This is a genomic window from Ideonella sp., assembly GCF_036277275.1.
Lineage (GTDB): Bacteria > Pseudomonadota > Gammaproteobacteria > Burkholderiales > Burkholderiaceae_C > Ideonella.
The window spans coordinates 55766-143936 of record NZ_DASUNH010000009.1 but is presented as its reverse complement, the minus strand read 5'-3'; the positions used below and the strand labels follow the sequence as shown (position 1 = coordinate 143936).

The 88171-nt window shown below is 67.9% G+C and carries 77 protein-coding genes (1 of these 77 only partly in view); 27 read left to right on the top strand and 50 right to left on the bottom strand.

Annotation, left to right across the window (positions count from 1 at the left end; genetic code table 11):
- The 3 genes from VFY73_RS02530 to def form a co-directional block, all read right to left on the bottom strand.
- The coding region (locus VFY73_RS02530; RefSeq protein ID WP_329716332.1) for a DUF5117 domain-containing protein at positions 1 to 1344 on the bottom strand (1344 nt) is incomplete at its 3' end.
- Between the two features lie 216 nt (positions 1345 to 1560).
- The gene (locus VFY73_RS02525) at positions 1561 to 3621 is read right to left on the bottom strand and encodes a DUF6600 domain-containing protein (RefSeq protein ID WP_329716331.1); all 2061 of its coding nucleotides are present in this window, start codon (positions 3619 to 3621) and stop codon (positions 1561 to 1563) included.
- A gap of 90 nt (positions 3622 to 3711) precedes the next feature.
- Positions 3712 to 4263 carry a peptide deformylase gene (gene def / locus VFY73_RS02520; protein WP_329716330.1) on the bottom strand — a complete coding sequence of 184 codons (552 nt, stop codon included), beginning with the start codon at positions 4261 to 4263 and terminating at the stop codon, positions 3712 to 3714.
- A gap of 114 nt (positions 4264 to 4377) precedes the next feature.
- On the opposite strand from def, the gene VFY73_RS02515 reads away from it, so the two are divergent.
- Positions 4378 to 4932: a DUF1697 domain-containing protein gene (locus tag VFY73_RS02515; protein ID WP_329716329.1), complete on the top strand. Its 555-nt coding sequence runs from the start codon at positions 4378 to 4380 to the stop codon at positions 4930 to 4932.
- A gap of 134 nt (positions 4933 to 5066) precedes the next feature.
- Here VFY73_RS02515 and VFY73_RS02510 read toward each other — a convergent pair whose 3' ends face one another.
- The 14 genes from VFY73_RS02510 to smc are packed head-to-tail and all read right to left on the bottom strand — an operon-like array spanning position 5067 to position 21702.
- The gene (locus tag VFY73_RS02510; protein WP_329716328.1) at positions 5067 to 5552 is read right to left on the bottom strand and encodes a hypothetical protein; all 486 of its coding nucleotides are present in this window, start codon (positions 5550 to 5552) and stop codon (positions 5067 to 5069) included.
- Complete coding sequence (locus tag VFY73_RS02505; protein ID WP_329716327.1) at positions 5549 to 6622, bottom strand: beta-ketoacyl synthase N-terminal-like domain-containing protein; 1074 nt, start codon at positions 6620 to 6622, stop codon at positions 5549 to 5551. Before VFY73_RS02505 ends, VFY73_RS02510 begins: the two co-directional genes overlap by 4 nt.
- Positions 6623 to 6628: 6 nt before the next feature.
- Positions 6629 to 6904: an acyl carrier protein gene (locus tag VFY73_RS02500; protein WP_329716326.1), complete on the bottom strand. Its 276-nt coding sequence runs from the start codon at positions 6902 to 6904 to the stop codon at positions 6629 to 6631.
- The gene (locus VFY73_RS02495; RefSeq protein ID WP_329716325.1) at positions 6901 to 8055 is read right to left on the bottom strand and encodes an ABC transporter permease; all 1155 of its coding nucleotides are present in this window, start codon (positions 8053 to 8055) and stop codon (positions 6901 to 6903) included. Before VFY73_RS02495 ends, VFY73_RS02500 begins: the two co-directional genes overlap by 4 nt.
- Entirely contained in the window at positions 8052 to 8978 is a 927-nt protein-coding gene (locus VFY73_RS02490; RefSeq protein ID WP_329716324.1) for an ABC transporter ATP-binding protein, read from the bottom strand. Before VFY73_RS02490 ends, VFY73_RS02495 begins: the two co-directional genes overlap by 4 nt.
- Complete coding sequence (locus tag VFY73_RS02485) at positions 8975 to 9955, bottom strand: BtrH N-terminal domain-containing protein (protein ID WP_329716323.1); 981 nt, start codon at positions 9953 to 9955, stop codon at positions 8975 to 8977. Before VFY73_RS02485 ends, VFY73_RS02490 begins: the two co-directional genes overlap by 4 nt.
- Positions 9952 to 10347 (bottom strand): hypothetical protein, encoded by a 396-nt coding sequence (locus VFY73_RS02480; protein WP_329716322.1) that lies wholly within the window; start codon positions 10345 to 10347, stop codon positions 9952 to 9954. The genes VFY73_RS02485 and VFY73_RS02480 overlap by 4 nt, the downstream gene beginning before the upstream one ends.
- Positions 10347 to 11486 carry a beta-ketoacyl-ACP synthase III gene (locus VFY73_RS02475; RefSeq protein WP_329716321.1) on the bottom strand — a complete coding sequence of 380 codons (1140 nt, stop codon included), beginning with the start codon at positions 11484 to 11486 and terminating at the stop codon, positions 10347 to 10349. Before VFY73_RS02475 ends, VFY73_RS02480 begins: the two co-directional genes overlap by 1 nt.
- On the bottom strand, positions 11476 to 12456 hold the full coding sequence (locus VFY73_RS02470) for a dialkylrecorsinol condensing enzyme (protein WP_329716320.1): 981 nt from the start codon (positions 12454 to 12456) through the stop codon (positions 11476 to 11478). The genes VFY73_RS02475 and VFY73_RS02470 overlap by 11 nt, the downstream gene beginning before the upstream one ends.
- 39 nt (positions 12457 to 12495) lie before the next feature.
- Positions 12496 to 14556, bottom strand: a complete 2061-nt coding sequence (ligA, locus tag VFY73_RS02465) for an NAD-dependent DNA ligase LigA (protein WP_329716319.1) — start codon at positions 14554 to 14556, stop codon at positions 12496 to 12498.
- Positions 14557 to 14591: 35 nt separating this feature from the next.
- A complete protein-coding gene (locus tag VFY73_RS02460) occupies positions 14592 to 15809 on the bottom strand; it encodes a GGDEF domain-containing protein (protein ID WP_329716318.1) in 1218 nt (405 codons plus the stop codon).
- Positions 15796 to 17121: a hemolysin family protein gene (locus tag VFY73_RS02455; protein ID WP_329716317.1), complete on the bottom strand. Its 1326-nt coding sequence runs from the start codon at positions 17119 to 17121 to the stop codon at positions 15796 to 15798. Before VFY73_RS02455 ends, VFY73_RS02460 begins: the two co-directional genes overlap by 14 nt.
- A 34-nt stretch (positions 17122 to 17155) precedes the next feature.
- Positions 17156 to 18190, bottom strand: coding sequence for a cell division protein ZipA C-terminal FtsZ-binding domain-containing protein (locus VFY73_RS02450; RefSeq protein ID WP_329716316.1), 1035 nt, complete (start codon positions 18188 to 18190; stop codon positions 17156 to 17158).
- The gene (gene smc, locus VFY73_RS02445) at positions 18187 to 21702 is read right to left on the bottom strand and encodes a chromosome segregation protein SMC (RefSeq protein WP_329716315.1); all 3516 of its coding nucleotides are present in this window, start codon (positions 21700 to 21702) and stop codon (positions 18187 to 18189) included. Before smc ends, VFY73_RS02450 begins: the two co-directional genes overlap by 4 nt.
- Positions 21703 to 21935: 233 nt before the next feature.
- Between smc and queF the strand changes: the two genes are divergently transcribed.
- Positions 21936 to 22367 (top strand): preQ(1) synthase, encoded by a 432-nt coding sequence (queF, locus tag VFY73_RS02440; RefSeq protein WP_329716314.1) that lies wholly within the window; start codon positions 21936 to 21938, stop codon positions 22365 to 22367.
- 15 nt (positions 22368 to 22382) lie between these two features.
- Positions 22383 to 22811, top strand: coding sequence for an SET domain-containing protein (locus VFY73_RS02435; protein WP_329716313.1), 429 nt, complete (start codon positions 22383 to 22385; stop codon positions 22809 to 22811).
- Here VFY73_RS02435 and VFY73_RS02430 read toward each other — a convergent pair.
- From VFY73_RS02430 to VFY73_RS02415, 4 genes are all read right to left on the bottom strand, one after another.
- A complete protein-coding gene (locus VFY73_RS02430) occupies positions 22739 to 25018 on the bottom strand; it encodes a hypothetical protein (protein ID WP_329716312.1) in 2280 nt (759 codons plus the stop codon). The genes VFY73_RS02435 and VFY73_RS02430 overlap by 73 nt on opposite strands.
- A gap of 140 nt (positions 25019 to 25158) precedes the next feature.
- Complete coding sequence (locus tag VFY73_RS02425; protein WP_329716311.1) at positions 25159 to 26115, bottom strand: hypothetical protein; 957 nt, start codon at positions 26113 to 26115, stop codon at positions 25159 to 25161.
- Positions 26116 to 26296: 181 nt separating this feature from the next.
- Positions 26297 to 28672 carry an ATP-binding protein gene (locus VFY73_RS02420; protein ID WP_329716310.1) on the bottom strand — a complete coding sequence of 792 codons (2376 nt, stop codon included), beginning with the start codon at positions 28670 to 28672 and terminating at the stop codon, positions 26297 to 26299.
- Positions 28669 to 29751: an ABC transporter substrate-binding protein gene (locus VFY73_RS02415; protein WP_329716309.1), complete on the bottom strand. Its 1083-nt coding sequence runs from the start codon at positions 29749 to 29751 to the stop codon at positions 28669 to 28671. The genes VFY73_RS02420 and VFY73_RS02415 overlap by 4 nt, the downstream gene beginning before the upstream one ends.
- Before the next feature lie 86 nt (positions 29752 to 29837).
- On the opposite strand from VFY73_RS02415, the gene dapC reads away from it, so the two are divergent.
- From dapC to prmB, 5 genes are all read left to right on the top strand, one after another.
- Positions 29838 to 31040, top strand: coding sequence for a succinyldiaminopimelate transaminase (gene dapC / locus VFY73_RS02410; RefSeq protein WP_329716308.1), 1203 nt, complete (start codon positions 29838 to 29840; stop codon positions 31038 to 31040).
- Positions 31041 to 31052: 12 nt separating this feature from the next.
- Positions 31053 to 31877 (top strand): 2,3,4,5-tetrahydropyridine-2,6-dicarboxylate N-succinyltransferase, encoded by an 825-nt coding sequence (gene dapD, locus VFY73_RS02405; protein WP_329716307.1) that lies wholly within the window; start codon positions 31053 to 31055, stop codon positions 31875 to 31877.
- 67 nt (positions 31878 to 31944) lie between these two features.
- Entirely contained in the window at positions 31945 to 33120 is a 1176-nt protein-coding gene (locus VFY73_RS02400; protein WP_329716338.1) for a PilT/PilU family type 4a pilus ATPase, read from the top strand.
- A 218-nt stretch (positions 33121 to 33338) separates the two neighbouring features.
- On the top strand, positions 33339 to 34484 hold the full coding sequence (gene dapE / locus VFY73_RS02395) for a succinyl-diaminopimelate desuccinylase (RefSeq protein ID WP_329716306.1): 1146 nt from the start codon (positions 33339 to 33341) through the stop codon (positions 34482 to 34484).
- 302 nt (positions 34485 to 34786) lie between these two features.
- The gene (gene prmB, locus VFY73_RS02390) at positions 34787 to 35659 is read left to right on the top strand and encodes a 50S ribosomal protein L3 N(5)-glutamine methyltransferase (RefSeq protein ID WP_329716305.1); all 873 of its coding nucleotides are present in this window, start codon (positions 34787 to 34789) and stop codon (positions 35657 to 35659) included.
- A gap of 4 nt (positions 35660 to 35663) precedes the next feature.
- On the opposite strand, the gene VFY73_RS02385 is transcribed toward prmB, so the two are convergent.
- The 4 genes from VFY73_RS02385 to VFY73_RS02370 form a co-directional block, all read right to left on the bottom strand.
- Positions 35664 to 37181: an AAA family ATPase gene (locus VFY73_RS02385; protein WP_329716304.1), complete on the bottom strand. Its 1518-nt coding sequence runs from the start codon at positions 37179 to 37181 to the stop codon at positions 35664 to 35666.
- A gap of 160 nt (positions 37182 to 37341) precedes the next feature.
- Complete coding sequence (locus tag VFY73_RS02380) at positions 37342 to 37749, bottom strand: TfoX/Sxy family protein (protein ID WP_329716303.1); 408 nt, start codon at positions 37747 to 37749, stop codon at positions 37342 to 37344.
- A complete protein-coding gene (locus VFY73_RS02375; RefSeq protein ID WP_329716302.1) occupies positions 37746 to 38105 on the bottom strand; it encodes a nuclear transport factor 2 family protein in 360 nt (119 codons plus the stop codon). Before VFY73_RS02375 ends, VFY73_RS02380 begins: the two co-directional genes overlap by 4 nt.
- On the bottom strand, positions 38102 to 38719 hold the full coding sequence (locus tag VFY73_RS02370) for a TetR/AcrR family transcriptional regulator (RefSeq protein WP_329716301.1): 618 nt from the start codon (positions 38717 to 38719) through the stop codon (positions 38102 to 38104). Before VFY73_RS02370 ends, VFY73_RS02375 begins: the two co-directional genes overlap by 4 nt.
- Before the next feature lie 179 nt (positions 38720 to 38898).
- Between VFY73_RS02370 and VFY73_RS02365 the strand changes: the two genes are divergently transcribed.
- The gene (locus VFY73_RS02365; RefSeq protein ID WP_329716300.1) at positions 38899 to 40884 is read left to right on the top strand and encodes an ABC-F family ATP-binding cassette domain-containing protein; all 1986 of its coding nucleotides are present in this window, start codon (positions 38899 to 38901) and stop codon (positions 40882 to 40884) included.
- A 114-nt stretch (positions 40885 to 40998) separates the two neighbouring features.
- On the opposite strand, the gene VFY73_RS02360 is transcribed toward VFY73_RS02365, so the two are convergent.
- The 4 genes from VFY73_RS02360 to VFY73_RS02345 all read right to left on the bottom strand — a co-directional run bounded on the left by VFY73_RS02360 (position 40999) and on the right by VFY73_RS02345 (position 44330).
- Positions 40999 to 41502 carry a DUF1579 domain-containing protein gene (locus VFY73_RS02360; protein ID WP_329716299.1) on the bottom strand — a complete coding sequence of 168 codons (504 nt, stop codon included), beginning with the start codon at positions 41500 to 41502 and terminating at the stop codon, positions 40999 to 41001.
- A gap of 47 nt (positions 41503 to 41549) precedes the next feature.
- Positions 41550 to 42218, bottom strand: a complete 669-nt coding sequence (locus tag VFY73_RS02355; RefSeq protein WP_329716298.1) for an NIPSNAP family protein — start codon at positions 42216 to 42218, stop codon at positions 41550 to 41552.
- A gap of 95 nt (positions 42219 to 42313) precedes the next feature.
- Positions 42314 to 43741, bottom strand: a complete 1428-nt coding sequence (locus VFY73_RS02350) for a dihydrolipoyl dehydrogenase (protein ID WP_329716297.1) — start codon at positions 43739 to 43741, stop codon at positions 42314 to 42316.
- Between the two features lie 103 nt (positions 43742 to 43844).
- A complete protein-coding gene (locus VFY73_RS02345; protein ID WP_329716296.1) occupies positions 43845 to 44330 on the bottom strand; it encodes a MarR family winged helix-turn-helix transcriptional regulator in 486 nt (161 codons plus the stop codon).
- A 190-nt stretch (positions 44331 to 44520) separates the two neighbouring features.
- On the opposite strand from VFY73_RS02345, the gene modA reads away from it, so the two are divergent.
- The 4 genes from modA to VFY73_RS02325 all read left to right on the top strand — a co-directional run bounded on the left by modA (position 44521) and on the right by VFY73_RS02325 (position 47613).
- Positions 44521 to 45285 (top strand): molybdate ABC transporter substrate-binding protein, encoded by a 765-nt coding sequence (modA, locus tag VFY73_RS02340; RefSeq protein ID WP_329716295.1) that lies wholly within the window; start codon positions 44521 to 44523, stop codon positions 45283 to 45285.
- A gap of 11 nt (positions 45286 to 45296) precedes the next feature.
- Positions 45297 to 45971, top strand: coding sequence for a molybdate ABC transporter permease subunit (gene modB, locus VFY73_RS02335; protein WP_329716294.1), 675 nt, complete (start codon positions 45297 to 45299; stop codon positions 45969 to 45971).
- 11 nt (positions 45972 to 45982) lie between these two features.
- Complete coding sequence (locus VFY73_RS02330) at positions 45983 to 46678, top strand: ATP-binding cassette domain-containing protein (RefSeq protein WP_414654376.1); 696 nt, start codon at positions 45983 to 45985, stop codon at positions 46676 to 46678.
- A 77-nt stretch (positions 46679 to 46755) separates the two neighbouring features.
- Positions 46756 to 47613 (top strand): TOBE domain-containing protein, encoded by an 858-nt coding sequence (locus VFY73_RS02325; RefSeq protein WP_329716292.1) that lies wholly within the window; start codon positions 46756 to 46758, stop codon positions 47611 to 47613.
- Between the two features lie 25 nt (positions 47614 to 47638).
- Here VFY73_RS02325 and VFY73_RS02320 read toward each other — a convergent pair whose 3' ends face one another.
- Positions 47639 to 47875 carry a SlyX family protein gene (locus tag VFY73_RS02320; protein ID WP_329716291.1) on the bottom strand — a complete coding sequence of 79 codons (237 nt, stop codon included), beginning with the start codon at positions 47873 to 47875 and terminating at the stop codon, positions 47639 to 47641.
- Between the two features lie 132 nt (positions 47876 to 48007).
- Here VFY73_RS02320 and VFY73_RS02315 point away from each other — a divergent pair, with 132 nt between their 5' ends.
- From VFY73_RS02315 to VFY73_RS02295, 5 genes are all read left to right on the top strand, one after another.
- Complete coding sequence (locus VFY73_RS02315) at positions 48008 to 48892, top strand: hypothetical protein (RefSeq protein ID WP_329716290.1); 885 nt, start codon at positions 48008 to 48010, stop codon at positions 48890 to 48892.
- Positions 48893 to 49017: 125 nt separating this feature from the next.
- Positions 49018 to 49377, top strand: a complete 360-nt coding sequence (locus tag VFY73_RS02310; protein WP_329716289.1) for a hypothetical protein — start codon at positions 49018 to 49020, stop codon at positions 49375 to 49377.
- Positions 49378 to 49777: 400 nt separating this feature from the next.
- On the top strand, positions 49778 to 50038 hold the full coding sequence (gene infA / locus VFY73_RS02305; protein ID WP_329716288.1) for a translation initiation factor IF-1: 261 nt from the start codon (positions 49778 to 49780) through the stop codon (positions 50036 to 50038).
- Positions 50039 to 50118: 80 nt separating this feature from the next.
- Positions 50119 to 50508, top strand: coding sequence for an RNA-binding protein (locus tag VFY73_RS02300; RefSeq protein WP_329716287.1), 390 nt, complete (start codon positions 50119 to 50121; stop codon positions 50506 to 50508).
- 229 nt (positions 50509 to 50737) lie between these two features.
- On the top strand, positions 50738 to 51700 hold the full coding sequence (locus tag VFY73_RS02295) for a HAMP domain-containing sensor histidine kinase (RefSeq protein WP_329716286.1): 963 nt from the start codon (positions 50738 to 50740) through the stop codon (positions 51698 to 51700).
- Between the two features lie 148 nt (positions 51701 to 51848).
- Here the strand turns inward: VFY73_RS02295 and VFY73_RS02290 are convergent, their stop codons facing one another.
- The 3 genes from VFY73_RS02290 to VFY73_RS02280 all read right to left on the bottom strand — a co-directional run bounded on the left by VFY73_RS02290 (position 51849) and on the right by VFY73_RS02280 (position 54566).
- Positions 51849 to 53036, bottom strand: a complete 1188-nt coding sequence (locus VFY73_RS02290; protein WP_329716285.1) for an acetyl-CoA C-acyltransferase family protein — start codon at positions 53034 to 53036, stop codon at positions 51849 to 51851.
- A gap of 112 nt (positions 53037 to 53148) precedes the next feature.
- Positions 53149 to 53658, bottom strand: coding sequence for a pilin (locus VFY73_RS02285; RefSeq protein WP_329716284.1), 510 nt, complete (start codon positions 53656 to 53658; stop codon positions 53149 to 53151).
- A gap of 71 nt (positions 53659 to 53729) precedes the next feature.
- A complete protein-coding gene (locus tag VFY73_RS02280) occupies positions 53730 to 54566 on the bottom strand; it encodes a hypothetical protein (RefSeq protein ID WP_329716283.1) in 837 nt (278 codons plus the stop codon).
- A 146-nt stretch (positions 54567 to 54712) separates the two neighbouring features.
- On the opposite strand from VFY73_RS02280, the gene VFY73_RS02275 reads away from it, so the two are divergent.
- Positions 54713 to 55186 (top strand): GFA family protein, encoded by a 474-nt coding sequence (locus VFY73_RS02275; protein ID WP_329716282.1) that lies wholly within the window; start codon positions 54713 to 54715, stop codon positions 55184 to 55186.
- Positions 55187 to 55196: 10 nt separating this feature from the next.
- Here VFY73_RS02275 and VFY73_RS02270 read toward each other — a convergent pair whose 3' ends face one another.
- The 3 genes from VFY73_RS02270 to VFY73_RS02260 form a co-directional block, all read right to left on the bottom strand.
- Positions 55197 to 56174: an NADPH:quinone reductase gene (locus tag VFY73_RS02270; protein WP_329716281.1), complete on the bottom strand. Its 978-nt coding sequence runs from the start codon at positions 56172 to 56174 to the stop codon at positions 55197 to 55199.
- Positions 56175 to 56251: 77 nt separating this feature from the next.
- Positions 56252 to 57928: an NAD(P)/FAD-dependent oxidoreductase gene (locus tag VFY73_RS02265; protein WP_329716280.1), complete on the bottom strand. Its 1677-nt coding sequence runs from the start codon at positions 57926 to 57928 to the stop codon at positions 56252 to 56254.
- A gap of 220 nt (positions 57929 to 58148) precedes the next feature.
- Positions 58149 to 58316 carry a hypothetical protein gene (locus tag VFY73_RS02260; RefSeq protein ID WP_329716279.1) on the bottom strand — a complete coding sequence of 56 codons (168 nt, stop codon included), beginning with the start codon at positions 58314 to 58316 and terminating at the stop codon, positions 58149 to 58151.
- Positions 58317 to 58425: 109 nt separating this feature from the next.
- Here VFY73_RS02260 and VFY73_RS02255 point away from each other — a divergent pair, with 109 nt between their 5' ends.
- Entirely contained in the window at positions 58426 to 58572 is a 147-nt protein-coding gene (locus VFY73_RS02255; protein ID WP_329716278.1) for a hypothetical protein, read from the top strand.
- Positions 58573 to 58591: 19 nt separating this feature from the next.
- Entirely contained in the window at positions 58592 to 59488 is an 897-nt protein-coding gene (locus tag VFY73_RS02250) for an ion transporter (protein ID WP_329716277.1), read from the top strand.
- 24 nt (positions 59489 to 59512) lie between these two features.
- Here VFY73_RS02250 and VFY73_RS02245 read toward each other — a convergent pair whose 3' ends face one another.
- From VFY73_RS02245 to VFY73_RS02230, 4 genes are all read right to left on the bottom strand, one after another.
- The gene (locus VFY73_RS02245; RefSeq protein ID WP_329716276.1) at positions 59513 to 60955 is read right to left on the bottom strand and encodes an NAD-dependent succinate-semialdehyde dehydrogenase; all 1443 of its coding nucleotides are present in this window, start codon (positions 60953 to 60955) and stop codon (positions 59513 to 59515) included.
- Positions 60956 to 61058: 103 nt separating this feature from the next.
- Positions 61059 to 61559, bottom strand: coding sequence for a hypothetical protein (locus tag VFY73_RS02240; RefSeq protein WP_329716275.1), 501 nt, complete (start codon positions 61557 to 61559; stop codon positions 61059 to 61061).
- A 146-nt stretch (positions 61560 to 61705) separates the two neighbouring features.
- Complete coding sequence (locus tag VFY73_RS02235; RefSeq protein WP_329716274.1) at positions 61706 to 62080, bottom strand: CHRD domain-containing protein; 375 nt, start codon at positions 62078 to 62080, stop codon at positions 61706 to 61708.
- A 399-nt stretch (positions 62081 to 62479) separates the two neighbouring features.
- Positions 62480 to 65170, bottom strand: coding sequence for a bifunctional diguanylate cyclase/phosphodiesterase (locus VFY73_RS02230; protein WP_329716337.1), 2691 nt, complete (start codon positions 65168 to 65170; stop codon positions 62480 to 62482).
- A gap of 214 nt (positions 65171 to 65384) precedes the next feature.
- On the opposite strand from VFY73_RS02230, the gene VFY73_RS02225 reads away from it, so the two are divergent.
- Positions 65385 to 65858: an Lrp/AsnC family transcriptional regulator gene (locus tag VFY73_RS02225; protein ID WP_329716273.1), complete on the top strand. Its 474-nt coding sequence runs from the start codon at positions 65385 to 65387 to the stop codon at positions 65856 to 65858.
- Here VFY73_RS02225 and VFY73_RS02220 read toward each other — a convergent pair.
- From VFY73_RS02220 to VFY73_RS02205, 4 genes are all read right to left on the bottom strand, one after another.
- Complete coding sequence (locus VFY73_RS02220; protein ID WP_329716272.1) at positions 65815 to 67239, bottom strand: ABC transporter substrate-binding protein; 1425 nt, start codon at positions 67237 to 67239, stop codon at positions 65815 to 65817. The genes VFY73_RS02225 and VFY73_RS02220 overlap by 44 nt on opposite strands.
- Before the next feature lie 168 nt (positions 67240 to 67407).
- Entirely contained in the window at positions 67408 to 68154 is a 747-nt protein-coding gene (locus VFY73_RS02215) for a LytTR family DNA-binding domain-containing protein (RefSeq protein ID WP_329716271.1), read from the bottom strand.
- Positions 68147 to 69184 carry a sensor histidine kinase gene (locus VFY73_RS02210; protein ID WP_329716270.1) on the bottom strand — a complete coding sequence of 346 codons (1038 nt, stop codon included), beginning with the start codon at positions 69182 to 69184 and terminating at the stop codon, positions 68147 to 68149. Before VFY73_RS02210 ends, VFY73_RS02215 begins: the two co-directional genes overlap by 8 nt.
- A 155-nt stretch (positions 69185 to 69339) precedes the next feature.
- Positions 69340 to 69924, bottom strand: coding sequence for a hypothetical protein (locus VFY73_RS02205; RefSeq protein WP_329716269.1), 585 nt, complete (start codon positions 69922 to 69924; stop codon positions 69340 to 69342).
- Between the two features lie 160 nt (positions 69925 to 70084).
- Here VFY73_RS02205 and VFY73_RS02200 point away from each other — a divergent pair, with 160 nt between their 5' ends.
- The 3 genes from VFY73_RS02200 (at position 70085) to VFY73_RS02190 (ending at position 73860) form a co-directional block, all read left to right on the top strand.
- Positions 70085 to 70813: an ABC transporter ATP-binding protein gene (locus VFY73_RS02200; protein ID WP_329716268.1), complete on the top strand. Its 729-nt coding sequence runs from the start codon at positions 70085 to 70087 to the stop codon at positions 70811 to 70813.
- On the top strand, positions 70806 to 73172 hold the full coding sequence (locus tag VFY73_RS02195) for an ABC transporter permease (protein ID WP_329716267.1): 2367 nt from the start codon (positions 70806 to 70808) through the stop codon (positions 73170 to 73172). The genes VFY73_RS02200 and VFY73_RS02195 overlap by 8 nt, the downstream gene beginning before the upstream one ends.
- A 73-nt stretch (positions 73173 to 73245) precedes the next feature.
- Positions 73246 to 73860: a GNAT family N-acetyltransferase gene (locus VFY73_RS02190; RefSeq protein WP_329716266.1), complete on the top strand. Its 615-nt coding sequence runs from the start codon at positions 73246 to 73248 to the stop codon at positions 73858 to 73860.
- On the opposite strand, the gene VFY73_RS02185 is transcribed toward VFY73_RS02190, so the two are convergent.
- Positions 73857 to 74360: a hypothetical protein gene (locus tag VFY73_RS02185; RefSeq protein WP_329716336.1), complete on the bottom strand. Its 504-nt coding sequence runs from the start codon at positions 74358 to 74360 to the stop codon at positions 73857 to 73859. The genes VFY73_RS02190 and VFY73_RS02185 overlap by 4 nt on opposite strands.
- A 70-nt stretch (positions 74361 to 74430) precedes the next feature.
- On the opposite strand from VFY73_RS02185, the gene VFY73_RS02180 reads away from it, so the two are divergent.
- Entirely contained in the window at positions 74431 to 74781 is a 351-nt protein-coding gene (locus VFY73_RS02180) for a hypothetical protein (RefSeq protein WP_329716265.1), read from the top strand.
- Positions 74782 to 74865: 84 nt separating this feature from the next.
- Here VFY73_RS02180 and VFY73_RS02175 read toward each other — a convergent pair whose 3' ends face one another.
- Both VFY73_RS02175 and VFY73_RS02170 read right to left on the bottom strand, forming a co-directional pair.
- Positions 74866 to 76089 carry an RICIN domain-containing protein gene (locus tag VFY73_RS02175; protein ID WP_329716264.1) on the bottom strand — a complete coding sequence of 408 codons (1224 nt, stop codon included), beginning with the start codon at positions 76087 to 76089 and terminating at the stop codon, positions 74866 to 74868.
- A gap of 225 nt (positions 76090 to 76314) precedes the next feature.
- Positions 76315 to 77544: a GH12 family glycosyl hydrolase domain-containing protein gene (locus tag VFY73_RS02170; protein WP_329716263.1), complete on the bottom strand. Its 1230-nt coding sequence runs from the start codon at positions 77542 to 77544 to the stop codon at positions 76315 to 76317.
- Between the two features lie 420 nt (positions 77545 to 77964).
- On the opposite strand from VFY73_RS02170, the gene VFY73_RS02165 reads away from it, so the two are divergent.
- The gene (locus VFY73_RS02165) at positions 77965 to 78864 is read left to right on the top strand and encodes an AraC family transcriptional regulator (protein ID WP_329716262.1); all 900 of its coding nucleotides are present in this window, start codon (positions 77965 to 77967) and stop codon (positions 78862 to 78864) included.
- Between the two features lie 39 nt (positions 78865 to 78903).
- Here the strand turns inward: VFY73_RS02165 and VFY73_RS02160 are convergent, their stop codons facing one another.
- The 3 genes in view from VFY73_RS02160 to VFY73_RS02150 are tightly spaced (at most 34 nt apart) and all read right to left on the bottom strand, a layout consistent with a single transcriptional unit that may run on beyond the window.
- Entirely contained in the window at positions 78904 to 79152 is a 249-nt protein-coding gene (locus tag VFY73_RS02160; protein ID WP_329716261.1) for a hypothetical protein, read from the bottom strand.
- A complete protein-coding gene (locus VFY73_RS02155) occupies positions 79152 to 84911 on the bottom strand; it encodes an RHS repeat-associated core domain-containing protein (protein WP_329716260.1) in 5760 nt (1919 codons plus the stop codon). Before VFY73_RS02155 ends, VFY73_RS02160 begins: the two co-directional genes overlap by 1 nt.
- A gap of 34 nt (positions 84912 to 84945) precedes the next feature.
- On the bottom strand, positions 84946 to 88171 hold the 3' portion of the coding sequence (locus VFY73_RS02150) for an IPT/TIG domain-containing protein (RefSeq protein WP_329716259.1). It continues 2438 nt past the right edge of the window; only the last 3226 of its 5664 coding nucleotides appear in the window; the start codon falls outside the window, past its right edge — the gene reads right to left on this strand; it ends in the stop codon at positions 84946 to 84948.

Here is an 88171-nt window from a genome sequence, read left to right as displayed (position 1 = left end):
GTCGGCGTCCAGGATCTCCCCGGTGCGGGGGTCGACGTGGCTGGGCCCGATCGCTCCGAAGGCCGGGTCGGCATTGGTCATCCATCGAATCGACGCGTAGCGCATGTCCAGCGTATCGAACTTGGCATCGTCCGGCTGCTGCTGCACGACCAGGGCGTTCTTGAAACCAATGCGTTCAAAGGCGGCATTCCAGGCGAGCACACCGCGGCTGATCGAGTCGCGGTAGCGGGCCGGCACATCGCGGTCGAGCCAGAAGGTGATGGGCTTGACCGGTTCCGACAGCGTCGCCGTCGGGTCCTTCTTCTCCAGGCGCCAGCGGCGCACGTAATGCCGGTTTGGCGTGCGCACGGTGTCGTGGCCGAAGTCCAGCACCATGGTGGTGAAGTAGCCGATGCGGGGGTCGGCGCGGCGCGGCGTCATCGGCTTTGCCGGCAAGGCGGCGAGCGAATAGTGCAGGCCGAGAAACATGCTGCGCGGATCGGGCAGCGTGCTCGGCAGAATGGGCACCGGCGCCGCACTCGGTGCACCCGGCGCGGGGCTGGACAAGCTGCCCGTGCTGAAGTGCAGGTTCAGTTCGAGCGTGACCACATCGGGCTCGCTGCGCACCTGCGTGAAGGCCGAATTGCGGGCATCGAAGCCGTAGTTCTGGCGGTAGGTACGCTGCAGGTTGATGCCCAGGCCCATCAGGTCGGCCACGAAAATCGGGTTCGCCTCGACCAGGATCGCCTTGGTCTCGGCCTGCGGCTGGCTGGCCACCGGCGCACTGCCGAGCAGGCTGTCGGAGAACGCGTTCGCCACCGAGCGCGCTTCGGGCGACCCCGCGGGCGCCATGTAGCGTTCGTTGCGCGCCACCAGCATCACCTGGTTGTGAACCCGGCGGAACTCGACGATCTGCGGCCGGCCGCCGTACTGCAGGCCCAGCATGCTGCCGCCGAATATGGCTTGCTCGCCAATGCCATGCGAGAGCTTGGGCGACAGGAACAGCGGCTTGTTGAAGTCGTCAGGCTTCAGCTCGAACCAGACCTTTTCGTCCCTCTGCCACAACGGCAGGAGGCCGTCGATGCGCTTGGCGCCCTTGATCACCGTGGCAAACGCCGGCGGCGCTCCCGCTGGCGCCGGCGCGCTCGCCGCGCCTCCCGGCTTGGGGGCTGACGGCGCTGCGATCGGTGCCCCGGGGATCGACGAGCCTGTGCTGGCGGGCGCAGCCTCATTCGGCGTCGCCGAGTTGGTGACCGGCGCCGGCGTCGGCGCCGGGGGCACCGCCGAACAGGCCATCAGGCTCAGCAGCAGGCTGCTCGATGTAAGCGCCAGGCCGGCGCGTGCACGCGAAATCGGGTCGAACATGTAGAGCAGCAGGTGGAGAACCGAACGAAGACCGCGACGACAGCCGACGCGGCGACAAGCAGGAGCCGAAGAAAGAACGTCGCGGCACCGATTGCTCGATGCCGCGACGGCTGGGCGTGAAACGATTGTGCCCTCACGCGGGCGCCGCGCCGATCAGGAAGATTCCGATCACGACGCGGTCCGCCAGTGGCACGCAGCCGCTGGGTTCGACCAATTTCAGTTCAGTGAGTTCGCTCCATCTCGACGATCGTTCTCTTTGTGCTCCCGCCGGCGTTCTTGCGGTCGTTCCTGCTGTTGCCGCTCGGGTTGGCGATGTTCGACCTGGCGTTCGCGCGGGGCGGGGTGCGGCTGTGGCGCAGGCTGGACTGCACGCGGCGCTTCGCGCTGCTGGAAGCCCGGCACTTCACGTGTTTCGCGTTGGTCACGCTCGCGCGGGTTCTGATTCTGAAACCCCGGCGCCTCGCGACGCTGGTCACGCTGGTCACGCTGGTCACGCTGCTCGCGCTGCTCGCGCTGCTGAGGCAAACCCGGGGCGTCGTTCTCGCGCCTCGCCTGCGGGACCACCTGCCCCGGCTCGCGCTGGACGTTCGGCGCATGGGTCGGCGCCCCGGTCATCGGCGGGCGAGCGACGCGCGGCCGCGCGTTGTCGGGCTGTCCAGCAGGCGGGCGGTTGGCCGCCGCAGGACCATGGCCGTTCGGCGACCGGTCATCGTCGTGGCCGGCACCGGCTTGCGGGCGAGCAGCGCCAGGCGACGCAGGGCGCGCCGTTGGCGCAGCATTGCCCACGCCATCGGGGCGGTTGTTGCCTGCACCGTCCGGCCGGCTGCCCATCGGGCGGCCACCCACATCCTTGCCGTCAGCCTGTGCTTCACGCGTCGCCAGCGCCCCGACACGCGGCGGCGGGGGCGTGCGGGCGGCGCGGCCAGGCTGAACGGCCTGGCGCGGTGCCAGCGAGGCATTGGCCGGCGTCGGCGGCGCCACTTGCGTCACGCCGCGCTGCTTGTGCAGTGCACGCACCACATCCGCATCGGCCGGTCGTGCAGCGGCGTGGACGGCCTGGCGCCGGGTCAGCACATCGGAGGAGACGACCGTCACGCCGCCAGCCACGCCGGTGTTGCGGTACATGATCGGCCGCGCCGGACGCACGTTGTTGATCACCGTTACGTGGGTGATGTTGACCTGCTTGATGTGGACGTGGGAGTGGCGATAGGCCGGGTAGTACTGCTCACGCGGCGCCAGCGGAACCCAACCCACCGGCTGGCCGCCGCCAACGCGGATCGACATGCTGAAGTTCGAACCACCAACCCACGCCACCATCGCCGGGGCATAGACCGGCCGACGCACGTAGGTGCCCGGTGCCCAGCACCAGCGGCCGCCCCAGTGCACCCAGCGCCCGTAGTGGAAAGGCGCGAAACCCCAGGGAGCTTCGTCGACCCAGGTCCAGCCCCAGGGGCGCACCCAGGCCCAGCGGCCATGGCGGTACGGGGCCCAGCCGACGGCCACCGTGGTCGGGTACCAGATGGCACCGTACTCCGGATGCTTGCCCCATTGGCCGTTGCGGTCCAGGTCTTCGGCACCCGTCATTTCCGGCGACACCGGGCGCTGGGCTGCGTAGCGTTCGTCGCGCGCGTCGTCGCTGCGCACCCATTGCTCGAAGTCGTCATTGGCCGGGGTCGACCAGTTGTAGTGGGTGCGCTTGTCGTTCGGGTCCAGCCACAGCTCGGCGCGCTGGCCGGCCCGCAGCGACAGCTGGCTGTCGGCGGATTCGAAGTCCAGCTCACCTTGGGTCGCGCCGGCCATGCTGCCGCGCTCCCCGTGGTCGATCCGGTACAGGCCGGCCGAGCGGGGTTGGAAGCGCCCTTCGGCGGTGGTGATCAGAATTTCGCGGGCCACTTCGGGCTCGCGCACACGCACCGCCGCAGCGCCGTCATGCAGCGTCAACTCGATGCGTTCGTCGTCCAGGCGGTTGATTTCGAGATCGCTGCCCTGGTCGATCCGGATGATGGTGGAGCCGATCTGCAACTCGACGCGCGAATCTCGGTCGGTCGCGACGCGGTCGGCGGTGGTGATCGGACGGTTGTTGACCGCCGCCTGCCATTCGCCCTGGCCTTCTTCCAGCAGCCAGACCTGGCCCTTCATGTCGGCCAGCCGGCCGACGCGCCCTGGCGGATCGTCTTCGGCACGGGCCCCCATGGCTGCCAAACCCAGGCCCCCGGCCACCAAAGCCGCCGCCAGCCCGCGAGCGGCGAAGGCCAGCCGATGTTTCCAAATGTTCATGCGTCTATCTCCAGACTCTTCCAAAACCACAACGCGGGGCGGGCGGATTCGGCTGACGTCACAGTGTTGCCGGCATGTAACCGGCGAAGATTAATCGTCGCTGGCCGGGTCCAGATCGGGAAACAGGACACTGGTGAAGCCCAACCGGGTCAGGTCTCGCATCCGGGTCGGGTACAGCCGGCCGATCAGATGGTCGCACTCATGTTGCACCACCCGGGCATGAAAGCCTTCGGCTTCGCGCTCGATCGGGCGCCCCATTTCGTCGACGCCGGTGTAGCGGATGCGCCGAAATCGCGGCACGACGCCTCGCAGGCCTGGCACCGACAGGCAGCCTTCCCAACCTTCTTCCTCGGCGAGCAGGCCATCGGCCTCCGGCAGTGGCGTGATCAACGGGTTCAGCAGCACCGTCTTGGGCACCGGCGTCGCATCCGGATAACGTTCGTTGCGATCGAAACCGAAGATCACCAATTGAAGGTCGACGCCGATCTGCGGGGCCGCCAGGCCAGCACCTTGCGCCGCGGCCATCGTGTCAAACATATCTTGGACCAGCGACCGCAGCTCGGGCGTGCCGAATGCGGCGACGGGCGGCGCCACACGCAGCAAACGCGGATCGCCCATCTTCAGGATCTCTCGCACCGCCATGGCCTGCCTTCTCGTGCATGGAAAGTGGGCATTATGGGATGCGTCAGGATCATGACAGCGCAGCGCGGCGTTGGTACCCTCGCCGACTTGGCGATTCCACAAGACCTCACTCTGATGACCGCTTCCACCACCTATGTCGGCCTGCTGCGCGGCATCAACGTCGGCAAAGCCAAGCGCGTCCCGATGGCCGAGCTGAAGGCATTGGTCGAGTCGCTGGGCTACACCGACGTGAAGACGCTGCTGAACAGCGGCAACGTGGTCTTCCGCGGCCCGACGGGCAACCCCGCCGCCGCGGCAAGACGCATCGAAGCGGCATTGCCCGACGCGTTCGGCTTCAGCGCCAAGCTGACGGTGCTCGATGCATCGCAATGGGCCGAACTGTTGGCCGACAACCCGCTGCTGGACCGGGTGAGCGATCCGTCGCGGTTCCTGGTCGCCGTGTGGCGCAACGCGACCGCACGCGCGGGCGTCGAAAAGCTGGCGTCACAGGACTGGTCGCCCGACTTGTTCGCCGCCGGCCGCCACGCCGGCTACCTGTCGTGCACCGAGGGCATCCTGGCCAGCAAGACAGCCGTCGCGCTGGATAAGGCCTTGCGCGACGAAGTCACCACCCGCAACTGGGCGACCGTGCTGAAGATCGGCGCGATGCTCGAAGCCGCCAAGAACTGACCCCGCCTGCGATCGAGGCGAATTTGCGCACCGCCACGGCGGCCTGGGCCTTCTTCGGCTTGACGGTATTGATCGAAGACTCGGCCGCGGGCCAACGGCTCGGTGCGACGACGAAGTACAAGTAGCTCGCGAGCTCAGTCCGCCGGCACGAGCCAGCGCCAATCGGTCGACAGGTCTTCCTCGACCCAGCCGAACAGCAGGCCCGTGGCACCGGCTGCCATGGCTTCCAGCTCGGCCAGGTCCTGCAACGCCGACCGATCGCGCTGCAGCACGAAACGCGCATCGCCGCGCCACGCGAGGTGCTCGCTCAACGCCGCCAAGGTGTGACTGGCCTGGCTCTGCATGAATGCGAACGGCATCGGCAAACCTTCGGCCGCCTGCGAGGCGATCGAGCGGGTGGCGCTGCGCGGGCCGCCGAAACTGGCCAGTCGCAAGACGGCGCCCTGCGGCAGCGCCGTTTCGCCGGCCAGCGCCAGGCATTCGCGGGCGCCATACAGCGCCAGCTCGGCCCAGGGCCCGAGTCGGCGCGGCCGCAGGCCCAAACGCTGCACGAGCTGCTCACGCCAATCGGCGGGCAGCGGATCGGCCACGAAACGCGCCCTTTCACGCCACGCCGTCATGCCTGCATGTCCTCGAGCACCACCGCAGCGTGTCCACCGCCGAATCCAAAGATGTTCGCCAGCAGGTGACGGGCGGTTCGAGGCGGGTGGCTGGCCAGCTTGGCCCCAAGCGCCGGGTCGACCTCGCCGTCCACCGAGGGCCAGGCTCCGTTTTCGAGGCACCCCGTCAGCAACGCCAGCTCGGCCACGCCGGCGGCGCCCAGGGTGTGGCCGATGCTGGCTTTGAGGCTCATCAGCGGCGGCATCCGGGCGCCGAACACACGGTGCAAGGCCTGAATTTCGGTGGCGTCGTTCGCGGGACTGCCGGCAGCCTGCAGCTTGACCAGCCCGATGTCGTCCGCCGTGACGGCGCTGCGCAGCAAAGCCTCGCAACAGGTCGACTCGACCGCGCCGAGCGCCGCGCCCGCGGCATCCCGGCCGTCGACATGGTTGGCGCCACCGGCCAGGCGCCAGCGGGCCGGACGGCGCGTCAGATGAAGGGCCGCGACGGCTTCGCCCAACACCATGCCATCACGCCCCAACCCCATCGGTCGGGCGCGCTCGGCCGCCAGCAGCTGCATGCCAAGAAAGCCACCCGGTGTGACACGGCTGCGCAGCTCGATCCCCATTACCAGCGCGTCGGGCAACAGCCCCTGACTCACCAGCGCCTGCGCAGACAGCAGCGCATTCAACCCCGAGGTACAAGCCGTGCTGACGCTGTAGGCCGGCCCTTGCCAACCGAGCCAGGCGGCCACATGCTGGGTGAAGTCGTCGAAGCTGCCGTCGAACTCACCGCTGTCTTCACGGGCACCGATGTCCATCGACGACGAAGCGATGAACAAGGCGCCGCGCCGATCGCCGTCGAGCGCGCCGCATTCGCCTGCGACCTGCCGAACCCAGTGTTGCGCACGGTCGCTCCATGGCGTCTGCGAGTCGTTGTCGATCGCAAAGTAGGGGCAGCCAAAGCCGCCCGCAAGGCCGAGCCGTTGCGGTACAACGCCGCCGCCGGCCAAGGCCGCCAATGCCGCCTCGAGCGTTGGCGCGAGCCCGCAAGCCAGGCCGCGGCCCGTGATGAACACCGGGGCATCCATCGGCGTCTATCGCTGCCCGGTCGCCAACTGGGCGGCAAGGTACTCGGCCAGTCGCGAGATCGAGCCCAGCGCCCGGCGGGTTTCCTTGCTGTCGGCCATACGCACGCCAAAGCGGGCCTGGATCGCCATCGAGACCTGCAGCGCGTCGAGCGAGTCAAGGTCCAGCCGCGCGTCGGGGCCGAACAGCGGTTCGTCGTCCGACAGGCCGCCCGCCGGCGACTGCTTCTCGGCGGCCTCGAGGACGAGGGTCTTCAGCTCAGCGGCCAGTTCGATCGGAGTCATCTTGCGCGAGGGTGGATCAGGACAACGGCCAGCGCAAACATCAGCGCGGCGAAAGCGAGCAATGGCCAAGTCAGCCGCGCGACAGCAGCGACGTCACCGCCGCGCATCAGGACCTGAAGCAACGCCTCGAGGCCCCAGTTCATCGGCGACCATTCGGCCAGGCGCTGCATGAAGGCCGGCATCACGAACTTGGGCACCATGATGCCGCCGATGGCCGCCATCAGGATGTTGGCGATTGGCCCCACGGCGCTGGCCTGCGCGTGGGTTCGCACCGCGCCGGCCAGGGCCAGGCCCATGCCGACGGCGGCGAGGCTGACAGCGCCGATGGCCACCAGCAGCGCGCCCCAGTCGATGCCGGCCAGCGACAGCCCTTCACCGCCGAGCAGCGGCATCAGCCACACGCCCACCGCGAGCATCAGCGCGGCTTGCAGCAGGTTCACCGCGAGGTAAGGCCAGGTCTTGGACAGCAGCAGCGCCCAGGTCGGCACGCCCAGGGTGCGCAGCCGCGCGAGCGTCCCGCTGGCGCGTTCCTGCACCAGCAGGTTGGCCAGCGAAGCGACGACGAAGAACATGCCGAACACCAGCCAAGCCGGCACATTCTGCTGCACGGCGCTGGGGCGCGGCCCTTGGGTGTCCAGCCGATGCGCATCGATCAGCCGGGCCATTGAGGCATCCGCCGGCGGCTCGGGGCCCAGGCGGGCCAGCGCGAGGCGGGCCTTCATCTCGCCGGCCAGGCCGGTCAGGTCGGCTGTCAGCGCGGCAAGCAGGCCTGCGTCCATGCCAGGCTCGACGCGCAGTTCGAGCAGCGGCTCGGTCGGCAACGCCGGCTTCTTCAATTCGTCGGACAGGCCGGGCTGCAAGACCAGCAGGTACTTCAGCGTCCCGGCACGCAATGGCGCGGCCGCATCGGCCGGCATGGGCTGGGCTGCCCCATGATCGCGCGCCCAGAGCGCAGCCAACGTGCGCGCTGGTTCACCCTCGTCGCGCACGTCGATCGAGTAGGCCATCGTGCGCAGCGGCGGGCGGTAGACGTCTTTCAGCGCCAGCGACATCACGACGATGAAGACCAGCGGCATCAGAAACAGCGCCGCCAGGCCGTGCGGGTCGCGCACCAGCGTCAATAGCTCCTTGCGGACCAGGCCGGCGATCACGCGTCGTCCCGCAGCGAGCGGTGGGTCAGCGCCATGAAGAGCTCTTCCAGGTTCTGCCGGCCCAGTTCGGCATGGCGGACGTGGGCACCGGCCGCCTCGAGTGCGGCAAACACGGCCGAGGCCGGGGTGCGCCCCAGTTCGACGCTGCAGCGCTCACCGCGCCTCTCGACCGGCCCGATACGCCCGAGCAATGCCAGCAGCGCCTCGGTCGTGATGCCGTCGGCCATCACCGTCAGCTGGGTCGCGTCCTGTGCCAGCAGCTCGGCCAAGGGACCGGCGCGCAGCACCTGGCCATGGTCGATGATGACCACGCGGTCAGCGATGGCCTCGATCTCGTCCATGTAGTGCGAGGTGTAGACCACCGTCGCGCCCTGCCGGGCCAAGTCGCGGATCGTGTCGAGGATGAAGGCCCTCGACTGCGGATCGACGCCCACCGTCGGCTCGTCGAACAGGATCACGCCCGGCTCGGCCAACAGCGCAATGGCCAGGTTCAAGCGTCGCTTCAAGCCGCCCGACAGACGCTCGGCGCGCGTCGAGGCGAAGCGCTCCAACTGGGCGAAGGCCAGGCAGGCCTCGATGCGGGCGCGGGCGCGCGCCGCCGGCAATCGACAGACTGACGCGAAGGTGGCGAGGTTCTCGCGCACGCTGAGCGTGGGGTAGAAGGCGTACTCCTGAGGCGCCACCGCCATGTGAGTCGGCTTGCGCGCACGCAGCGCCAACAGCGGCTCGCCGTCAACCAGGATGGTGCCCTCTTGCAGCGGCAGCACGCCGGCCAGCAACGAGATCAAGGTCGTCTTGCCGGCGCCGTTCGGCCCCAACAGGCCCAACACGGCACCACGCTCGGCTTGCAGACTGACGCCGTCGAGCGCAGAGCGCGGCGAACCCGCGTAGCGGTGGCGTAGCCGCTCGATCGACAGCGTCATTGCACGGCAGTTTTCAGCTCACGGAAGAATGCCTCCTCGCGCAGGGCAAGGTCGCGCAGCAGTGCAGCAATGGCCGGTGGTGCGACCGGCTCGCGAGCTTTGACCATGCGCGCGGCCTTCAATGCGAAGCCGCGCCAGCCGTCGCCGATCTCGGTCAGCCGGTCCGCAAAGCTGGCCAGCACTGGCCGCTCGGCCAACGCCGCCGCTTCCTGCAGGAAGGCAGCGTAGATGAAACGAAAGCCCGCGCCGCCAGTGCCGATCTCTTCCTGCATGCGCACGATGTGGCCGATCAGCGCCGCCGTCGCCGGCTCGGCGGCCGGTAGCCGCTCGAGCCGTCCGGCCAGAAAGCGCATGCCGCGCACGCCGGCGATCGGAACTGGCGCCAGCATGTGCCGGCAGTTGCGCGCAATGGCCCGGCGCACGGCCGCCGGCTGGACCGACTGGCGCTCGATACGCTGCGGGTAATACAGCAGGCCCTTCGGCGCGAGGGCGCCCTTGGCGAAACGCGCACGCGCCAGGTCGGCGGACGGGCAACGCACCGGGTGCTCGAAGACCGGGTCGCTGATCAGGTAGTCGTCGCCGTCCTTGCCGTAGACCAGCAGATTGTGAGCATTGAAGTGAAAGCGCATGTCCGGCGGGAAATACGGCAGCCAATAGACCGAGGTCTGCAGACCGACGACGTGCCCTTCGGCCAGCAACGCATCAAGCCTTTGTTGGCCCGCCGCCTCACTGCGGAAGCTCTCGAAGCGGAAGTGCGCATCGAATGGTGCTTTCATGCCGCGGATGATGGCGCGCGGCAGTGCCCGGTAGGCCACGACCGGCTGGCCCGAAACCTTGATGAACGGCAGGTAGGCAAACGACAAGGCCCCTGCCAAGCCGAAAGCCAGGCTCTCGGACATCGGCAGGCCATGGTGGCGCAGAAGGTTGGCGACGACGCCGCTTTCGCAGTGCGCCGCGTGGCGGTGGTCGAAGTTCATGGCAACTTGCGCAGTGCTGCCGTCGCCAGGCCCAGTGCCTGCGCATAACGGCCCAGCTGGGCTTCACTCAAGCGGGAGAACCCCTGCGGCTTGAGATGGCGGCGCACCCGCCATTGCCAGAAGCCACTGCTTTGGGCCAGCAGCGCCACGTCCATGCGCTGGGCGTGCATCCAGTATTCGAGTGGCGACGCGAGGCCTGCGAGCACGCGCTCGCGGGACACTTCGGCCTGCTGCGCCATTGCGTCCACCGCCTGCCGAGTGACGATCTCTTCGACCTCCCAGCCGCGCGAAGCCACGATCGTCAGTTTGCCGTTCTCGTCGCGGGCGTAGATGGCCTTGCGCTGGCCACCCAGCGTCGCGTTGCCCTCCTGCGGCACATTGTTCGCATCCATCAGCCGGCCACCGCCTCCATGTGTACGAACCCGCTGGAAAAGCGCCCGCTCTCGGGCACGTACATCAGCAGCCTGTGGCCTGGCTTGATACGGCCCGAGCGGAACAGCTCGTCGAGCATGATGTAAGGCGAAGCCGAGCCGGTGTTGCCCTTGCTCGTCAGGTTGGTGAACCAACGCTCGCGCGGGATTGAAAAGCCCAGCTCGGCCAGCCCCTGCTCGGTTGGCTGAATGAAGAACTGGGACGAAAGGTGCGGCAGGAACCAGTCGATGTTCTCGGCGCGCAGATGGCGCTTCTTCATCAGGTCGGCCAGCGGGGCCAACCCGGCGGCCTGGATGATGTTCGTGTTGAGCAACTTCACGTCCTGCTTCACCGCAAACACCGACTGCGTCCGCCACTGATCGGGCGTGAAGCTGAGCCAGCCGCGCAGCTGGCCGTCGTCACCCTTTTCGGCGCCGGCGTACATGCAAGTGGGCAGCTCGTGGGCGGCCGACGACAGCTCGATCCAGTCGATGCGCAGGGACAGCGGGCCGCGGGGCTCGTTTTCGAGCAGCACGGCACCGGCGCCGTCCGACAGCATCCAGCGCAGAAAGTCCTTCTCGAAGGCAATCTCGGGCTGGCGCTCCAGCGCCTGCAACTTGTGCTCAAGCTCCGCTTCGAAGTGGCGCGCCAGCAGCACCGGCGAGGCCAGTTCGGAGCCGGTGGCCACTGCGCGCCGTGCGTCACCGCAGCGCACCGTCAGCCATGCGTGCTTGAGCGCCGCGGTGCCGGCCAGGCAGATGCCTGCGCACGAGACCACCTCCAGCCGCGGCCAGCCCAGTTCACCATGCACCATCACTGCGTGGTTAGGCATCAACTGGTCGGGCAGCGAGGTGCCGGTGGCCAGGCAATCGACACGGCCCACATCGCCCAAGCCGCGGATCGCAGCCGCAGTCAGCTGGGCATTGCTCATCGCCGGCTCGCCGGTCGCCCGGTCGATCGCGTAATGGCGCGACTGGATGCCGTTGCTGCGCAGCACCAGCCGGCGCGCGCGGGAAGGCTTGCCGCCGACGCGGCCCAGCACGTCCTCGATCTCTTCGTTGCCGACGGGCGCGAACGGCAGGAACGCGCTGGTGCGCGTCACGTAAACACTATTGGTCATAAAGCGCACATCGTTCCGTCGACGAGCCCGAGGGCTGCTCGAAACGCTGCTGGATGTCGGCCAGCCAACGGCCCATGAAAGGCCGCAGCAAGGCCTGCACGGCCAGGCTCAGCGGAACCACCGCGATGATCGCGGTAACCAGGAAAGTCACGTACAAGGCCAGGAGCGGCACGCGCTGCCAACTGCCGGGTGCGCCGGCCGCGCGCAGCAGATGGCCCCAAAGGTAAAAACTGCGGCTGCCGGCCTTCTCGCTGGCATACAGCTTCGGATCGACCTGCACAGCGCCCAGGCCGGCCAGCAGCGGCGCGGTGCCACGCTCGCGGTCTGCCGCCAACGCATCGCGCAGTGCCAGCCCAAACCGGCGCGCCCCGCGGATCTGCCCCTCGTTCAGCCCGGCCGCCGACATGCCCCAGATCGGCCCTTTGCGGCCGCTGAGCAGCCAGCGTGGCGTGGTGATGAAGGTCGCCAGCGTCGGGCCGGGGTCCGTCAACACCACGTTGTCGATCAGGCGTGCTCCGGCATCGGCCAGCAGCGACTTGAGTTTTTCCTGCGCCAGCAGCCACATGTTTCGGCAGGCGATCAGCGTGACCACCGGTGTGCCATGCAACACCCGACGAACAGCCGGATCCTTCAGGAAAGCCGTGACGGGCTGCGACGGGGCGAGAAACCACACCTGGTACGGCAGGATCACGAGGTCGAAACGCTCGTCGCCGGTCAACGACAGCGGCTTCAGCGGCGGCGGCACCATGTGCGCCGATTCCGGAAACGCATCGAAGAAACGGAAAAACGGCCACGGAAACGGGAATGGTTTCAGTGGCGCCAGCGTTTCGGTATGGATCTCGAAACGGCTGTCAGCGCGCAACGGCGCCAGCAGCTCATCCGCCACGGCCTGCAACTGGCCCGTCTGGGAGTACTGGACGACGAGGATCTTCTTCGAGGTCGTCTGGGCAGGCGGCAGGCCGGAAATCACGAGGAACGCTGGAGCTGGCAAAGCTGCGGATTATCGCGACTATTCCTCCAACAATCCCCGCAGTCCTGCCTCATCCAGCACGGTCACCCCTAGTTCGCGGGCCTTGTCCAGCTTGCTGCCGGCTTCTTCGCCAGCCACGACGTAGGTGGTCTTCTTCGACACCGAGCCGCTGACCTTGCCGCCGGCGGCCTCGATCATCTCCTTGGCCTCGTCACGGCTCAAGCTGGGCAAGGTGCCGGTCAGCACCAGCGTCTTGCCCAGCAGCGGCCGCGGCGCATCGTTGGCGGTGCCTTCCTGATCGGGCCAGCGCACGCCGGCCGCACGCAGCTGCTCAACCACTTCGCGGTGGTGCGGCTGGTCAAAGAAGTGACGGATGCTCTCGGCGACGATCGGGCCGACATCGGTGACCTCCAACAGCTCTTCCAACCGCGCATCCATCAGCCGGTCGATGTTGCCGAAGTGGCGCGCCAGGTCCTTGGCGGTCGTCTCGCCGACCTGTCGAATGCCAAGGCTGTAGAGAAAACGGCTCAATGTCGTCGACTTGCTCTTCTCGATGCCGGCCAGCAGGTTCTGCGCGCTCTTCTCGCCCATGCGCTCCAGCGCCATCAGGTTGGCCAGGCCAAGGCGGTAGAGGTCGGGAACGGTCTTCACGATGGCGCCGTCCACCAGTTGGTCGACCAGCTTGTCGCCCAGGCCCTCGATGTCCATCGCGCGGCGGCCGGCGAAGTGCAGCAGCGCCTGCTTGCGTTGCGCCGGGCAGGTGATGCCGCCGGTGCAGCGCCAGTCGGCCCCGCCTTCCTCGCGCTCGATCGGGCTGGCGCAGACGGGGCACTTGCCGTGCAGGCGCTTGTACAGGTCGAACGGCTCGCCGACATCCGCCGGGCGCTTGTCGGCCACGATGCCCACCACCTCGGGAATCACGTCGCCAGCGCGGCGCACGATCACCGTGTCGCCGATGCGCACGTCCTTGCGGCGGGTTTCGTCTTCGTTGTGCAGCGTCGCGTTGCTGACCGTCGTGCCGCCGACGAACACCGGCTCCAGCTTGGCCACCGGCGTCAGCTTGCCGGTGCGCCCCACCTGGATGTCGATGCCCAGCACCCGCGTCATCTGCTCTTGCGCCGGGTACTTGTGCGCCACGGCCCAGCGCGGCTCACGCGAGACGAAGCCGAGTTTTTGCTGCAGCGCACGGTCGTTGACCTTGTAGACCACGCCGTCGATGTCGAACGGCAAGGCATCGCGCTTCTCGGCGATACGCTGATGGAATTCGACCAGACCGGCGCAACCCTGCGCCACGGTGCGATCAGCATTGACCGGCAGGCCAAATGCCGCGATCGCGTCGAGGATGGCGCTGTGCGTCGGTGGCCGCTCCCAGCCCTGAACGTCGCCCAGCCCATAGGCGAAGAAGCTCAGCTTCTTGTCGGCCAGCGAACGGTTGTCCAGCTGGCGCACGGCACCGGCCGCTGTGTTGCGCGGGTTGATGAAGGTCTTGCCGCCCTTCTCGCGCTGGCGCTCGTTCAGCCGCTCGAAGTCGTCGCGCCGCATGTAGACCTCGCCGCGCACCTCCAGCACCGGCGGCGGGGTCTTGCCGATCAACCGCAGCGGGATCTGGCCGATCGTGCGGATGTTGTGGGTCACATCCTCGCCAGTCTCACCGTCGCCGCGCGTGGCGGCCTGCACCAAGACCCCGTCTTCGTAGCGAAGGTTGATGGCCAAACCGTCGAACTTCAACTCGGCGGCGTACTCGATCGGCGGATCGCCTTCTGCCAGGCCCAGCTCACGTCGCACCCGGGCATCGAACGCCTCGGCCCCACCGGCGGTTGTGTCGGTCTCGGTGCGGATGCTGAGCATCGGCACGGTGTGCTTCACCGGCACCAGGCCCGGCAGCACCTGGCCGATCACCCGCTGGGTGGGTGAATCCGCCGTGCGCAGCTCGGGGTGCGCCGCCTCGATCGCCTCCAGTTCCCGGAACAGCTTGTCGTACTCGGCGTCCGGCAGTTCCGGCGCGTCGAGCACGTAGTAGAGGTGGGCGTGGTGGTTCAGTTGGGCGCGCAGTTCGGCGGCGCGCTTGGCGGCTTTGGCTTGATCGGCGGATTCGGGCATGCGGCGAAGTTTACGCAGCGCCGCCGACCTCGATCTCAACCTTCAGCGGGTACCACTCTCGCCCGACCCGCCTGTTTGGCCTGGTACATCGCGCGGTCGGCACGGTCGATGAGCGTGGCCACGCCATCGTCGCGACCAATGGCAGCGACGCCGGCCGAGAAGCTCAAATGCAGGTCCTCGGCGATGTTCGGGAAGCGCACCTCGGCGAGCTTCTTCTGCAAACGCTCGGCACACGCGATCGCGTCCTGGGCGGACGTAGCCGGCAGCAAGACCAGGAACTCCTCACCGCCCCAGCGGCCCAGCGCATCGACGTCGCGCAGCTGGGCACGGGCCAGTTCCGCCACGGTACGCAGCACCTCGTCACCTGCGGCGTGGCCGTAGGCGTCGTTGACGTGCTTGAAGTGGTCGAGGTCGATCATGATCACGCTGCATGGCGTGCCGAATCTCGCCGCCAGCGCCATCGCCTGGCCCAGCCGCTCAGTCATCGCTCGGCGATTCAGGCAGCCGGTCAGTGCGTCCTGGGTCGCAAGCATGCGGTTCTGCTCGAGCGCTGCTTCGAGCGCGGCCTTCTGACGCTTGCTGCGCTCGCGCATGCCAGCCAGTCGCGAGGTCAGGATGCAGACACCCATCAACATCAGCAGCAGCATGCCGAAGTTGACCTTTTCGAAAGTCAACACGGCGGGATCGCCGGCATCGCGCCGGATCCAGTAGAACGACGCTGCGCCGAACATCACGGCCGCGTAGACCCCCACGGCGACGACCTGGCGTACCGACAGGCCGAACATGCCGAACATCAAAATGACAGCAAGAATCGGCAACGCGGCGCTGCGCACCGGGCCAGCGAGCACGTAGCCGCCGGCCGCGATTGCCACTGCGTACAACATCTGGAACATCGCCAGCGACGGATCACGCCACTGCTGGTTGATCCCGCTGCGAATTGCCGCAAACACTGCCAGCATGCCGCCCAGTGCGGCGATGGTCCACGGCCAGACCCAGCGGTGTTCGGGACTGTTCACGTCAGCGCCGGCGTGCAACAGCATCACGCAGCCGGCCATGATCGCGTTGGCCAGCGCGGTCTGGCCCAGCCGGATGCGCTGTCGCGGGTCGTTGGTGAAGATCCAGCCCGACAGCCGCTGTTCCCAGTTCCGCGCCGCAGAGTTGTCCGGCGCAGGCTGATCCGGCGCCGCGATCGATACCGCAGGATCCCGCTGCGCCAGCGCCTTCTCGGAAAATCCGTCGTCAGGTCGATTCATGCATGCCTGCGGGCCCGGCCACCGGCGTATGGCGCGCAATCATCACCTGATCCACTCGGTAGCGGTCCACGTCCATCACCTCGAATCGCCAGCCTTGCCAGACCACATGGTCGGTTCGCTTGGGAATACGGCGAAGCATCACCATCAGAAACCCCGCCAGCGTGTCGTATTGGCCCGGTTGCGGCCAATCGTCGATTGACAGCGCACGTTGCAAATCAGGCACCGGTGTGCTGCCGTCGGCAAGAAAGCTGCCATCGTCGCGCCGGATGATCTGCTCTTCGTCGTGTGGCACGACCATTGCTCCCATCACCGTGCTCATCACGTCGTTCAGCGTGATGACCCCGACGACCAGGCTGTACTCGTTGACGATGACGGCAAAGTCTTCATGGGCTTGGCGAAACTGCGTCAGCATCTCGGCCAGCGTCAACCGGTCCGGCACGATCAGCACCTTCTTCACCAGGCCTGAATCGGCGCAGGCACGCAGGCTCATCGGTTGCCCCAGGAGCACACGCTGGAACAGGTCGGTCGCGTCGATGTAGCCCAGGATCTCGTCGATGCCTTCGCCGCAAACCAGGTAGGTCGAGTGCGGCGCTTCGGCCACCCGGTTGCGCAGCAAGGTGTCGTCGTCGTCCATCGACAGGTAGACCACGCGTTCGCGCGTCGTCATCGCGGTCTCGACGGTGCGAGTGTCAAGCTCGAAGACGTTCTCGATCACCTGCTGCTCTTCAGTCGCGACCGCACCGGCCAGGGTGCCAGCAGCCGTCAAAGCCAGGATGTCGTGGTGAGTCACCCGGTCGTCGCGCTTCAGTGGCAAGCCGAGCAGGCGCGACAAGGTGTCCGACAGGCCGTTGAAGACCCAAACCAGCGGCTTCAACAGCCTGGTCAGCAAGCTCATCGGGCCGACGGTGCGCATCGCCAACTGCTCCGGGTCGTTCATGCCGAGGCGACGCGGCACCAGATCGGCCAGCACGATGAACAGCGAGGTGATGGTCAGGAACGAGAGCGCGAAACCCATCGTCTGTGCCTGCTCGGGCGCCAACGCCAGACCGAGAAGCGCGGCGAAGTGCGGCGTCAACGCCCCTTCGCCGACGATGCCGCCGAGGATGGCAACCATGTTGAGCCCGATCTGGACCACCGTGAAGTAGTGGCCCGGCGCTTCCTGCACCGCGATCACGCGCGCGGCACGGGCCTCGCCTTCATCGGCCAGCCGGCGCAGTCGAAGCCGGCGCGCAGCCGCCATCGAAATCTCCGCAACCGAGAAGAAGGCTGCGCCTGCGATCAGCAGCGCGATGAGCAACAGGTCGGTGGCCATGCCGTCAGCATACGGCCTTCACACTGTTTTTCGATCAGCTGAACAGGCGGCGTGCCGCCGGGCTGCCAGCAGCCAAGTCGCGCGATTCGAGTGCGCGGTAGAGGCGGTCCAGCTCCTGTCCGATGGCCGCAAAGGCGTGCAGCGTGATCGGGTTGGCCTGGTCGTCGACCAGCGTGGCGTCCAGGTCGTCAGCCAGACGGCGAGCACAGTGCTGCCAAGCGGCAAAGGGTTCGGCGGATTCGAGCGTCTGCGGCACGTCCAGGCTCAGGCTGAGCTCGCGCAGCGCGGCGTGGCCCGGGTCATCGGACAGCGCCACCTGCGGGTCGAAGGCCAGGATCAGCACCGGCGGCACGCCTTCTTCGGCCCCCGGCAGCACCAACCGCCCCGGCACCGAGCCCGGCACGAAGCCGTGGCGGCTGGCCGCCTGTTGGATGTAGCCGACCGACCAGGCGATCGAGTTGGCTCGCAGGACCGCCGTCAGCTGCGCATCGTGCTGGCTCGCGAAGGTGTCCAGTTCGCGGGCCCGTGCCACCGCGTCCAGCATGTCTGGGAAGTCCACCGCCGCGCTCAGAGCCTCGGCAAAGGTCTCGATCTTCTGCACGAACTCGGAGTACTCGATCTCGTTGACGGCCCCGTGGCGATTGGCCATCTGCAGGCCGGCCTGGAATTCGCCATAGCGTTGGCCGGCACGGGGCATTTCCCACTCGCCGGTCTCGGCATTCAGGCCCTCGATGTGAAAGGGCTTGGTGCCGGCGCGGCGGCTGCCGGGAAGGTTCTGAAGCGCCAGCTCGCCGGTGATCGGCGACTCGGGCGTGACGGTGGCGATCGCATCGATCAGCGCGTCGACACGGGCCTGGCGGCGCGGGATGGCCGTCGGCAGCGGCCGCGAATCGCCCAGGTCCGGCTCATGCTGACCGGTCAGCGTCGGCTCCATGCGCGACGCCGTTTCGGCGCCGGCCGGCGCCTGCGGCAACCGGGGCGCTTCGCGTCGTGCCGTCCACGCGCCATGCACCACCACGGCCATCAGCACCAGGCCAGCCAACATCGCCAATGCCACGGTGAGGGTCATGCGGCCTCCACCATGCCAACCGCCGCTTCCATGTCGACGGCCACGATGCGCGATACGCCCTGCTCCTGCATCGTCACGCCGATCAGTTGCTCGGCCATTTCCATCGCAATCTTGTTGTGCGAGATGAACAGGAACTGCGTGCCCCTGGACATCTCGCTGACCAGCTTGGCGTAACGCTCGGTGTTGGCGTCGTCCAGCGGCGCGTCCACTTCGTCCAGCAGGCAGAACGGCGCAGGGTTCAGCAGGAAGATCGCGAACACCAGCGCGATCGCGGTCAGCGCCTTCTCGCCGCCCGACAGCAGGTGGATGGTCGAGTTCTTCTTGCCCGGGGGTTGCGCCATCACCTGCACGCCGGAGTCGAGGATCTCGTCACCGGTCATGATCAGCTTGGCCTGACCACCGCCGAACAGGCTGGGGAACATGCGGCCGAAGCCTTCGTTGACCTGGTTGAAGGTCGTCGACAGCAGGTCGCGCGTTTCCAGGTCGATCTTGTGGATCGCGTCTTCCAGCGTCTTGATCGCGTCGTTCAGGTCGGCGTTCTGCGCATCGAGGAAGGTCTTGCGCTCACGCGCCGCGGTGAGCTCGTCCAATGCCGCCAGGTTGACGGCGCCGAGGGCGGCGACATCGCGGTTGATCCGGTCGATCTCGCCCTGCAGGCCCCAGAGCTTGACGTTGCCGTCGGCGATCGTCTGCGCCAGCGCTTCGAGGTTGACCTCGGCTGCGGTCAACTGCTCCATGTACTGCGCGCCGCCCAACTGGGCCGCTTGCGTTTCCAGCTGCAGCTTGGTGATGCGCTCGCGCAGCGGATCGAGGCTGCGTTCGAACTGCAGGCGCTGCTCGTCGGCCGCACGCAGCTTGGCCGACAGATCGTCGTACTCGCTGCGCGTGGCGGCGAGCGCCTCTTCCTTTTCCAGCTTGATCGCCAGTGCGTCCTGCAGGCCGGCCTGCGCCGCCTGGTCGTTGAAGCTGCCGAGTTCAAGCTGCAGCTGCTCGCCGGCCTGGGCATTGGCTTGCACCTGGCTCGCGGCGGTCTCGATCGCCCGCTGCAGTTCGCCGCGGCGGGCGGCCAATGCGCGGGCCTGGAACTGTGCCTCCTGCGCCTGGCGCTCGAGCGAGCGCAGCTGTTCACGCGCGTCGTTCAGGCGCCGTTCGGCCTGGATCACCGCCTCTTCCAGTTCGGCGTGGCGCTCCTGCGTGTTGGCCAGCTGCATGTCCAGCTCTTCGAAACGGGCCTCGCCGGTGACGCGACGCTCGGAGAGCTCCTCCATCTGGCCGTCGATCTCGGCCAGTTCGTCTTCGAGCTGGCTGCGACGCGAGCTGGCGGCTTCGGCCTGCTGGCTGAGTTGCAGCAGTTGCACGTGCAGCTGGTGCGCGCGGGTCTGGGTTTCGCCGGCCTCGCGGCGCGCCACCACCAGGCGCTGCGAGGCTTCGGTGTAGGCCGCCTCATGGCGAACCAACGCGGTGCGCGCTTCGTCGGCGATCAGCGCCTGCGCGCGGCTCTGCCGCTCCAGGCTCTCGATCTCCTGCGCGCGGGCCAGCATGCCGGCCTGTTCGGAATCTGGCGCGTAGAACGCCACCGCGAACTGTGACACCGCGTGGCCCTCGCGGGTCATGATGATCTCGCCGTGCGTCAGCTGGCTGCGCTGGGCCAGCGCTTCGTCGAGATTGGCCGCGGTGTAGACGCCCTCCAACCAGTCGTTCAGCAGCGCCTTCATGCCAGCGTCGTTCAGGCGCAGCAGGTCGGACAGGCGCGGCAGCGTCTGGTGGGTGTTGGCGATCGCCGCTTGCGGCAGCGAGTAGAAGGCCAGCTTCGCGGGCGGCGCATCGGCGGCAAAGGCGCGCACGATGTCCAGCCGGCCGACCGACAGCGCGTTCAGCCGTTCGCGCAGCGCCGATTCGAGCGCCACCTCCCAGCCTGGCTCGATGTGGATCTTGGTCCACAGGCCTTGCAGCCCATCCAGCCCGTGTTTGGCGAGCCAGGGTTTGAGCTTGCCTTCGGTCTGCACCTTCTCTTGCAGTGCACGCAGCGCGTCCAGGCGGGCCGTCAGGTCAGATTGTTTGGCCGATTCGCGGTTGACGGTGTCGTGCTGGGTGCGGCGTTGCTCGTCGAGCAGTGGCACCTCGTCGCTCAGCTCGTGCAGGCGAGCGTCGGCTTCGTCGCGCGCGGCATCGGCGGCTTCGCTGTCTTCCTTCAGCTGCGCGAGGCGGTCCATGTCCGGCGCAGCCAGGCCCTGGCGCTCGGCGGCCAGGCGCTCGCGGCGGGTGCGCAGTGTGCGGGTCTGCTCGTCGATGTTGCGGCTTTCGGCCGCCAGCACCTGGATCTGCTGCTGGACCTGCGTGACGTGGGTGCGCTGCTCGTTGGCCTTGGCCTGGGCGGCGCGCACACCGTCTTCGAAGCTCGGTGCCGACATCGATTGCTCTTCGGCCTGCGCGGCCAGGATCTCGGCCTGCTCTTCGGCGGCGGCAATCTGCTCGGCGATCGTCTCCAGCTCGACTTCGGCGTCTTCCTTGCGCGACGCCCATTGCGCGTTCTGCGCCTGCAGGTCGGCCAGACGGGCTTCGGCGCGCTGGCGGCCCTCGACGACGTAGCGAATGCGCTCTTCGAGGCGGCTCACTTCGAGTTGCGCCTGGGCCAGGTCGCCCTGCTTCGCATGCAGTGCGTCCGACGCCGCGTAGTGCGCCTGGCGCACCGTTTCGAGCTCGGCTTCGACGTGGCGCAACTCGGCCAGGCGCGCTTCCAGTGCGTTGGTCGCTTCGAGCGACGCCAGCTTGACACGCTCTTCTTCTGCCGCGGCGTCGCGGTGCTTCAGGAACCACAGCTGGTGCAGCTTCAGCGTGCCCTGCTCTTGCAGGCCGCGGTACTGCGAGGCGATCTCGGCCTGGCGTTCGAGCTTGTCGAGGTTGGCGTTCAGCTCGCGCAGGATGTCGTCGACGCGGGTCAGGTTCTCGCGCGTGTCCTTCAACCGGTGCTCGGTCTCGCGGCGACGTTCCTTGTACTTGGAGACACCGGCGGCTTCTTCGAGGAACAGGCGCAGTTCCTCGGGCTTCGACTCGATGATCCGGCTGATCGTGCCCTGGCCGATGATGGCGTAGGCGCGGGGCCCCAGGCCGGTGCCGAGGAACACGTCCTGCACGTCGCGGCGACGCACCGGCTGGTTGTTGATGAAGTAGCTGGAGGTGCCGTCGCGCGTCAGCACGCGCTTGACGGCGATTTCGCTGTACTGGTTCCACGAGCCGCCGGCACGGCCGTCTTCGTTGCTGAAGACGAGCTCGACGCTGGCGCGGCTCGACGGCTTGCGGTTGCCCGAGCCGTTGAAGATCACGTCTTGCATTGACTCGCCGCGCAGTTCGCTGGCTTTCGATTCGCCCAGCACCCAGCGCACCGCATCCATGATGTTGGACTTGCCGCAACCATTCGGGCCAACCACGCCGACCCGCTGGCCGGGCAGCTGGAAGGTGGTCGGCTCGGCGAAGGACTTGAAGCCGGACAGCTTGATCTGGTTGAGCCGCATGAAGGGGAATAGGGCCGGGCGAAGGGCCGGCCGCAGCCGCTGAGCCTTCGCTCTAAGTCATTGATTTATCAGTGGATTTTGGCCAGAACCAGGCCGCAAAAGTGGCCGGGATGATACCATCGCGCCCTTCTCCGAACCCTCAGCCGCTGCCGCTTGCGGCCGCCGACGCCGCCATGGCCCGTACCGCATCCAAAACCACAACGCCCCCCGCTGCTGAACCGAAGCAGCGCCCGATGCCGCCGAACCCGCCCACCGCCCCGTCGAAGGAACTGTTCGTGTTCCCCAACCCGGCACCCGAGCGGGACTACGTGATCCAGTTCCAGATCCCCGAGTTCACCTGCCACTGCCCGCTGACCGGCCAGCCCGACTTCGCGCACTTCACGATCGACATGGTCTGCGACAAGCTGTGCATCGAGCTGAAGAGCCTGAAGATGTACATGTGGAGCTTCCGCAATGAAGGCGCGTTCCACGAGAAGGTGACCAACGACATCCTGACCAAGATCGTCGAGGTCACGAAGCCGCGCTATGCCCGCATCACCGCCAAGTGGTACGTGCGCGGCGGCATCTACACCAACGTGGTGGCCGAGCACCGCAAGAAGGGCTGGAAGCCGGAACCGGTGGTCACGATGCCGGCCCACGCCGCCGAAACCGGCCTACGAGGCTGAGCCAGGCCGAGCGACATGGGCGCACTCGCCGGCCACCCGCCCTATCAGAAGTTCGAGGTGGCCGTGCGCCGCAGCCCGATCGACGGCTTCGGCGTCTTTGCGCTGGAGCCCGTGCCAAAGTGGCACAAGATCGGCGAAGTGCGCGGTGAATCGATCACCATCTCCGAGGCGCGCCGGCGCGCAGCGATGCTCGAGCGCATCATGATCGTCGAGATCTCGTCGAAGAAGGCGATCGACCTGGCCAAGTCGACCGACCCCATGCGTTTCACCAACCACAGCTGCCAGCCCAACGGCCAGCTGCGCGTGCACGAAGGTCGCATCGAGTTCTACGCCTTGCGCAACATCGAGCCGGGCGAAGAGATCACCGTCGACTACGGCGAGACCCACCACGAAGGGCGGCTCACCTGCCGCTGCGGCGCGCCGGGGTGCACGGGGCGGCTGTGAGTGGCGGCGGTCACACCATGCGCCGGCATCGTCAGGCGCGTGATGTCGTTGGCCACCAGCACCTGCGCACGTCCGGCCTTGCTGTTGTACACGGTGTAGGTGATGCCGCGGTTGATCGCGGTGCCCATGTCGGTCCAACGGCTGCCGTTCTTCGTGAGCACGGCCACGTCGCCGGCATTGCCATCGACGACCAACTGGTGGCGCCTGACCGTCGCGGTGAAGCTGTAGGTGCCGTTGCTCCAGCCGAGCGCGGCCTGGGTGCCCTTGTTGATGAGGTTCATGCCGGCCATGTCGTGAACGTCGTTCACACCCAGCGCAAGGGTGTTGTCTCCGCTGCCGGTCAGGTCGATGCGCTCGATCGACTCCAGGCGAGAGGCGCTGCCCGAGGTGCTGCCGCCTTGGTCGGCGACCCTGCCAAGATCGAGGTTCAAGTTCGCGCCCGACAGGCGCAGCGTGTCGACCCCGGTGCCGCCGTCCACGCGCGCCAGGTGCCTGCTGTTGCCACCGGCGCCAAAGTCGGCCCGCAGCGCCCGCAGGTTGCCGGCATCCAGGACAAACACGTCGTCGCCGGGGCCGCCGTAGAGCACGTCCGCGCCGCCGTTGCCAAGGTGGGTGTCGTTGCCCGCGCCGCCGACCAGCACGTCGGTCTTCGAGCTGCCGGTCAGCGTGTCATCGCAGGCACCGCCGAGCTGGTCAACCTCAGTATCGATGAACGCTCCGGTGGTCGAGCCGAAGATCACGTAGCTGCGCCCAGGCGCTGAGTTCCCCGGCGCGCCGACGATCAGGTCGGCCAGGCCGTCGCCGTTCACGTCCCCGGCGCCGGCCACGCTTCGCCCGCTGAGGTCCATCGCCGACTGGCCGTTGATGACGAAGCCCCCCGTCCCCCCGGCGATGGCCGAGAGCTGTATGGCCGAGGTCTCGGTCCGGCCGTAGACGACGTAGCTGCGCCCGGCGGTGAAACGGCCTGGCGGGTCGCTTTCCGCGGCACCGATGAGCAAGTCGGCCAGGCCGTCCCCATTGACATCGCCCGCGCCCGCCACACTGCCGCCGCTGTAGTCGCCTGCGCGCTTGCCGATCATGACGAAGCCGCCAACCCCGGCCGAGATCGCCGACAACTCGACCGCCGCGGTGTCGGTCTTGCCGAAGACCACGTAGCTGCGACCGACCGCATGGCTGCCGGGGAAGTCGCCGGATGCGCCGACCAGCAGATCAGCCAGCCCGTCGCCGTTCACGTCACCGGCGCCCGCCACGCTGATGCCGCTCAAGCCCACCGCCATGTCGCCGTTGATGACGAAGCCCCCGGTGCCGGCGCTGATGGCCGAAAGCTCGACAGGCTCGGTGCCGGCCTTGCCGAGCACCACGTAGCTGCGGCCGGCCGAGTCACCGCCCGGCGTATCGCCATAGCGCGCGCCGACGATCAGGTCGGCCAGGCCGTCGCCGTCGACGTCGCCGGCCCCCGCCACGCCGCGACCACTCTCGTCGCCGTCGAATTCGCCGTTGATGGCGAAGCCACCGTTGCCCTCGGCAACCGCCGAGAGGTCGATCGGGGTGGTACCGGTCTGGCCAAAGACGACGTAGCTGCGCCCGGCCGGCCCCTCCCACGAAGCCCCGACGATCAGGTCGGCCAGGCCGTCCCCATTGACATCGCCCGCGCCGGCCACGCTGATGCCGGTGAGGTCTCTGGGCGCCCGGCCGTTGATCACGAAGCCGCCGCTGCCGGCGGCCACGGCCGCGAGATCGACGCGCCCGGTCCCGGTCTTGCCGAAGACCACGAAGCAGCGCCCGGGCAGATCACCCGCCGGTGCCCCGACGACCAGATCGGCCAGCCCGTCGCCGTTGACATCGCCGGCGCCCGCGACGCTGAAGCCGCTGCCGTCGAACGCGAACTGGCCGATCATCGCGAAGCCGCCGATACCCGCGGAGATCTGCGACAGATCGATGGCGGTGGTCTCGGTGGTACCGAAGACCACGTAGCTGCGCCCCGCGTATTTGCGCCCCTGGGCGGTGGCATTAGTGGCGCCGACGATCAGGTCGCCGCGGCCGTCGCCATTGACATCGCCGGCACCTGCCACGCTGATGCCGCTGAGCTCGATGCCGCCTTGGCCGTTCATGATGAAGCCGCCAATGCCTGCGGCAATGTCGGACAGCTCGACCGGGCTGGCTTTTGCCACCGCCACCTGCGGCGCCAGCGCCGCCACAGCGGCCATGGCCCACGCCATGCCTACCGCGGCAGCCACGGCGCCTGCCTTTGACACCTCGGGCGGCGGGCAGACGGCACGTTTCGTGGCTGGGTGTGTCGTGTCGGGATTCGCGTTCGTCTTCATGGTGCCCTGACCTTTCCGCAGCTTCACTCGCCGCTGATGCCGAGCACGATGCCGGTATTGCGCGCATCGGTGCCCCAGATGCAGTAGTCGTAGCGGCCGGCCACCGCGGGGTTCACCCACGGGTTATTCACACAAGCCCCGACGTGCAACTCCGTGGGAAAGCCGCCACCGCATCCCCACGGAACACAGCAGGACAGCAGGTCGATCGAGCGCACGTTCTGCATCGACTTGCCCATCAGCGGCAGCACCGACGCCTTCGACGTGAAGCCTGGCTTCGCCTGCTGATCGCACTCGCCGTACAGGCCATGCGGATCGCCCGAACCCTTGTAGTGCAACGCGCCCAGCATCACCGCATTGCCATGCCCATCGTTCGGAGTGCTGACGCAGTAGCTGTACGGGTGCTTTCCCTTCGGGCAGTCCACCGCCTTTGGGGCCGCCTCCTTGGCCGCCGTGGCGGCCGTGCACGCCACCGTGACGATGCCGGTGATGGTTCGAGGGTCTTTGCCGGCGGGGCGAATGAGCCCAAGCTTGGGTTGCAGGTCGGCCCCGGCCGGGCACCCCTCATACAAGGCGTTAGGGTCGGTGTGCGTGTTGAGTTTGAGCACACCGAACTCGACCCAGTTGCCCCGGCCGTCGTTGGTGGCCTCCATGCAATAGTCGTACGGGCTGCCGCTGGGGCAAGGCTTCTTGTGGAAGCCTCCACCTCCGGTGAAGTGGTCGCAGCGCAGCACCTTGATGGCCAGCACATCGAGAACGGTTTCGCCCACGTACTGCAGGGTGTCCAGCTTGCTGCCCATCGCCGAATTGACACCGCAGTGGCCGTACAGCGCGGCCGGCTCGGTCGACCCATTCCACAGCGAGGTCTCGGACTGTGCCGTGGCGCCGCCGGCGGCCAAGAGGCACATGCCCGTGACGGGGATGGCCATTGCGGCAATTCGACCGGTGACCGCCTTGACCGCCGAGAGGTTGAAGAATCTCATGGATATCCTCCTTGCACCGGGACCGGCGCAGTCCGGAAATCGGCGCACTGCGGCCCCGAGCGCACTGTGCGCGTGCGAACCGACGCCTTCTTGATCCAACGCAAGTTGGATCGACGGCGACGCCGTCGGCGCAGCGCGCCTGGTGCGGCCGCGCGTACGCTGCGCGGCCGTCAGCCCGAGGTCACGGGGTGGATCCGTCGGTATCGGCGGGCCCGAGCCACTGACGCAGCAACTGCTCCAGCGCCTTCGGGTCGACCGGCTTGCCCAGATGCGCGTTCATGCCGGCATCCAGGCACTGCTGCCGATCGTCTTCGTAGACGTTGGCGGTCATGGCAATGATCGGCGTGTGCTGGTGCAGCGGCTGGCGGCGGATGCGGCGGGTGGCCTCCGGGCCATCCATCAGCGGCATGTGCATGTCCATCAGCACCAGGGGATAGGCCTCATGCTGCGCCATCGCGACCGCCACGGCGCCGTCGCCGGCCAGATCGGCCGCCAGGCCATGGCGTGCCAGCAAAGCCTGGATGACCTCCTGGTTGACCGGGTTGTCTTCGACAACGAGCACCTTGCCGGGCAGTCGCCACTGCGGCAGGCCCGTGCGGTGCGAGGCCGCCGGCGCAGCGGGACCGGCGATCCTCGGCACGGTTTCGGTCACCAGGCGTTGCAGCGGCAGCAGGATCCAGAACCGGCTGCCGTGTCCCGGCCGGCTGGCCACGCCGATCTGGCCCCCCATCAGCTGGCAGAGCTCGCGACTGATCGTCAGCCCCAGGCCGGAGCCGCCAAATCGCCGGGTGGTCGACACGTCGGCCTGCTCGAAGGCGTCGAACACGCGCACCTGCTGCTCGGGTGTCAGGCCGATCCCGCTGTCCCACACCTCGAAGCGCAACCAGACCCGCTCGTCTTCGTCTTCGCGCACCTGCGACACCGCCAGCCCCACCTCACCATGGTGGGTGAACTTGACCGCATTGCCCAGGAAGTTCAACAGCACCTGCCCGAGCCGGCGCTCGTCGCCCAGCAGGCGCTGCGGCAGGCCGGCCTCCAGCTGCCTGTGCAGGCGCAGCCCTTTGGCCCTGGCCGTGGCGTCGATCATGCCGAGCATGCGGTCGACCAACGCTTCGAGGTCGAACGCCACCGTTTCGAGCGACAGCTTGCCGGCCTCGATGCGCGACAAGTCGAGCACATCGTTGATGAGCCCCATCAGATGCTGCGCGGCATCGAACACCCGCTTCAGCCGTTCGCGTTGCACGGGTTCGTGGCTGTCGTCGTGCAACAGCTGGGTCAGCCCGATCACCGCATTCATCGGCGTGCGAATCTCGTGACTCATGTTGGCCAGGAACGCGCTCTTTGCGCGGCTCGCCGCCTCGGCCGCTTCCTTGGCGGTCGCGAGGTCGGCCGTGCGCTCTCGTACCTGGCGCTCGAGATCGACGTTGGATTGCTGCAGCCGGGCCTCGCTGTCGCGCAATGCCGCTTCGGCGGCGCGCCGCTGCGCGAGTTCGTCCGACAGCGACTGCACAGTCTGGCCCAGCCGTTCGTTCATCGCGTTGAAGGCCTCGCCCAGGCGGCGGAACTCCTCGGTGCCGCGCACCGCCACACGCCGGCCCAGGTCGCCCGTGGCAATGCCCTCGGCCGCCTCGCTCAAGCGCGTCAGCGGGCGTGACAAGATGGCCGCGATCAGCCAGACCGCCCCCATGCCCAGCAGCGCCAACAGCACCACGAAGCCCAACCACTCGCGCTGCAGCAGCTTCAGCGGCGCCTCGAATTGGCGCTTGGGCTCATAGACCATCACCAGCCAGCGGGTGCCCGGCACTGGCTGCACATGGCCATGCCAATGGCGGCCGGCCCATTCGGGCTCTTGCGGCTCTGAAGTGGCACCGATGCGGAACTCCGGCGGCAGGCGCTGCTGGCCGGCCAGGCGCGAATCGGTGCCGGCAAACAGGTGCCCCTGGGCATCGAACACGATCCCGTGCACGTCACCATGCGCGCTCAGGCTTTCCGCCAGCACTTGGCCGAGCAGGCCGGCCTCCAAGCGCAATCGCAGAACCCCCAGCACCGCGCCGTCATGCTTGACCGGCGCCGCCGCGAACAGCGCCGGGCGGTCGTCCCAACTGGGCGTCAGCGGGCCCATCAGCTGCGGGTAGCGCAGCGCCAGCACCTCTTTGACATACGCCTCGTCAGCCTCGCTGCGGCCGACCCGTGGCGCCTGGGTGTCGGCAATGTTGCGGCCCTGCGCATCCAGCAGGCCCACCGACGTGGCGTGCAGGGGCTCGCGCAGAGCCACCAGCGTCAGCACCCGGTTGGCCCACAGCGGGTCGGCCACCATGGGCTTTTCCAGCAGTTCGGGCAGACCTGGCATGGCCACGTCGGCGCGCAGGTTGTCGAGGATGCGGTCGGTGCGTGCGCCCAGGTCGCGTGCCGTCTCCTGCGCCAATGAACGCAACTCGGCGTTGCGCTCGTCGGCCACCCGGTTCGATTCGCTCAGGTACTGCCAGCTGCTCACCAGGCTCAAAGGCAGCAGCGTCACGCCGACCAGCACACCGGCCACCAGCAACCGGGTTTTCAAGGCAGCAGGTCTCCGCGCAGAAAGTCGGCCGGCTCGACCGGTCGCGCCAGCATGCCCTTGTCGAGGAAAAACGCGCTGTAGCGCGCCACCACCGGCCCCAGCGTTTGCGGGGGCCCGTCGGCGCCCAGCAGCCGGCGGTTGTCGGCGCGGCGCATCAGGCGCACGCCCTTGAGCGATATCTTCGAGGCCGCGCGGTCGACACGACGGGCGATGCGCTCGTTGCCTTCGTCGGGGTGGTCCAGCCACCAATCGACCGCACGCAGCCACGCGCCGACGAAACGCCGCAATTCGGGCGCGCGCCGGTCCACGGTGGCACGCGTCGCCGCCAGCACGTCCGGGATCAGCCCGGGCGTGTCAGCGCTCGAGAACAGCCTCAACGCACCGGTGGCCTCGGCCTCGCTGGCATAGGGCTCCCAGGTGTGGGCCATGTCGACCTGGCCGGCGGCCAGCAGGCGCGGCACGTCGGCCGCGTCGGCATTCATCCAGGCGATGCGGGCCGGGTCGACGCCCTGCCGGCGGAGGAACTCGCGCGCGAACAATTCGCCGAAGCCGCCGAGGTTGGTCGCCAGCGACAACCGGCCCTTGCCTTTCAGGTCAACCCCGCGGCGCATCAGCAGCGCGTCGCCGCCAGCCGATTCGTCACTGACCAGAAACACTTGTACCGGCGTGCGGCCGTGGGTGGCGTTGATCAAATCGCCCAGCGCCACCGCCACCACGTCGACCTGACCGGCCGCGAACTCGGCCATCATCCGATCGGTGTTGGCCGGGAAGCTGATCGCCAGCTGGACCTGTGCCTCGGCGAGGTAGCCCAACTCATCCGCCAGTACGGCCGGGTAGTAGCCCGGCCACAGGTCCATCGCCAGTCGCAACGGGGCCGGCTCGACGGCCGGTGCGCGGCGCTCGGAGCAGCCGGGCAAGGCCACCGCGGCCGCCAGGCCACCCAGCCCGGCCAGACAAGCGCGCCGGCACCAGCCCCGCTCGCTGGGCGCCTCGGCCGGATCGACCCCCACCTCGTCACCGCCTGGACTCATACTGCACTCGCCCATCGGCTGCATCTGCTTGTCTCGGATGCCGGCCATTGTGTCTTGCCGCCTGCTCGGCGCCTATCAAAACGCCGACTGCCATCTGGGCAAGTGGCCGAAGGCACTCGCTGATAATCCCCGGCATGAACCCGTTGCTCGGCAAGCTGCACGCCTACCCTTTCGAGCGCCTGCGGGCGCTGACGCGAGACATCACACCGAACCCCGCCTACCGGCCGATCAGCCTGGGCATCGGCGAACCCCGCCACCCGGCCCCAGCCTTGGTGGAAGAAGCCCTGCGCACCAACCTGGCAGGCTTGTCGAGCTACCCCGCCACGGCCGGTGAGCCGACGCTGCGCGAGGCGATCGCGGCCTGGGTGGCGCGTCGCTACGGCGTCGGGCTGAACCCATCGACCCAGGTGCTGCCCGTCAACGGCTCGCGCGAGGCCTTGTTCTCGTTGGCGCAGACGGTGATCGACCCGACCAAACCGGGCGCGACCGTCGTCTGCCCGAACCCGTTCTATCAGATCTACGAAGGCGCGGCGCTGCTGGCCAGTGCGCAAACCGCGTTCGCCAACAGCGACCCGGCACGCAATTTCGCTTGCGACTGGAGCCAGATCGACGAAGCCACCTGGGCCCGCACCCAGCTCGTCTACGCCTGCTCGCCCGGCAACCCCACCGGTGCGGTGATGCCGCTGGCGGAGTGGAAGACGCTGTTCGAGCTGAGTGACCGCCACGGGTTCGTGATTGCGAGCGACGAGTGCTACTCCGAAATCTACTTCCGCGACGAGGCTCCGCTGGGCGCACTGGCCGCGGCCAAGGCGCTGGGGCGTGAAGGCCTGCGCAACCTGATCGTGTTGTCGAGCCTGTCCAAGCGCAGCAACGTGCCGGGCATGCGCTCGGGCTTCGTCGCCGGCGATGCCAACATCCTGAAGGCTTTCCTGCTTTACCGCACGTACCACGGCAGCGCGATGAGCAAGGTGGTACAGGCCGCCAGCGCAGCGGCCTGGAACGATGAGACCCATGTGGAGGCCAACCGCGCCCAGTACCGTGCCAAGTTCGCGCAAGTGACGCCATTGCTGGCCAAGGTGCTCGATGTGGCGCTGCCCGATGCCGGTTTCTACCTCTGGGCCGGCGTGCCAAAAGATGCCCATGGCGGCGATGACATTGCCTTCAGCTTGGGACTGCTCGCTCAATACAATGTGGCGGTCCTGCCCGGCAGCTTGTTGGCGCGCGAAGCCCATGGCCAAAACCCTGGCGCCGGCCGCATCCGCATGGCGCTGGTGGCCGAAGGGCCTGAATGCCTGGAAGCCGCCGAACGCATCGTTGCCTACACGCGATCCCTCTGACCCCATCCCCTCATGACGCACGCTTTGCAAACCCTCATCGACCAGGCCTGGGAAGAACGCGCCCGCCTCACCCCCGCCACGGCTTCGCCCGGAATCCGCAACGCGGTGGACCAGGTGATCGCCGACCTGAACGCCGGCCGCCTGCGCGTGGCTGAGCGCCAGGGCGTGGGTCAGTGGACGGTGAACCAGTGGGTCAAGAAGGCGGTGCTGCTGAGCTTCCGCCTGAACGACAACCGCAAGATGCAATCAGGCGACCTGACGTTCTACGACAAGGTCGACACCAAGTTCTCGCACATGGACGACGCGGCGCTGGCCGAGGCTGGCGTGCGCGTGGTGCCGCCGGCCGTGGCCCGCCGCGGCAGCTACATCGCCAAGGGCGCGGTGCTGATGCCGTCGTACGTCAACATCGGTGCCTATGTCGATGAAGGCACGATGGTCGACACCTGGGCCACCGTCGGCTCGTGTGCGCAGATCGGCAAAAACGTTCACCTGTCGGGTGGCGTGGGTATTGGCGGCGTGCTCGAGCCGCTGCAGGCCAACCCGACCATCATTGAAGATAACTGCTTCATCGGCGCCCGCTCCGAAGTGGTCGAAGGCGTGATCGTCGAAGAGAACTCGGTGATCTCGATGGGCGTCTACATCGGCCAGAGCACCAAGATCTACGACCGCGCCACCGGCGAGGTGATCTATGGCCGCGTGCCGGCCGGCTCGGTCGTCGTCAGCGGCAACCTACCTTCGCCGGACGGCAAGTACAGCCTCTACTGCGCGGTGATCGTCAAGCGCGTCGACGCCCAGACCCGGGCAAAGACCAGCATCAACGAACTGCTGCGCGGCTGATACCCTGCACCGACGCCAACCAAGCGCTGAACCCTTCACCCCCGCCGGGAGACATGCCGTGATCACGATGGAAAACGTGTTGCGCCTGATGGCCGACAAGAGCGCTTCGGACCTGTACCTCTCGGCCAACGCGCCCATCTTGCTGAAGGTCAACGGCCAGCTGGTGCCGGTGACCGACCATGTGCTGCCGCCGGCCGCGCCGCGCCAGCTGCTGACCGAGATCCTGACCCCGCTGCAGCTCGAAGAGTTGGAGCAAGAAGGTGAGCTGAACATCGGCTTCGGCATTCCCAAGGTCGGCAGCTTCCGCCTCTCGGCCTTCAAGCAGCGCGCCACGATCGCGGCGGTGGTGCGATGCATCCCCGTGCGCATCCCGGCGATCGATTCGCTGCACCTGCCGCCGATCCTGGCGACGCTGGCGCTCGAAAAGCGCGGGCTGATCCTGATGGTCGGCGCCACCGGCACCGGCAAGAGCACGACGATGGCGTCGATGATGGAGTGGCGCAACCAGCACATGTCTGGCCACATCCTGACCATCGAAGACCCGATCGAGTATTTGTTCAGCAACAAGCGCTCGGTGGTCAACCAGCGCGAGGTCGGCCGCGACACCAACTCGCTGCACATCGGCCTGAAGAACGCGCTGCGCCAGGCCCCCGACTGCATCATGATCGGCGAAATCCGCGACCGCGAGACGATGTCGCAGACGATCTCGTACGCGCTGTCGGGCCACCTGGTGCTGGCCACGCTGCACGCCAACAACAGCCACCACGCGCTGGGCCGGATCCTGTCGTTCTACACGCCTGAGTCGCGCCCCGCACTGCTGGCCGACCTGGGCGCCGCGATGAAGGCGATCGTGTCGCAGCGGCTGCTGCGCTCGGGCTCCGGTGGCCGCATCCCGGCGGTCGAGGTGCTGCTGAACTCGAAGCTCGTCTCGGAGCTGATCGAAAAAGGCGACTTCGGTGGCGTGCGCGAAGCGATGGAACGCTCGCTGGCTGAAGGCTCGCAGACCTTCGAACACGACCTGGCCCGGCTGATCACCGAAGGTGTGGTCTCACGCGAAGAAGCGCTGATCCACGCCGATTCGCCGACCAACCTGCTGTGGCGCCTTCAGAACGAAAGCGAGCCGGTTTCGCGCGTGCCGGTCACCAAGCCCGAGCCCGAGAGCCCCTCTTTCACCGAAATCACCCTCGACGTGGTGCCGGAAGACCCGAAGCCGAAGCCGCTGATCAGCGCAAGAACGCGTTGAGATAGGCCCCCACGCCCCCTCCGGTCGCTACCTTGCAGGCCGCGCCGGACCAGAGGTCCAGCCCCTCGACAGGCACAAACAGTCCACTGGACTGTTCGTGTCCGGTCTCCGCCCCCGGGGGGCTCGCGCAGCGGACCGGCAGAGCCGGATCCGCGCACGCCACTTGATAAGAGTCAACGCCGGCGGACAGGCGATGGCGAAATGCACATAGACATCGAATGACGGCCGTACTTCGCCTGCTTGAGGACCTGCTCGCCCGCCCCAGCGTCACCCCCGACGACAAAGGCTGCCAGGCGCTGATCGCCGAGCGCCTGTCTGCGGCGGGCTTCACTTGCGAGCACCTTCCCTTCGGGCCCGACGACTTCCGGGTTGCCAACCTGTGGGCCGTGCGTGACGGCAGCCGGCCTGGTCCGACGGTCGTCTTCGCTGGACACACTGACGTCGTGCCCACCGGCCCCTTGGGTGCCTGGAGCAGCGATCCGTTCGTGCCCAGCTACCGCAATGGCAAGCTGTACGCCCGCGGCGCAGCCGATATGAAGACCTCGGTCGCTGCGATGGTGGTGGCGGCTGAAGAGTTCGCCCTTGCACACCCGCGGCACGCCGGACGTGTCGCCTTCTTGCTGACCAGCGACGAGGAAGGCCCGTCGGTCGATGGCACGGTCAAGGTCGTGCAGGCCTTGAAAGAACGCGGCGAACAGCTGGACTGCTGCATCGTCGGCGAGCCGACCTCGGTCGAGACGCTGGGCGACATGATCAAGAACGGCCGCCGCGGCTCGCTGTCCGGCAAGCTCACGGTGCGTGGCGTACAGGGCCACGTGGCCTACCCACAGCTCGCGAAGAACCCGATCCATCTCGCCGCACCGGCGTTGGCCGATTTGGCGAGCATTCAATGGGACGCGGGCAACGAATACTTCCCGCCGACCACCTGGCAGATCTCGAACATCCACGGCGGTACGGGCGCGACCAACGTGATCCCCGGCGAGCTGGTGGTTGACTTCAACTTCCGCTTCTCCACCGCCTCCACGCCCGAAGGCCTGAAGAAGCGCGTCGGCGAAGTCTTGAATCGCCACGGGCTGGACTGGTCGGTTGCCTGGACGCTGGGCGGAGAACCCTTCCTGACGCCGGTGGGCTCGCTGGTGTCGGCGTTGTCGTCCGCCATCGCCGCAGAAACCGGCGTGGCAACAGAGCTGTCGACCACCGGCGGCACCTCCGACGGCCGCTTCATCGCCAAAGTCTGCGAGCAGGTCGTCGAGTTCGGGCCGGTCAACGCGACGATCCACAAGATCGACGAGCATGTGACCATCGATGCGATCGAGCCGCTGAAGAACATCTACCGGCGGACGTTGGAAGCGCTGCTGGCGTAGCTTTGGGTTGTGCCTTGCCGGTGTTGGCGTGCCGGCCGAGGACGGTATCCGCCGGGCCTCATTGAGAAATCGGCCCAACGGATACCGCCCCCGACCTCCCGACACGTCGCGACGGTGGCACCGTCGAACAGCCACCACTCTCGAAGACGAACGCGGCGGCGCGCCAACCCACGCTGCCAGGCCGCAAGCCGGTGCCCGCAGGGGTGATTTCTCAATGAGCCCCTGCGGGCACCGGCTTGCGGCCCACGCCACCCCGGCCCCGCTACAGTCCCACCCAAAATCCCCTCACCGAATTCCTCACCATGACCGTCATCGAACTCATCGAGCAGATGAGCACCCGCCTCGAACAGGCGGGCGTTTCGTTTGGCCACGGCACGACCAATGCGTTCGACGAGGCCGCCTGGTTGGTGCTGTGGGCTCTTGGCCACCCACTGGACGGACTGGACCTGGTGGCCGAGCAATCAGTGGACGAGGCCCAGATAGCCAAAGCTGCCGCGCTGGTCGAGCGCCGCATCGGCACCCGCCAGCCCGCCGCCTACCTGACCGGCGAAGCCTGGCTGCAAGGCGTGCCGTTCACCGTCGACGAACGGGTCATCGTGCCGCGTTCACTGATCGCCGAGTGCATCGCAGACGCGACGATCGACCCCTGGCTTGGCGCCGAGACTCACCGCGTGCTGGACCTGTGCACCGGCAACGGCAGCCTCGCCGTGCTGGCCGCGATGGCCTGGCCGGATGTGGAAGTCACCGCGTCGGACCTGTCGACCGATGCGTTGGCCGTCGCGCACATCAACGTACGCCGCCACGAGTTGCAAGGGCGGATCCGGCTGGCACAGGGCGATGGCCTTGCGGCACTGGCCGGCCTGGCGCCCTTCGACCTGATCCTGTGCAATCCGCCCTACGTCAACACCCAATCGATGGCGGAGCTGCCGGCGGAGTACCGTGCCGAGCCGGAGATGGCGCTCGCTGGCGGCAGTGACGGCATGGACTTCATCCGCCGTCTGCTGCGTGACGCGCCAGCCCACATGACACCGGCAGCCGTGCTGGTGCTCGAGATCGGCCATGAGCGCGAGCATTTCGACGCCGCCTTCCCGACGCTGGATGTCGTGTGGCTGCCGACCAGCGCCGGCGACGACCAGGTGCTGCTGGTCACACGCGAGTCACTGACCGCCGGCTGATCAGTCAGTCCGCGCTGACCGTGCGGTCGGCCGCCCATTCGCGCAATTCGGCGATGGCTTCGGCCCGCGTCACCGACAGCGGGCGTGTGCGCAGCAGCTCCCGCATCACGGCCTCGTGCTGCGGCGGTTCGCCGCGGGCGTGGGCCTCGTAGCGCGCCGCCACGACAGCAGCCTCGATCTCGGCCCCTGAAAAGCCTTCGCTACGATCGACCAGCGGCGCCAGCGCAGCGTCGTCGAAGGCGATGCGGTGCTTCTGCAGATGGATGCGGAAGATGCTGTGGCGCACGTCCGGTGCAGGCAGGTCGACGAAGAAGATCTCGTCGAACCGGCCCTTTCGCATCAGCTCCGGCGGCAGGCCCTCGATGTCGTTGGCCGTGGCAACGAGGAACACGCTGGACCGACGCTCGGCCATCCAGGTGAGCAACGAGCCGAGCATGCGCTTGCCAGCCCCCGTGTCGCCGTCGCCCTGGCCACCGGCCAGGCCCTTCTCGATCTCGTCCATCCACAGCACGCACGGCGCCATGGCGTCGGCCATCTTCAGCGCCTCGCGCAGCTTGCGTTCGCTCTCGCCCTGGTACTTGTCGAACAACGCACCGAAGTCCATGCGGAACAGCGGCACCTGCCACGAGGCGGCAATGGCCTTGGACGCCAGGCTCTTGCCCGAGCCCTGCACGCCCAGCATCAGCACGCCGCGCGGCGCGGGCAGGCCCGAGGCTTCGGGGTCGAGGAACGGTTCGCGGCGCAACAGCAGCCAGCGCTTGAGCGCCTTCATGCCGGCCACGTCTTCCATCGCCGGCAGTCTCTGCTCGAACACCAGCAGCTCGGCGACGCCCAGCGTTTCCTGCTTGGCGGACAGCACCCGTGCGAGGTCTGCGGTGCAGATCACGCCATCGGTGAGCGTCAGCCGCACCAAGTGCCGCACCGATGCCTCGGGCAGCCCGACCATGTGGCGCAACAGCGATTCCAGCGTCTTGCGGCAGCCGCTGATGTCCTGGCCCTGCCGCCCCTTGTGGCGATCCACCTCTTCCTTGAAGAGCTTCCTGACCAGATCGAGGTTCATGGGCTCCACTTCGAAGCGGCTGGTGAAGGGCACCAGCTCGCCGGGCAGCGGGATGTCGTGCCCCACGAGCACCATCTGCTGTCCGCGGCCTTCGGCCTTGAGCGCGATCTCCTTCATCGCCCGCGTGATCAGCGGGTTGCTCAAATACGGATGGACGTCGAGGAAAACGACCAGCGCCGCGGTCGGCAGACGATCGACCTGCTGCAGCGCTTCGGGCAGTTGCTTGGTCTCCGCGGTGTCCATCACCGGGCTGCTGGCGAAGTCCGTCAGCGAAATCTTCAGACCGTGGCTGATCTTCAGCCCACGACTGGCCGACCAGGTCCACACCTCGCGCTGCATGCGGGCGGCGATGCGCTCGAACAACGCCAGGACCTGCTTCTCCTCGTGCGTTTCGATCATCACGATCGGTGTCTTCGTGTCGAGCAGGGACGAAAGCTCGTCAACTTGCTGAAGCAGGGGCATGCAGGGTTCCTGAAGAGATGGATGCGGCGGCTGGCGAATTGTCTGGCATGGACACGGGCGTTCCACGCTCACCGGGCGCGCAGCCCTGCCCCGCCGCGACGGCCGTCACGGACGTTCTCCTCGCCTCGGGCCGAGATACCGGCCGAGGCCGCCCCTCGGGTTAGGCGCGAGTCGCTGCGCGCGCCTTGGCCGGGCGCGGCGCCTTGGCCCGGACCGCCGGGTTCGTGGCAGCGCGCCGCGCCACCTCCCAGCTTCGGCGGCACCACTGCCGCAGCGCGTCGGCGTCGTCCCAGGCTTCGGCGGGCAACGCACCAAATCGCTTGACTGTCACCTGCTGCCCGGCCGACTTGCCGTAGGTGAAAGGCTCACCGCCGCCGGCCGCTTGCAGGGCTTCGCGCAGCGCATCGTCCACCGTCAGCCAGACCTGGCCCTTGAGCACGGCGGCGAACTGGGTGCCGTCCAGGCGCAGGCCGTCGCCGCCGAAGAAGCGCACCACGTCGACCGGCGCCCAGCCGGCCAACGCCTCGCGCAGCTCGATCGCGATCGCCGACGCGGCGTGCGGCTTCACGCCGCTTCGAGCGGGAAGAAGCCAGCGATCTCGGCCAGGCGACCATCCGCGTCATGGCGCGCGCTGCTCACGCCATGCTGCAAGGTTTGGCCATCGGCCGCGCGCAGCCGCCACCAGGCAAGCGACCGGTCGTGGTGCGCTTTCACCTGGTCGATGTGGAAGGCGCAGCCCGGCATGGCCTGCTGGAAGCCAGCCATGTAGCCGTGCAGTGCCTCGTGGCCATCCAGCGCCACGTTGGGATCGGTGTAGTGCACGCCGTCGGCCAGGCAGGCCGGCATGTGCTCGGCGCGCGCAGAAGCATCGGCAGACCACAGCTGCGCGTAGCGAGGCCACAAGGTTTCGGGTGATCCTGTCATGTCGACTTTCTCTTGGGTTGGGATGGTGCAGCGGGCTTGACGGCGAGCGCCGCAAACTCCGCCTCGATCAACGGGGCCAGCTCACTGTCGGGCCGGCCGCCGCGCACCAGCACGAGCAGGCCCTGGTACAGCGCCAGCAGGCGCAGCGACAGCGCGGCCGGTGAGGCGCCAGGCGTCAGCTGGCCGCCGGTGCTGGCCTCTTGCAAGCTGTTTTTGAAAGCTTGCCGTAGCAGGTCCAGGCCCTCGTGGACGCCGGCCAAGGCTTCACCACCCGCCGGGCCCAGCTCGATCGCGGTGTTCGTCAGCAAGCAGCCATGCCGACCACCGGCAGGTTCTTGCAACAGCGAGCGGAACAGGGCCCGCAGGCCGGCCAGCCCTGTGCCAGGCGCCAGGTATTGCGCGATGCGCCCGCCGACCACCGTGTCGTTGTAGTGCGCCAGCGCGGCGTTGAACAAACTCTGCTTGTCGCGGTAGCCGTGGTACAGGCTGCCCGAGCGCAGGCCCGTGGCCTGTTCCAGGTCTTTGATCGACGTGCCGCCGTACCCGCGCTCGCGAAAGGTCTGCATCGCCGCGCGCAGCAGCTTCTCGTCGTCGTAGGTTTTTGGGCGGGACATGGTGGTCTTTGTTGGTCAATCATTCTAGAACGATTAACCAACAATACAAGCCTTTCCTGAGGGCGGCTGGGTCGACTGCCCTACACTGCGCTCCCCACCCCGCGCGCCTGCGCGAAGCGCTTGCGGCCGCCTTGCCGGCCGCCCGCTGGTTTCCCGTTTCTCTCGTTCTCCTTTTTTCGATGATCACCCTGCGCAACGTCACGCTCCGGCGCGGCACCAAGGTCGTGCTGGACAGCGCTTCCGTTACCCTGAACCCCGGCGAAAAGATCGGCCTCGTTGGGCGCAATGGCGCCGGCAAGTCGTCGCTGTTCGCGCTGCTCGCCGGCCGCCTTGGCGCCGATGCTGGCGACTTCGAGATCCCGCCGCGTTGGCGCATGGGCGAGGTCGTGCAGCACATGCCGGAGACCGAAGACCCAGCGACCGACTTCGTGCTGCAAGGCGACACGCCGCTGATGGAAGCGCAGGCCGAACTGGCCGCCGCCGAAGCCGCCGACGACGGCGAGGCGATGGCGCATGCGCACCTCTCGCTCGAAGAAGCCGGAGCCTTCGACGCCCGCGCCCGTGCGCAAACGCTGCTGCTGGGCCTGGGCTTCAAGCGCGACCAGCTCGACGCACCGGTCAACAGCTTCTCGGGCGGCTGGCGCATGCGCCTGCAGCTGGCCCGCGCGCTGATGTGCCCGGCCGATCTGATGCTGCTCGACGAGCCGACCAACCACCTGGACCTCGACGCCCTCGTCTGGCTCGAAGGCTGGCTGCAGCGCTACAGCGGCACGCTGCTGGTCATCAGCCATGACCGCGAATTCCTCGACGCGATCACCCAGGTGACGCTGCACCTCGAGGACGCCAAGTTGACGCGCTACGGCGGCAACTACACCACCTTCGAAGAGATGCGCGCCGAGCGCATGAGCCAGCAGGCCGCCGCCTTCTCGAAGCAGCAGGAGCGCATCGCCCACCTGCAGCGCTTCATCGACCGCTTCAAGGCCAAGGCCAGCAAGGCCAAGCAGGCGCAAAGCCGCGTCAAGGCGCTGGACCGGATGGAACGCCTGGCCCCGGTGCTGACCGCCAGCGACTTCAACTTCGAGTTCCGCGAGCCCCAGAGCCTGCCGAACCCGATGCTCGCGATGAGCGACATGGTCTGCGGCTACAAGGGCGCGAACGAAGACGGCAGCGACAAGGCGATCGTCCACAACATCAACCGCACGGTGCTTGCCGGCCAGCGCATCGGCGTGCTGGGCGCCAACGGCCAGGGCAAGTCGACCTTCGTCAAGACGATCGCACGCGAGAACCCTGCCCTGGGCGGCACGGTGACCGAGGGCAAGGGCCTGTCGATCGGCTACTTCGCGCAGCAGGAGATGGACCTGCTGCATGCCGACGACACGCCGCTGCAGCACATGGTGCGGCTGGCCCGCACCGTCGGGCCCGAGGCACGCGAGCAGGAGTTGCGCGATTTCCTCGGCCAGTTCCGCTTCGTCGGCGAGATGGTGCACCAGACCATCGGCACGCTGTCGGGTGGCGAGAAGGCGCGCCTGGTGCTGGGCTCGTTGGTCTGGCAGCGCCCCAACCTGCTGCTGCTGGACGAGCCGACCAACCACCTGGACTTGACGACACGCGAAGCGCTGTCGATGGCGCTGAACGAATTCGAAGGTTCGGTGATGCTGGTCAGCCACGACCGCGCGTTGCTGCGCGAGGTCTGCGACGAGTTCTGGCTGGTGGCAGACGGCGCGCTGAAGCCCTTCGACGGCGACCTGGACGACTATCAGCGCTGGCTGCTGGACCGCAGCCGCGAGGCCGCCCGGGCGCTGTCGGGCAAGCAGCCGGCCCCGGCGCCCGCGCCCGCAGCCGCAGCGGCGCCAAAGGTCAGCGCAGCCCCAGTCCCCAAGGCCCCGGCGCCCGCCGGCCGCGACGACCGCAAGGCCGCCGCGCAGGCGCGCGCCAAGCTGGCCGACCGCACGCGCCCGCTGCGCAACGAGGTGCTGAAGATCGACCAGCGGCTCGCCAAGCTGCATGCCGAGCAGGCCGCCGTGGAAGCACAGCTGGCCAAGCCCGGCCTGGCCGGCGAGCAGTTCGGCGAACTCGGTCGCCAACTCGCTCATGTGCAGGCCGAGGTGGCGATGCTCGAAGAGCGCTGGCTCGAACTGCACACCGAGATCGAGGCAATGAAATAGCGCCCCCACGGCCCCTTCCGGGGCCTGCCCCCCCAAGGGGGCTCGCGCAGCGGCCCGGCAGAGCCGGATCCCCGCACGCCACTTGATGAACGACGGCGCTACGCGCGCCTAAGATCACGCCACTCGTTCAAAGTCCATCTCCCAGTTGGTCTCCCAGGTCTTGCCGCCATCCGGCGAAAAGGCCTGTTCCCAGCGCGGCGTGTCGCTGCGGGTGCGCAACCACAGGAAGCGCACCTTGATCGGCTGGCCGCGGAAGGTTTCATCGGCGTAGAAGACACCGTCACCACCTTCGAAGCGGCCAACCATCGGCACGTCGATCTGGCCTGGGGAGCGCGCGTCCAGCCACCAGATCGACCACTGCTTGTTCTGCGGATCCCAGCAACGGATGGTCGACGCCCGGTAGCGGCCGCTCGGCAGGTCCAGCACGTTGTGGTCGACATTGCCCTGCCCGCCCATCAGCGGCTGCATGTGGCTGATACCTTCGAACAGCTCCCATTCGGTGCAGCCGGCCAGGCGGTCGCGCAGGCGGCGGTGGTGAACGCGCCAGTGACCGAACAGCGGGTCGAAGTCGTGGCAGGTGCCTTCGTGAGGCGCGGTCAGGTCATTGATCGTGGGCATCGGGGTCTCCTCGTTGACGTGGGTGATGAAGGGAAAGGGGCCGCCGCTCAGGCACATGCGGAGCGCGCGGTGGGTTCAAGCTGCAGCACCAGCGGCTCGGCGCGCAGCCAAGGCGCCAGGGTGTCCAGGCCGGGCACCGACGCGCCGCCAGGCCACGCAGCCAGCAGCATCAGTACCGGGCCGTCCGTGCGCACCGGCAAGCGGGGGAAGTTGTTCTCGGCGAACTCGGTTTCGAAGACCCCCAGGTCCTCCGCGCCTGCTTGGCGCAGGCTGGACAGCCAGTGCGTGTCGATCCAGGCGCGCAGGTCGTCGCCAGCGGGTTCGGCGAGCGGCAGCACGATGGCGCGCCAAGGCCGCGGCGACGCCGCGCGCTCAGCCGGTGCCAGCGCCGGCAAGCCGGGGCTCGGCCGCAGCAGCAACACGTCGTCCGAGTCGACGATCGTCGCATTGGCGGCGTTGCGGAAATCCTGCCAGACCGGCCCGAAGTAGAAGGCCTTCAAGCCGGCCGCGCGCGAGGCCATGTCGGCAAAGCCGCGCAGCCAGGTGAAGCGGTCAGGCTCGGCGGGTTCGCGAAAGAGGCCGGGCAGCCGCATGCCGACGGCTTCCTGGCTCTCGATGAACTCGCGCTCGAACAGCGCGATCAGTTCGTCGCGCCTACCCAGCTGCGTCCGGTAGCGGCGCAGCTCAATGACAGTGAGGGGTGTGTGGGTGTCCATGGCGGCATGATGTGCCGCCAAACCTGACATCGAATGTCATCTTTTCCAGCGCGCTCGAAAGTTGGGCTGAGGAATGCGCCGCCGGTTGCGAAGCCTCAGGCGCCCGGCCCGCAGTCCAGGCAGCGCTCGACCGGCACCGGCCCCATGCGCAGCGAGCGCTGCAGGAAGCGCAATGCGGTTCGCAAGCCCTCCTCGATGACCGGGTGGTAGAACGGGCTGTCGAGCATTTGCTGCACCGTGTCACCGCGCTGCACGGACCAGGCCAGCAGATGGCCGATGTGCTCGGCCGCCGGGCCGATCATCTCGGCACCGAGGAAACGTCCGCTGCCATGCTCGGCATAGACGCGCAGAGCGCCCTGGTTCTTCAGCATCACGCGGCTGCGGCCCTGGTCTTCGAACAAAACTTCACCGGTCTCGAACGACACCTTGTCGTGGCACAACTCCAGGTGGCTGCGGCCGGCCAGCATGATCTGCGGGTCGGTGAACGCCACGGCCAATGCCGCCCGGCGCGGGCGTTCGCGCACGTCCGGGTAGCGACCGGCGTTGTCGCCGGCAATTCGGCCTTCGTCGGCGGCTTCGTGCAGCAGTTCCAAGTCGCTGTTCGCGTCGCCGGCGATGAAGACATGGCTGTCGCCGATCTGCGAGGTGCGGCGGTCGAATCGCGGCACGCCCTGGGCATCCAGTGGCAAGTGGGTGTTCTCGAGGCCCAGGCCACGCAGGTTCGGCGCGCGCCCGGCAGCGGCCAGCACCCATTCGAAGCGTCCTTCGCCGGCCTCGGTCTGCACGATGACCTCGTCGCCTTCGCGACGCAGCTGCAGGTTCTTGGCCTCCAGCTGCAGCGACAGCTCGCGGCTGAAGAGCTCTCGCGTCAGGGCCTGCAGCGCGGGGTCGGTCAACGGGCCGATGCGCGCGCTGCGGCCATACAGTCGCACCCGCACGCCCAGCCGGTGCAGCGCCTGCGCCAGCTCCAGCGCGATGACACCGGCACCCAACACGGCCACCGATTTCGGCAGCGTCTGCCAGCTGAACACGTCGTCGTTGATCAGCAGGCGGTCGCCCACCGTCTCGCGCCACTGCGTCGGCACGGTCGGGTGCGAGCCGGTCGCGATGACGATGCGTGCCGCCCGCACCTGGGTGTGGTCATCGACTTGGAGGGTGTGCTCGTCGATGAAGCGCGCGTGGCCATGCAGCTTGTGCTCCGCCGGCCACTTCTCGACCGCCTCGGTGACGAAGCCGACGAAACGGTCGCGCTCACTGCGCACGCGACGCATCACCGCTTCGCCGTCGATGCGCAACGGGCCCGCGTGCACGCCGAAGGCACCGGCATGCTGGGCCGTGTGCGCGGCCTCGGCGGCAGCGATCAGCAGCTTGCTCGGCATGCAGCCGACACGTGCGCACGTGGTGCCGAATGGGCCGCCTTCGATCACCAGCACATTGCGGGTGTGCGCCAGCGCGGAGCGGTAAGCCGTCATGCCGGCCGTGCCAGCCCCGATGATGGCCACGTCGACCTGCAGTTGCTTCACGAGTCACCTTTCGCCGGCCTGCCGATGGCCGAGCACGCAGCGTAGCGCGGCGACGCTGCGGGCGCCATCGGAAGGGGCTTGGCAGCCGCAGCCCGCGGCGCGGTCAGCCTTCGCTCGGTGCGCGGCTGAGGGCGTTGTTGGCAGTGACCAGTTGGTTCAGCATGCGCAGGAACTGGGCCCGCTCGTCGGGCGGCAACGGCTGCAGCATGCGCTCTTGCGCGCGAAGCATCGCCGGCACCACCTCGCTCAGCAACGCGTGGCCCGTGCCGGTGAGCGACAGCAGGCGCACGCGACGGTCGGACGGATCCAGGTCACGCTGCACCAGGCCGCGCGCCTGCAGCCTGTCAATCACGCTGGCGATGGTCGAGGTGTCGAAGCCGATCGAGCGGGCCAGCGAGCGCTGGTCCACGCCGGGCGCATTGGCCAGCGCCTGCATCGTCGCGTACTGCACCGGCGTGACGCCGTGCGGCTCGGCTTCTTGCAGGAATATCGCCACCGCAATCTGCTGCAGGCGACGAATCGAATGGCCGGGCAGGCTGTCCAGCGCAATCGGTGCAGCGGCGTCGCTTGTGTCGTTGATGGCGGGCATGGAAGCGGGGCCTCGATAACCGGTTCGAGAGGCGCGCCGGATGCTATCACCGCCCCCCATCCATCGAGCCACGATGTGCGGCCGATCCTTTCGCTGTATAGACACCACCATATCGGTTCTTTACCGTCTTCATTCAGCAGAGATGGCCATCAACATATACTTGTCTACATATCGATATTCGGCAGCACCCATGCGCCCTTTCCACCGACTGCTGATTCGTTTCACCGCTGCGTTGAACGCCGGGTTCGTCAGCCTGGGTGCGGCGGCCGCCGACCTGACCGTCTCGGCCGCCGCCAGCCTGACCAATGCCTTCCGTGAGCTGGCACCGCTGTTCGAAAGCACGCATCCGGGCACCAAGGTCCAGTTCAATTTCGGCGCTTCCGGCGCGTTGTTGCAGCAAATGGCCAAGGGCGCGCCGGTCGACGTGTTCGCCAGCGCCGATCAGGAGACGATGGACCAGGCGCAGGCGCAGTCGCTGGTCAAGGCTGCCGATCGGCGCAACTTCGTATCGAACACCTTGGTGGTGATCGTGCCGCAGGCAGCGGCGAACGTGCCGCGGACGGTGAAGGACCTGGCCCAGCCGGCCTACGCGCGAATCGCGATTGGCCAGCCGGCCACGGTCCCGGTGGGCCGCTACACCCGCAGCGTGCTCGAAGCCGCGGGCCGGTGGGCAGCCATCGAGCCGAAGACGATCGGTGCGCAAAACGCACGACAGGCGCTCGACTATGTCGCGCGTGCCGAAGTCGACGCCGGCTTCGTCTACGCCACCGACGCCGCCCTGATGCCTGCCAAGGTCAAGGTGGCGCTGACGGTGCCGACGACCACACCCATCCGCTACCCCGTGGCCCCGCTGGCGGCCAGCCCGAACGCCGGGCAGGCCAGGCGATTCGTCGAGTTCCTGACCGGCCCGGCGGCGCGGACGGTGTTCGCCAAACACGGCTTCGGCCAACCCTGACCAGAGCGGCGATGGAAGGCGCATGGATCCCGCTGCTGCTGACGCTGAAGGTCGCCGGCTGTGCGACGGCCTTGAATCTTCTGCTCGGCGTTGGCATGGCGTTCGCCTTGGCCCGTTGGCGCTTTCCCGGCCGGGAAGTGCTCGACGCCGTTCTGACACTGCCGATGGTGATGCCGCCCACGGTGATGGGGTACTACCTGTTGGTTCTGATCGGCCAACAGGGGCCGCTGGGCGCGTGGCTCTGGTCGCAGTTCGGCATCCGGCTCATTTTCACGTGGGAGGCCGCGGTCTTGGCAGCCATGGTGATGTCCTTTCCGCTGGTGTTCAAACCCGCCAGGACCGCTTTCGAGGGCGTCGACCCTCAATTCGAGCATGCCGCTCGCACGCTCGGCATCAGCGAGTGGGCGGTGTTCTTCCGCGTCTCGCTTCCTCTTGCGTGGCGAGGCATCTTCGCGGGCCTGCTGCTGTCGTTTGCCAGGGCCATGGGGGAATTCGGCGCCACGCTGATGGTGGCCGGCAGCATTCCCGGCAAGACACAAACCCTGTCGATTGCTGCCTACGAGGCAGTTCAGGCCGGCCAGGACGACATGGCGAACTTCCTCGTGGCGGTAACCACGCTGACTTGCCTCGCCATCCTCTTGTCGGCTGGCCGATTGCTGCCGCCACACAAGGAGCCGCGAAGCTGATGGAACCCACGTTGACCTGGGACATCGCGCTGGCCAAGGAGCTGCGTCATGGCGATGCAGCCTTCACGCTGGATGTGCGCTTCGCCAGCCATGCGCACCGCGTCGTCCTGTTCGGCCCTTCCGGCGCCGGCAAGACGCAGACCCTGAAGCTGATCGCCGGCATCACCCGGCCCGACACGGGCCATGTGCAGGTAGCGAGCCGCACCCTGTTCGACAGCGAACGCGGCGTGAACCTGCCGGCACAGCGTCGCCAGCTGGGTTTCGTGTTCCAGGACTACGCCCTGTTCCCGCACTTGACCGTGAGGCAGAACATCGCCTTCGCGCGCCGCCACGGCTGGCTCAATCCCGGCGCAAGGCGGCACGACGAGGTGGCCGAGCGCTGGATCCGCAATTTCCATCTCGAGCCGGTGGCGGGGTTGTATCCGGCGCAGCTCTCGGGCGGCCAGCGCCAGCGCACCGCACTGGCCCGAGCGCTGGCGCACGAACCGGCGGCGCTGCTGCTGGACGAGCCCTTCGCAGCGCTGGACCAACGGCTTCGGCTGCGGCTGCGCAGCGAGTTGGCCGAGCTGCTGGACCAGGTGCGCCTGCCGATGCTGCTGATCACCCACGACGAAGGCGACCTGCGCGCACTGGCCGATGACGTGGTGCACCTGCAGGACGGCCGCGTGACCCACGTCGAAACGGCCCGCGAGGTGGCTCATGCCTGAGCCGAGCCCCACCGCCCACGGCCACCTCTCGGCCCGCACCATGCCGATCCGGACCCATTTGCCATCCAGACTGCGCCATGGCCAGCATCGCACCGACCTCGCGCCGCGCTGAGCCGCGCCCGGCCCGCCGTCACACCACCCGGCTCGGCCTCGACGGTGCCGTCTGGCTCACCGTGGGCGGCGAGAACCTCGCCGGCCACACGCGCGTGGGCTTGCTGCGCGCGGTGGCCGAACAAGGCTCGATCACCCAAGCCGCCAAGGCCTTTGGCATCAGCTACAAGGCCGCGTGGGACGCCATCGACCAGATGAACCAGATGGCGGGCGAGCCGCTGGTCGAACGCAGCACCGGTGGCCGCGGCGGCGGCTCGACCCGGCTCACCGCGCGTGGCGAACGCCTGGTGCAACGCTACGGTCAGATCGACGCGGCGCACCAGCGCTTCCTGCGCCTGCTGGACCAGGCGTCGATCGACCTCGACCAGGATTTCTCCCTGCTGAGCATCCTCAACATGAAGACCAGCGCACGCAACCAGTTCGTCGGCACCGTCACCAGCGTCCGCGCCGGTGCAGTGAATGACGAAATCGAGCTGACGCTGCCCGGAGGCGCCAAACTGGTGGCCACGGTCACGCGCGAGAGCACCGAATCACTGGGCCTGCGCACCCACATGACCGCGATCGCGCTGGTCAAGGCCTCGTCGGTGCTGCTGGCCACCGGGTTGGAAGGCAGCAAGGTCTCGGCGCGCAACCAGCTGCCCGGCACGGTGGCTGCTGTCACGCCGGGTACGGTGAATGCCGAAGTCGAGCTGGAGATGGATGGCGCCAACCGCATCGTTGCCATCGTGACCCAGGACAGCCTCAAGTCGCTCGGGCTCGCGCCAGGCACCCGCGCCACGGCCTTGTTCGATGCATCGAGCGTGATCCTGGCGGTGGCAGCCTGAGCCGGCGGGGCGCGCGCAGCGGGGGTCAGTAGTGCGGCGGCAACTCGTCGCGCAGGCTGCGTGGGGTACCCGAGCTGTCGTTCGGCAGCTGGTCGCGCAACTGACGCAGCTCACGCATCAGCAGCTCGATCTGCTGCTGTTGCCGCACGACGGCTTCGTTCAGGTGGTCGATCAGGTCTTCGCTGAAGCTGGCCTTGATCTCCAGCTCGGTCAGGCGGCGATCGGTCTCGGCCAGTGATGGGTCGTCATGCGCGGTGCTCATGCCGCTATTGGACCGCGAAACGCACCCGGTCTATCCCCAGACCGACGACGCGTCCCGTCGATCGGCCCCTAACCCAATGGGCTGACGCAAGCCCCGCCGCGGCGTAGAGTGCGCGCCAGGAGGCGCCACCCGATGCCCATTCCGCTCAAGCAATACGCACCGCTGGACGTCATGCTCGGCCGGCCCGCGGCGGCGAACTTCCCGCAGCACCCGCGACGCTTCCTCGCCCAGGGAGACTCGTGGTTCTCGTTCGGGTCGGTCAACCCGCTGGCCACCGGCAACATGATGGACGGCATGGCCTTCGAGAAGGACAGCTGTGTCGTCAACTGCGCCCATCCGGGCGATGTGCTGGACCACATGGTCGACAAACGGCGCGAGCCGATGTTCGCCAACCTGCTGCTGGGCGCGCAGGCCTGGCGCTGGGACGCGATCCTGCTGTCACCTGGCGGCAACGACCTGATCGATTTCATCCGCGTGCCGCAGGTCGACGACAAGGGCCAGCCGGTGCCCGCGTTCCTGCGGGCGCTGTTGACGCCTGCCGAGCGCGGCGGCGAGCCCGACCGCGCGGCGGCCTATGTCAGCGAGCAGGGTTGGGACACCTTCGTGCAGCACATCGTGCCGCAGTACCACGAGTTCATCGCGATGCGCGACGCAACGGCCAGCCAGAGCCAGGGCGCACCGATCTTCGTCCACACCTACGACTTCATCACCCCGCGCGATGCCGGCGCGGGTGCCGGTGTCGGGCCCTGGCTGTTCCCGGCCTTGACCAGCTACGAGGTCCCGCAGGCCCTGTGGCAGCCGCTGACACGCCTGTTCCTGTCGCGCCTGACAGGCCTGATGCGCAGCATGGCGTTGCCGCAGTTTCATGTGATCGACACCCAGGGCACGCTGGCCCCGGCCGACCTGGGCAGCCATGGCGACGACCACGACTGGGCCAACGAGATCCACCCCAACCCGGGTGGCTACGTGAAGCTGGGCGCGGTATTTGCCGCCGGTATCGAGGCGCTGATGCCCTGAATGCCGTCGCGGCCGAGCCAAGTTGGTCAACCGGATGTAAAGCTGCCCCGCCTTCGGCGATTGGCCGTCAGCACAGGCGACGTCTGGTGCGTTGAATCATGACGTTTCAACTGCGGGGTTTTCTCATGAACTCGCCCAAACATTCGATGCTGGCATTGGCAACGGCCTTGGCCGCCAGTGCCCTGTTGTCTGCCTGCTACGTTGTCCCTGCCCGCCCGTACCGTGGCGGTTATGCCTACGACGACGTCTACGGCCCGCCGGTGACGGTGGCTCCGCCCCCGGCGCAGGTCGAGGTGGTTGGCGTGGCGCCCTACCCGGGCGCGATCTGGATCGGTGGTTACTGGAACTGGGTCGGCGGCCGCCACGTATGGGTGCACGGCCGCTGGGACGCACCGCGCCCCGGTTACCGCTATGAGCCGCACATGTGGCGCCGCGACGGCCAGAGCTGGCGCGAGGCGCCGGGCCGCTGGCGCCCGGTCAACTGAGCCGGCCGGAGCCCCGCATATCGACCCACCGTGCCGCTTCATGCGGCGCTTTTCGTTGGGCCCGCGCATCGTCGATGCGGGCGAACGTCATAAAGCAAGCAAAGAAATCGCCTCTGGACTAGAATACCCGGGTTGCCGCGTTTTTGCTCACTGTCGCGGCAAGTGCGGCCCGACGGCCCGACAAAGCTTCCACCGGCCTGCCCGATATCTCTGCAGCCCGCTCCTCGCTCCGAACCGGCTCAACGCCTGGTCCCCGCGGTCGTCAGCCTCACCTCCGCGGCGAGCTTCATCTCCGGCCCACACCTGCGCAGCGGCCGGCAAACCTTCTCCAACGGCCCATCGCCCTGCCTTCAGGCAAGTTGGCGCGCTGGCCGCCCCATCGTTTGCCCAAGGAATTTCATTGGCGAAAGAAGAACTGATCGAAATGCACGGCAAGGTCGAAGACGTCCTGCCCGATTCACGCTACCGCGTGGTTCTCGACAACGGCCATGTGCTGGTTGCTTACACCGCCGGCAAGGTGCGTAAGAACCACATCCGTATCCTCGCCGGCGACCGCGTGTCGCTGGAACTGTCCCCCTATGACCTCAGCAAGGGACGCATCACCTTCCGGCATCTCGACCGCGGTGGCGCCCCCCGCCCTGGTAGTGGCCCCCGTCGCTGAACGGGCAATCTTTTGTTAACTTCGCGGACCCGGCGACAGGAAGCGCCGGGAATGCAATTTCCCCACCAAGAAAGGGCCCCATGGGCAACAAACTCTACGTCGGCAACCTCGCTTACAGCATGCGCGACGATTCTCTCCAACAGGCTTTCTCCGAATTCGGCACCGTCACGTCCGCCAAGGTCATGATGGACCGTGACACCGGCCGCTCGAAGGGCTTCGGCTTCGTCGAGATGGGCTCGGACCAGGAAGCACAAGCCGCGATCCGCGGCATGCACGGCCAGTCGGTTGACGGCCGCGCACTGGTCGTCAACGAAGCCCGTCCGCGTGAAGAGCGCCCGGGCGGCTTCGGCGGCGGTGGCTACGGCGGCGGTGGCCGCAGCGGTGGTGGTGGCGGCGGCTACGGCGGCGGCGGTGGCCGCAGCGGTGGCGGCGGCTACGGCGGCGGCGGCGGTGGCCGCGGCGGCTACTGATTTTCTGCAGTAAGCTGGTTACCGGTTTTGACGGGCCCCTCGGGGCCCGTTTTTCATGGGGCGGGCCAAAACGCACCAGCCGACACCGCCTCCCGCAGCACATGGCGGCCAAGCGGCGATTTGTTCACAGCTGCTCCACCTGAGGTCATTCGGTGCGTTGAATCTGTCGCGTACAAGGCCGAAAAGGACATTCAAGAATCCACGTCCTGCCTTGCCAACGAAAGCCCCGATGCTTGCCGACTGCAGCCGCCACGCCGAAGACGACACCGACGACGAACTCCGGGCGCTGCGCGAAGAGGTGATGCGCCTGCGAGCGTTCAGCCGCGATGTGGCGCACCAGATGATCGGCGCCTCGTCATCGATGAGCCACCTGGCAGCGCTGAGCGAGCTGGCGCTCGACCGTGGCGAACCCGAACGGCTGGCAACCTTCTTGGACCTGATGCGCGACGAGTCGGCTGCCGCCAGCGCACTGGTCGAAGCCTTGATGGCCCTGGCCGAACCGCCGCAGCCACCGCAGGACTGCGACGTGGTGTCCCTGTCGGCCTGCGTCGCCAAGGCGCAACGCCAGTTGATCCTGGCCGGCCGGCACGAATCGACCGCCGCCACGCCGGTGGTGGTTGGTCACCTGCCGATGGTCTGGGGCAATGAAGCCCTGCTGACCCAGGTGTTCGTCAATCTGATGGGCAACGCGCTGAAGTTCTCGCGCCGCAGCACCAACGGCCGCGTCGAAGTCTTTGCCCAGAAGCACGACGACGAAGTCGCCATCTGCGTGCACGACAACGGCGTCGGCTTCGACGACGCCCAGGCCGAGCGCATGTTCGAGCCGTTTCACCGCAGTCACGGTTCGGCCTACCCCGGCCATGGCCTGGGCCTGACGGTCGTGCGGTCGATCGTCGAGCACCACGGTGGACGCGTCTGGGCTGAATCGCAGCCCGGCCGAGGGGCGCGTTTTTCGGTCTCGCTGCCGGTCTGTTCGCCGATCCACATGCCGAACAGGTTGCCGCCCTGGGCCGACCGTCCGCTGGACGAGGAACAGTCCGAGTCCTTCATCGACGAAGCACGCATGGCCGCCTGGTCGCATGCCTTCGTTGCCAGCCCCGACGAAGTCCGCGAGGCTGTGCGCCGCGTTGGCTCCGACGTGCAGGGCATGGGCCGCTACCTGCTCGGCTTGCGGCCTGCGATGGCGCAGTAGTCGAGGTCCCACGGCCCCTTCCGGGGCCTGCCTTGCAGGCCGCGCAGAGCCAAAGGGACTCTCGCGCAGCGGACCGGCCAAGCCGGATCCGCGCACGCCACTTGGGGTGCAGCGGCTCCGGCGGAGCGCTGCTGTCGGTGCTAAACCCTCAGAGTCTCTCGAAGACCGCGGCGATGCCCTGGCCGCCGCCGATGCACATCGTCACCAGCGCATAGCGACCGCTGGTGCGCTGCAGTTCATAGATCGCCTTGGTGGCGATGAAGGCGCCTGAGCAACCGATCGGGTGGCCAAGCGCGATCGCGCCGCCATTCGGGTTGGTCTTGGCCATGTCCAGCTCGAGGCCGCGCGCCACGGCAATCGCCTGGGCAGCGAAGGCCTCGTTGCTTTCAATGACGTCGATCTGGTCGAGCCGCAGGCCGGCCTTCTTCAGCGCCAGCTTGGATGCTGGGATCGGCCCTTCGCCCATGATCTCGTTCGGCACGCCGGCCACCGCGTAGCTGACCAGCCGGGCGAGCGGCTTGTAGCCGGCGGCGGCCGACACCTTGGCGTCGCCCAACACGAAGAACGCCGCACCGTCGTTGATGCCCGAGGCATTGCCGGCAGTCACCGTGCCGTCCTTCTTGAACGCCGGCTTCAGCTTGGCCAGCGATTCCATCGTGATGTTGGCCTTCACGTACTCGTCGGTGTCGAAGACCACCTCGCCCTTCTTCGTCTGCTTGACGATGGGCACGATCTGGCTCTTGAAGCGGCCCTCGGCGATCGCCACCGCAGCGCGTCGCTGCGATTCGACTGCCAGCGCGTCCTGCTGCTCGCGGCTGATGTCCCATTTGGCGGCCAGGTTCTCGGCCGTGATGCCCATGTGGCCGACGCCGAACGGATCGGTCAACGTCGCCACCATCGTGTCGATCAGCTTGGTGTCGCCCATGCGAGCCCCCGTGCGCATCGCGGTGCTGAGGTAGCCACCGCGGCTCATCACCTCGACGCCGCCGCCGACGCCGTAGTCACAGTCACCCAGCAGGATGTTCTGCGCGGTCGTCACGATGCCTTGCAGGCCCGACGAACACAGGCGGTTGACCGCCATCGCCACCGAATCCATCGGCAACCCGGCCTGGATCGACGCCACCCGCGCCACGTAGGCAAAGCGACTGTCGGTCGGGATGGTGTTGCCGACCGTCACGTAGTTGATCGCCTTCGGGTCGACACCAGAGCGCTCGACCGCCGCTTTCATCACCGTGCCGGCCAGCTCGGCCGGCTCGATGTCGGAGAGCGCCCCACCGAAACTGCCGATCGCCGAACGCGCGGCACCCAGAACCACCACATCACGTGTTGCAGCCATTGCTCAAGCTCCTTGTGTCAAAACAGGCCAAATGATGCGCCACACGGCGATCTTTTGGGGCCGTGGGCTCTTGATCTGGCGCAATCGCGCAGGCGCCGCCGCCAGTGGTCGATCAGCCTCCCGGCCGACGGCAGTTCACCGGCAGATACCGGTTCTCGATGTCGGTGCGGTCTCTGCCCTGAACTTCCATCTTGTCCGGAACCTTGCCACCCGCCGCGCAAACCCAGGCCGGAGGCACCTTCGGCGTGTCGGGCACCACGGCGGGCCGCAACGTCAATGTACGTCCCTTGATCGCGCCGTTGGCGTTGTTGCCGAAAGTGATGTGGATGGCCCCGTCTTCCACCGTGACGGCGGAGACGAAGTTGCCGACGATCTTGGCCGCCGCCGGCACGTCAGCCTCGTCGTTGTCGGCGGGCATCTCGTTGTTGACGCGCCAGTAGGTCGCGATCGGCCCCTTGACCACGTCGTCAGCGAGCTTGGCCGCCTCGACCACCTGCTCGCGCACGATGCGATCCTGGATGCTGGGCACGGCGATCATCGCCAGGATCGCGACGATGGACAAGGCGACCATCACCTCCACCAGCGTGAAGCCAAGGGCTGGTCGGCGCGAATGAGATGGCATGGGCAAGGGCGAGCAGGTCGTGAAGGCCGCCGAACTGTACGACGAAGGCGGCGCGCCGGTCACAAGGCGCTTCAGCGCGCCGGCGCCGAGGCGGCCGTGGCCTGCGGCACCGGCTGCGCAAACCAGGCCAATGCCTGCTGCAGCGGCGACGCGTTCACCACGTGATCGCCAGGCACGAGCTCCAGCCGGACACGCGTGAAGCCCGCCACACGCAGATCGTCCTCGATGTCACGGTGCTGCGCCGGCGTGGCCACCTTGTCTTTCGTTCCACCTTGCAGGAACACCGACACAGCGCGCGTGACATCGTCGAGCACCCCGAACTGCTTGGCCGCCTCGCCCAGCGCGTTCGTGTTGACACCCGCCATGTAGACCCCGGCGACCTGCACGCCGCGGCTGCGAAACAGCGCAGCCAACCAGCCCGAGTACTTCGCGCCACCGGAAAAGCCGGCGAATGCGATGCGCGGTTGATCGGCGCCCTTCCACATCGGCTTGACGGCTGCCAGCGCCGCATGGGCCAGCACGTAGCGCAGCTGCAGCAGGTCCTCGTCTGGCGACACGGCAGGCTCGGGGTCTGCCGCCACGCTGACCCATCCGGCAGCGGCGGCCGCCGCGCGGTAGGCCAGCAGCAGCGCGCGGCTCGAGCTGTATCCCCGGTCCGACGTCGCGTTGACGATCAGCACCGGCCACTCCCGGGCAGCGTCGAAGCCGGGTGGCAAGACCACCGAAACCAGCGCCTGCTCGACCTTGGATGGGCCGGCGCCGCCCCCGGCCAATTGCCGCCATTCGGTCGACAACCCCACGCGCAGCTGCACCGGCTCGCCCGACGTGGCATCGGCCGATGAAAGCGATGGCGACAGCACCAATGCCATCAGCCACCAGCCGCCCAGCTTGTTCTTCCAGCCCCGCATGTGCCGCATTCTCACCGCCTGGCGATGACCCAGAATCGGATGACCTCAGGGGGCCCCACCCTGTGCCGGTGGTGCTGCATCACCGTCCGTCATGATGCATGCTCCCGCTGTCGACGCGAGTCCAACCTCCAACAAGGAGACTGCCCATGCTGCTCGAAGGTTCCTGCCACTGCCGTGCGGTACGTTTCAGCGTCGTGTCGCACTCGCCCGTACCGTTCATGCGCTGCTACTGCTCGATCTGCCGCAAGACCGCCGGCAGCGGTGGCTTTGCCATCAACCTCGGCGCCGATTTCGCAACGTTGAAGGTACAGGGGCAGGAGCACCTGTCGGTCTACCGCGCGATCATGGAGGACGGCCACGAGAGCTCTGGCCAACGGCATTTCTGCAAGCGCTGCGGCACGGCATTGTGGCTGTGGGACCCGACCTGGCCCGAGCTCGTGCACCCGCACGCCGGCGCGGTCGACACGCCGCTGCCAACGCCACCTTCGGTGACGCACATGATGCTGAGCTCCAAGCCCGCGTGGGTCGAAGCGAACGTCGGTGACGACGACCGCGAGTTCGACGAGTACCCGGACGAATCGCTGGCCGAGTGGCACCAGCGGCATGGGCTGACGGGCTGACGCCCCTGCGCTACAGGGCCACCAGCACCTTGGCGTTGGCGCCGGCTTCGACGCGCTCATGCGCCCGGGCGATGTCGGCCAACGGGTAGGTCGCCAGCTCGGGATGACGCAGCGCGCCACGCTGCAGCAAACCCGTCGCCGTGTCGATCGCCTCACGCAGTGCCGCTTCCGGCAGCAGGTAGACGATGAAAAAGTACAGCTTGATGAAACGCGAAATCAGCGGCCGGAACGGCAACTCGATCGTCGGCGCGTTGGAGCCATAGATCACCGCCTGCCCGCCGAAGCGCAGCGCCTGGGCGTAGTGGCGCGCATTGCCGGCCACATCGACCTCGACCACCGCATCGGCGCCCTCGCCTTGCGTCAGCGCACGCACCTCAGCTGCGAGATCGGCCGTCTTGTAGTTGACGGCCGCAACGGCACCCAGCGAACGTGCGAGCGCCGCCTTCTCGTCGCTGCTGACCACGGCGATCGGGCGGCCACCAGCCAGCGCCACCAACTGGGTCACGTAGGCGCCCACGGCACCGGCGGCTCCAGGCACCATCACGGTCTTGTTCAACAGCGTGCCAAGTGACAGCACGGCATGCACGGCCGTCAGCAGCGGAATGCCGATCGAAGCCCCCACTTCCAAGGTCACGCCCTCGGGCAAGGTCACCGCCTGGCGCGCCGGCAGTGCGACGAACTCTGCTGCAGTGCCCATCGCCCGGCCCCATTGGCCATTGAACAGCCAGACGCGCTCACCCACCCGCCTGGGCGCGACGCCTTCGCCCACGGCAACGATTTCGCCGGCACCGTCGCTGTGCGGCACGACAAATGGATAGTCCATCGGCGCACCGCCGAGACCCGCGCGGCTCTTGACATCGGACGGGTTGACGCCCGAGAACACCACCCGCACCAGGACCTCGCCAGGTCCAGGTTGGGGTTTCGGCAGTTCATCGACGGACAGCACATCGACGGCCCGCCCCTTGGCGCGGTAGACAGCGGCTCTCATGGAGGCGAAGCGTAGACCGCGGCGGCAATGCCGCCAAGCCACGCTCAGCCAACGCAGCCTTGCCGGCCGCGCAACAATCAGACCGCAGTTTGAAGCATCCGAGCACCCAAGGCCTCGGCCACCTCGATGCCGTCGACACCCGCGGACATGATGCCGCCGGCGTAACCCGCACCCTCGCCGGCCGGGTACAGCCCGGCCACGTTCACGCTCTGGTAGTCCTTGCCGCGCGGGATGCGCAGCGGCGAAGAGGTGCGCGTTTCGACTCCCGTCAACACCGCGTCGTGCATCGCAAAGCCGCGGATCTGCTTGTCGAACGCGGGCAGCGCCTCGCGAATCGCCGCCAGGGCGTACTCCGGCAGGCTGCCGCGGCCAGGCTCGGCCAGGTCGGTCAGGTGCACACCGGGCTTGTATGACGGCAGCACGCCACCGAACTCGCGCGCCACCTTGTCGCCATGCCGGCCGGCGATGAAATCGCCGACCAGTTCACCCGGCGCGAAGTAGTCGCCACCGCCCAGCTCGTAGGCGCGAGACTCCCAGAATCGCTGGAAGGCCATCCCGTCCAGCGGCGACACCGGGCCCGAGGCCAGACCGTCTTGCCGGTAGTCCTGCGGGGAAATGCCGACGACGATGCCGGCGTTCGCGTTGCGCTCGTTGCGCGAGTACTGGCTCATGCCATTGGTGACGACGCGGTTCGGCTCGGACGTCGCCGCCACCACCGTGCCGCCTGGGCACATGCAGAAACTGTAGACCGAGCGGCCATTGCTCGCGTGGTGCACCAGCTTGTAGTCGGCCGCGCCGAGGATCGGGTGGCCGGCGTTCGGGCCGAAGCGCGCCTTGTCGATCACGCTCTGCGGGTGCTCGATGCGGTAGCCGATCGAGAACGGCTTGGCCTCCATCGCGACACCGCGTTGGTGCAGCATCGTGAAGGTGTCGCGGGCGCTGTGGCCGAGCGCCAGCACCACATGGTCGGCCTCGAGCTGCTCGCCGCTGGCCAGCGTCAGCCCGCGGACGGCGCCGCCTTCGATGCGGATGTCCGTCACCCGCTGCTGGAAGCGGATCTCGCCGCCCAGCGCCTCGATGTCGGCCCGCATCTTCTCGATCATGCTGACCAGGCGGAAGGTGCCGATGTGCGGCTTGCTGACGTAGAGGATCTCGTCCGGCGCGCCGGCCTTGACGAACTCGGTCAGCACCTTGCGCGTCAGGTGGCGCGGGTCGCTGATCTGGCTCCAGAGCTTGCCGTCGGAGAACGTGCCGGCGCCGCCTTCGCCGAACTGCACGTTCGACTCGGGATTCAGCTCGCTCTTGCGCCACAGGCCCCAGGTGTCCTTGGTGCGCTCGCGGACCTGCTTGCCGCGCTCCAGCACGATCGGCCGCAAGCCCATCTGCGCCAGCACCAGCGCCGCGAACAGGCCACACGGCCCAAAGCCCACCACCACCGGCCGCGGCCGTTGAGTGGCGTAGAAATCGGCCGGCGCCGAGCCGACCAGCTTATAGCGGGTGTCCGGGGCAGGCTTGATGTGGGCGTCGCCAGCATGGCGGGCCAGCACTTCGGCCTCATCCAGCCCTTCAGCAAGCTGGCAATCGACGGTGTAGATCAACACCATCGCGGTCTTCTTGCGCGCGTCGTAAGCGCGGCGGAAGACGGTGAAATCGGCGAGCTGCTCGTCGCGCAGCTTCAATCGCGCCACGATGGCCGGGCGCAGCGCCTCTGGCTCGTGATTGAGCGGTAAGCGCAGTTCAGTGATACGGATCATGGGATGAAGAGACCCCGGAGCCGCCGCCCGAATCTGCCAAGGCGAGCGCGCAGGGCTTCGACAAGCTCAGCCCGAACGGAAAGGGAGAAACGGGTCGCGTGGACGGGGCGCGCGAAGCGTCGCCCCCTCCAAGTGGCGTGCGCGGATCCGGCTTTGCCGGTCCGCTGCGCGAGCCCCCTCGGGGGGCAGGCCCCTGGCAGGGGGCCGTGGGGGCACTATTTCAACCCCCTTTGTGCGGACGCTTGCCCGGGTTCTTCTTGCTGCGGGTGTGCGAGCCGCGTTCCAGGCTGATCTTCTGGCCCTTGCCGGCCGTGTAGGTGACGCCGTTCGGCGCGACGGGACGCGGGGTGGCCTTGCGGTCGGCTTCGGTGATGATCTTGTTGCCCATGGAATGCTCCGGTCGGTGGGTGGGATGAAGTGAAGGGCGAGATTATCAACGCTCGCGGCTACCATCACGACCTGCGCAATTGCCGCCCACCCACAACTTTGGAGGACTTATGGCCAAAGGCATTCAAACCGCCAACAAGATGACCAAGAAACCGAAGAAGGATGCCGCGCCCACCAAGGCTGCCGGCTCCGACCGGCCGGTGCCGCCGGTGACCGCCGTTCTGCCCAAGGGCAAGTTGAAGAACAAGCCGGGCTGACCGCCCGCCTGACCTGCTGATGGCCGCCCGCCGACCGGCCCAGCCCGCCAGAACCGCCGCGTCGACACCGCCCGTGGCCGAAGAAGAGTTCGGCAAGCCGGCGGCCGGCTGGCGCCGGGCGCTGTACCGCATCGTGTTCGAGTCGGACACGCGCAGCGGCCAGCTGTTCGACGTGGCCGTCATCCTGGCGATCCTGCTCAGCGTGGCGGTCGTCATGGCCGACAGCATGGCGGTGGTCGTGGCCCGCCACGGCCCGGCGCTGTCGATCGCGGAGTGGACCTTCACCGGCCTGTTCACGCTCGAGTATCTGGCGCGCCTGGTCAGCGTGCAGCGGCCGCTGCGCTACGCGCTGAGCTTCTACGGCGTGATCGACCTGCTGTCGGTGCTGCCGACCTACCTGGCCCTGTTGTGGCCCGAGGGCCAGCTGCTGATCGACGTGCGTGTGCTGCGGCTGCTGCGGGTGTTCCGGATCTTCCGGCTCACCGAGTACATGGCCGAGTTCAGCCAGCTGGGCAGCGCGCTGCATGCCAGCCGCCGCAAGATCCTGGTCTTTCTGTCGTTCGTGCTGATGGTGGTGCTGGTGATGGGCACCGTGATGTACGTCGTCGAAGGGCCGCAGAACGGCTTCACCAGCATCCCGATCGCAATGTACTGGGCCGTGACGACGATGACCACCGTCGGCTTCGGCGACATCACGCCGCACACCGACATCGGCCGCATCATCGCCTCGGCCATGATGCTGCTGGGCTGGGGCGTGTTGGCCGTGCCGACCGGCATCGTCACCGCCGAAATGACGGCCCAGCGCCGCGATGCGCTCGCCGGGCGCGCCGCCTGGCGCTGCGCCGCCTGCAGGGCCGACGGTCATCCCGATGGGGCCCGGTTCTGCTGGCGCTGCGGCGTGGCGCTCGATCGCTGAGCGCGCCACGCGCGGCAATGCCGGTCAGACCGCCATGATCGACACGCTCTTGGTGACGAGGTAGGCCTCCATCGCCTCCGGGCCGCCTTCGGAGCCGTAGCCCGAATCCTTCACGCCGCCGAAAGGCATCTCGGCCACCGGCGCAGCCGGCTGGTTGATCCACAGCATGCCCACCTCCAACCGGTGCGACAGCTGGTGCGCGGTCTTGATCGAGCGGGTGAAGGCATAGCCGGCCAGGCCGAACGGCAGCCGGTTCGCCTCGGCGATCGCTTCGTCCAGCGCATCGAACGCGCGGATCGCGGCCACCGGGCCGAAGGGCTCGTTGTTGAACACATCGGCTTCCAGCGGCACATCGGTCAACACCGTCGGCGCGAAGAAGTTGCCCGCGCTGCCGACGCGCTCGCCGCCGGTCGCCACCGTCGCGCCCTTGGCGCGGGCGTCGTCGATCACCTTGGTCATCGCGCTCAGGCGCCGCGCGTTCGCCAGCGGCCCGATCATCGTGCCCTCGGCCAGGCCATCGCCCTGCTTCAGCCCCGCGGCATGCTTGACCAGCGCCTGCGCGAATTCGTCCTTCAGGCTGCGGTGCACCAGAAAGCGTGTCGGCGAAATGCAGACCTGGCCGGCGTTGCGGAACTTCGCGCCGCCCGCGGCCTTGACCGCCAGCGCCACGTCGGCGTCTTCGGCCACGATCACCGGCGCGTGGCCGCCGAGCTCCATCGTCACCCGCTTCATGTGGCGGCCGGCCAGCGCGGCCAGCTCCTTGCCGATCGGCGTCGAGCCGGTGAAGGTGACCTTGCGGATGACCGGGTGCGGGATCAGGTAGCCCGAGATCTCGGCCGGGTTGCCGAACACCAGGCCCACCACGCCAGCCGGGATGCCGGCATCGACGAAGGTGGCCAGCAGCGCGGCCGGCGAAGCCGGGGTTTCCTCGGGCGCCTTGACCAGGAACGAGCAGCCGCTGGCCAGCGCCGCGCCCAGCTTGCGCACGATCTGGTTGATCGGGAAGTTCCAGGGCGTGAATGCCGCGACCGGCCCCACCGGCTCCTTGAGCACCAGTTGCTGCGCCGCCAGGTTGCGCGACGGCACGATGCGGCCATAGGTGCGGCGGCCTTCGTCGGCGAACCACTCGATGATGTCGGCGCCGGCCAGCACCTCGCCGCGCGCTTCGGCCAGCGGCTTGCCCTGCTCTTGCGTCAGCAGGCGGGCGATCGTGTCGGCGCGCTCGCGCACCAGGCCGGCGGCCCGGCGCATCACCGCGGCGCGCTCGTGGGCCGGCACGTTGCGCCAGGTTTCGAAGCCCTTCTGGGCCGCGGCCAGCGCGCGGTCCAGGTCCGGGATGCCGGCATGGGCCACCGTGCCGATGGGTGCGCCAGTGGCGGGATTCAGCACGTCCAGCGTCTTGCCGCTGGCCGCGTCGACCCATTGGTTGTCGATCAGCAGTCGGGTGTCGGGGTAGGAAGTCGTCATGTTCAGCTCGGTTGGTCGCAAGGTCGCAACCGGCATTCTCGGCTGTGACGGCGAATCGAGCTGTCACCCATGCGGCCAGCCCTCGGCCGCATGCGGGTGTCGGTCAGGCCAGGGCGACCGGGTCCAGCCGGCGGTGCGGCACTTTCACCAGCTCACGCTTGTGCCAGCCCTTGCCCGGCACGATCGGGAACTCGGCTGCAAAACAGCCATCCGCCGAGATGATCTCGAGGTACATGAAGGGCTCGCCGCCCGGGCCCCGGCGCTCGCAGACGTAGGCGAACAGGGCTTCGACGCGCTTTTCGGCCAGCAACAGATCAAACAGCGCGCGCCGGCGCGTCGGGTCGGCCAGCGGCAAGGCCCCGTCCACACCGCGGCTGGCGACCGGGATCCATTCGGTGCCCAGCAGCTCGCCCGGAATGCAGGAGTCCATCTCCAGCGCGTAGATCTGGCCCTCGTTGCTCATGCCGCGGCGCACGCCCGTGCGCAGAGGCTCGAACAACTCGCGGAAGGCCGCGTTGATGTCGGCCGACTCCATGAAGCGGTGCTGGCGGTTTCCCTGCGGGTCGCCGATCCATGGGGCAGAAGCGTCGTCGCGAATGTCCATGTCCCGGTCTTCGGCGCGACCGGGTCGGTATTGAGGGCCGCCCGTTGCACTTCGCAACGATTTGCAGCGCCACGGCTGGACGACTCTCGACGACGGGGCACCGGCAGGGCTCCGCTTGGAGCCCCGGTGCCAGCGTCACATCGGCGCTACGGCTTGATCTGAGCGCGGATCTCGCCGTCCTTGTTCGCTGCCGAGTGCACATTGACGTACAGCTCACCGGCTTTGTAGGCCTTCAACTGCTCAGGGGTCAGCTTCGAGCCGGCAGGCACCGCCCAGCCGTTGTCGCCCGATTTGGTCAGCGGCAGCACGACCGGCCCGCTCTTGCCCGGCGCACCCTGGTGGATGTGGGCTGCCGTGGCCGCGACGCCGGAGGTCGTGACGCTGCCGGTCACCGCACCGTCGGCGGCAACACTGATGGTGCCGGTGCCGGTGGCCGTGGTCTTGACCGGCGGCGCTTCCTGGTCGCCACTGAGTTTCAGGTCGGCGCCAAAAGCCGGGCCGGCAGCCAGGCACGCCGTCATCGCAAGGCCTGTCCACAGGGGAAGTCGACGAGTCGTCATGGGAGAGCCCTTTCTTGAGGATGGGGTGCTGCTGTGGGCATGTGGCGTGCCTGGGCTGGCTGCAGGCGGCCGCAACATGCGCGTCGCCCCCCGCCACGCAACAGGATCAGTTTCCTCGTCTGCAAGGGTTTCCAGCCACCGGCAAGGAGCACCGATGAGCGAATGGCCGGCGCTGGAGGTGCGGCTCAAGCGCAACGGCCGGGTCCATTCGCTTCTGGAGCGCTGAGCTCGGCAGCCCCCCTGCCCGGGCCAGGATCCCGCGGCGCGCCGGATCCCCCACGTGGAACGTCCTCGACCCGACGCCCGCCGGCCGAGGCACCGGCTGGTGCCCGAAGCTGGATCAGGGCCTGAACGGCAGCCCTACGCCTCGACCACTGCCGGCACGTCGAGCTGGGCCTGCAACAACTCGGTCGCCCCGGCGGCCGGGCCGGGCTTGGAGTGCAGGAAGCCCTGGATCACGTCGCACGACCAGCCTTGCAACAACGCTTGCTGCTCGAGTGTTTCGACCCCCTCGGCGGTCACCGACAGGCCCAGGCTGTGGGCCAGCCCGATCACGCTGCGCACGATGGCGTCGCTGCGCTCGCCGCCACCGAGCTGGCTGACGAACGAACGGTCGATCTTGAGGCGGTTCAGCGGGAAGCGGCGCAGGTAAGACAGGCTCGCATAGCCGGTGCCGAAGTCGTCGATGGCCAGTTGCAGCCCCAATTCACGCAGCGCGTGGAGCTGGGTGATGCTGGCCTCGGCATCGTTCATCACGCTGCCTTCGGTGATCTCGAGCTCGATCTGCGCCGGGTTCACGCCGGTTTCTCGCAGCGTCTCGCGCACCGTGTCCAGAAAATCCGGGTGGTTGAACTGCCGCGGCGAGATGTTGACGGCCACCTTCGGCGCGCCCAGCCCTGCGTCGGCCCAGGCCTTGGCCTGGGTGCAGGCCTGGCGCAGCACCCACGCCCCGATGCGAACGATCAGCCCCGACTCTTCAGCCAAGGGGATGAACTGGGCGGGCGACACCATCTTGCCGCCATCGCGCCAGCGCAACAACGCCTCGAAGCCGCAGAATCGTTCGGCGCGCGCATCGCGCAGCCCTTGGTAGAACAGCTCGAAATCGCCATGCTCGATGGCCTTGAGCATGCGCGCTTCCATGTGCAGCTTGTCGCGCTGGCTCTCGCCGATGCGCGCGTCGTAGACCACATGGGTGTTGCCGGGCTCGGCATGCGTCTGCAGCTTGGCCAGCTCGGCCAGGCGCGCCACCTCGTGCACGGTGCTCGCGTCCTTCGGGTAATGCGCAGCGCCCAGCCCAATCGCAACGATCAGGTCCTGGTTGCCGATTTCGAACGGAGCGTCCATCGTGGCCGCCAGTGCTTCGAGCAGCTTTTGCAGGCACAGATCACCGCCGTCCATCTTCACGATCGCACCGAAGGTCACGCCGTCGACCCGGTACAAGCGGCCGCCGTGCTGCGAGACGATCTGGTTCAAGCGGGTCGCGATCTGGCACAGCAGCAAATCACCCAGTTGGTGACCGACGCTGCCAACGATCAGGCCAAACTGCTTGACCGACAGGCTGACGCAGCAATAGCGGTCGTTGACCAGCGCTTCGGTGTGGGCCTCCATGGCGCGGCGGTTGAACAGGCCAGTCACCGCGTCGTGGGTGCTGGCGTACTCGAGCGACTGGTTGTTCTCGGCCAAGCGGCGGTTCGACTCGCGGGCCCGCAGGTACAAGCGCCAGGCGATGATGCCACCGGCGCCCATGGCCGCAGCCAGAAGCAGACTCAGCGTGCGCTCGATGGCTCGGCGGGAGATTTCGGCCGCCTGCAGCGCGTTGTCGTGCTGCAGCTGCTCCATCTGGCGCTGCCGTTGCTGGAAGCTCGACTCGCGCTGCAGCGCGATCACCGTGCTGACACGATCGCGGCGCGACAACTCCGTCTCCAGCAGCAGCGATTCGCGCAGCCGCGACCAGCTCTCGCTGGTTTCGCCATGGCGCTCCAATGCGGCAACATAACGGTTCAACTGCACCAACAACTCGGCGTCGCGCTGGCGGCTTTCCAGCATCGCCAAGCCGGCGCCCGCTGCCTTCATGCCGGACTGGACGCGGCCAACGCCGAGATCGGCCAGGCCCAGGTTGATCAGCGCGTGGCCGAGCGAGTAGTCGTCACGCCGTGCCAGTGCCTGGTCGTGCGCCCGTTGCGCCAGATCACGCGCAGCACCGAAATTGCCGACGCTCAGGTGCAACCCTGCCAGGGCCCGGAGCGCATCGAGCTCGGTGGTCAGCCAGGTTTCGCCCCCGGCCTGTGAATTGACGGATTGGCTGGCCGCCACAGCCGGGCGGGGCACAGCCTCGGCTGCACGACGGGCCCGTGCACTGCGCACCGGGTCACCGAGCGCCTCGGCGGTCAGCGATTCCATCACCCAGCCGGCGGCGACCAGCGAGTGGTCGTTGCTTTGCGTCCCCAGCTCCCGCACGCGGGTGGACAGTCGCATCGCACGCGTCATCTCGCCCCTGACGATGCGCAATGGCACCAGCGCCAGCAGCGCCTGACCTTCCCGACGCGGATTGTGGCCTTCCCGCGCGGCTTCCGCCGCCGCATCGAGCAGCCGAATGCCCTCGTCTACCTGACCGTTGGACTGAGCCAGGTCACCCGCAGTCATGTAGACCCAGTAGCGCAGGTCTGCGCTCGGGGAAGCCTTGGCCAGCGGCACTGCGCTCTCGATCCAGCCGAAAGCGGCCCGCACCTGGCCGGCCACCTGCAGTGCAGTCGCCTTCAAGGCATAGGCCGAGGCGAGCGTGGCGGCGTCGCCGCTGCGCTCGCCGATGTCGGTCAACTCTTCGATCGCCGCGTCGGCTACCGCAGGCTTGTCGGTCACCGCATGGGCATAGCCCCAGGCGGCCAGGAAGATGCGCAGGTCATCGCCCTGGCTGGCGCGCGCCTGCGCTTCGAGCGAACGCAGCCGGTTGATCACCTCGGGCGGGTTGCCACCGTGTTCGGCCTCGATGGCGAACACCTTGTCGCCGATGGGGCCGGCGTGGGCCAAGCCCAGCGCCCCCCAACTGACCACTGCAGCCAAGAGCCGTCGTGCCGCGCGCGCCGACTGGCGGGGCGCGACAAACCAGACGGGCATGAGTGACGCAAGGCGTTGGGTGTCCACGACCGGTTATCGACGGCTCCCCCCGACGCTGTAGCAATCGGACACGGCAACACTTCACGCTCGGGGCCCGCCCCTTGGCGAGAATGCAGCGTTTCGACCCGCAGCCCCCTGCTGCCCCTCCCCGATGGACCTGGACCGCTTCGACCTCGCGATCCTCGATGCACTGCAGCGCGACTGCCGCGTGGCCGCCGAAAGCCTGGGCCAGGTACTCGGTCTTTCGGCCACCGCGGTGCAACGCCGCATCCGTCATTTGAAGCACATCGGGGCCATCGAGGCCGAAGTGGCGGTGCTCGCGCCAGCGGTGATGGCGGCGCAGGTCACCGTCATCGTCGAGCTGGCCTTCAAGCAGGGGCTGACCGCCGCTGTCGACGCGTTCAGGCGCGAGGCCAACGCCCATGCCGAGATCCAGCAATGCTTCTACGTGGCAGGCGAATACGATTTCGTGCTGGTCGTCGTGTCGGCCAGCATGGCCGACTACGAACGCTTCACGCGCCGGGTGTTCTTCCCGAACGACAACATCGCCCGCTTCCGTTCGACGGTGGTGATGGATTCGGTCAAGCGGGGCTTGCGGCTGCCGCTGGCTCGGCCACCGGGCTGAACACCTGCTGGCTGTGCGGACGCAGCCGCAACCCCGGGCGATGGAACAGTCGCTGGTGGTCGTGGCAGACCGGGACGCACAGCCATTGCGCCTCCAGTTCGATCAGCGCCGCAACATAGGCGGCGGAACGCGCGCTGCCCAACGGCAGGTGCCGCGCCGCAGCCACCTGCGCACTGAAGCGTTGCACGTGCAGGTTGGCCAGCGCCCCCGGAGCCTGCTTGTCGTAGATGCCGAAAAACTCGTCGGCGTCGTCGAAGTCCTGCGCCCAGCCGCGCGCCACGACGTCGAACGCGCCCTGGGCCACCAGCGTATAGACCGCCGCCGGCTCGGCCACCTCGATGATCTGGTGCGGCAGGCCCTCGCCCGCGAGCGCGTCGGCCAGTGCGGTGAGGATCTCGCTCAGCGGGCCGCGGCCCGGGCAATGGACGATGCGCAGTGGCCGGTCAGCCAGTTCGTCGCGCCAGCGTCGGGCGAATTCGGCCGCTGCCAGAAAGGGTCGCGACCGCGCTCGGTAGGCCGGCGTCGCCAGGTCTTCGGGCAACAAGAATGGTTCGAACGCCGACCCGAACAGGCCACTGGCCAGGCCTTGCGCCATCTGGCCGAAGTCGCGCCGCAGCTCGGTGCTGTGCAGGGTGCCGGCGGCGTTGACCATCAATGCACCGACCCAGCGATCTTTCAGCGGCGTCGTGTCGAAGCGGCCGGCGAACAGCGGTTGATGCCGGCGCTCGACCGACACGACGTCGACTTCGTGTCCCGCCAGTGCCGCCGCCAGGTCTTGCGGGCTGCTGAAACTCGCCACTGTCAGCTCACTCGGCGCCGAGCGCGGCCCACAGTAGCCGGCATGCGTGACGAAGCGCATTGCCGCACCATCCTGCCGCGATGCGAGCGGCCCGGAGCCAACCAGGCGGCCATCCTTTGCCTCGTGTACCGCACCCAACATCGGATGCGCCAGCAGCTCAGGCAGCGGCACATAGGGGGCCGCCAGGAGAACGCGCAGGCAGCGCTGCTCCTCGTCGACCTCGAACGACTCCGCGATATCGCCGTCGTGCACGGTCCCGCCGCGGCGCAGCAGGCCGCGCAGCACGGGCGCGAACAGCGATTTCGACGTCGGCCATAGGTGCCGTGAAAGGCTCCAGGCCATGTCGTGCGCACGCACCGGTGTGCCGTCGTGGAAGACTGCCTCGCGCAGCCAGAAGCTGTATTCGGTGCCATCGGCCGACAACGCCCAGCGCTCGGCCAGGTCGGGCAACGGTGGATCGCCCCGGCGGTCGACGTGAAGCAGCGGCTGGTACAGCGGCGCAACGATGGGAAAGGCGCACACAGCGGTGTCCGTCGGGTCTAGCCGCAGGTGCTCGGCCAGCAGGGCCAGGGTCAGAGGCATGGTGGTTCGGTGAGTGACGACGCCGACAGTGTCGGTCTTGTGTCATGTCGCCCAGCGGCGAATCGGCCCACCGAAACGCCGCCTGGCGGCGCTGGCCCCTGCCCGGCTTGACGACCGAATCGGCGCTGGTTCGCATCGTTTCCATTGACACCGACCGCGGGGCCGACATCAGACGGCCAGATGCCGCAACACCTGCGCCTTCGACCGGCTCACCGGCAGGATCGCTCCATCCGCCATCACGGCCACCAGCGTGCTGGCATCCTGTCGCCTGAAGGCCTTGACCTGGTCGAGGTTGACGATGTGCGAGCGGTGGATGCGAACGAAGCGCAGCGGGTCGAGCCGTGTTTCGAGCTTGTTCAGCGACAGGTGCAGCAGCTGCATGCCGCTGGCGGCGTGCACCGCCACGTAATCGCCGATCGCCTCGAAGCGCGTCACGCCGGCCACGGCCACCGGCACGATCACGCGGCCGTTGCGCACGAACAGGCGGCTGATCGGGCCCGGGCTCATCGCCTCGCCGAAGCGCTCGAGCGCCGGGGGCGCAGGCTCACCCAGCGCCGCGCGCACACGCTCCAGCGCGGCAGTCAGGCGTTCGGCGCCGAAGGGCTTGAGCAGGTAGTCGAGTGCGCCGAGTTCGAACGCGGTCACCGCGTGCTCGGCGAAAGCGGTCGTGAACACCACCACCGGGCGGTGCTGCAGCCGCGCCATCACATCGGTGCCAAGCAGGCCAGGCAGCTGGATGTCGAGAAACACCAGGTCGGGCCGCTGGCTGTCGATCGCCGCCAATGCGGCCGGGCCGTTGGCGGCCTCGCCGATGCATTGGATCCACGGCGCATCGGCCAGCAGATGGCGCAGGCCGGCGCGGGCGATCGGCTCGTCGTCGACGATCAGCGCCGAGATGCGGTCGGCCTCATTCATCGTCGCTTGCCTCGGGCAACGCGCGGCGCAGCGGCAGCCGCAAGGTCGCGCCAAAACCTTGCCCCGGCGCCCCGCGCAGCACCAGGCTGGCGCTGCCGCCATACAGCCACGCCAGCCGTTCGCGCAAGCGGCGCAGCCCCGTGCCGCCGTGCTCCACGAGTGCCAGGTCGGCGCCGACGCCGTTGTCGTCGACATCGATCAGCAGGCTGGCCGCCTCCAACCGCGCACGGATGCGCAGCGTGGTCGGCTCGATCGCCGGCGCCGCGCCATGGCGTACGGCGTTCTCGGCCAAAGTCTGTAGCGCGAACGACGGCAGTTGCGCGTCCAGCGTCGCCGTGTCGATCTCGCTGCGCACCACCAGCCGCTCGCCGAAGCGGATGGCCTCGATCTCCAAATAGCGCTGCACGAAATTCCACTCGTCCCGCAGCGTCACCCATTCGCTGTGCTCGCTGATCACATTGCGCAGCACGCCGGCCAACAACTCGGCCGCGCGCACCGCACCGCGCGGGTCCAACGGGATCAGCTGTACGACCGTGTGCAGCGCGTTGAACAGGAAGTGCGGGTGCAGCTGCGAGCGCAGCGCGGCCAGTTGGCTGCTCGCCGCCAGGGCCTTGAGCTCGGCCGATCGCTCGGCTTCGCGGCTTGCATAGGCCACGGCCCCGACCATGCCGTAGAGCCAGATGCCGGTGACCAGGTAGGGGCCGATGCCGGGTCCGACCGGGATCGCGATCCGGCCACGCTGCAGGCTTTCGACCACCGCGTTGAGCCCGAACCAGCTGCACGAATAGACCACGCCACCCAGCAGGTGGACAGCAATGAAGCGCAGCCTGAACGGGTGCGGCCAGGGCAGCCGTGCCGTCAACCGGTGCACCCCCATCCCCAGCACTGCGGCAATCGCCATCAGGCGCAACGCATACGGCGCAGCGTCGTCGAACGGCGCCTGGTGCGCAGACATCATCAGCACCGTGAACAGCGCCCACATCGGCAACCAGCCGATGATCAGTTGCGTCCAGACCCAGGCGCGGGGCATCCGTGGTGTCCTATCCCGCAAAGAACCGCCATTGGGATCCGACCAGATCTATCCCCATTGCGGCCCGTCGCAATGACGGTCATTTGCGTGACAGGACACTGGTTCACTCCACTGGTGACAACGAAGCGCCGATTGTCGCGTGGCCGGGCTCGGGCTCAACGCGGCGCCTTGGCGGCCACGCGCTTGGCCACGATGACCAGTGCGCCCTCCTCCCAGCTCGCGCCGTTGTCGGTCGAACGGTCTTGGCGCATCTTGAAGCCGTCTGCCGTGATGTCGTGGAAGCGGGTGCGCGTCAACATCGGCTTGCCGTCGGCGCTGGTGCCACTGCCGTCGACGCGCATCTCGCCGGCCTGCCATTGGGCGGTGGCGCTGGAAAAGCGCACCCGGTAGACGTCCAGGCTGCTGATCAGCCAGCGCTGCGCCTTGGCGTCGTAGATGCGTTGGGCGTGCGCCAGCGTCACCGGGTTGCCGGAGCCGTCGACCACACGCAGTTCGTCGTCGACGCCCATGCCCTCGAACGCGCGCCAGGCCTTCCAGCTGCCGGTCAACGTCGGCTGGCCATGGATCAGCTTCGCCAGGCTGCCGATCTTGGGTTGCAGCGCCACCTCCCACTGCCCGATGAGGAAGTCGAACTGCGCCGCTTCGCGTGCCGGCGTCGCCCCGCCCGACTGGGCGTGCGCTGGCAAGGTGGAAGCGAGCACAGGCAGCACCAGCGCGGCGGCAACGGCGAAGGTTTTCATCGGATGGAGTGGGAGTGGGGTCGACATGGCGCCAGCATGCCGACGCTCTGCCGCCTGCAGGGCCTGCTTTCGCCGAACGGGCGAGTGGGGCCGGTGAATGGCACGTCCCCACCGTGGCCCACCACCTACAGTCTTCGCACCCCTTCGGATGGAGACACGCTTGAACGACAACGGCACCGCCGCGATTCGCCTGCACCAGGCCCGCAAGGTCTACCCCGGCCTGGGCGAGCCCTTCACCGCACTGCATGGGCTGTCGCTCGAGATCAGGAAGGGCGAATTCGTCGCCGTGGTCGGCGCGTCGGGCAGCGGCAAGTCGACGCTGCTGCACCTGCTGGCCGGCATCGACAGGGCGAGCGCCGGCGAAGTGTGGGTCGGCGGGCAAGCGTTGCACCGCATGAGCGAGGCGCAGCTGTCGGCATGGCGTGGCCGCGCCGTCGGCGTCGTGTTCCAGTTCTTCCAGCTGTTGCCGGGGCTGACGGTGGCCGAGAACGTGATGCTGCCGATGGACTTCTGCCAGCAGTGGCCCGCCGCTGAGCGACGCGACCGCGCACTGAAGCTGCTGGGCCGGCTGGGCGTGGCCGACCAGGCCGACAAGTTCCCCGCCGCACTGTCAGGCGGGCAGCAGCAGCGCGTGGCCGTGGCCCGAGCGCTGGCCAATGCACCCGCGGTCTTGCTGGCCGACGAACCAACCGGCAACCTCGATTCGCGCAACGCCGCGGCGCTGCTCGACATCTTCGCCACGCTGGTGCGTGATGAGGGCCTGACGGTGGTGATGGTGACGCATGAGCGCGCAGCGCTGCAGCAGGCCACGCGCCGCATCACGCTGCTCGATGGCCGTGTCGTTGCCGACGAACACACCACGTCGAGCCAGGCGCTGGCCGATGCTTAGCCCCCGCTGGCGCAAGGCCCTGCGCGATCTGGGCCGGCACAGCGCACGCTCGCTGCTCGTCGCATTGGCCATGGCCCTGGGGCTGACGGGCGCCTGCACGGTGCTGAACGCCTGGGCCCTGGTCGAACGCGCGACCGAGCAGGGCTTCATCGCCAGCCTGCCCGTGTCGGCCACGATCACGGTCGAAGGCACGATCGATGCGGCCGCGGCGGACGCCGCCCGTGCCCACCCGGCCATCGGCGCGGTTCGCTTGCGCCGCAGCCTGGTGCTGAGCGCACAAGCCCAAGGCGCATCGCACGACGCCATCTTTTTCGCCTTCGACGACTTCAACGCACCGGGCATCGGCTTGCTGCGGCCCGAAGGCCCTTGGCCGCCGCGCGACGGCGAGTGGGTGATCGAACGGTCCTCGCTGGATTTTTCCGGCGCGACGGTCGGCGATGCCGTCACGCTGCGACCACGCGCTGCCGAAGCCCAGCGCCTGGCGTTGAGCGGTGTCGTGCGCGACGTGAGCCAGGCCCCAGGCTGGATGGACCATCTGGTCTACGGCTACGCGCCGCCCGCCACTTTGCAGCGCCTGGGCGCACCGGCCGGATTCGACCAGATGCAGCTTCGCGTTCGCGACGGCGTGGCCGACCGCGCCACGGTGCGCCGCATCGCGGCCGAGGCCGCGGCAATGCTGGAGCGGCACGGCCTGCATGTCGCCAGCGTCGAGGTGCCGGTGCCGGGCGAGCACGTGCATGCGGCGCAGATGAACTCGGCGCTGATGACGCAGGGCGCTTTCGGGCTGCTGGCGCTGCTGGTCTGCGCGCTGCTGGTCGTCAACCTGATCCAGTCCACGCTGGCCGGCCAGGCCCGTGAGATCGGCTTGATGAAGACCCTGGGGGCCGGCCCCTGGCCGATTGCACGCCTTTACCTGGCACAAAGTGGCATGCTGGGGCTGCTGGCCGCCTTGCCCGCGCTGCCGGCGGCGGTGTTCCTCGGCCGGCGCTATGCCGAGTTCCGTGCCGAGATGCTGAACTTCCCGCTCGATGGCCACGGCGTGCCGGGGTGGGTGCTGGCGTTGGAGCTGGCGGTCGCATTGGCCTTGCCGGTGGCCGCCGCGGCATTGCCGGTGTGGCGCACGTGTCGGGTACCGGTCGGCGAGGCCTTGCGCGACATCGGCATCATCGCCTCCGGCCGCGCCCTGGCCAGCCCACGCCGCGTGGCCGTCGGCGGGTTGCCGCGGATCCTGCTGCTGGCCCTGGGCAACGCCTTCCGGCGCCGCCAGCGCATGCTGTTGACCTTGCTGGCCCTGGCCGCCGGCGGCGCGGTGTACCTGGGGGCGGCCAACCTGCGTGGCGCGGTGCAAGACTCGGTCGACCTGCTGTTCGAAGCCCAACACTTCGACCTCTCCCTGCGGCTGGTCGACGCGCGCCCCGCCGTGGCGCTGGAAACCACGGCCCGCGCGGTGGAAGGCGTGTCGCACGCCGAAGCCTGGCGTAGCCGCCGGGCGACGCTGGCCGACAACGGCGACGACTTTGCCCTGATCGGCGTGCCGGACAACTCCACAGCACTGCAGCCCCGGTTGGTCGAAGGCCGCTGGCTCCAGGCAGGGGACGACACCAACGCGGCGGTGCTGAGCCGCGGCTTGCTGCGCCAGCAGCCGCAACTGCGGCTCGGCGACCAGGTCATGCTGCGCATCGACGGCGAGAGCCGGTTCTGGACCATCGTCGGCGTCGTCGACGCTGGCCCGCAACCGGTGGCCTACACACGCCGCGCGCGGCTCGAAGCGCTGGCCGGCGACACGCTGGCCGGCACTATCGTCGTCGCGCTCGAAGGCAACCCCAGCGACGCGGCCCAACTCGACGCGATCGCCCGGCTGCGCGGCGCACTGGCCGAAGCCGGCATGCCCGTCACCAGCAGCCAGCGCGTCGCTGAAAACCGGCGTGCCTACGAGGACCACCTGCTGATGGTGGTCGAGTTCCTCGGCGCGATGTCGTGGCTGATGATCGCCGTCGGTGCGATCAGCCTCGCGTCGACGATGGGGATGGCGGTGCTCGAACGCCGGCGCGAACTGGGCGTCATGCGCGCCATCGGCGCGCGCAACAGCACGACGATGCTGCTGGTGCAGACCGAAGGCCTGATCATCACCGGCCTGGCGTGGCTGGCGGCCCTGCCGCTGTCGGTGCCGATGAGCGTATTGCTGGCCGATGCGTTCGGGCGCGTGATGTTCCCGCTGCCGACGCCCTGGTGGCCGGACGCCGCCGCCGCGCTGCGCTGGCTGCTGGTGATGGTGCCCGTGTCGCTGCTCGCCTGCGCCTGGCCCGCCTGGCGCGCGGCGCGGGTGCCAGTGGCTGCGTCGTTGGCGTACGAGGGTTGACCCCCATCACCGGGACATCGCATTGTGGGGACGCGCGGTGATCGACAAACGCACCGTTCCGGTGGACCATGTCGTGATCCGCGACAAGATCCCTGACTCGCCGAGCCCTGCCACCCAGGCTTCTTCGAGGCCGACAACCTGGTGTCGAGGCCGCCTTGCCGCGAAACGCCGCCCCGCCCTGCCCCCGACGATTGAAACGGCCCTGCCTGTGAACGAGCCCCGTGCTGTCGTGTTGCGCCCCGCCCGGCTGGATGAAGCCCGGGCGATGGCCGAGATGTCGCGCGACCTGATCGAGTTCGGGCTTGGCTGGCGCTACACGCCCGCGCGCATGGCCACGCTGATCCGCGACACCGAAACGACAGCGGTGGTCGCCTGCGACGGGCCGCGGCTGCACGGGTTTGCCGCCATGCACTTTGGCGACGAGAAAGCGCATCTGCTGTTGCTGTGCGTGCAGCCATCCCAGCAGCGGCGCGGCATCGGCCGCTGCCTGACCGAGTGGCTGCTCGAGTCGGCGCGCGTGGCCGGCATCATCACCATCGCGCTCGAACTGCGGGCCGACAACCCGGCGGCGCTGGCCTTCTACCGCCGCCTCGGCTTCATCGAGACCCAGCTCGTCCCGGGCTACTACAGCGGCCACGTGGCGGCGCGCCGCATGCAGATGCCGCTCAGGCCGGCATCGGGGATCTAACCCGGCCGGCGGTAGTCATTCTCGACCCAGGCGGCGGCGCTGGCGGCGTTGAGCTTGAAGCCGGCCGACACACGCACCTGCGCGATCTCCGTCCCCAGCGCGTCCTGGGCGGCCAGCACGGCGTAGGGCTCGAACTCGTCGGGCACGATGTCCAGCGTCACGGTGATGCGCTCGTCGCCGACATCGACGCTGACGCTCTTGTGCAGCATCGCGTGCAACTGCTGCTCATGGCGGCGGATCACTTCCGACGCGGTCTTCACCAGCGTGTTGAAAGCGGCGGTGTCCAGCGGCTTCGGGTTCTTCTTGTCGCGCCCCATGGTCCACGGGCCGACCAGGGCAGGCTCGGCTTCGCCGTCCTTGATCATCTGGACCGCCCAGCCGTCGTCGTCTTCGTTCTTGATGACCTTGGCGGTCCAGCCGTTGTCGCGCCACAGGCGTGCCTCGTGGATGGTCTCGGGCGGCGGGCCTTCGCCGGAATCTTGGGAGTGGGTGGTATCCATCGTCATGGCGGCATGGTAGCGGTGCCGGGTACGGCACTTGCTGCGAAGCGCCCACAGCCGAAAGCGAGCCATGAACACAGCGTCCACCAACCGCGCCCCCGAGCCGACTGCGCCGAACCCCGGCACGCCACACCAACACGGTCTTCCCCAAGCTGTTCAGCCATCGGGGGCGGACGAAGAGCCCGGCCCGGTGGAGAGCGAAGACGACATCCCGCGCGACGAAGCCGGTGGCAGCACCGCCGACGCCGCGTTTTACCGGGCTTCGCGGGCTGCGACGTTGCCTGCCGACTCGGCTCAACGGTCGTCCGAAACCTACACGCCGCACAGGTCGTCGTACACCCCGCCGTCGAGCGACGAACCGGGCCCCGTCGATAGCGAAGACGACATTCCGCGCGAAGACAACGACACACCGCGCGAGTAGCGCCGGGTCGGCCTGCAGAGGCCGACGGACGGCCAGACGAGGGCCGGCACGCCATGGCACAACCGTGGCGTGCCGTCGAGCCGCTCAGCGCTCGATCAGTTTGAACGACTGCGCCGCCGTGCCGTTGCAGTCATAGATCTGCAGCCGCACGCCGTTGTCTTTCGACGCTGCCGGCACGTCCAGGCACTTGCCGCTGCCTCGGCCGACGAACTTGTAGGCGCCGCCACCGACACCCACCGGCTTCCATTGCTGGTTGTCGCCGCCGCCGTAAGTCCACAGCTGGACCGGCGAGCCGTTGCTGGTGCCCCAATTCGCCACGTCCCAGGCCAGCGTTGCCGCGTGCTGCACGAGCACCTTGTAGTAACCGTCGCTCGTCGGCTTGAATTGCCAGAGCTGGTTCGCCTGGCCGCCGGCGTTGCAGGCCCACTGCTGCACCTTCGCGCCGTTCTGAGTGCTGAACTCGGCATCGTCGACGCAGCTGCCGCTGTTCACGTTGACCACGTTGTACCAGCGGTTCGGGTCGATCACCGGCGGCGGCGTGCCCTTGTTGAAATCGACGGCGAAGTGGTTGCTGCGGCCGCCGTATCCGTTCTGCCAGGCTTCGAAGCCGGCTTCGACGTCGATCAGGTACCACGCGTCGGACAGCAGGCCGCGGCCCCTCGAATCGTCGAAGAACGGCTTCAGGTCGAAGTCGACATCGTTGCGCGGGCTGGTGGCCACGTACGAGACGATGTGCCAGACATCGTTGAAGCCAGCGCTTCCCTTCGGCGCCGTCCAGACGTCCCAGTTGATGCCGTTGATCGTCACGTTGCCGGTCTTCCGGCCGGCCGGCGTGACCGAGCCCGACTTGTTGATCCAGATCATGATCTCGGTGCCGTCGGGCTGGCCTGGCGGGTTCGGCGATTGCGCGAACCAGACGTCGTACGAGATGTTCCACTGCCCCGGCCCGGGCGGCGTCACGCTCCAGCGGGTCGGCGCACTGGTGACCGTGTTCAGCGCCAACGGCAAGCCGCTGTCCTTGGTGCAACCGCCCCAGTGGCAGCCCTTGTAGATCGACGGGTAGCCGCCGGGTGCGCCGTTGGTCGGCACCGAGTTGTTGCCGGTGACGGTGAAGGCCCCGGAGCCGGCATCGACGTGGATGCATTGCGTGCCGCCGGAGCCGGGGTTGTAGAAATTGTTCTGGACGATGTAGGTGCCGTTCAGTGCGGGCAATGAGCCGAACTGATCGCAGGTGGTCTGCGCGAAGGCGGGACCGTAGCCCATCAGCATCGCCAGCGAGGCGAGCTTGAGCCGGACTGTGTTCATCATCTCGGTATCTCCTGTAGGTGGCGTGTGGTGGCTGCGCCTGTTTCCGAGCACCGCCCGGGGCGGCCGCCCATGGCCGCGACCGCCCCGTCGGCTTTTCGCTCCTCTCGGCCTCCCGGCCCCTGCCCCAACGAACGTCCGGAAACCCGCGCCGCCCCTCAAGAAAAGACAAGGTCGAGCGAGCGCAACGACACGCCACGCGAACTGCGGGGCGTGTCGTCGCTCAGCTCAGGGCTCGATCAGCTTGAAAGACTGTGCCGCCGTGCCGTTGCAGTCGTAGATCTGCAGCTGCACGCCGTTTTCCTTCGAGGCGGCCGGCACGTCCAGGCACTTGCCGCTGCCGCGGCCCACGAACCTCCAGGCACCGTTGCCCAGGCTCTCGGCCTTCCATTGCTGGTGATTGGCGTCGCCATAGGTCCACAGCTGGACCGGGGTGCCGTTGCCGGTGCCCTGGTTGGTGGTGCTCCAGGCCAGCGTCTTGAGCTGCTGGACGAGGACCTTGTAGTAGCCCCCGCCGGTCGGCTTGAACTTCCAGAGCTGGTTCTTCTGCGGCGTCGAGTCATTGCAGTCCCACTGCTGGACCTTGGCGCCGTTCTTGATGCCGAAGTCGGCATCGTCGACGCACTTGCCGCTGTTCGAGTTCACGACCTTGTACCACTTCTTCGGATCGATCTTGTCCGGCGGCGTGCTCCCGGTCTTCACGGTGACGTCGAACTGGTTGACCGTGACGGGGTAGCCGTTCTGCCAGGGTTCGGTGCCTGCCTCCACATCGATCAGGTACCAATGGTCTTCCAGCAGGCCCCGGTTGTGCGAGTCCCTGAAGAAGGGCAGTAGATCGAAATCGACCGCATTGCGAGGGCTCTTCGCCACGTAGGACACGATGTGCCACTTGTCGTTGAAGCCGGCACTGCCTTTCGGCGCCGTCCAGACCTCGAAATCCATCCCGTTGATGGTGACGTCGCCCGTGCGCTGGCCGGCCGGCGAGACCACGCCCGAACGGTTGATCCAGATCATCACCTCGGTGCCGTCCGGCTGGTCCGGGACCGTCGGGGTCTGCGCGAACCAGACGTCGTACGAGATGTTCCACTGGCCGGGGCCGGCCGGCGTGACGCTGAACTTGCTCGGCACCGACGAAATGTCGCTGAGCTTCTGCGGCATGCCGCTGTCCTTCGAGCAACCGCCCCAATGGCAGCCCTTGTAGATCGACGGATAACCACCCGGCGGGCCGTTCGTCGGCACGGAGTTGTTGCCGGTCACGGTGAAGGCGCCGGTGCCGACATCGACGTCGATGCATTGCGTGCCGCCGGGTGCCGGGAAGTAGAAGTTGTTCTGAACGATGAAGGTGCCGTTCACCGCGGGCACCGAACCAAATTTCTCGCAGGTCTGCACGGCAAAGGCCGGCCCCTGGCCGACAAGCAGCGCCAGGAAGGCGAGCTTGAACCCGGCTTGTTTCGTCATCTCGGTATCTCCTCTAGGGTGGTGTTGTGGTCGCGCCTTGCAGCGCTGCCCGGCACCGGGCGCAGGCCCAGGCTGGCGGGGCAGCTTAGGCGTCGAGCCCGGTGCGGCACCCCGCCGGCATTGCGACAAATTCCGGCCGGGATTGACAAGAACGGCCTGTGCAAACAAACAAGACCGTCGATAGCCCGACCCCCTCGCACTTCAGCTTGCACCCCGGGCGTGAACAGGACGGCACGGTGCGAGGCCTTGCGGAAAAAACTGTATGCCCATACAGTGTCGTTCGCAAACCAGGAGCCCGCCATGCAACCCAGCCTGCGCCAGACCTACCACCCGAAGCCCGACACCACGCCGAGGTGGTTGCGCCGCTTGTGGCTCTGGCTTTGACCTGGAGGCCATCGGCGTGCGGTACAACACGTCGGTATGGGCCGCCCCCCAATATCCAATGAGCAGTACGGTTACCGCCTCAACCATGTGCTCGACTACATCGATGCCCAGCTCGATGGCGACCTGAGCCTGGAGACGCTGGCTGCGCAGGCGCATTTTTCGCGCTTTCACTTCCTGCGTGTCTTCCAGGACTGGTACGGCGAAGCGCCGATGGCCTATGTCCGTCGGCGGCGGCTGGAGGCCGGTGCCGCGCTGCTGCGCTACGGCGACCACAGCATCGCCGACGTCGCGCTGCGTTGCGGCTTCGACACACCGGACGGCTTCACCCGCGCGTTCCGGCTTTACTTCGGCCTGGCCCCCGCGCGCTGGCGCCTGCCCGGCGAGGCGGCTGCGCCGGCCGCAACAGCAGCTGCCCGCCCCTCCCCGCAGCCAACAGCGACTGCAGCGACTGCAACGCGATCATGGGCGGCGTGTGTCCAGCGTCTGCCCGAAGTCCGCGTGGCCTACACCCGGCGCGTCGGTGCTTACGGCGAAGCGAGCGCTGCCCAGTGGCAACAACTGGCCGACTGGATGCAGCGACACCGCCTGAGTGGGCTGACGCGCTACGGCATGGGCCTGGACGACCCAGGCGTGACCCCGGCCGACAAATGCCGCTATGACGTCTGCGTCGCGCTGCCGGTCGACTTCGAGCCGCCACCGCGCACGCCGATCAAGACGATTCCCGGTGGACTGCATGCAGTGCTGGCCTACGCCGGCCCACCGGAGTGCAGCGCAGCTGCCTGGGTCTGGCTCTTGCAACAGTGGCTGCCGCAGTCGCCCCACCAATTGGCGCCTGGCGCCGCCTTCGAACGCTACCCGCCAGCGCTGCCCGACCCGGGCGCCCACGCGCAGGACTGCGAGCTATGCCTGCCGTTGATGGCGGCCGGGGGGTTGTGACGTGGGGCGAGCGCAGAGCACGGTGTCATCGCTCTCGCCTCACTGATCAGCAATCTTGCTGCTGGAAATATAGAGGTTGTACACCGCCGAAAACGCGGTCTGGATCACCATCGCGACCAGCCAATCCTCGCCTCCCCCGAACCAAACGACCAGCGCGAGCACCGCGGGCAGGGCATACAGCGACAAGTAGTAGGCCAGCCGGTGCTGCCGCAGGAAGCATCCGACCGCCGCGAAGAGAACAACGCCCTGAAGCAGAATGAAGGCGGCCAGGATCAGCCAGACTCGCATCACATGAACATGCCGGAGACAACGTGGCCGACGTTGCCCATTTTGTTCTTGATGTTCTGCCGAATCTTCTCGCACTCGCACTCATTTGCGCCGTAGAAGTGCAGAGGCGGCCCCTCGCTCAAGCCCGTCAAGGTGTTAAGCGCCAATCCAACGCCCATGGTCGCCGCGATGGGGCCCATGCCGTATTCGACGCCAAACTTCTTCCCGAAGAATCGCCCAATGGCGGGAACGATCTTGTTACCTCCGAGGGTGGGACCGACGAAGCCAACGGCGGCCGACGTGATGACTTTGCGGAAATCCATGCAGCGCGCCGCATCCAAGGCGCTGCCGCCACCGGCAAGGTAGTTCAGTCCGAACTGGAAGCCGGCGTTGATGACGGCGCCGCCAATGGCCCCCACGATGCCAAATTCGCCCGTGGGATCGGCGTAGCTGACGGGGTTCCCGCCAACGTAGGCGTAGGCATTCATCCCCCCGTCGAATCCGATGGGGTCTTCGGTGATGAAGCGGGAGTACTTCGGGGAGTAGAAGCGCTGCCGGTAGTGGTACAGCCCGCCCAGTGGCTGACCGCCCAGGTTACCGGTCAACGAGGCCGCCTCGTTCTCCCGCCCGGTGAACTGGTACGGGTTGTCGCTCACGGGCTGCCCTTGCGGCGTGACCTGGAGTGTGTTGCCGTAGGCCTCATAGTGATAGCGCGCCTGCGTGCTCTGGTCGTTCCGCAAGATCATCACGGTGCTGGCCAGGTCATCGGTCAGGAAGTGACTCAAAAGCGGTGCCGTCGTGCTGGGATTGGACGGATTATTGGGCCCGTTGGCATTGCCGCTGTGAGGGGCCACCCAACGGCCAAAGCGTTCATCGAGGGCCAGCCCGTTGAGGACGTTGGCGCGATAGTTGGTCTTGCCGGCATTGGCGATCGGGCCGTTGAGCTCCTGGGCCACGTTCCAACCGTCGTGCAGATAGCCGATGGTGTCGCCGCCGGCCGTGCGCGCGACGCGACGGCCGAGGGCGTCGTACTGGTAGCTGGCGACGACGCTTCCCGACGGGCTGCCGAGCCGGATCTCGGTCAGCTGATCGCGGTCATTCCGGATGAACCAGTGGGTGCCGTCGTTGGAAAGATTGCCGTCCGCGTCATAGACGAGCGTGGTGGCACCGCCGGACTGCCAGTTCGTCAACTGGTTGTTCTCGTTGTGGGTCGCCGATGCCACATCGACCGGCAGCTTCAACGACGCCAGCGAGCCGCCTGCCGATTCGCGCTGGCCGATCGCATCGTACGTGTAGCTCAGGTCACCGATGAGGTCGCCGTTCGATTTGCGATAGACGATGCTGATGAGCTGGTTGGCGTTGTCGTAGCCGTACTTGACGGTCACCCCGTTCGCCAAGGTGACGACGTCGCGGCGATTGCCATCGTCGTAGGTGATGCCCACGGTTTGTGCGACGTTGCCGTTCGAAGCCCCTGCCGCCTGTTGCACGCTGGTCAGCCGGTTCGCCGGGTCATAGAAGTACGTGATGGTCGGCTGGCCGGCGACCGTCATCGTTTCGCGAAGCCCGGTGGCGTAGTAGGTGTAGTTGACCTGCCCTTGCGCGGAAGTCTCCTGGCGAAGACGGTCGAGATCGTCGAAGACGCGGTCGATGACCGACTCGACGGTGAAGGTCTCGCAATCGACGCCGGCGCACCGGCCGCTCTCGATCTTCGTGACCCTGTCGCCGCTGTCCCAGGTGTAGCGGACGCCGTTCCGATAGGTCGTCGGGGCCGCCGTCGTGGCACCGTATCCGACGAACCGCGCACGGTTCAGACCGTCGTACCGCAACCCGGTCACCCGGCCCCGGCGGTTGGTGACCCGTTCGAGCTTTCCTCCAGCGCCAAAGACCGACGAGGACGTGACGCGCAGGCCGTCCGTGAGGCTGCTCGTCATGTTCAGCTTGTCGTAGGTGAAGGAGGTCTGGTTGTCTTCCTGGTCGTAGACGTTCTCGATGTTGCCCGCGGCATCGTAGGTCGCGCGGGCCGTAGCGCCCAGGGCGTCGGTCGTGCTGAGGACGCGATCCATTCCGTCATGGTCGAACTCGAACTGGTTGGCGAGTGCGTCACGGCGGACGGTCAATCGCCCGATCGCATCATGGCCGACCGTGATGGTCTTTTGGAACGGATCGGTCACCGAAACGAGGTCGGGGCCGTTGTAGCCCAGCGTGATGCCGTGCCCCAACGCGTCCTTGATGCTTTTGACGCGACCGGCGGCATCCGGCACGAAGGTCGACTTGAGCCTGTTCGCGTCTTTCACCTCGAGGAGGTTGCCCAGCGCGTCACGCTTGTAGAAGACCGTGCGCTTGAGTGCGTCGGTGTAGGACGTCAGGGTGCTGAAGGCGCCGTAGGTGGCGCTCTCGGTGACCGCGTCCGGCGTGCCGAACAGGCGCGTCACGCTCGTCACGTTGCCCAGCTCGTCGTAGCCGTACTTCGTCTTTCGCTGCAGCGCGTCGGTCTTGAGGAGGATGCGGCCGCTCTTCGGATCACGCTCGAAGGTGGTCTTCTGCTCTTCGGGCGTGCCCAGCGGATAGATGTTCTCGACGACCTGCTGGTTCGCGTCGAAGGCGACGCGCCTGACGAACCTGCGCCTGTCGGTCACGTCCGCACTGGTGACCTTGCCCTCGGCGTTGGTCACGTAGGCGATCTCGATCGTGGTGCCGTCGGCGTAGGTCTGCTTCCTGACCCTCGCGTTGGCGTCGTACTCGTTGAACACCATCCGGTCGTCACGCGGATTGGTCAGCGACTCGACGCGGCCATCGGCCGTGTAGGCGTACTTCCAGACGGCGTTGTCCGCCAGCGTGACGGTTTCCAACCGCCCCACGTTGGGCGAGGTGGTCTTGTAGGTGTAGACCACTTCGCGGCCGATGTTGTCGCGGGCCTTGCTGATCCGGCCGTTGGTGTACTCCAGCTCGATGTAGCGGCCGTTGGGCGACATGATCTTGGTGACGTCACCGGAGAGCGCCGGTGAGCGCGCCAGCTCGACCGTGTTGCCGAACCGGTCGCGGATCAGCTGCAGCTTGTTGACGCCGTAGCCGTGGAAGACATAGACCGTGCCGTCGCGCAGCGTCAGCTCGAAGGTGGGATGGGTCGATCGGATCGTCGCCTTGTAGAACGGGCCCGCAGAGGCCGTGTGCTCCCAGGTGGCCTCGGTGTTGCCCTGCCCGTTGCCCAGCACGCGATCGAACACCAGCTGGACGCCGTTGGGCTGGATGACCGCGACCTTGCTGGTGTTGTGGTACTTGTCGCCCAGGCCGTTGCCTTCCAGGGCATGGAGGTTCAGGTCGTAGCGGTGCATCATCCCGATGCCGAAGGCCCGCGCGTCCTTGTCCTTGTCCATGAAGGTCCGCTCGAGGGCGATGGGCATCACGTCCGACACGTACAGATCGGTGTGCGTGTGCTGAAAGGTGCCGCGCGCCAGCAGGACGGGATCCCCGCACGAGCCGTCGCCCGGGCCGTTTCCTGCCCCCGCGCCGGTGCCCCCTCCGGCTCCACCGGCTCCACCGCCTCCGCCACCACCACCCCCACCGCCCCCGCCGCCGGCGGAACCGCCGCAGCAGGAGCCTCCGCAGCAGCTGCCGCAACCGCCCGGGTCACCGCCCGGCCCACCAAAGAGGCCATAAGAATGCGCGGTGAACTGGTAAACGCCGAAGCCCTTTTTCGACTCGATCTGCGAGCCGTCGGCGCTGACCTGCCCCTCACCGTACAGATGCCAGCCCTTGACCACCGGGTCGTAGGCCCAGAAGCCCATGGGGCGACCCGGCTGGGCATCGCTGTAGTTGGGGTAGACCACGCGAATCGGCTGGGGCGCCCCGCCATTCATCGACTGGATGTAGGCGCCAGACGGCTGCAGCGTGAAGTACACCGGAAAGTCGGCATCCTGCGGCATCGGGAAGGCCGCACGGTCCACCGGCACCGGGCTCAGGTTGATCTGGGTCAGGATGCGACCGGCGCGGTCCCGGATCACCGTACCCGCCGGAATGCGCACTTCGAGGCCCGGCATCGACGGGTTGGTCACCACCATCTCGCCGACCGTGGGCGACGGCAGGCGCACCGTGCCTCGCGGGTCCAGCTTGGTGAGGTACACGGGCTCGTCGAGCATCGTCGTCTGGCCCGCCTCGACCTGCACCTGGCGCAGGTAGGAGCCATAGAAGACGCCGGGCCGGTTGGCCGAACTCCCCTCGATCACGAGCGTCTGCGGGCCGGCGGCCACGCTGCTCAGCAGGAACCGGCCGAGGTGGTCCGATGTGCCGCTCACACCTGCGATGGAGAGCGTGACGTTGGCCAGCGGCTTGCCGTTCACGCGCCGCACGATGCCCGACAGCGCAGTGACGCCGGACGCAGCCTTCAGCCCCGTCGCGTGCAACGCCTTGCGTTGGGCGTCACGGTGCTCGTAGTACGCGCGCATCGTTCCGGAGAACGGCGTCTCGTAGTACCACATGCCCTTGCGGCGCTGGGGCTTGATCTGCCAGTCTTCGTCGTCCGCGGCCGACTTCTGCGCCCCGCCCGGAGGCGGCAACGCGGTCGGCGCAGACAGCGGCTTCGACGCGCCGACGCCGCCGGCTGCAGGGGGCGCCGTCGGCGGGACGGTGCCCGTCGCGCCGGACGATGGCGGCTCGCTGCCGAGCGAACGGGTGGTGAAGCCGAACGCCGTGAATGGCACGGACTGGCCGAACTCGTCGGTCGCGCCCTTGATGAACATCGTGTAGGTGCTGGCAGGCATCAGCTGCTGCGTCGGCGTGACGAACAGCACCAGGCCGGCTTCCGCAGCCACCACCTTGCAACGCACCTGGCCCGAGCCGCCGATCAGTGTCACCGTGTCGCCATTCAGCGATGACACCAGCATGCGCTTGGAAAGGCGCACCGAGATCACCTGGTCGACGGGCACGTCGCGGCTGTCGGCTGCCGGCAGGGTGCCCAGGATGGCTGGTGCGCTGCGATCGGTCAGCCGCCGGGCCTGCTCGATGGCGGCCTGCGAGGCGATCCGGACGAAGCGCTGCTGGGGCACTTCGAAGATCTCGGCATCCGGCACCGGCCGTCTCGCGCTGTCGTAGCCGCCCAGCAGCACGACGGCATCACTGGGCATCAGGCTCGCGAGGTGACCGAAACGTGCCGTCTCGGTGCGTCCGTTGAACCGCTCCACCTGCCCGCTGAAGGTGTTGAAGAGCTCGGCGTCCGACAGCGGATCACCGCGTTCCGAAAGGCCGCCCGTGATGAGCAGTCGGCCATCGGCCAGCAGCGTGGCCGCGTGCTGCGAACGCGGCAGGAGCCCCAGCGCGCCCGCTTCGGTGAAGCGGCCGGTCGCGGGATCGAAGCGCTCCGGCGGCGCCACCGAACCTGCCTCGGTCAGGCCGCCGAGGATCAGCACGCTGCCGTCGGGCATCACGTTGGCCGTGTGACCACGGCGCGGGTGCAGCAGCGCGCCCGCGAGCGCGGTGGTGCGCGATGTCTTGGGATCCAGCCACATGGCCGGTGCCGGGCTGTGGGTAGGCTCGAGGCCGCCCAGCAGCAGCCAGCGGCCATCTCCCAGCAAGGTGGCGCTCTGCCCCTGCATGGTCGCCGGCCGCGGGAACAGTTGTGAGAAGACCGAGACAGGCGACGCGGACGGCTCCGCTGCCCCCAGGTCACTCGCGAACAGGATCGGGCAGGTGCCGATACCCACCCAGGTCGCTGCCAGCAGCACCTTGCGCCATGTACGCGAGAAACCTCCCTCCCGCGACGATTTGAGGCCCATAGCCTTGCTCATCATCTTTCCTCCCGGCCGCTGCCTGCGTTGCCAGTCAAATCGTTGAACGGATGCGAATCTTGAAACTGGACGCATTGGGCCCGGCATGCAGCAGCACGCGATACGTTCCTGCGGCGGGGATCGCCGGGAAGCGGCAGCTCGAGTTGAACTCGCCGCCAAGCGTGCAGGTCTCCAGCACCTGGCCCGTCGGACTCAGCAGCTGCATCGTGAACGGGTCCTCCGACCGCGGCGCAGGCGAGGTGGTGACCTCGCTCAGGACCGCGCCCAGGCGCTGCCCGGACGTGGCAACGAACGAGTGCTCGAACAGGCGTCCGGGGCTCAAGGCCACCGCCACCGCGTCGGCATCGACCACGAGCGAGCCGGTCAGCGCCCGGTTGACGAACAGCGTCACCTGGCCGGTGTTGGCTTCATGAGGGTCGACCAGCAGCGTGAAGGTGCCCGTGTCGGCGGCCACGCCCAGATCCACGAACCCGCTGGAAGACGACTCCTTGCTGAACATGCGATTGCCGAGCAGCCTGGAACCGTCCGGGTTCTCGACGTGCAGGTAGCTCCAGTAGCCGGAGATCGTGGCGTCGCGCCAGGCCAGGGAGAGATGCTGGCCCGAACTCGCCTTGAAGGTGTAGCGGCCGTTCTGGCCCGGGCGAGAACTGTCGAAGACGGTCGCCGTGTCGGCGTTCGGCGTCATTTCGGCCGACAGGTCCTTGGACAGCATCAGGCTGAAGCTGGCAGAGTTGGCCGCGGTGGGCCTGGCGATCACCGAGTAGGTGCCCGCCTGCACCAGCGTCGGGATGACACAGGCGCCATCGCGCGAATAGCTGCTGCAGTCCTTGACCATCCGGCCACTCGGGTCGTAGACGCGCAGGCTGACACCGCTCTGCGACGGGACCAGCACGAGGCCGGTCACGCCGATGCCGAGGTTCTGCCCCACCTTGCCGGTGAACTCATAGCGACCGCCCTGCCCGGTCTTGAGCGACACGGCCCGGCTCGAACCGTCGATCACGAGCGTCGCCTCGTCCTGCGTCGGCACGGCCACTTTGACCTGGCCCGTGCCGGTGGTCAGTGGATCGATGAGCACGGTGTATGTCCCCGTGTCGGTCAGCGTGCCGAGGTCGAGGATCCCGTTCGGGCCCGCCGCGCCCAGGTGGTGGCTGGCCAGCCGCGTCCCATCCGGCTTGTAGACGTACAGGTAGCTCCAGTAGCCCGGGAACGTGGCCTCGGTCCAGACGACGCTCGTCGCCTGGCCCGCCGTCCCGCTGAAGGTGTAGCGGCCGTTCTGGCCTGCCCGTTCGGTGGCAAACAAGGTGGGGGCGTCAGGATCGCGGGAGACCTCCCCGCCCGCGTCGTTCGACAAGACCAGGCCGAGGGCAGCCGAACCGCCCCGGGCCGGTTCGACTTCGACGACATGCTTGCCCGCCACCAACAGCGGCCCGATATCGCAAGAAAAATCGGTCGCCGAGTTGCCGCAATCCTTGATCAGCCTCTCGTTGGGGTCGACGACCCGGACCGCGACGGTGCCGTTCGCCGGCGTGGTGGTGATACCGGTGATGCCCAGCCCCAGACGCTGTCCCTTGGCCCCTGTGAACGAGTACCGCCCGGCCTGGCCGGACAGCAGGCTGACCGGCGTAGCCGCGCCATCGACGGCGACCGTTCCGGTGGCGTTCTCCCGCACCGAGACCGTCACCTGGCCGGCGTTCGTCCTGAGCGGGTCGATGAAGACGGTGTGGTTGCCGCTCATCACCAGCGTCCCCAGCTCGAGTGCACCGTTGGGCAGGCTGTCGGCCGAGAAATAGCTGCTCGCAACAAGCACGCCGTCGGGTCGGTACACGCGCAGGTAGCTGTAGTTGCCGGGAATCGTCGCGTCCGTCCAGGCGATCGTGGTTCTGCGCCCTTCGGTGCCGGTGAAGGTGAACCTGCCGTTCTGGCCGGGTCGCGCCGCGTCGAACCGGACACCTGCGCCGTTCATCGCCAGCGCAGCCACCGAGTCGGTGCTGAGCGTCAGCGTCGCGGTCGCCGAAGATCCTGCGGACGGCTGCACGGCCACCGTGTAAGTGCCGGTCGACGGCAGTGGCCCGAAGTCGCAGCTGTAAGCCGTGCTGTCGGTGCCGCATTCGGCCAGCGTGGTGATGTTGTCCGGCCGCTTGATGAACACGCGCAGCCGCTGGTTGGCAGGTGCCGAGACGATGTTCGTGACCCCGAGCCCGAGCCGCTGGCCGGCCGTGGCGCTAAAGGTGTACAGGTGGGTCTGGCCCACCGGCACGTCGACGCCCAGCGGCGCCCCGTTGACCGCGATGCTGCCGTTCGGTGTCTGCGTGCCGGGATCGGTGACCCCGGTGTTGACGACCTTCAGGCGCAACTGGCCGGTCGCCGAACGGAAAGGATCGACGACGACCTGGTAGCTGCCGGTGGCCGGCAGGTTGTTGACGACCAGGGTGGGCGGCGAGTAGCCCGCGCCAGCGTTCGCACGCGCCAGTTCGGAGCCATCCGGTGCGAGCACGGAGATGACCGTCCAGGTGCCCGTGATGGTCACATCGCTGATGGGAATGCTGTAGTTCTTGCCTCTTTCACCGGCGAAGGTGTAGCGGCCGTTCTGGCCTGCCCGGCTGGTCGAGAAGGTCGTTGGCACGCCGGCGTCGACGACCAGCGTATCGGTCAGATCGCGCGACAGCGACAGGTTCAGGGTCGCGGCGACCGTGCCCCTCGGATCGATCCGAACGACATACGTCCCTGTCGAAGGCAAGGTCGGGAAGTCGCATTCGGCATCGGTCGCGGTGTTGCCGCAGTCGGCGATCAGCGCCCCTGTCGGCCCGTACAGCCTGGCGGCAATGTCACCGCCTGCGGGCGTGGTGGCCACGCCGGCCAGGCCCAGCCCGAGTTGCTGACCTGCACTGCCGCTGAAGCTGTACTGACCGTTCTGCCCGGCCAGCAGACTCACCGGCGTCGGTGCGCCATCGAGGACGAGCGTGCCGGAGACCGTCTCCGTCAGGGCCAGCTTGACTTCGCCCGTGGCTGCGCGGAAGGGATCGACGACCACGGCGTAGTTGCCGGTGGACGGCGCGTTGACAACGTCGATCGCGGGCGGGGCGTAGCCGGCGCCGGCGAAGCCGGAGGCGAGCTCGGCACCGTCGGGCGCAAAGACGGTCACCACGGTCCAGGTGCCGGCGATCGTGATATCGCTGATCGCGATGGTGTAGTTCTTGCCGGCCTTGCCGGCGAAGGTGTAGCGCCCGTTCTGGCCAGCGCGGCTGGTGCTGAAGGTCGTG

What these genes read in the sequence shown, in the direction of transcription:
- VFY73_RS02525 (WP_329716331.1), bottom strand. Translation starts at nt 3,621, where the DNA reads ATGAACATTTGGAAACATCGGCTGGCCTTCGCCGCTCGCGGGCTGGCG.
- def (WP_329716330.1), bottom strand. Translation starts at nt 4,263, where the DNA reads ATGGCGGTGCGAGAGATCCTGAAGATGGGCGATCCGCGTTTGCTGCGT.
- VFY73_RS02515 (WP_329716329.1), top strand. Translation starts at nt 4,378, where the DNA reads ATGACCGCTTCCACCACCTATGTCGGCCTGCTGCGCGGCATCAACGTC.
- VFY73_RS02510 (WP_329716328.1), bottom strand. Translation starts at nt 5,552, where the DNA reads ATGACGGCGTGGCGTGAAAGGGCGCGTTTCGTGGCCGATCCGCTGCCC.
- VFY73_RS02505 (WP_329716327.1), bottom strand. Translation starts at nt 6,622, where the DNA reads ATGGATGCCCCGGTGTTCATCACGGGCCGCGGCCTGGCTTGCGGGCTC.
- VFY73_RS02500 (WP_329716326.1), bottom strand. Translation starts at nt 6,904, where the DNA reads ATGACTCCGATCGAACTGGCCGCTGAGCTGAAGACCCTCGTCCTCGAG.
- VFY73_RS02490 (WP_329716324.1), bottom strand. Translation starts at nt 8,978, where the DNA reads ATGACGCTGTCGATCGAGCGGCTACGCCACCGCTACGCGGGTTCGCCG.
- VFY73_RS02485 (WP_329716323.1), bottom strand. Translation starts at nt 9,955, where the DNA reads ATGAACTTCGACCACCGCCACGCGGCGCACTGCGAAAGCGGCGTCGTC.
- VFY73_RS02480 (WP_329716322.1), bottom strand. Translation starts at nt 10,347, where the DNA reads ATGGATGCGAACAATGTGCCGCAGGAGGGCAACGCGACGCTGGGTGGC.
- VFY73_RS02475 (WP_329716321.1), bottom strand. Translation starts at nt 11,486, where the DNA reads ATGACCAATAGTGTTTACGTGACGCGCACCAGCGCGTTCCTGCCGTTC.
- ligA (WP_329716319.1), bottom strand. Translation starts at nt 14,556, where the DNA reads ATGCCCGAATCCGCCGATCAAGCCAAAGCCGCCAAGCGCGCCGCCGAA.
- VFY73_RS02460 (WP_329716318.1), bottom strand. Translation starts at nt 15,809, where the DNA reads ATGAATCGACCTGACGACGGATTTTCCGAGAAGGCGCTGGCGCAGCGG.
- VFY73_RS02455 (WP_329716317.1), bottom strand. Translation starts at nt 17,121, where the DNA reads ATGGCCACCGACCTGTTGCTCATCGCGCTGCTGATCGCAGGCGCAGCC.
- VFY73_RS02450 (WP_329716316.1), bottom strand. Translation starts at nt 18,190, where the DNA reads ATGACCCTCACCGTGGCATTGGCGATGTTGGCTGGCCTGGTGCTGATG.
- smc (WP_329716315.1), bottom strand. Translation starts at nt 21,702, where the DNA reads ATGCGGCTCAACCAGATCAAGCTGTCCGGCTTCAAGTCCTTCGCCGAG.
- queF (WP_329716314.1), top strand. Translation starts at nt 21,936, where the DNA reads ATGCCGCCGAACCCGCCCACCGCCCCGTCGAAGGAACTGTTCGTGTTC.
- VFY73_RS02435 (WP_329716313.1), top strand. Translation starts at nt 22,383, where the DNA reads ATGGGCGCACTCGCCGGCCACCCGCCCTATCAGAAGTTCGAGGTGGCC.
- VFY73_RS02430 (WP_329716312.1), bottom strand. Translation starts at nt 25,018, where the DNA reads ATGGCCGCTGTGGCGGCGCTGGCGCCGCAGGTGGCGGTGGCAAAAGCC.
- VFY73_RS02425 (WP_329716311.1), bottom strand. Translation starts at nt 26,115, where the DNA reads ATGAGATTCTTCAACCTCTCGGCGGTCAAGGCGGTCACCGGTCGAATT.
- VFY73_RS02415 (WP_329716309.1), bottom strand. Translation starts at nt 29,751, where the DNA reads ATGGCCGGCATCCGAGACAAGCAGATGCAGCCGATGGGCGAGTGCAGT.
- dapC (WP_329716308.1), top strand. Translation starts at nt 29,838, where the DNA reads ATGAACCCGTTGCTCGGCAAGCTGCACGCCTACCCTTTCGAGCGCCTG.
- dapD (WP_329716307.1), top strand. Translation starts at nt 31,053, where the DNA reads ATGACGCACGCTTTGCAAACCCTCATCGACCAGGCCTGGGAAGAACGC.
- VFY73_RS02400 (WP_329716338.1), top strand. Translation starts at nt 31,945, where the DNA reads ATGGAAAACGTGTTGCGCCTGATGGCCGACAAGAGCGCTTCGGACCTG.
- dapE (WP_329716306.1), top strand. Translation starts at nt 33,339, where the DNA reads ATGACGGCCGTACTTCGCCTGCTTGAGGACCTGCTCGCCCGCCCCAGC.
- prmB (WP_329716305.1), top strand. Translation starts at nt 34,787, where the DNA reads ATGACCGTCATCGAACTCATCGAGCAGATGAGCACCCGCCTCGAACAG.
- VFY73_RS02385 (WP_329716304.1), bottom strand. Translation starts at nt 37,181, where the DNA reads ATGCCCCTGCTTCAGCAAGTTGACGAGCTTTCGTCCCTGCTCGACACG.
- VFY73_RS02375 (WP_329716302.1), bottom strand. Translation starts at nt 38,105, where the DNA reads ATGACAGGATCACCCGAAACCTTGTGGCCTCGCTACGCGCAGCTGTGG.
- VFY73_RS02370 (WP_329716301.1), bottom strand. Translation starts at nt 38,719, where the DNA reads ATGTCCCGCCCAAAAACCTACGACGACGAGAAGCTGCTGCGCGCGGCG.
- VFY73_RS02365 (WP_329716300.1), top strand. Translation starts at nt 38,899, where the DNA reads ATGATCACCCTGCGCAACGTCACGCTCCGGCGCGGCACCAAGGTCGTG.
- VFY73_RS02360 (WP_329716299.1), bottom strand. Translation starts at nt 41,502, where the DNA reads ATGCCCACGATCAATGACCTGACCGCGCCTCACGAAGGCACCTGCCAC.
- VFY73_RS02355 (WP_329716298.1), bottom strand. Translation starts at nt 42,218, where the DNA reads ATGGACACCCACACACCCCTCACTGTCATTGAGCTGCGCCGCTACCGG.
- VFY73_RS02345 (WP_329716296.1), bottom strand. Translation starts at nt 44,330, where the DNA reads ATGCCCGCCATCAACGACACAAGCGACGCCGCTGCACCGATTGCGCTG.
- modA (WP_329716295.1), top strand. Translation starts at nt 44,521, where the DNA reads ATGCGCCCTTTCCACCGACTGCTGATTCGTTTCACCGCTGCGTTGAAC.
- modB (WP_329716294.1), top strand. Translation starts at nt 45,297, where the DNA reads ATGGAAGGCGCATGGATCCCGCTGCTGCTGACGCTGAAGGTCGCCGGC.
- VFY73_RS02325 (WP_329716292.1), top strand. Translation starts at nt 46,756, where the DNA reads ATGGCCAGCATCGCACCGACCTCGCGCCGCGCTGAGCCGCGCCCGGCC.
- VFY73_RS02320 (WP_329716291.1), bottom strand. Translation starts at nt 47,875, where the DNA reads ATGAGCACCGCGCATGACGACCCATCACTGGCCGAGACCGATCGCCGC.
- VFY73_RS02315 (WP_329716290.1), top strand. Translation starts at nt 48,008, where the DNA reads ATGCCCATTCCGCTCAAGCAATACGCACCGCTGGACGTCATGCTCGGC.
- VFY73_RS02310 (WP_329716289.1), top strand. Translation starts at nt 49,018, where the DNA reads ATGAACTCGCCCAAACATTCGATGCTGGCATTGGCAACGGCCTTGGCC.
- VFY73_RS02300 (WP_329716287.1), top strand. Translation starts at nt 50,119, where the DNA reads ATGGGCAACAAACTCTACGTCGGCAACCTCGCTTACAGCATGCGCGAC.
- VFY73_RS02295 (WP_329716286.1), top strand. Translation starts at nt 50,738, where the DNA reads ATGCTTGCCGACTGCAGCCGCCACGCCGAAGACGACACCGACGACGAA.
- VFY73_RS02290 (WP_329716285.1), bottom strand. Translation starts at nt 53,036, where the DNA reads ATGGCTGCAACACGTGATGTGGTGGTTCTGGGTGCCGCGCGTTCGGCG.
- VFY73_RS02285 (WP_329716284.1), bottom strand. Translation starts at nt 53,658, where the DNA reads ATGCCATCTCATTCGCGCCGACCAGCCCTTGGCTTCACGCTGGTGGAG.
- VFY73_RS02280 (WP_329716283.1), bottom strand. Translation starts at nt 54,566, where the DNA reads ATGCGGGGCTGGAAGAACAAGCTGGGCGGCTGGTGGCTGATGGCATTG.
- VFY73_RS02275 (WP_329716282.1), top strand. Translation starts at nt 54,713, where the DNA reads ATGCTGCTCGAAGGTTCCTGCCACTGCCGTGCGGTACGTTTCAGCGTC.
- VFY73_RS02270 (WP_329716281.1), bottom strand. Translation starts at nt 56,174, where the DNA reads ATGAGAGCCGCTGTCTACCGCGCCAAGGGGCGGGCCGTCGATGTGCTG.
- VFY73_RS02265 (WP_329716280.1), bottom strand. Translation starts at nt 57,928, where the DNA reads ATGATCCGTATCACTGAACTGCGCTTACCGCTCAATCACGAGCCAGAG.
- VFY73_RS02260 (WP_329716279.1), bottom strand. Translation starts at nt 58,316, where the DNA reads ATGGGCAACAAGATCATCACCGAAGCCGACCGCAAGGCCACCCCGCGT.
- VFY73_RS02255 (WP_329716278.1), top strand. Translation starts at nt 58,426, where the DNA reads ATGGCCAAAGGCATTCAAACCGCCAACAAGATGACCAAGAAACCGAAG.
- VFY73_RS02250 (WP_329716277.1), top strand. Translation starts at nt 58,592, where the DNA reads ATGGCCGCCCGCCGACCGGCCCAGCCCGCCAGAACCGCCGCGTCGACA.
- VFY73_RS02245 (WP_329716276.1), bottom strand. Translation starts at nt 60,955, where the DNA reads ATGACGACTTCCTACCCCGACACCCGACTGCTGATCGACAACCAATGG.
- VFY73_RS02240 (WP_329716275.1), bottom strand. Translation starts at nt 61,559, where the DNA reads ATGGACATTCGCGACGACGCTTCTGCCCCATGGATCGGCGACCCGCAG.
- VFY73_RS02235 (WP_329716274.1), bottom strand. Translation starts at nt 62,080, where the DNA reads ATGACGGCGTGCCTGGCTGCCGGCCCGGCTTTTGGCGCCGACCTGAAA.
- VFY73_RS02225 (WP_329716273.1), top strand. Translation starts at nt 65,385, where the DNA reads ATGGACCTGGACCGCTTCGACCTCGCGATCCTCGATGCACTGCAGCGC.
- VFY73_RS02220 (WP_329716272.1), bottom strand. Translation starts at nt 67,239, where the DNA reads ATGCCTCTGACCCTGGCCCTGCTGGCCGAGCACCTGCGGCTAGACCCG.
- VFY73_RS02215 (WP_329716271.1), bottom strand. Translation starts at nt 68,154, where the DNA reads ATGAATGAGGCCGACCGCATCTCGGCGCTGATCGTCGACGACGAGCCG.
- VFY73_RS02210 (WP_329716270.1), bottom strand. Translation starts at nt 69,184, where the DNA reads ATGCCCCGCGCCTGGGTCTGGACGCAACTGATCATCGGCTGGTTGCCG.
- VFY73_RS02205 (WP_329716269.1), bottom strand. Translation starts at nt 69,924, where the DNA reads ATGAAAACCTTCGCCGTTGCCGCCGCGCTGGTGCTGCCTGTGCTCGCT.
- VFY73_RS02195 (WP_329716267.1), top strand. Translation starts at nt 70,806, where the DNA reads ATGCTTAGCCCCCGCTGGCGCAAGGCCCTGCGCGATCTGGGCCGGCAC.
- VFY73_RS02185 (WP_329716336.1), bottom strand. Translation starts at nt 74,360, where the DNA reads ATGGATACCACCCACTCCCAAGATTCCGGCGAAGGCCCGCCGCCCGAG.
- VFY73_RS02180 (WP_329716265.1), top strand. Translation starts at nt 74,431, where the DNA reads ATGAACACAGCGTCCACCAACCGCGCCCCCGAGCCGACTGCGCCGAAC.
- VFY73_RS02175 (WP_329716264.1), bottom strand. Translation starts at nt 76,089, where the DNA reads ATGATGAACACAGTCCGGCTCAAGCTCGCCTCGCTGGCGATGCTGATG.
- VFY73_RS02170 (WP_329716263.1), bottom strand. Translation starts at nt 77,544, where the DNA reads ATGACGAAACAAGCCGGGTTCAAGCTCGCCTTCCTGGCGCTGCTTGTC.
- VFY73_RS02165 (WP_329716262.1), top strand. Translation starts at nt 77,965, where the DNA reads ATGGGCCGCCCCCCAATATCCAATGAGCAGTACGGTTACCGCCTCAAC.
- VFY73_RS02160 (WP_329716261.1), bottom strand. Translation starts at nt 79,152, where the DNA reads ATGCGAGTCTGGCTGATCCTGGCCGCCTTCATTCTGCTTCAGGGCGTT.
- VFY73_RS02155 (WP_329716260.1), bottom strand. Translation starts at nt 84,911, where the DNA reads ATGAGCAAGGCTATGGGCCTCAAATCGTCGCGGGAGGGAGGTTTCTCG.